Source organism: Mycobacterium sp. H4Y (assembly GCF_000364405.1).
Lineage (GTDB): Bacteria > Actinomycetota > Actinomycetes > Mycobacteriales > Mycobacteriaceae > Mycobacterium > Mycobacterium intracellulare.
Genome location: NZ_AKIG01000002.1, coordinates 969,000 through 1,081,833, shown reverse-complemented (window position 1 = coordinate 1,081,833; position 112,834 = coordinate 969,000). Strand labels below are relative to the sequence as shown.

At 68.4% G+C, this 112,834-nt stretch carries 113 protein-coding genes, 3 pseudogenes and 1 riboswitch (2 of these 117 only partly in view); of the genes and pseudogenes, 66 read left to right on the top strand and 50 right to left on the bottom strand.

Going from position 1 to position 112,834, the window contains the following annotated elements; translation table 11 throughout:
- The 3 genes from W7U_RS18960 to thiC form a co-directional block, all read right to left on the bottom strand.
- Positions 1–346, bottom strand: the 5' portion of a protein-coding gene (locus W7U_RS18960) for an alpha/beta family hydrolase (protein WP_008261389.1). 290 nt of this gene lie to the left of the window's left edge; the window shows 346 of its 636 coding nt (coding positions 1–346); the start codon lies at positions 344–346; the stop codon falls past the left edge of the window.
- Positions 346–1,173 (bottom strand): bifunctional hydroxymethylpyrimidine kinase/phosphomethylpyrimidine kinase, encoded by an 828-nt coding sequence (thiD, locus tag W7U_RS18955; RefSeq protein ID WP_008261386.1) that lies wholly within the window; start codon positions 1,171–1,173, stop codon positions 346–348. Before thiD ends, W7U_RS18960 begins: the two co-directional genes overlap by 1 nt.
- Positions 1,174–1,210: 37 nt before the next feature.
- Entirely contained in the window at positions 1,211–2,851 is a 1,641-nt protein-coding gene (thiC, locus tag W7U_RS18950) for a phosphomethylpyrimidine synthase ThiC (protein WP_008261381.1), read from the bottom strand.
- A riboswitch (TPP riboswitch) is annotated at positions 2,843–2,953 on the bottom strand. Its footprint overlaps the gene before it by 9 nt.
- Before the next feature lie 104 nt (positions 2,954–3,057).
- On the opposite strand from thiC, the gene W7U_RS18945 reads away from it, so the two are divergent.
- Complete coding sequence (locus W7U_RS18945) at positions 3,058–3,741, top strand: PAS and ANTAR domain-containing protein (RefSeq protein WP_008261379.1); 684 nt, start codon at positions 3,058–3,060, stop codon at positions 3,739–3,741.
- A gap of 53 nt (positions 3,742–3,794) precedes the next feature.
- Here the strand turns inward: W7U_RS18945 and W7U_RS18940 are convergent, their stop codons facing one another.
- The 6 genes from W7U_RS18940 to W7U_RS18915 form a co-directional block, all read right to left on the bottom strand.
- Positions 3,795–4,070, bottom strand: coding sequence for a hypothetical protein (locus W7U_RS18940; protein WP_008261377.1), 276 nt, complete (start codon positions 4,068–4,070; stop codon positions 3,795–3,797).
- A 121-nt stretch (positions 4,071–4,191) separates the two neighbouring features.
- Positions 4,192–8,610: a cation-translocating P-type ATPase gene (locus W7U_RS18935; protein ID WP_231504904.1), complete on the bottom strand. Its 4,419-nt coding sequence runs from the start codon at positions 8,608–8,610 to the stop codon at positions 4,192–4,194.
- A gap of 39 nt (positions 8,611–8,649) precedes the next feature.
- Positions 8,650–9,123, bottom strand: coding sequence for a hypothetical protein (locus tag W7U_RS18930; RefSeq protein ID WP_008261371.1), 474 nt, complete (start codon positions 9,121–9,123; stop codon positions 8,650–8,652).
- 127 nt (positions 9,124–9,250) lie between these two features.
- Positions 9,251–10,057, bottom strand: a complete 807-nt coding sequence (locus tag W7U_RS18925; RefSeq protein ID WP_008261368.1) for an exodeoxyribonuclease III — start codon at positions 10,055–10,057, stop codon at positions 9,251–9,253.
- A gap of 1 nt (position 10,058) precedes the next feature.
- Entirely contained in the window at positions 10,059–10,952 is an 894-nt protein-coding gene (locus tag W7U_RS18920; protein WP_008261366.1) for a hypothetical protein, read from the bottom strand.
- On the bottom strand, positions 10,952–11,545 hold the full coding sequence (locus tag W7U_RS18915) for a peptide deformylase (protein ID WP_008261364.1): 594 nt from the start codon (positions 11,543–11,545) through the stop codon (positions 10,952–10,954). Before W7U_RS18915 ends, W7U_RS18920 begins: the two co-directional genes overlap by 1 nt.
- Positions 11,546–11,747: 202 nt before the next feature.
- Between W7U_RS18915 and W7U_RS18910 the strand changes: the two genes are divergently transcribed.
- The 7 genes from W7U_RS18910 to W7U_RS18880 are packed head-to-tail and all read left to right on the top strand — an operon-like array spanning position 11,748 to position 16,872.
- On the top strand, positions 11,748–12,056 hold the full coding sequence (locus W7U_RS18910; protein WP_008261362.1) for a DUF3263 domain-containing protein: 309 nt from the start codon (positions 11,748–11,750) through the stop codon (positions 12,054–12,056).
- Between the two features lie 19 nt (positions 12,057–12,075).
- Positions 12,076–12,549 carry a LytR C-terminal domain-containing protein gene (locus W7U_RS18905; RefSeq protein ID WP_050989397.1) on the top strand — a complete coding sequence of 158 codons (474 nt, stop codon included), beginning with the start codon at positions 12,076–12,078 and terminating at the stop codon, positions 12,547–12,549.
- Positions 12,550–12,570: 21 nt separating this feature from the next.
- Positions 12,571–13,254 (top strand): superoxide dismutase family protein, encoded by a 684-nt coding sequence (locus W7U_RS18900; protein WP_008261360.1) that lies wholly within the window; start codon positions 12,571–12,573, stop codon positions 13,252–13,254.
- Positions 13,244–14,374, top strand: a complete 1,131-nt coding sequence (locus W7U_RS18895; RefSeq protein WP_008261359.1) for a glutamate--cysteine ligase — start codon at positions 13,244–13,246, stop codon at positions 14,372–14,374. Before W7U_RS18900 ends, W7U_RS18895 begins: the two co-directional genes overlap by 11 nt.
- Complete coding sequence (locus W7U_RS18890; RefSeq protein WP_008261358.1) at positions 14,374–15,012, top strand: LON peptidase substrate-binding domain-containing protein; 639 nt, start codon at positions 14,374–14,376, stop codon at positions 15,010–15,012. Before W7U_RS18895 ends, W7U_RS18890 begins: the two co-directional genes overlap by 1 nt.
- A gap of 22 nt (positions 15,013–15,034) precedes the next feature.
- On the top strand, positions 15,035–16,057 hold the full coding sequence (locus tag W7U_RS18885; protein WP_008261357.1) for a TIGR03617 family F420-dependent LLM class oxidoreductase: 1,023 nt from the start codon (positions 15,035–15,037) through the stop codon (positions 16,055–16,057).
- Positions 16,054–16,872, top strand: a complete 819-nt coding sequence (locus W7U_RS18880; protein ID WP_008261356.1) for an enoyl-CoA hydratase-related protein — start codon at positions 16,054–16,056, stop codon at positions 16,870–16,872. Before W7U_RS18885 ends, W7U_RS18880 begins: the two co-directional genes overlap by 4 nt.
- 5 nt (positions 16,873–16,877) lie before the next feature.
- Here the strand turns inward: W7U_RS18880 and W7U_RS18875 are convergent, their stop codons facing one another.
- A complete protein-coding gene (locus tag W7U_RS18875) occupies positions 16,878–17,798 on the bottom strand; it encodes an SDR family NAD(P)-dependent oxidoreductase (RefSeq protein WP_008261350.1) in 921 nt (306 codons plus the stop codon).
- 272 nt (positions 17,799–18,070) lie between these two features.
- Between W7U_RS18875 and W7U_RS18870 the strand changes: the two genes are divergently transcribed.
- On the top strand, positions 18,071–19,285 hold the full coding sequence (locus W7U_RS18870) for a hypothetical protein (protein WP_020823657.1): 1,215 nt from the start codon (positions 18,071–18,073) through the stop codon (positions 19,283–19,285).
- Here W7U_RS18870 and W7U_RS18865 read toward each other — a convergent pair.
- A complete protein-coding gene (locus W7U_RS18865; protein WP_008261346.1) occupies positions 19,227–19,790 on the bottom strand; it encodes a hypothetical protein in 564 nt (187 codons plus the stop codon). The two genes, W7U_RS18870 and W7U_RS18865, sit on opposite strands and share 59 nt — an antisense overlap.
- On the bottom strand, positions 19,787–20,182 hold the full coding sequence (locus W7U_RS18860) for a hypothetical protein (protein WP_008261344.1): 396 nt from the start codon (positions 20,180–20,182) through the stop codon (positions 19,787–19,789). Before W7U_RS18860 ends, W7U_RS18865 begins: the two co-directional genes overlap by 4 nt.
- A 21-nt stretch (positions 20,183–20,203) precedes the next feature.
- Between W7U_RS18860 and W7U_RS18855 the strand changes: the two genes are divergently transcribed.
- The gene (locus W7U_RS18855; RefSeq protein ID WP_008261342.1) at positions 20,204–20,800 is read left to right on the top strand and encodes a TetR/AcrR family transcriptional regulator; all 597 of its coding nucleotides are present in this window, start codon (positions 20,204–20,206) and stop codon (positions 20,798–20,800) included.
- On the opposite strand, the gene W7U_RS18850 is transcribed toward W7U_RS18855, so the two are convergent.
- From W7U_RS18850 to W7U_RS18840, 3 genes are read right to left on the bottom strand one after another with little or no spacing between them, the layout of a single operon-like run.
- A complete protein-coding gene (locus W7U_RS18850) occupies positions 20,774–22,945 on the bottom strand; it encodes an AAA family ATPase (RefSeq protein WP_036429626.1) in 2,172 nt (723 codons plus the stop codon). The two genes, W7U_RS18855 and W7U_RS18850, sit on opposite strands and share 27 nt — an antisense overlap.
- Before the next feature lie 56 nt (positions 22,946–23,001).
- A complete protein-coding gene (pssA, locus tag W7U_RS18845; RefSeq protein WP_008261338.1) occupies positions 23,002–23,862 on the bottom strand; it encodes a CDP-diacylglycerol--serine O-phosphatidyltransferase in 861 nt (286 codons plus the stop codon).
- Complete coding sequence (locus tag W7U_RS18840; protein ID WP_008261336.1) at positions 23,859–24,581, bottom strand: phosphatidylserine decarboxylase; 723 nt, start codon at positions 24,579–24,581, stop codon at positions 23,859–23,861. Before W7U_RS18840 ends, pssA begins: the two co-directional genes overlap by 4 nt.
- A 35-nt stretch (positions 24,582–24,616) precedes the next feature.
- On the opposite strand from W7U_RS18840, the gene W7U_RS18835 reads away from it, so the two are divergent.
- Positions 24,617–25,864 carry an MFS transporter gene (locus tag W7U_RS18835; RefSeq protein WP_008261334.1) on the top strand — a complete coding sequence of 416 codons (1,248 nt, stop codon included), beginning with the start codon at positions 24,617–24,619 and terminating at the stop codon, positions 25,862–25,864.
- A gap of 200 nt (positions 25,865–26,064) precedes the next feature.
- Here W7U_RS18835 and glp read toward each other — a convergent pair whose 3' ends face one another.
- From glp to W7U_RS18820, 3 genes are read right to left on the bottom strand one after another with little or no spacing between them, the layout of a single operon-like run.
- Positions 26,065–27,270, bottom strand: a complete 1,206-nt coding sequence (glp, locus tag W7U_RS18830; RefSeq protein WP_008261332.1) for a gephyrin-like molybdotransferase Glp — start codon at positions 27,268–27,270, stop codon at positions 26,065–26,067.
- Positions 27,271–27,289: 19 nt separating this feature from the next.
- Positions 27,290–28,240 (bottom strand): SDR family NAD(P)-dependent oxidoreductase, encoded by a 951-nt coding sequence (locus tag W7U_RS18825; RefSeq protein ID WP_008261325.1) that lies wholly within the window; start codon positions 28,238–28,240, stop codon positions 27,290–27,292.
- A gap of 42 nt (positions 28,241–28,282) precedes the next feature.
- Positions 28,283–29,341: an alpha/beta hydrolase gene (locus W7U_RS18820; RefSeq protein ID WP_008261322.1), complete on the bottom strand. Its 1,059-nt coding sequence runs from the start codon at positions 29,339–29,341 to the stop codon at positions 28,283–28,285.
- Between the two features lie 155 nt (positions 29,342–29,496).
- Between W7U_RS18820 and W7U_RS18815 the strand changes: the two genes are divergently transcribed.
- Complete coding sequence (locus W7U_RS18815) at positions 29,497–30,063, top strand: TetR family transcriptional regulator (RefSeq protein WP_008261321.1); 567 nt, start codon at positions 29,497–29,499, stop codon at positions 30,061–30,063.
- Here the strand turns inward: W7U_RS18815 and W7U_RS18810 are convergent.
- On the bottom strand, positions 30,051–30,542 hold the full coding sequence (locus tag W7U_RS18810; RefSeq protein ID WP_008261318.1) for a cupin domain-containing protein: 492 nt from the start codon (positions 30,540–30,542) through the stop codon (positions 30,051–30,053). The genes W7U_RS18815 and W7U_RS18810 overlap by 13 nt on opposite strands.
- A 29-nt stretch (positions 30,543–30,571) precedes the next feature.
- Here W7U_RS18810 and W7U_RS18805 point away from each other — a divergent pair, with 29 nt between their 5' ends.
- The 3 genes from W7U_RS18805 to W7U_RS18795 all read left to right on the top strand — a co-directional run bounded on the left by W7U_RS18805 (position 30,572) and on the right by W7U_RS18795 (position 34,155).
- Positions 30,572–31,264, top strand: coding sequence for a M24 family metallopeptidase (locus tag W7U_RS18805; RefSeq protein WP_008261315.1), 693 nt, complete (start codon positions 30,572–30,574; stop codon positions 31,262–31,264).
- 175 nt (positions 31,265–31,439) lie between these two features.
- Positions 31,440–33,065 carry a chaperonin GroEL gene (gene groL / locus W7U_RS18800; RefSeq protein WP_008261313.1) on the top strand — a complete coding sequence of 542 codons (1,626 nt, stop codon included), beginning with the start codon at positions 31,440–31,442 and terminating at the stop codon, positions 33,063–33,065.
- A gap of 265 nt (positions 33,066–33,330) precedes the next feature.
- Positions 33,331–34,155, top strand: a complete 825-nt coding sequence (locus tag W7U_RS18795) for an SDR family oxidoreductase (RefSeq protein WP_008261311.1) — start codon at positions 33,331–33,333, stop codon at positions 34,153–34,155.
- Here W7U_RS18795 and W7U_RS18790 read toward each other — a convergent pair.
- The 4 genes and pseudogenes from W7U_RS18790 to W7U_RS18775 all read right to left on the bottom strand — a co-directional run bounded on the left by W7U_RS18790 (position 34,144) and on the right by W7U_RS18775 (position 37,662).
- Entirely contained in the window at positions 34,144–34,707 is a 564-nt protein-coding gene (locus W7U_RS18790; RefSeq protein ID WP_008261309.1) for a carboxymuconolactone decarboxylase family protein, read from the bottom strand. The two genes, W7U_RS18795 and W7U_RS18790, sit on opposite strands and share 12 nt — an antisense overlap.
- Positions 34,708–34,807: 100 nt before the next feature.
- The gene (locus tag W7U_RS18785) at positions 34,808–35,209 is read right to left on the bottom strand and encodes a hypothetical protein (RefSeq protein WP_008261307.1); all 402 of its coding nucleotides are present in this window, start codon (positions 35,207–35,209) and stop codon (positions 34,808–34,810) included.
- 194 nt (positions 35,210–35,403) lie between these two features.
- Positions 35,404–35,892: pseudogene (locus W7U_RS18780) on the bottom strand (PPE family protein); the annotation flags it as partial.
- A 39-nt stretch (positions 35,893–35,931) separates the two neighbouring features.
- Entirely contained in the window at positions 35,932–37,662 is a 1,731-nt protein-coding gene (locus tag W7U_RS18775; protein ID WP_008261303.1) for an amidohydrolase family protein, read from the bottom strand.
- A gap of 47 nt (positions 37,663–37,709) precedes the next feature.
- Between W7U_RS18775 and W7U_RS18770 the strand changes: the two genes are divergently transcribed.
- From W7U_RS18770 to W7U_RS18760, 3 genes are read left to right on the top strand one after another with little or no spacing between them, the layout of a single operon-like run.
- Entirely contained in the window at positions 37,710–38,081 is a 372-nt protein-coding gene (locus tag W7U_RS18770; protein ID WP_008261301.1) for a VOC family protein, read from the top strand.
- A gap of 10 nt (positions 38,082–38,091) precedes the next feature.
- Positions 38,092–38,610 (top strand): mycothiol transferase, encoded by a 519-nt coding sequence (locus tag W7U_RS18765; protein ID WP_008261300.1) that lies wholly within the window; start codon positions 38,092–38,094, stop codon positions 38,608–38,610.
- Between the two features lie 10 nt (positions 38,611–38,620).
- The gene (locus W7U_RS18760; protein ID WP_008261298.1) at positions 38,621–39,475 is read left to right on the top strand and encodes a hypothetical protein; all 855 of its coding nucleotides are present in this window, start codon (positions 38,621–38,623) and stop codon (positions 39,473–39,475) included.
- A gap of 9 nt (positions 39,476–39,484) precedes the next feature.
- Here the strand turns inward: W7U_RS18760 and W7U_RS18755 are convergent, their stop codons facing one another.
- Complete coding sequence (locus W7U_RS18755; RefSeq protein WP_008261296.1) at positions 39,485–41,227, bottom strand: cytochrome c biogenesis protein DipZ; 1,743 nt, start codon at positions 41,225–41,227, stop codon at positions 39,485–39,487.
- Positions 41,228–41,339: 112 nt separating this feature from the next.
- Between W7U_RS18755 and W7U_RS18750 the strand changes: the two genes are divergently transcribed.
- The 3 genes from W7U_RS18750 (at position 41,340) to W7U_RS18740 (ending at position 45,579) form a co-directional block, all read left to right on the top strand.
- Positions 41,340–42,026, top strand: a complete 687-nt coding sequence (locus tag W7U_RS18750) for a TetR family transcriptional regulator (protein WP_085976859.1) — start codon at positions 41,340–41,342, stop codon at positions 42,024–42,026.
- 77 nt (positions 42,027–42,103) lie between these two features.
- Positions 42,104–42,652 (top strand): MmpS family transport accessory protein, encoded by a 549-nt coding sequence (locus tag W7U_RS18745; protein WP_008261293.1) that lies wholly within the window; start codon positions 42,104–42,106, stop codon positions 42,650–42,652.
- A complete protein-coding gene (locus W7U_RS18740) occupies positions 42,649–45,579 on the top strand; it encodes an MMPL family transporter (protein WP_008261291.1) in 2,931 nt (976 codons plus the stop codon). The genes W7U_RS18745 and W7U_RS18740 overlap by 4 nt, the downstream gene beginning before the upstream one ends.
- A 33-nt stretch (positions 45,580–45,612) precedes the next feature.
- Here W7U_RS18740 and nrdF read toward each other — a convergent pair whose 3' ends face one another.
- From nrdF to W7U_RS18710, 6 genes are all read right to left on the bottom strand, one after another.
- Entirely contained in the window at positions 45,613–46,581 is a 969-nt protein-coding gene (nrdF, locus tag W7U_RS18735; protein ID WP_008261290.1) for a class 1b ribonucleoside-diphosphate reductase subunit beta, read from the bottom strand.
- Entirely contained in the window at positions 46,578–47,225 is a 648-nt protein-coding gene (locus W7U_RS18730) for a superoxide dismutase (protein ID WP_008261287.1), read from the bottom strand. Before W7U_RS18730 ends, nrdF begins: the two co-directional genes overlap by 4 nt.
- A 247-nt stretch (positions 47,226–47,472) precedes the next feature.
- Positions 47,473–47,925, bottom strand: a complete 453-nt coding sequence (locus W7U_RS18725) for a DUF5078 domain-containing protein (protein WP_008261284.1) — start codon at positions 47,923–47,925, stop codon at positions 47,473–47,475.
- Between the two features lie 79 nt (positions 47,926–48,004).
- Positions 48,005–48,916, bottom strand: coding sequence for a crotonase/enoyl-CoA hydratase family protein (locus tag W7U_RS18720; RefSeq protein ID WP_008261283.1), 912 nt, complete (start codon positions 48,914–48,916; stop codon positions 48,005–48,007).
- Between the two features lie 7 nt (positions 48,917–48,923).
- Positions 48,924–49,235 (bottom strand): hypothetical protein, encoded by a 312-nt coding sequence (locus W7U_RS18715; RefSeq protein ID WP_008261279.1) that lies wholly within the window; start codon positions 49,233–49,235, stop codon positions 48,924–48,926.
- A 10-nt stretch (positions 49,236–49,245) separates the two neighbouring features.
- A complete protein-coding gene (locus tag W7U_RS18710; protein WP_008261277.1) occupies positions 49,246–51,426 on the bottom strand; it encodes a prolyl oligopeptidase family serine peptidase in 2,181 nt (726 codons plus the stop codon).
- Between the two features lie 65 nt (positions 51,427–51,491).
- Between W7U_RS18710 and W7U_RS18705 the strand changes: the two genes are divergently transcribed.
- The 6 genes from W7U_RS18705 (at position 51,492) to W7U_RS18680 (ending at position 56,244) form a co-directional block, all read left to right on the top strand.
- Positions 51,492–53,015, top strand: coding sequence for an aldehyde dehydrogenase family protein (locus W7U_RS18705; RefSeq protein WP_008261276.1), 1,524 nt, complete (start codon positions 51,492–51,494; stop codon positions 53,013–53,015).
- Between the two features lie 28 nt (positions 53,016–53,043).
- Positions 53,044–53,550, top strand: a complete 507-nt coding sequence (locus W7U_RS18700) for a DUF779 domain-containing protein (protein ID WP_050782791.1) — start codon at positions 53,044–53,046, stop codon at positions 53,548–53,550.
- Between the two features lie 19 nt (positions 53,551–53,569).
- Positions 53,570–53,848: a putative holin gene (locus W7U_RS18695; protein ID WP_026071173.1), complete on the top strand. Its 279-nt coding sequence runs from the start codon at positions 53,570–53,572 to the stop codon at positions 53,846–53,848.
- Positions 53,841–54,413 (top strand): hypothetical protein, encoded by a 573-nt coding sequence (locus W7U_RS18690; protein WP_008261270.1) that lies wholly within the window; start codon positions 53,841–53,843, stop codon positions 54,411–54,413. The genes W7U_RS18695 and W7U_RS18690 overlap by 8 nt, the downstream gene beginning before the upstream one ends.
- A 144-nt stretch (positions 54,414–54,557) precedes the next feature.
- Positions 54,558–55,955 carry a dihydrolipoyl dehydrogenase gene (lpdA, locus tag W7U_RS18685; protein WP_008261269.1) on the top strand — a complete coding sequence of 466 codons (1,398 nt, stop codon included), beginning with the start codon at positions 54,558–54,560 and terminating at the stop codon, positions 55,953–55,955.
- Between the two features lie 7 nt (positions 55,956–55,962).
- Positions 55,963–56,244, top strand: a complete 282-nt coding sequence (locus W7U_RS18680; RefSeq protein WP_008261268.1) for a hypothetical protein — start codon at positions 55,963–55,965, stop codon at positions 56,242–56,244.
- Here W7U_RS18680 and W7U_RS18675 read toward each other — a convergent pair.
- Both W7U_RS18675 and ramB read right to left on the bottom strand, forming a co-directional pair.
- The gene (locus W7U_RS18675) at positions 56,239–56,799 is read right to left on the bottom strand and encodes a carboxymuconolactone decarboxylase family protein (protein WP_008261267.1); all 561 of its coding nucleotides are present in this window, start codon (positions 56,797–56,799) and stop codon (positions 56,239–56,241) included. The genes W7U_RS18680 and W7U_RS18675 overlap by 6 nt on opposite strands.
- Positions 56,796–58,211, bottom strand: coding sequence for an acetate metabolism transcriptional regulator RamB (gene ramB / locus W7U_RS18670; protein ID WP_008261266.1), 1,416 nt, complete (start codon positions 58,209–58,211; stop codon positions 56,796–56,798). The genes W7U_RS18675 and ramB overlap by 4 nt, the downstream gene beginning before the upstream one ends.
- Before the next feature lie 158 nt (positions 58,212–58,369).
- Between ramB and W7U_RS18665 the strand changes: the two genes are divergently transcribed.
- From W7U_RS18665 to W7U_RS18650, 4 genes are all read left to right on the top strand, one after another.
- Positions 58,370–59,167 (top strand): acyl-[acyl-carrier-protein] thioesterase, encoded by a 798-nt coding sequence (locus W7U_RS18665; protein WP_008261265.1) that lies wholly within the window; start codon positions 58,370–58,372, stop codon positions 59,165–59,167.
- A gap of 268 nt (positions 59,168–59,435) precedes the next feature.
- On the top strand, positions 59,436–60,722 hold the full coding sequence (aceA, locus tag W7U_RS18660; protein ID WP_008261263.1) for an isocitrate lyase: 1,287 nt from the start codon (positions 59,436–59,438) through the stop codon (positions 60,720–60,722).
- 209 nt (positions 60,723–60,931) lie between these two features.
- Positions 60,932–61,795 (top strand): 3-hydroxybutyryl-CoA dehydrogenase, encoded by an 864-nt coding sequence (locus W7U_RS18655; RefSeq protein WP_014381237.1) that lies wholly within the window; start codon positions 60,932–60,934, stop codon positions 61,793–61,795.
- A gap of 99 nt (positions 61,796–61,894) precedes the next feature.
- Entirely contained in the window at positions 61,895–62,755 is an 861-nt protein-coding gene (locus tag W7U_RS18650; protein ID WP_008261260.1) for a cyclopropane mycolic acid synthase family methyltransferase, read from the top strand.
- A gap of 60 nt (positions 62,756–62,815) precedes the next feature.
- Here W7U_RS18650 and pcaA read toward each other — a convergent pair whose 3' ends face one another.
- A complete protein-coding gene (gene pcaA, locus W7U_RS18645) occupies positions 62,816–63,682 on the bottom strand; it encodes a cyclopropane mycolic acid synthase PcaA (protein WP_008261257.1) in 867 nt (288 codons plus the stop codon).
- Between the two features lie 181 nt (positions 63,683–63,863).
- Positions 63,864–64,583 (bottom strand): TetR/AcrR family transcriptional regulator, encoded by a 720-nt coding sequence (locus tag W7U_RS18640; protein WP_009953531.1) that lies wholly within the window; start codon positions 64,581–64,583, stop codon positions 63,864–63,866.
- A 144-nt stretch (positions 64,584–64,727) separates the two neighbouring features.
- Here W7U_RS18640 and W7U_RS18635 point away from each other — a divergent pair, with 144 nt between their 5' ends.
- The 6 genes from W7U_RS18635 (at position 64,728) to deoC (ending at position 68,896) form a co-directional block, all read left to right on the top strand.
- Entirely contained in the window at positions 64,728–66,110 is a 1,383-nt protein-coding gene (locus W7U_RS18635) for a DUF445 domain-containing protein (RefSeq protein ID WP_085976858.1), read from the top strand.
- Positions 66,111–66,192: 82 nt separating this feature from the next.
- Positions 66,193–66,609, top strand: a complete 417-nt coding sequence (locus W7U_RS18630; RefSeq protein ID WP_008261249.1) for a helix-turn-helix transcriptional regulator — start codon at positions 66,193–66,195, stop codon at positions 66,607–66,609.
- Positions 66,610–66,820: 211 nt separating this feature from the next.
- On the top strand, positions 66,821–67,438 hold the full coding sequence (gene hbhA / locus W7U_RS18625; RefSeq protein ID WP_008261246.1) for a heparin-binding hemagglutinin HbhA: 618 nt from the start codon (positions 66,821–66,823) through the stop codon (positions 67,436–67,438).
- A gap of 87 nt (positions 67,439–67,525) precedes the next feature.
- The gene (locus tag W7U_RS18620) at positions 67,526–67,813 is read left to right on the top strand and encodes a DUF2516 family protein (RefSeq protein ID WP_008261234.1); all 288 of its coding nucleotides are present in this window, start codon (positions 67,526–67,528) and stop codon (positions 67,811–67,813) included.
- A 4-nt stretch (positions 67,814–67,817) separates the two neighbouring features.
- The gene (locus W7U_RS18615) at positions 67,818–68,222 is read left to right on the top strand and encodes a DUF2599 domain-containing protein (RefSeq protein WP_008261232.1); all 405 of its coding nucleotides are present in this window, start codon (positions 67,818–67,820) and stop codon (positions 68,220–68,222) included.
- A complete protein-coding gene (gene deoC, locus W7U_RS18610; RefSeq protein ID WP_008261230.1) occupies positions 68,219–68,896 on the top strand; it encodes a deoxyribose-phosphate aldolase in 678 nt (225 codons plus the stop codon). The genes W7U_RS18615 and deoC overlap by 4 nt, the downstream gene beginning before the upstream one ends.
- A 19-nt stretch (positions 68,897–68,915) precedes the next feature.
- On the opposite strand, the gene W7U_RS18605 is transcribed toward deoC, so the two are convergent.
- The 3 genes from W7U_RS18605 to W7U_RS18595 are packed head-to-tail and all read right to left on the bottom strand — an operon-like array spanning position 68,916 to position 71,354.
- Positions 68,916–69,971, bottom strand: a complete 1,056-nt coding sequence (locus W7U_RS18605; protein ID WP_036429532.1) for a DUF2993 domain-containing protein — start codon at positions 69,969–69,971, stop codon at positions 68,916–68,918.
- Positions 69,968–70,795 (bottom strand): carbon-nitrogen hydrolase family protein, encoded by an 828-nt coding sequence (locus W7U_RS18600; protein WP_008261221.1) that lies wholly within the window; start codon positions 70,793–70,795, stop codon positions 69,968–69,970. Before W7U_RS18600 ends, W7U_RS18605 begins: the two co-directional genes overlap by 4 nt.
- Before the next feature lie 34 nt (positions 70,796–70,829).
- Positions 70,830–71,354 carry a DUF2505 domain-containing protein gene (locus W7U_RS18595; protein ID WP_008261218.1) on the bottom strand — a complete coding sequence of 175 codons (525 nt, stop codon included), beginning with the start codon at positions 71,352–71,354 and terminating at the stop codon, positions 70,830–70,832.
- A gap of 26 nt (positions 71,355–71,380) precedes the next feature.
- Here W7U_RS18595 and W7U_RS18590 point away from each other — a divergent pair, with 26 nt between their 5' ends.
- Together W7U_RS18590 and W7U_RS18585 are read left to right on the top strand one after the other, a co-directional pair.
- The gene (locus W7U_RS18590; RefSeq protein WP_008261216.1) at positions 71,381–72,499 is read left to right on the top strand and encodes a UDP-N-acetylmuramate dehydrogenase; all 1,119 of its coding nucleotides are present in this window, start codon (positions 71,381–71,383) and stop codon (positions 72,497–72,499) included.
- Between the two features lie 32 nt (positions 72,500–72,531).
- The gene (locus tag W7U_RS18585; RefSeq protein ID WP_170320630.1) at positions 72,532–73,905 is read left to right on the top strand and encodes an Ig-like domain-containing protein; all 1,374 of its coding nucleotides are present in this window, start codon (positions 72,532–72,534) and stop codon (positions 73,903–73,905) included.
- Here W7U_RS18585 and W7U_RS18580 read toward each other — a convergent pair.
- Positions 73,889–74,638, bottom strand: a complete 750-nt coding sequence (locus W7U_RS18580) for an SDR family oxidoreductase (RefSeq protein WP_008261213.1) — start codon at positions 74,636–74,638, stop codon at positions 73,889–73,891. The two genes, W7U_RS18585 and W7U_RS18580, sit on opposite strands and share 17 nt — an antisense overlap.
- A 259-nt stretch (positions 74,639–74,897) precedes the next feature.
- Between W7U_RS18580 and W7U_RS18575 the strand changes: the two genes are divergently transcribed.
- The 6 genes and pseudogenes from W7U_RS18575 to regX all read left to right on the top strand — a co-directional run bounded on the left by W7U_RS18575 (position 74,898) and on the right by regX (position 81,074).
- Positions 74,898–76,148: an ROK family protein gene (locus tag W7U_RS18575; protein ID WP_196771132.1), complete on the top strand. Its 1,251-nt coding sequence runs from the start codon at positions 74,898–74,900 to the stop codon at positions 76,146–76,148.
- A gap of 22 nt (positions 76,149–76,170) precedes the next feature.
- Positions 76,171–77,445 carry a D-inositol-3-phosphate glycosyltransferase gene (gene mshA / locus W7U_RS18570; RefSeq protein ID WP_008261209.1) on the top strand — a complete coding sequence of 425 codons (1,275 nt, stop codon included), beginning with the start codon at positions 76,171–76,173 and terminating at the stop codon, positions 77,443–77,445.
- A pseudogene (locus W7U_RS18565) lies at positions 77,442–78,030 on the top strand (YbjN domain-containing protein). Before mshA ends, W7U_RS18565 begins: the two are co-directional and overlap by 4 nt.
- Before the next feature lie 137 nt (positions 78,031–78,167).
- The gene (locus W7U_RS18560; RefSeq protein WP_008261207.1) at positions 78,168–78,917 is read left to right on the top strand and encodes a phosphoglyceromutase; all 750 of its coding nucleotides are present in this window, start codon (positions 78,168–78,170) and stop codon (positions 78,915–78,917) included.
- Between the two features lie 153 nt (positions 78,918–79,070).
- Positions 79,071–80,300 carry an ATP-binding protein gene (locus W7U_RS18555; protein WP_008261206.1) on the top strand — a complete coding sequence of 410 codons (1,230 nt, stop codon included), beginning with the start codon at positions 79,071–79,073 and terminating at the stop codon, positions 80,298–80,300.
- Between the two features lie 90 nt (positions 80,301–80,390).
- Positions 80,391–81,074 carry a two-component sensory transduction protein RegX gene (gene regX, locus W7U_RS18550; RefSeq protein WP_008261205.1) on the top strand — a complete coding sequence of 228 codons (684 nt, stop codon included), beginning with the start codon at positions 80,391–80,393 and terminating at the stop codon, positions 81,072–81,074.
- A gap of 3 nt (positions 81,075–81,077) precedes the next feature.
- On the opposite strand, the gene W7U_RS18545 is transcribed toward regX, so the two are convergent.
- A complete protein-coding gene (locus W7U_RS18545; protein ID WP_008261204.1) occupies positions 81,078–81,881 on the bottom strand; it encodes a hypothetical protein in 804 nt (267 codons plus the stop codon).
- Positions 81,882–82,000: 119 nt separating this feature from the next.
- Here W7U_RS18545 and W7U_RS18540 point away from each other — a divergent pair, with 119 nt between their 5' ends.
- The 9 genes from W7U_RS18540 to W7U_RS18505 all read left to right on the top strand — a co-directional run bounded on the left by W7U_RS18540 (position 82,001) and on the right by W7U_RS18505 (position 89,600).
- Positions 82,001–83,017: a Ppx/GppA phosphatase family protein gene (locus W7U_RS18540; RefSeq protein ID WP_008261202.1), complete on the top strand. Its 1,017-nt coding sequence runs from the start codon at positions 82,001–82,003 to the stop codon at positions 83,015–83,017.
- Positions 83,014–83,970 (top strand): hypothetical protein, encoded by a 957-nt coding sequence (locus W7U_RS18535; protein WP_008261200.1) that lies wholly within the window; start codon positions 83,014–83,016, stop codon positions 83,968–83,970. Before W7U_RS18540 ends, W7U_RS18535 begins: the two co-directional genes overlap by 4 nt.
- 15 nt (positions 83,971–83,985) lie before the next feature.
- Positions 83,986–84,828, top strand: a complete 843-nt coding sequence (locus tag W7U_RS18530; protein ID WP_008261198.1) for a sugar phosphate isomerase/epimerase — start codon at positions 83,986–83,988, stop codon at positions 84,826–84,828.
- A 25-nt stretch (positions 84,829–84,853) separates the two neighbouring features.
- Positions 84,854–85,747 (top strand): thioesterase family protein, encoded by an 894-nt coding sequence (locus W7U_RS18525; RefSeq protein WP_008261191.1) that lies wholly within the window; start codon positions 84,854–84,856, stop codon positions 85,745–85,747.
- Positions 85,748–85,774: 27 nt separating this feature from the next.
- The gene (gene proC / locus W7U_RS18520; RefSeq protein WP_176476855.1) at positions 85,775–86,650 is read left to right on the top strand and encodes a pyrroline-5-carboxylate reductase; all 876 of its coding nucleotides are present in this window, start codon (positions 85,775–85,777) and stop codon (positions 86,648–86,650) included.
- Positions 86,651–86,789: 139 nt separating this feature from the next.
- Positions 86,790–87,047 (top strand): cell division/environmental response transcriptional regulator, encoded by a 258-nt coding sequence (locus W7U_RS18515; protein WP_026071177.1) that lies wholly within the window; start codon positions 86,790–86,792, stop codon positions 87,045–87,047.
- A 146-nt stretch (positions 87,048–87,193) separates the two neighbouring features.
- The gene (locus tag W7U_RS25750) at positions 87,194–87,295 is read left to right on the top strand and encodes an AURKAIP1/COX24 domain-containing protein (protein ID WP_003402602.1); all 102 of its coding nucleotides are present in this window, start codon (positions 87,194–87,196) and stop codon (positions 87,293–87,295) included.
- Positions 87,296–87,402: 107 nt separating this feature from the next.
- Positions 87,403–88,530: an SDR family oxidoreductase gene (locus W7U_RS18510; protein WP_008261176.1), complete on the top strand. Its 1,128-nt coding sequence runs from the start codon at positions 87,403–87,405 to the stop codon at positions 88,528–88,530.
- Complete coding sequence (locus tag W7U_RS18505; protein WP_170320613.1) at positions 88,512–89,600, top strand: lysophospholipid acyltransferase family protein; 1,089 nt, start codon at positions 88,512–88,514, stop codon at positions 89,598–89,600. Before W7U_RS18510 ends, W7U_RS18505 begins: the two co-directional genes overlap by 19 nt.
- Positions 89,601–89,669: 69 nt before the next feature.
- Here the strand turns inward: W7U_RS18505 and W7U_RS18500 are convergent, their stop codons facing one another.
- The 8 genes and pseudogenes from W7U_RS18500 to W7U_RS18470 form a co-directional block, all read right to left on the bottom strand.
- Positions 89,670–90,596, bottom strand: coding sequence for a cyclopropane mycolic acid synthase family methyltransferase (locus W7U_RS18500; RefSeq protein WP_008261174.1), 927 nt, complete (start codon positions 90,594–90,596; stop codon positions 89,670–89,672).
- Positions 90,597–91,118, bottom strand: a complete 522-nt coding sequence (locus W7U_RS18495) for a MaoC family dehydratase N-terminal domain-containing protein (protein ID WP_008261173.1) — start codon at positions 91,116–91,118, stop codon at positions 90,597–90,599.
- A gap of 44 nt (positions 91,119–91,162) precedes the next feature.
- Positions 91,163–92,074: an HAD-IB family hydrolase gene (locus tag W7U_RS18490; protein ID WP_008261172.1), complete on the bottom strand. Its 912-nt coding sequence runs from the start codon at positions 92,072–92,074 to the stop codon at positions 91,163–91,165.
- Between the two features lie 323 nt (positions 92,075–92,397).
- Complete coding sequence (locus tag W7U_RS25745) at positions 92,398–92,613, bottom strand: hypothetical protein (RefSeq protein WP_014381224.1); 216 nt, start codon at positions 92,611–92,613, stop codon at positions 92,398–92,400.
- A 169-nt stretch (positions 92,614–92,782) separates the two neighbouring features.
- On the bottom strand, positions 92,783–93,571 hold the full coding sequence (locus W7U_RS26285; RefSeq protein ID WP_036429531.1) for an SseB family protein: 789 nt from the start codon (positions 93,569–93,571) through the stop codon (positions 92,783–92,785).
- Positions 93,568–96,048, bottom strand: coding sequence for a putative adhesin (locus W7U_RS18480; protein WP_008261166.1), 2,481 nt, complete (start codon positions 96,046–96,048; stop codon positions 93,568–93,570). Before W7U_RS18480 ends, W7U_RS26285 begins: the two co-directional genes overlap by 4 nt.
- A gap of 4 nt (positions 96,049–96,052) precedes the next feature.
- Positions 96,053–96,343, bottom strand: coding sequence for a WXG100 family type VII secretion target (locus tag W7U_RS18475; protein WP_008261164.1), 291 nt, complete (start codon positions 96,341–96,343; stop codon positions 96,053–96,055).
- A pseudogene (locus tag W7U_RS18470) lies at positions 96,336–96,645 on the bottom strand (WXG100 family type VII secretion target). Before W7U_RS18470 ends, W7U_RS18475 begins: the two are co-directional and overlap by 8 nt.
- 59 nt (positions 96,646–96,704) lie before the next feature.
- On the opposite strand from W7U_RS18470, the gene W7U_RS18465 reads away from it, so the two are divergent.
- The 7 genes from W7U_RS18465 to W7U_RS18435 all read left to right on the top strand — a co-directional run bounded on the left by W7U_RS18465 (position 96,705) and on the right by W7U_RS18435 (position 102,987).
- The gene (locus W7U_RS18465; RefSeq protein ID WP_008261160.1) at positions 96,705–96,974 is read left to right on the top strand and encodes a glutaredoxin family protein; all 270 of its coding nucleotides are present in this window, start codon (positions 96,705–96,707) and stop codon (positions 96,972–96,974) included.
- A gap of 115 nt (positions 96,975–97,089) precedes the next feature.
- Complete coding sequence (locus W7U_RS18460) at positions 97,090–98,469, top strand: glutamyl-tRNA reductase (RefSeq protein ID WP_008261158.1); 1,380 nt, start codon at positions 97,090–97,092, stop codon at positions 98,467–98,469.
- 13 nt (positions 98,470–98,482) lie between these two features.
- Positions 98,483–99,430: a hydroxymethylbilane synthase gene (hemC, locus tag W7U_RS18455; protein WP_008261156.1), complete on the top strand. Its 948-nt coding sequence runs from the start codon at positions 98,483–98,485 to the stop codon at positions 99,428–99,430.
- A 23-nt stretch (positions 99,431–99,453) separates the two neighbouring features.
- A complete protein-coding gene (locus W7U_RS18450; protein WP_008261154.1) occupies positions 99,454–101,109 on the top strand; it encodes a uroporphyrinogen-III synthase in 1,656 nt (551 codons plus the stop codon).
- Between the two features lie 45 nt (positions 101,110–101,154).
- Complete coding sequence (gene hemB / locus W7U_RS18445) at positions 101,155–102,144, top strand: porphobilinogen synthase (protein ID WP_008261148.1); 990 nt, start codon at positions 101,155–101,157, stop codon at positions 102,142–102,144.
- Between the two features lie 55 nt (positions 102,145–102,199).
- Positions 102,200–102,730 carry a DUF3093 family protein gene (locus tag W7U_RS18440; RefSeq protein WP_008261142.1) on the top strand — a complete coding sequence of 177 codons (531 nt, stop codon included), beginning with the start codon at positions 102,200–102,202 and terminating at the stop codon, positions 102,728–102,730.
- A complete protein-coding gene (locus tag W7U_RS18435) occupies positions 102,727–102,987 on the top strand; it encodes a hypothetical protein (RefSeq protein WP_008261140.1) in 261 nt (86 codons plus the stop codon). The genes W7U_RS18440 and W7U_RS18435 overlap by 4 nt, the downstream gene beginning before the upstream one ends.
- Here the strand turns inward: W7U_RS18435 and W7U_RS18430 are convergent.
- Positions 102,971–103,411 carry an STAS domain-containing protein gene (locus tag W7U_RS18430; RefSeq protein ID WP_008261138.1) on the bottom strand — a complete coding sequence of 147 codons (441 nt, stop codon included), beginning with the start codon at positions 103,409–103,411 and terminating at the stop codon, positions 102,971–102,973. The genes W7U_RS18435 and W7U_RS18430 overlap by 17 nt on opposite strands.
- A 356-nt stretch (positions 103,412–103,767) precedes the next feature.
- Between W7U_RS18430 and W7U_RS18425 the strand changes: the two genes are divergently transcribed.
- On the top strand, positions 103,768–105,006 hold the full coding sequence (locus W7U_RS18425) for an acyltransferase (protein ID WP_008261128.1): 1,239 nt from the start codon (positions 103,768–103,770) through the stop codon (positions 105,004–105,006).
- Between the two features lie 90 nt (positions 105,007–105,096).
- The gene (locus W7U_RS18420; protein WP_036429529.1) at positions 105,097–105,783 is read left to right on the top strand and encodes a GDSL lipase; all 687 of its coding nucleotides are present in this window, start codon (positions 105,097–105,099) and stop codon (positions 105,781–105,783) included.
- Positions 105,784–105,974: 191 nt separating this feature from the next.
- On the opposite strand, the gene W7U_RS18415 is transcribed toward W7U_RS18420, so the two are convergent.
- A complete protein-coding gene (locus tag W7U_RS18415; protein WP_008261120.1) occupies positions 105,975–108,098 on the bottom strand; it encodes an acyltransferase family protein in 2,124 nt (707 codons plus the stop codon).
- 49 nt (positions 108,099–108,147) lie between these two features.
- A complete protein-coding gene (locus tag W7U_RS18410) occupies positions 108,148–109,011 on the bottom strand; it encodes an alpha/beta hydrolase-fold protein (RefSeq protein ID WP_193375012.1) in 864 nt (287 codons plus the stop codon).
- A 347-nt stretch (positions 109,012–109,358) separates the two neighbouring features.
- On the opposite strand from W7U_RS18410, the gene W7U_RS18405 reads away from it, so the two are divergent.
- The 3 genes from W7U_RS18405 to W7U_RS18395 all read left to right on the top strand — a co-directional run.
- On the top strand, positions 109,359–110,504 hold the full coding sequence (locus W7U_RS18405) for an LLM class flavin-dependent oxidoreductase (protein ID WP_008261116.1): 1,146 nt from the start codon (positions 109,359–109,361) through the stop codon (positions 110,502–110,504).
- A 5-nt stretch (positions 110,505–110,509) separates the two neighbouring features.
- Positions 110,510–111,862: an MFS transporter gene (locus W7U_RS18400; RefSeq protein WP_008261114.1), complete on the top strand. Its 1,353-nt coding sequence runs from the start codon at positions 110,510–110,512 to the stop codon at positions 111,860–111,862.
- An 80-nt stretch (positions 111,863–111,942) separates the two neighbouring features.
- Positions 111,943–112,834 carry the 5' portion of an amino acid permease gene (locus W7U_RS18395; RefSeq protein WP_014712423.1) on the top strand. Its footprint extends 467 nt past the window's final position, so only the first 892 of its 1,359 coding nucleotides appear in the window; its start codon is at positions 111,943–111,945; its stop codon lies off the right edge, out of view.

Here is a 112,834-nt window from a genome sequence, read left to right as displayed (position 1 = left end):
CGCCGGCGGCAACCACCATGGATGTCTGCCGGCCGCCGTAGGAATGCCCGCCGGCGATCAGCGGCCCGGGGGCGAGGTCGCGGCACACCGTGATCGCCTCGACGATGCCGGCGCGATCGGTGGCGGCCGACCCGGATGGCGGCCCGGTGGGGCGCCGGCGGCGGTAGGGCAGGTTATAGCGCACCGCCAGCCAGCCCCGTTGGGCCCATTCGTCGCAAACCTGTTGCAGCAGTGGAGAATCCCGATTGCCACCGGCGCCGTGGGTCAGAACCACGACCCCTTCTGGGCGACTTGCATCGTCCGGTTCGTGCACGATGCCCGCGATCTGATCGAGGGGGCGAGCCATCATGACAGCCTAAACAGCGGCGAGACGGGGCCGTGGCCGTGGCCCAGGGGATAGGAGGCACGCAGAGATTCAGTGACCCACCGCTTCCCGAAACCGACCGCTTCCGGCACGGTGAGGCCGTGCGCGAGTGCGCAAGCCGCCGCGCTGGCGAGGGTGTCCCCGCCGCCGTGGTCGTTGCCGGTCGCGATCCGCTCCGCGTCGAACTCGTGGTAGGAGGTGCCGTCATAGAGCAGGTCACAGCTGTGGTCCGACGAGCGCAGGTGGCCGCCCTTGACCAACACCCACTGCGGGCCGAGCGCATGCAGGGCCTTGGCCGCCGCCCGCTGCGACGCCGGGTCCACGACGTCGATGTCCACCAGTAGCCTTACTTCGTCAAGGTTCGGCGTCACCAGCGTGGCCAACGGAAACAATTGATTCCGAAGCGAATCCAGGGCCGCCGGCGCCATGAGCGCGTCGCCGTGCATGGAGGCCGCCACCGGGTCGACGACGAGCGGGACGGTCAGTCCGAGCCGGCGCCACGTGGTGGCGACGGTGTCGATGATGCGTGGCGACGCGAGCATCCCGGTCTTGGCGGCCTGGATGCCGATGTCGCCGACCACGGCCTCGATCTGGCCGGCGACGACGTCGTCGGGAATCTCGTGAAAGCTCTTGACTCCCACGGTGTTCTGCACGGTCACCGCGGTCACGGCGACGCAAGCATGCACACCCAACAGCGCCATGGTGCGCATATCGGCTTGGATGCCCGCGCCGCCCCCGGAGTCCGACCCGGCGATCGACAACACCCGCAGGGGCGTCGTGCCCGGCGGCGGAACCGGAAGGAACGTCACTGCGCCAGATGGTGGCGCGCCGCGGCCGCCCTTGCGGTCACTGCTGTGCCAGCGGCAGATACACCCGGTTGCCGTGCTCGGCGAACTCGCGAGACTTCTCCGCCATGCCCTCGGACATGACCGCCTCGATCGCTTCCTCGCTGTCCAGGCCGTGTTCCGCCGCGTACGCCCGCACATCTGCGGTGATGCGCATCGAGCAGAACTTCGGCCCGCACATCGAGCAGAAGTGCGCGGTCTTGGCGGGTTCGGCGGGCAGCGTCTCGTCGTGGTACTCCCGCGCGGTGTCGGGATCCAGCGACAGGGCGAACTGGTCGTTCCAGCGAAACTCGAAGCGCGCCTGGCTCAATGCGTTGTCGCGCTCCTGGGCGTGCGGATGCCCCTTGGCCAGGTCGCCGGCGTGGGCGGCGATCTTGTAGGCAATCACCCCATCCTTGACGTCCTTGCGGTCCGGCAGCCCCAGGTGCTCCTTGGGCGTCACATAGCACAGCATCGCGGTGCCGGCCTGGGCGATGATCGCCGCGCCGATCGCCGAGGTGATGTGGTCATACGCCGGGGCGATATCGGTGGCCAGCGGGCCCAGCGTGTAGAACGGGGCCTCCTCGCACCACTCCTCTTCCAGCCGCACGTTCTCGACGATCTTGTGCATCGGGACGTGGCCCGGGCCCTCGATCATCACCTGCACGCCATGGGATTTCGCGATCTTGGTCAGCTCACCGAGGGTGCGCAGCTCGGCGAACTGCGCGGCGTCGTTGGCGTCGGCGATCGAGCCCGGCCGCAGCCCGTCACCGAGGGAGAAGGTGACGTCGTAGCGGGCGAAGATCTCGCACAATTCCTCGAAGTTGGTGTACAGGAACGACTCCCGGTGATGCGCCAGGCACCAGGCGGCCATGATCGAGCCACCGCGCGACACGATGCCGGTGACGCGCTTGGCGGTCAGCGGCACGTAGCGCAGCAGCACACCGGCGTGCACCGTCATGTAGTCCACGCCCTGCTCGCACTGCTCGATCACGGTGTCGCGGTAGATCTCCCACGTCAGCTCGGTCGGATCCCCCTTGACCTTTTCCAGCGCCTGGTAGATCGGCACGGTCCCCACCGGCACCGGCGAGTTGCGCATGATCCACTCGCGGGTTTCGTGGATGTTCTTGCCGGTGGACAAGTCCATGATGGTGTCCGCGCCCCACCGGGTGGCCCACACCATCTTGTCGACCTCCTCGGCGATCGAGGACGTCACCGCCGAGTTGCCGATGTTCGCGTTGACCTTGGTCGCAAACGCCTTGCCGATGATCATCGGCTCGATCTCGGGGTGGTTGTGATTGGCCGGGATCACCGCGCGCCCCCGGGCGACCTCGTCGCGCACCAGCTCGGCGGGCATGCCCTCGCGCGCGGCGATGAACGCCATCTCCGCGGTGATCTCGCCCGCGCGGGCGCGCTGCAACTGAGTGCCGCGGTCGCGAACCACACCCGGCCGCGCCGGCAGCCCGGCCGCCAGGTCGATCGTCGCGTCCGGATCGGTGTAGGGGCCCGAAGTGTCATAGAGATCGAAGTGATCGCCATTGGACAGGTCCACCCGGCGGAACGGAACCCGCCCGCCGGCGACATCGCGATAGATCTTGTGGCTGCCCGCAATCGGGCCGGTGGTCACGGAGGGTGCAGCGGTTCCCGATAGGGTCTCGGTCATTTTTCATCTCCCTACGCCGGCATTACCCGGTCAGGTTCGTACGGTCGACGGCCCCGAGCCGTCCTCTCAGCGCACTCGGCATGCGCTCCCGCGTTGATGGATGGGTCCGCACGCGACGTTACCCCCACCCCGGAACACATGGCAGGGCGACGGCCCATCTTCCGGGGCGGTAGCCGAGGACGTCCCCCGAGTGGAAAGATGCAAACGTGCAAGCTGGCGACCCATCCACGAACGGCGATGACGCGCGATCCCGTGGGCCGTCCGAATACCTGAACATCGGCACCTTCCGCTTCTGGTTCGGGGGACAACGCTGGGAATGGTCCGACGAGGTCGCCAGGATGCACGGCTACGAACCCAACGACGTGGAGCCGACGACCCAACTGCTGTTGTCGCACAAGCATCCCGACGACCGCGCGCACGTCCAGGAGTTGCTGGACTACGCGCTGCAGTCGGAGGGCTCGTTCTCGAGCCGGCACCGATTCCTCGACACCGCGGGCACGGTGCACGACGCGATCGTCGTCGCTGACCGCATGCTGGACGAGTCGGGCGCCGTGCTGGGCACCGAGGGCTATTACATCGACCTCACCGACACCCTGGACGAGACCCGCCAGGAGGTGCTCGACGAGGCGCTGCCGGATCTCGTCGAGAGCCGCGCGGCCATCGAACAGGCCAAGGGCGTGCTGATGTCCGTCTACCGGGTCAGCGCACAACAGGCCTTCCGCGTGCTGCAGTGGCGCTCGCAGGAGACCAACGTGAAACTGCGTGCGCTGGCCAAGCAGCTGCTCGACGAAATGGCCGGCCTGCCGGCGCCGTCGACCGCCGTGCAAAGCCAGTTCGACCATTTGCTGCTGACCGTGCACGAACGGATTTCGCCCAGGCCCGCCGACTAGGATCTCGACGTCGGCTGTGGCGACAGGTCCGACGCTGCCGGCGCGTTACGAGGTCAGACCTCCTCCATCGCCTCGCCGAGTTCCTCGAGAAGCTTGTTGTGGTGGTTGCTCGCCAGCAGGTGTCCGGCGGCGATCACGACGGCCACCGGCCAGTCGATGAGTTCGAACGCCGCCAGGGCGGCCAACCCCCCGAAGTAGGCCAACTGCTCGGGCCGGGGAATCTGCACCTGGCCGATCGCCGGCAGGTTCACCACAAACGTTTCGCCCTCGCGGATCTTCTCCACCGCATCGCGCTGGGACGTCTGGCGCCGCGACTTCTTTTCCGCCATCATTTGCCTTTCGGTAACGAAGGGTTTCCCGCCTCGCTGGGTCACGCGTACAACGTCGGACCTATGTCGACGATGACAGGCACCGGGGGCGATCCGCTAGTTTCGTCGATTGCTTCGGTGCTCAGGGTGCCGTTACTGGAACTCTATGCGCTGTTGTGGCGCGCCGGGGTGGTCGAGATTCGGAACTCGGAGCGGGAGGCTCGGCGGGATCCGGCGGCGGCTCCGGGTTTGATTTGTCCCGACCCGTCAGCGCACGTGACAGCACGCCGGTCGCGACCGTCGCCGCCGCGGCGGCGCCCAGGCCCTGGGCCCAGCCGAACGGTCCGAGTGGCGTACAGCCGAGCAGCTGGCTGACGCCTGGCGTGCTGATCAGGACCCCCACCAGGCCGAGTGAACCCAGCGCGGTGAGCACCACCAGCGGGGCCTGAGACTCCACCAGCGTCTGGCCCAGTTCGGTCCCCACCAGCGCGACCAGCGCGACGGTCGAGGCGCGTTGCGGACTACTCAGCGGGCCGGACAGGCCCGCCATCGCCCACGCCGCCGTCGTCGCCGCCGCCGTGGTGACGCCGCGGATGGTGACCGCCTGCCACAGCGCGGCCTGATCCGCGCCGCGCAGCCGCGGGTCGATCGGGCCGCTGGGCTTGCTGACCGCGAGCGCGGCGGCCGGCAGGGCGTCGGTCATCGTGTTGACCAGCAGCAGCTGGCGCGTGTTCAGGGGCGACGTGCCGGTGATCGCGCTGCCGATGATCGCGAAGATCACCTCGCCGGCGTTGCCGCCGAGCAGCACCGACACCGCCGACTGCACCCGCCGCCACAGCTGGTGTCCTTCCCGGATGGCCTCCATGAGCGCGTCGATCCTGCCGTCGACCAGCACCACGTCGGCCACCAGGTGCGCCGGGTCGCTGCCATGGGCGACCACGCCGATGCCGACCGTGGCGGACCGGATGGCGGCGGCGTCGTTGGCGCCGTCGCCCACCATCGCCGTCCGCACGTCCGCGTTCTCCAGCGCCTGGACAACCTGGACCTTGTTCTCCGGTGTCATGCGGGCGAAGATCACCCGCTCCGCCGCGACGCGCTCCTGGTCCTTGCGCGACAAGGCCTCCCATTCGGCGCCGCTGATCACCTGATCGGCGGTCACGTTGAGCCCCAGCTCGGCGGCGATGGCCTTGGCGGTGATCGGATGGTCACCGGTGATCAGCTTCACGCCCACCCCGAGGCCGCCGAGGTCGGCGAGCAATTTCGCGGCCTCGGCGCGCGGGGTGTCGGACAGGCCGAGGAAGCCGGTCAACGTCAACCCGCTGGTGCAGTACTCGGCGATGTCATCGGGGTTTTCCGCTATCGCCCGGGCCTGTTGGGCGGTCAGCTCGCGGCGCGCCACCGCGATGACGCGCAGGCCGCCGGCGGCGAGTTCGGCGACCGTGCCTTCCATCGCGCCGGTGTCCCCGCTGGCGGCCAGGACCACTTCGGGCGCGCCCTTGACGGTCAGCTCGGTGCCGGTCACCGAGGCGGAGAAGGACCTGCCGGAGCGGAACGGCAGGTGCGCGGTCGGCGGTGCGGACGCCGAGCCGTCAACGGCCGAACCGGCCTCGACGATGGCGACATCGGTGGCGTGCACCTGGGTGCCGCCGTTGGTCACCGGCGCGGCGTGCACGGCGCAGCGCAGCACCTCCTCGCGCGAGTACCCGGGCGCGGGATGGACCTGCGAGACGCGCAGGCGGTTTTCGCTGAGCGTCCCGGTCTTGTCGAAGCACACCACCTCGATGCGGCCGAGCGCCTCCACCGAGCGCGGAACCCGCACCAGCGCACCGAACTTCGTGAGCCGTCGCGCCGACGACGCCTGGGCCAGCGTGGCCACCAGCGGCATTCCCTCGGGGACGGCGGCGACCGCGATGGCGATGGCGCTGCCGACCGCGTGCTGCAGGGGGAGGCGGCGCAACAGCCCGAGCGCGCCGACCAGCGCGCCGCCGGTGATGCTCACCGGAAGCGCCTTGGTGGTCAGCTGGCCGAGCTGGTGCTGCAGACCGATGTCGGAGGACAGCTCGCCGGAGATGAGGTCGGCGGCGCGGCGCTGCTGGGTGTCGGGCCCGACCGCGGTCACCAGGGCCAGGGCGGTACCGGCCACCACGGTGGTCCCGGCGAACACCATGCAGCGACGCTCGGCGAGCGGCGCGCCGGGCGTCGCCTCGACCTGCTTCTCGACCGACAGCGATTCGCCCGTGAGCGCCGATTCGTCGACCTCGACGTCGACCTCTTCGATGACGCGGGCGTCGGCGGGCACCACCTCGTGCGTGCGCACCTCGATGACGTCGCCCGGCCGCAGTTGCGCGGCGTCGACGAGCGTGTACGTGCGCGCGCCGTCCGGGCCGCCGATGACCTTCCGGGCGGGCGGAGTCTGTTGGGCCAGTAGATAACTCAACCGCTTCTCGGCGCGCAGCCGCTGCGCGGCGGCCAGGATCGAGTTGCCGGTGAGCACGGTGCCGACCAACATCGCGTCGACGGGCGAACCGAGCACGGCGCTGGCGGCCGAGCCGAGCGCCATCACCGGGGTCAGCGGGTCGGACAATTCGGCGCGCACCGCCTTGGCGAGCTGCCACACCGCCTGCGCGGGCGTCTCCGCCAGCCGCAGGGCCGCGGGGGTGCCTCGCTCCGTCGGGACGGGCGCCGCGGAATCCTGCTCGGGCAACGCCTTACGGACCTGCTCGACCGACATCGCGTGCCATTCGTGCGTGGCCGCCGGGCGTGGGGTGTCCGCGCCCAGGACCCCGCGGGCGAGCAGGTATCCCGAGAGCAGACCGGCCGCCGCGCCGACGTTCACCGTTTCGGATCCGAGGTTGCCCCGCACGCCCGGGATCATGAACAGCGACCCCATCGCGGTGGCACCGGCCGAAATCCCGATGCCGCGCTGGGTCGCCGCGGCGGCCGCGGGCAGCGCGTGCAGCACCCGCCAGGCGGCCTGAAGGTCCGGCAACAGCAGGTCAGCGTTCCACAGCGGGGCACCCACGCCGTCCTGCGGCAACACGCCGAGCGCCAGATGCGCCGACGAAATGGCTTGTGCGGCAGTCGACGACAGCACGGCCACGGTGCGGCCGGCCTCCTGCAGGTCGTCCACCGCGGCGGCCAGCGCGTCGTCGATGGACTTGTCGGTCCCGCTCTTCAGCGGCCGGACCTCGTCGAACGCCGGCCGCAACTCGTCGAGCGACTCGTGGTCGACCGTCACCAGTTGCGCCCCGGCGCGGTTGGCCTCGCCGACGACGGCGGAGGCCAGCGGATCGTGGGCCGGCAGGAACAGCGCCTTGACCTGTGCACCGGACCGGCCGCTCGATATGCCGGGCACCTTGCGCCAGCCGGCGCGCAGGCCGCTGTTCTCCAGCATGAGCTGGGCGCGATTCCAGGCCGCGGGTAGCTCGCTGTCGTCCGCGCCGCGGATGCGGGACACCCGCAACGTGTCGGTACACAACACGCGGGGGTCGATGACGATGGTGTCGACCTTGTTCAGCCGGCGCAGGCTTTCGGGCCGCAACGGCAACACCGAATGTCGCTCGGCCAGGCCGCGGCCCAGCGTCGCGGCGAACGCCTCGGGGGTGGTCCGGTTGGCCTTGGGGGTGGTCACCTGCACCGCGGTGGCGGCCATGTTCAGGTTGCGGGTGCCGGCGCCGATCGCGCCGGCGCTGAGCGCCTGAAGGAGGGCGAAGCGACCGGGCGCGCGCTCCATGCCCCTCGACGGCTGCGGCCGCGGCGAGCGGGGGGACAGCGGTTGGTCGGCGTGGCGCGCCAGCTCGGGCTCATGCTGTTCCCAGGCTCGTGCCTCGGCGCGGCACTCGGCGACCTTCAGCGACTGCATCGTCAGCCCCAGCGACAGCGACGTCGGCGACTGGGAGAGCGTCTGGCTGGTCGCCTGCACCAGCGTCATCACGGTGTCGGTGGCGGGGCCGCCGATGCGGTCTTCGAGCCGACGGCGCAGCCAGGGCTGGTAGTCGAAGAACGTGATGCCCGCGGCGATGGTGACCGGCAGCCGGGGTAGCCGCGTGGCCCGGCCGAAGAGCGCGACACCCAGCCCGGCCGCATTGGCGGCCACGGTGACCGCCCTGGTCGCCAGCACCAGGCCGTCGCCCGGCAGGCTCGCCGACGCCTGGCCGGCATCTTGCGTTGTCGGGCAACGGTTTTCGGCTTCCTCGACGACGCGGCAGAGGTCGCTCAGCGAGGTGTCCGGGTCGTCGAGGTCCACGACCACCCGGGACAGGGGACGATTCAGCTTTGCTGACGCCACGCCGGGATGGGCCAGGATCGCCTCGAGCACGGTCGGACCGAGTGGGCCGTCGGCCGCGTCCGCCAGCCCGCGTACCTCGATCCACGCGCGGCCGTTGCCACGCCAGCAATGCCGGCGCAACGTGGCGCGGGAGAGTTCGCCGGACAGCGCCTTGGCCCCCTCGCGCAGGGGGATCGTCGCGACGTCGATACCGGTTTCGATCCCGGCTCGCGCCAGCTCGGTTGTCGCCTGTAGGCCCGCAGAAATCAGTCGCGACGGCAGCGACCGTCGCAGAGACGTTGTGATACTCAAGGGTTCAGTAAGGATTCCGTGTCAGTTGGTGCTGCGCAGCGCGGCGCTGCCGGCGCGGCGGCCGGTGGCCTTCTTGGCCGGTTTACTGGCGGCCGCCCGCTTGGTGGGGGCCTTTTGCGGCGGCGATTTGCGCGTCTGGGGCTCGGGTTCGGGCTTGGTCGGCACCGTCGTCAGCTTTGCCCTGGACGGCGGGGCCGACTCCTTCTGCTGGCGGGCGATCCGCTGCAACACCAGCGCCCCGCCGCCGACCGCGAGCAGCACCGGCCACTCGATCAGGCCGATGGCGCCGAGCGCTCCCAGGCCCACCGCGGCGGCCGTCGTCGATTTGCTGCCCTTGCTGATGCCCTGCTGAATGCCGTCCGCGGCGCCCTTGATGCCGCCGACGACACCGTTCACCGCCGCTCCGCCGACCGCGCCGGCAGTGGAGGTGGTGACCGATGCCGCACGATTCAGTGTTCGCCCCACGCTGCGAACCGCTCCGTCGACGACACCCATGTTGACTCCCTGGCCCAATTTCGTATTCATGCAATTCGCGTTCGCTGTTTTCATGTATACCGTGGATCGCACAGTTGAGGGGATCTACGGAATTGCGCTGCCAGTTAGCCTACGCCGGGTCGCGGCGTCAGTCGACGCGCAGATCGACGAGCACGGGCGCGTGATCGCTGGCGGCCTTGCCTTTGCGTTCCTCGCGGTCGATCCGCGCGTCGGTCACGCGACTCGCCAATGCCGGTGAGCCCAGGATGAAGTCGATGCGCATGCCCTGCCGCTTCGGGAACCGCAGCCGGGTGTAGTCCCAGTACGTGTAGACGCCGGGCCCCGGCGCGAAAGGCCGTACCAGGTCGGTGAATTGCGCCTCGACGATCGCGTTGAACGCGCGGCGCTCCGGTGCGGAGACGTGCGTGGCGCCGGCATAGAACTCCATGCTCCACACGTCGTCGTCCTGCGGAGCGATATTCCAGTCGCCGGCCAGCGCGATCGCGGCGCCGGGGTCGTCGCGCAACCATCCTTCCGCCGAATCACGCAGCGCGGCAAGCCAATCGAGCTTGTACGCGTAGTGCGGGTCGCCCAGCGCGCGGCCGTTGGGAACGTAGAGGCTCCACAACCGCACGCCGCCGCAGGTGGCGGCCAGTGCGCGGGCCTCCGCGACGGCGGCGACCTCCGGCTTGCCGCTCCAGGTCGGCTGGCCGTCGAATCCGATCTGCACGTCCTCGAGGCCGACGCGGGACGCGATCGCCACGCCGTTCCACTGGTTGAAACCGACGTGGGCGACCTCGTAGCCGAGTTCGAAGAACGGCAGGGTCGGGAACTGGCTGTCGGAACACTTGGTCTCCTGCATGGCCAGCACGTCGACGTCCGTGCGGGCCAGCCAGTCGAGGACGCGCGGCAGCCGGGAGCGGATCGAATTGACGTTCCAGGTGGCGAGCCGCATTTCAGGCGCCCTGCCGGACCGGGAAGTAGCGGCGGTGGTGGTGCAGCCGGAAGCCCAGCCACCCGGTGTCGGCCTCGGCGTCGGGGACGGCGACGTAGCCGCGCGCCGCGCCGCGACCGGCGCCCCACGCCAACAACGCTTCGCACAAGGCCGTCGCGGCCCGGTCGTCGCCGCGGATCGCCGACAGCCCGACCCAGCGCGCGCCGTCGGGGGCGTCGGTCACCGCGGCACGCGCGACCGCCGCGCCGCCCAGTGTCCCGAACATGAGCTCGCCGTTGCCCACCGCGGTGAGCACGTCGACGTCGACCTCGGGCCCGAAAATCGACAGCCAGGCATCGTCGGGGCGCGCCGAGAGGCCGGCGGACGGGTCGGGTTCGCGCGCGGCCGTTTCCGACACGTCGCGCACCAGCACGCTTTCGGGCTGTTCGCCCGTCGAACCGGTCGGCACCGACAACAACCGATCGGGTATCGCCAGCCGCGGTGTCAGGCCGCGGCGCTCGTACCAGTCCACGATCGCCGGTACGGTACCCAGGCGAGCCGAAAGATCCAGCGGCACCGCCGAATTCGCGGGCAGCTCGGTGCCCTTGCCGGTTGGGGAGCCGGCCCGCAGCAGCCAGCCCTCAAGCCAGGCGTGTTCGACGCCGGGCCAGGCCATCGCCGCCGCGTGCTCGAGCGCGCGGATGTCGGAGGTGCGCACCGGGGCGAAGGTCAGCACCCGCAGCATCACCACATCGGCGGGCGAACATTCGACGACCGCGCCCGTTTTGGTCTGCAGCCGCACTACCGGGTCGACCGCCAGCAGGTGTCCCACCGCGTCGGTCAACGGCGGTACCGATCCTTCGGCGAGCCGGTAACGAACCATCACCCGCGTTCCCAGGGCCGGCCACGAGATCATCAGTGACCGAACGGGTCCGGTCCCTCGCCGGGCATCCAGGAGAGGCCGGGGACGCCCCAGTTGTGGGATTTGACGGCGCGTTTCGCGCTGCGGGCATGCCGGCCGACGAGGCGATCCAGATACAGGAAGCCGTCGAGGTGTCCGGTCTCGTGCTGCAGCATGCGGGCGAACAGGTCGTTGCCCTCGAGGGTGACCGGGTTGCCGTCGGCGTCCAGCCCGGTGACCCGCGCCCACTTCGCCCGGCCGGTGGGGAACGACTCGCCGGGGACGGACAGGCAGCCCTCGTCGTCGTTGTCCGGGTCGGGCATGGTCTCGGGTACCTCGGAGGTTTCCAGGACCGGATTGACGACGACGCCGCGCCGGCGCTCGGTGCGCCCGCGTTCGTCGGCGCAGTCGTAGACGAAGACCCGCAAGCCGACCCCGATCTGGTTGGCCGCCAGGCCGACCCCGTGCGCGGCGTCCATGGTGTCGTACAGGTCGGCGATCAACGCCGGCAGCTCGGCGGGCAGCGAACCGTCGGCAGCGACGGGCACCGGTTTCGTCGGGGTATGCAGGACGGGATCTCCCACAATGCGGATCGGAACGACTGCCATGGTCGGCTAAGCTACCGCACGCCCGTGGGCTGCTCAGCCGCCGATCTTCGGGGTGGGCAATTAGGCCAATCGGCCGACTCGCGGGTCTGGATGACGGCTTGAGGGTTTGGGGCGTGTTTCAATATTCGCCGAAACACGCCCTTAGCTAAGTCAAGTCATTCGAGCAGTTCGGAATTCGCCGAAAGGGTCCAGGGGAAGCAATATGGACAGCGCCATGGCGCGGGCAAATCGATCGGGGGACGATTCTGAGGTCGCCGATGGCCTTACCCGCCGCGAACACGACATCCTGGCCTTCGAACGCCAGTGGTGGAAGTTCGCCGGTGTGAAGGAAGACGCCATCAAGGAGTTGTTCTCGATGTCGGCGACGCGGTACTACCAGGTGCTCAACGCGCTCGTTGACCGGCCTGAGGCGCTGGCGGCCGATCCGATGCTGGTGAAACGGCTGCGCCGGCTGCGCGCCAGCAGGCAGAAGGCACGGGCGGCGCGGCGTCTCGGCTTCGAGGTGACCTGACTCGTTACAGTAGGGCTCGATGAAAGAACGAGTTCCCGACTCCACTGGGCTGCCCTTGCGGGCCATGGTGATGGTGCTGTTGTTCCTCGGCGTCATCTTCCTGCTGCTCGGCTGGCAGGCGCTGGGCACCTCCGGGAGCTCTGACGACGATTCGGCGTCGCCGGTACCGAGCGCGACCGCCACCGCGTCGGCCACGTCGACGAGCAACAAGCCGGCCGCCACCCAGGCCGAGGTGCAGGTGTACAACATCTCCACCAAAGAGGGCGTCGCCGCGCGCACCGGAGACCAGCTGACGTCCGCCGGCTTCAAGGTCACCAAGGTCGACAACATGACCGTGCCCGACGTCTCGGCCACCACGGTCTACTACACCGACGCCGACGACGAACACGCCACCGCCGACGCGATCGGCAAGAAGCTGGGCGCCCCCGTCGAACCGCGCATTCCCGCGCTGAGCGGGGAGCCGCCGGGTGTCATCGTCCTCGTCGCGGGCTAGATAAGCGATAGGCTGCTGGCTATGCCTAAGCTGCCCCCCTCCCTGGTTCTGGCCGGTTGCGCCGCGCTGCTGGGCGCCTGCTCGACGCCGCAGTACGCGTCGTCCGTCCCGGGCACCACGCCCGCGATCTGGACGGGATCGCCGTCGCCGTCGGGCGCCAAGGCCGCAGAGGCGGGGCCGGCGGAGGTGCCCACCGTCACCACGCACCTGAAGGCACCGGACGGCACCCAGGTCGCGATCGCCAAGTTCGAATTCAACAACGGCTACGCGACGGTCACCATCGAGACGACCGCCAACGGCGTACTCGCGCCCGGCTTTCACGGCGTCCACATCCACAAGGTGGGCAAGTGCGAGCCCAACTCGGTCGCCCCGAACGGCGGTGCGCCCGGCGACTTCCTGTCCGCCGGTGGGCACTTCCAGGTGCCCGGACACGCCACCGAACCCGCCAGCGGGGACCTGACCTCCCTGCAGGTGCGCAAAGACGGTTCCGGGACGTTGGTGACCACCACCGATGCCTTCGCCATGGAGGACCTGCTCACCGGGCAGAAGACCGCGATCATCATTCACGCCGACGCGGACAACTTCGCCAACATCCCCGCCGAGCGCTACAACCAGACCAACGGCACGCCGGGCCCCGACGAGACGACGAAGAGCACCGGTGACGCCGGCAAGCGGGTGGCATGCGGTGTCATCGGTGCCGGCTAAAAGGCGTGACGCGCGCATCGATTTCGCCCGTTCGTCACGGCCGACCATCGGGGTGGAGTGGGAGTTCGCGCTCGTCGACGCGCAGACCCGCGACCTGAGCAACGAAGCCACCGCGGTGATCGCCGAGATCGGCGAAAACCCGCGTGTGCACAAGGAATTGCTGCGCAACACCGTCGAGGTCGTCACCGGCATCTGCCAAACCGCGGGCGAAGCGATGGAGGACCTGCGGCAGACCCTGGGCCCGGCGCGACGCATCGTGCGGGATCGGGGCATGGAGCTCTTCTGCGCCGGCGCACATCCGTTCGCGCAGTGGACCACCCAGAAGCTCACCGCCGGCGCGCGCTACGCCGAGCTGATCAAGCGCACCCAGTGGTGGGGACGGCAGATGCTGATCTGGGGTGTGCACGTGCACGTCGGGATCTCCTCGCCGAACAAGGTGATGCCGATCATGACGTCGCTGCTGAACTACTACCCGCACCTGTTGGCGCTGTCGGCGTCCTCACCGTGGTGGACCGGCGTGGACACCGGGTACGCCAGCAACCGGGCGATGATGTTTCAGCAGCTGCCCACCGCCGGGCTGCCGTTTCAGTTCCAGACCTGGTCGGAGTTCGAGGGATTCGTCTACGACCAGAAGAAGACCGGCATCATCGACCACGTCGACGAAGTCCGTTGGGACATCAGGCCTTCCCCGCACCTGGGCACGCTCGAGATGCGGATCTGCGACGGCGTGTCCAACCTGCGGGAGCTGGGCGCGCTGGTCGCTCTCACGCATTGCCTGGTGGTCGATTTGGACCGCAGGCTCGAAGCCGACGAGTCGTTGCCCAGCATGCCGCCGTGGCACAACCAGGAGAACAAATGGCGCGCGGCGCGCTACGGCCTGGACGCGGTGATCATCCTGGACGCCGACAGCAACGAGCGATTGGTCACCGAGGATCTCGACGACGTGCTGAACCGGCTGGAGCCGGTCGCGAAGAAGTTGAACTGCGTCGACGAGCTCGCCGCGGTGGCCGAGATACCCCGGCAGGGCGCCTCCTACCAGCGCCAGCGCCGGGTGGCCGAGGAACATGACGGCGACCTGCGCGCGGTCGTCGACGCCCTGGTGTCCGAGCTGGAAATCTGATGATGGAATCCCTTGAGCTGGCGATGTTTCCGCTCGAGTCGGCGCTGCTGCCCGACCAGGACCTGCCGCTGCGGATCTTCGAGCCCCGTTACGGGGCGCTGGTGCGGCATTGCGTGGACGCGGGCGACCCGTTCGGGGTGGTGCTGATCGCGCGGGGGCGCGAGGTGGGCGGCGGTGATGAGCGTTGCGACGTCGGCGTGCTGTCGCGGATCACCGAATGCGTCGACCAGGGCGCCGGCCTGTACGCGCTGCGCTGCCGGACCGGCGAACGGATCCGGGTGCGCGAATGGCTGCCCGACGATCCCTATCCGCGGGCGCGGATCACGCTATGGCCCGACGAGCCGGGACCCGAGGTCTCGCCGGCCCAGTTGCTCGACGTCGAAGACCGCGCGGTGGCCCTGTTCGAGCGGATCGCGCAGGCGCGCGGGATCACCCTGCCCGGCCGCGAGGTGCTGTTGGGCCACGACCCCCAGGCCCCGGCGGGGGAGCGCCTGTTCGCGTTGGCCTCGCGCATCCCGATCGGCACGGCCGACCGCTACACGGTGCTGGCGGCCCCAACGGCCGCCGAGCGCCTCGCCGCGCTGAGCGAAGCCGTGGACGCGGTCGCCGAGGTGGTCGAGTTTCAGCTCTCCGAATAGAACTGCGCGACAGGAGCTTACGATGAAGGTTCACCTGCAGGTGGACGGTTCACCGGCGGGTGCGGCGGCCAGCGCCGCCGACATAGCCGCGACGGGCGCGGATGGCCTGTTCACGTTCGAAGGCCAGCACGACGTCTTCTTCCCGCTGCTCCTCGCCGCCGGCACGACCGGCCTGGACCTCATGACCAACGTGGCGATCGCGCCGCCGCGCAGCCCGTTGCACCTGGCGCACTCGGCCTACGACCTGCAGTGCTATAGCGGCGGGCGGTTCCGCCTCGGCCTCGGCTCCCAGATCAAGGTGCACATCGAAAAGCGTTATGGCAGTAAATGGGACAAGCCCGCGGCCCGTATGGCCGAGGCCATCGCCGCGATCAAGGCGATCTTCGCCGCGTGGGAAAACCAGGGCCGCTTGGACTTTCGCGGCGAGTTCTACACGCACACCGTGATGGCGCCCAACTTCAACCCCGGGCCCAACCCGTTCGGCCCGCCGCCGGTGCTGCTGGGCGCGCTGGGCCCGGTGATGACCCGCACCGCCGCCGAGGTCGCCGACGGATTGTTGGTGATGCCGTTCAACAGCGCCCGCCATTTCGCCGAACGCACCGTGCCCGCGATTGCCGAGGGGCTGCGCCGTTCGGGCCGGGCGTTCGGTGAGTTCACCGTCATCGCCCAGGCCATGGTTGCCGTCGGCCGCGACGAGGCGGATCTGGCGGCCGCGGTCAACGGGGTGGCGTCCCTCATCGCGTTTTACGGCTCGACGCCGGCCTACCTGCCGGTGCTGCAGGTCGAGGGCTGGGACGATGTCCAGCCCGAGCTCAACGCCCTGTCCAAGCAGGGCCGCTTCGCCGAGATGCGCCGGCTGGTCAGCGACGAGATGGTGGCCCGGATCGGGATCGTCGGAACGCCCGAGGAATGCGCGCGGCAGATCGCCGGCCGGTTCGGCGAGCACGCGGGGGAGGTGTGCTGTTACTTCCCCGGCTACACGCCGCGCGACGCCGACATCGCCGACCTGATCGGGGCCCTGCACCGGGCGCCGGCCCTGCCATGAGCGATGACCTGACGGTCGAAATCGACTCGGGCGTCGCGGTACTCACGCTCAACCGCCCCGAACAGCTCAACGCCTACACCGCCGAGATGGGCGCCCTGCTGAGCCGCGCGTACCGGGAGTGCGACGAGGACGACGACGTGCGGGCCATCGTGGTGACCGGGGCGGGGCGCGCCTTTTGCGCCGGCGCCGACTTCTCCGGTGACGCAAGCCCTTTCGATGCGCCCGCCGCTGACGGCACGTTCTCGGCGTCGCCGATCACCCCGGCGGCCTTCGAATTGCGCAAACCGGTGATTGCCGCGGTCAACGGCCACGCCATCGGAATCGGCCTCACGATCGCGTTACAGGCAGACATCCGGATCCTGGCCGAGGACGCCAAATACGGTGTGGTGCAGGTACGGCGGGGCGTGATCCCCGACTGCATGGCGCATTGGACGCTGGCCCAGTTGACCACCCTGGGGGTGGCCGCCGACATCCTGCTCACCGGCCGGACGTTCGGCGGGGCCGAGGCCGTGACGCTCGGGATCGCCAACCGGGCCCTGCCCGGCGAGCGGGTCCTCGACGACGCGCTGACGGTGGCCCGCGACATCGCGCTCAACGTGGCGCCGATGTCGGCCGCGCTGTGTAAACGCCTGCTGTGGGACAGCGCGATCCATCACTACACGCCACGGCAGGTCGCCGCGCTGGAGACCCGGTTGCACGAGCGGGTGATGGGCGGCGCCGACGCCGCTGAGGGCGTCGCCGCCTTCCTGGACCACCGCGCACCGAATTTCACCGCCCGGGTTTCCCGGGATTGGGTACCGCTTCCCGAACCGTGACCGAGTCATCGTGCGGTGCAAAGCCTTTCGGAGAGCTCCCACAGTTGCGCCGCGCGCCGCTCGTCGCGAGCGTGCGGCGCTGCCTCACCGATCCCGCAGTCCTCCAGGTAGTCCCCGCCGCGGCCGGCGAGGTCGGGGCTTACCGCGGCCCATACCTGCGTCGCCGCACCGTGTTCGGGCATGACGAAATCGAGGAAGCCGTCGGAGGGCTCGCGGCTGTTTTCGGCGACGAGGCTGCGCAGCGCGGAGAAGTCCGAGCGCGACATGTACCGCGCGAGCGCGGTCGCCACGGTGCCCGGATGCACGGCGTAGGCGCGGATTCCCGCGTCGCGCAGGCGCCGGTCGGCTTCGATCGCATGCAGGACGTTCGCCGTCTTGGAGGCGCCGTAGGCGGCGAACTTGTCGTATTCGCGACGCTCCCAGTTGGGGTCGTCGACGTCGACGTCACCCATCACGTGGCCACCGGACGACAGGATCACCACCCGGGCGGCGCCGGCGGCGGTGAGCTGGGGGATCAGCAGCCGGGTGAGCTCGAAATGCCCGAAATGGTTTGTCCCGATTTGCAGTTCGAAGCCGTCCCGGGTCCGGCCAAAGGGTGTGAACATCACGCCGGCGTTGTTCATCAACACGTCGACGACCGGCGTGATGCCGGCGACCGCGCTCGCCGCCGCCCGCACGCTGGACAGGTCGGTGAGGTCGAGCGATACCGTCGACGTCCGGGCAGCCGGAACCTCGGACGCGATCCACCGGGCCGTCTCCGCCAGCGCATCGGGGTTGCGGGCGGCCAGGATGACGTGCGCGCCCCCGGCGGCCAGCGCCCGGGCCGACTCGCGGCCCAGTCCCGACGACGCGCCGGTGATCACACATGTCTTGCCGGACAAATCGATTCCCTCGACGATCTGCAGGGCCGTTGGATGCTCGGTCATGCGGACCAACCTATCGCCGCGGCCGGTTCGCGGCTGCAAAGTCCTTACCGCCGGTGACTGGCGGCGCGGGCACGGGAGCCGGAGACTGGCATGACGAAAAGGAGTGCACATGTCTGACGGCCCAGATCAACCCGCCGACGCGGCCGATCCGGTTGCGGGCGCCGACACGGAATGGCGCTCGGCGCTTGCCACATTCGGGCCCCATCACGAGTCAACCTTGACCGCGCTGCTCGCGCTGGCGTCCGCGCGCTGGACCGCCGGGGACAGCCTCGGTGCCGTCCACGATGCCGGGCCAGGTGCTGGCCGTCAGGCGCGAAACACTCGGAGACGAACATCCCTCCACCCTTGGCGTGGCGGGGCTGGTCGCGATTTGGCGCTACCACCGCGGCGAAGAGGGCAGCGTCGATGAGCTGCGCGAGCTCGTCCCGGTGATGACCCGGGTACTCGGCGCCGAGCAAGCGGACACGTTGTGGGTTACCCACGCTTTGGCGACCGCCGAGGATGTCGGCGCTGATCCCGCCGCCCGGCTGCTGCGCTGGGTGCAGTTGTGCGGCGCCGAGACTCGGGTATTCGGCCCCCGTAACGAATTGACCTTGGCGGCCGCCTTCGGGGTGGCCCAAGCGCGCCACGACCTCGGGGACCCCTTCGGCGCCAGCACCGACGCGTTGATCGTCGTCGGCTACCGCCGGCGTCTGCTTGGCGAACATCATCCCCACACGCTGGCCGCGCAACTGTCGCGGCTGACGTGGCTGGGGGAGGCCGAGGGTATCAACGATCACACCCTCAACGAGTTCGACGAGCTGATCGTGGCCCTGCAGAACACGCTCGGCCACGACCACGAGCACACGCTGATCGCGCGCTACAACCGCGCTGTCTGGACACCGGAGACTGCCGACGAGGTCGAGCGAGTTTCCGAATGGGAGGTCCTGGCCGAGGATCTCGCGCGCGTTCTCGGCGAGCAGCATTCCGTGACGGTCGAGGCTGCCCAGAGACTCGGCGCCGCCCGCGCCGAATGGGAGGACAGCGTCAACGAGACCCGCAACATTGCTTTCGATCTCTTCGTCGACGCCGAATCCGAAGACCGCGAAATCGATGTCATGCCCGGGCGGGATTGGATGGCCCCGGGCAATCTCGACGACGACGCCGTGGCCAAAGTCGCCGAAGACGCCGACGAACAACGCTCCGATCGCGTGGATCTCATGGAACACGCGGTGGAGGTGAAAAGGGCGCTCGCCCGCAGCGCCCGCAGGCTGGGCAACGATCACATCGAAACGTTGCAATGGAGGTACTACCTCGCCTGGTGGCTATGGAACGGCCACGAATTCGACCCGGCCGCGGCGCGCACCCGAAAGCTCATCGATGACGGTGGACGTGTGCTCGGTGAAGATCACCCACTCATCGATGCGACGCGGACCCTCGACCACCACATCACCAACCGCGTCTGGGGTGGGTTGAGCCCGTTCTGGGATGGGAGCGCGCTGGTGTGAGAGCTGGAATCCGACGGTGGTCGGCTTCGGTCTCGGCCAATGACTTCAGCGTGAGCAACTGCTTGCGCATCATCAGCAGGTCACCCAGCGCCAGGGCCTGAGCGAGGAGCCGAGGCCCGGCGAACAACACGCGCGCATGCAGCCGCGAGCCCTCCCCTTCGGGGCGGATCGCATACGTGACGGCCACACCCTTGGATTGCAACGTGATCTGCCGACCGTCGAGAAACGACCGCAAGACGAAGATGGTCATGAATCGCTGCCCGACCGCAAGGCGCGTCAGCTCGGGGTCGCGCCGGCGGGGGCTGCGGCGCCCGAGGTTATCGAGGCTGTCGTAGCTGTAAGGCGCCACGCGCAACTGGCACAGCCAACCGAACACGATCGAGGGGGGCGCGGCGACGCTGATCGCGCGGTCGGCCCGGACGCCGGCCGAGGGCAGGACGCCGTCGCCGGGCAGCGGTGTCGTTCGCTCCCAGGGCCTGACCCCCCACGTCAGGCCCGGCGTCACGGGACCGGAGTCCTGCGTGAATGAACCCTTGCCGCAACGCGTTTCAGCGTCCACCTTACGGCGACGCGGTGCGCGCCGGTGCCGATGACGAGCGCCCGATACGCCTTCCCGTGGATGCCCGGGAACGCGGCCCAGGTCGCCGCGCGCAGCCGGGTGCGGGCGGCGCCGTCGAGTTCGTCGAGCTCGAAGACCCACCGGTAGACCGCGAACCAATGGCGGCCCTTCAGCGCGAACCGCGCCGGCGCGCGCGCTTCGTCCAGGACGAAGCCGACCGGCACGGTCGTCGCGTCATGCGGGTCGCGGCACATCACCCGCAGCAGCGCCGACCACGTGTCTGCGCGGTTCGCGTCGAGGGTTATGGCATGCTCGTCGATATAGGGTAATCGTTCCATATAGAAGGACTGTACTAGATCATGGCGCCTCCGCGGAAGCATGAAACCGATGTGATCCTCGACGCCGCCCGGGCGCTGGTGCTCGACGGCGGACCGCGCGCGGCCAGCGTCGCCGCCATCGCGAAAACCAGTGGAGCGCCGGCGGGCACGCTGTATCACCGGTTCGGCAACCGCGACGGCGTCCTGACGGCGGCGTGGCTGCGGGCGCTGGAACGCTTTCAGGCGCGGGCGCTGGCCGCCGAGGGGGACACGCCGGCGGACACGGCCGTGGCGATGGCGGTGGCGGCCGTCGGCTTCGCGCGCGCCCTGCCCGAGGACGCCCGGCTGTTGTTGACGATCCGCCCGGGCGACCTGCTCGACGAGGAGCCCGACGCGGCATTCCGGCAGACGCTCACCGCGATGAACGCCCCGCTGACCGAGCGGATCGCGGTGTTGGCGCGGCAGCTGTACGGGAACGCCAGGCCGCGCTCCGTCGACGCCGTCGCGCGGGCGGTCGCCGACCTGCCCTACGCGGTGGTGCGCCGCCACGCCCACGACGATCCGATGCCGTCCTGGCTCGAAAAGGACGTCGCCGCCTCGGCGTTGGCCGTGCTAAACAGCTTTGGCGAACGCCCGTAGGGACTCGACCTGCGCGGGATCCAGTGAGGGGCGGACGGTTTCGCGCGCCGCCGCGAGATCGGCGGCCGTCACGTCGGTGGCATCGAGGGATCGGCGCATGGCCGTGAGGGCGGCCTCCCGCAGCAGCGCCACGCAGTCGGCGGCGCTGTAGCCGTCGAGCCCGGCGGCCACCTCGTCGAGGTCGACATCGGCGCTCAGCGGAACCGATTTGCCCGCGGTGCGCAGGATGTCGCGGCGGGCGGCGGCATCGGGGGGTTCGACGAAGACCAGCCGCTCCAGCCGGCCGGGACGCAGCAGCGCGGGGTCGATGAGATCCGGGCGGTTGGTGGCGCCCAGGACGACGACGTCGCGCAGCGGATCGACGCCGTCGAGCTCGGTCAGCAGCGCGGCCACCACCCGGTCGGTGACGCCCGAGTCGAAGCTCTGCCCGCGCCGCGGCGCCAGCGCGTCGACCTCGTCGAGGAAGACCAGCGAGGGCGCCGAGTCCCGGGCGCGCCGAAACAGTTCGCGCACAGCCTTTTCCGAACTGCCCACCCACTTGTCCATCAGCTCGGAGCCCTTGACCGCGTGCACGGACAGCTGCCCGGTGCTGGCCAGCGCGCGCACGACGAAGGTCTTGCCGCAGCCGGGCGGGCCGTACAGCAGCACGCCGCGCGGCGGGTCGACGCCGAGCCGGGCGAAGGTGTCGGGATGCTGCAGCGGCCACAACACGGCCTCGGTCAGCGCTTGGCGGGCCTCGGCCATGTCGCCGACGTCGTCGAGGGTGATGTCGCCGACGCTGACTTCTTCACTGGCCGAGCGGGACAGCGGCCTGATGACGCTCAGCGCGCCGATCAGGTCCTCCTGGCTGAGCTCGGGGGGCCGGCCGTCGGCACTGGCCCGCGACGCCGCGCGCAGCGCCGCCTCGCGCACCAGCGCGGCCAGGTCGGCGACGACGAAACCCGGTGTGCGTGAGGCGATCTCGTCGAGATCCAGGCCGCCGGCGGGGACGTTTTTGAGCAGCGATTCCAGCAGCGCTTTGCGGGTGGCGGCGTCGGGCAGCGGCAGGCCCAGCTCGCGGTCACACAGGTCGGGGGCCCGCAGGCGGGCGTCGAGTTGGTCGGGTCGCGCGGAGGTGGCGATCAGGGCGACGCCGTCGCTGGCCACCGCGGTGCGCAGCTCGCCCAGGATCAGCGAGGCCACCGGGTCGGCGGCGGCCGGCAGCAGGGCGTCGACGTCAGTGATCAGCAGCACGCCACCGCCGTCGCGCACCGTCTGCACCGCCGAGGCCACCGCCTTGAGCCGGTCTTCGGCGGCCAGCGCGCCGACCTCCGGGCCGTCCAGCGTGACCAGCCGGCGATCGCCGCAGACCGCGCGGACCAGCGTCACCTTGCCCACCCCGGCCGGGCCGGACACCAGCACCCCGAGGTTGGTGCCGGCGCCCAGGGTCTTGAGCAGGTGCGGTTCGTCGAGCGCAAGCTTGAGCCATTCGACGAGCTTGGCGGCCTGCGGCTGGGTGCCCTTGAGCTCCTCGACGACCATCTCCGGCCGGGCGACTTCGACCGATACCCGCGACGACGTCATCGCGCCGGACGCGACATCGCCGGTGCCCCAGGTGACGAGCGAGTTGGGCTGCACGCTGACCGGCCCCACGGGGTCGACACCCGTGACGGTCAACAGCTCCGAGGTCCAGCTGATGCCCACGGCCGTGGCCAGCGCCCGGGTGGCGGCCGAGGTGGACGTGCCGGGTCCCAGGTCGCGGGGCAGCAGCGACACGGCGTCGCCCACCATGACCACCTTGCCGAGCAGGGCCTGGCGCAGCGTGTCCGGCGTGATCGACTGGCTGGCCAGCGTCGAGCCGGACAACGTCACCGACCGCGCGCCGTAGACCGTGACCGCGCCGACGACCACCGCGGACCCCTCCCGCAGTCCCGCGTTGGACAGCGTCACGTCGTCGAGCAACACGGTGCCGACCGGCGTGCCCGGGCCGGCCAGGCCCGCGACCGCCGCCGTGGTCCGCGACCCGATCAGCGACACCGCGTCCCACTCACGAATCCCCAGTGCGGCAACCGCGCTCGGATGCAACCGGACGACGCCGCGGCGGGAGTCGACGGCCGAGGTGTTCAGCCGAGCCGTCAAAGTGAGCTGACGGGACGCGGGATTGATGGCTCCGCTCCTCAGCGGCCCGGAGCGGCCCGCATCGTCGCCGGAGCCGCCGGCCGTCACGGCACCCGCCTGCCCGGCTTTCGCAGGCCCAGCCGCGCGACCGATCGACGGTTGGGCTGCGCCCGGCGGATCGCGCGGCGGGTGGCGCGACGCTGCTTGGGTTCGTCGTCCCACGCCTCGGGGTGGGCGGCCAGCCAGCGCTGGTTGCGGATGGCGAACGGCACGTGGCACAGGTAGGCGATGATGATCACCCAGATCAAAACGTAGGGCGCCAGCACCGCCGCGGCCGCGCAGATCGCCAGGATCGCCAGCAGCGGGGCGGCCCAACTCGGCGGCACCGCGACCGCGTGCATCTTGCGCATCGGGATCTTGCTGACCATCAGGATCGAGGTCCCCGTGATCCAGATGCACAGGAACAGCGGCGAGGTCCACCAGCCGTCACCGAACTGCAGCTTGAGCCCGATCAGGCCGATCATCGAGATCGCCCCTGCCGGCGCGGGCATGCCGACGAAGAATTCGTGCGTGTAGGCGGGTTGGCTGCCGTCGTCCTGCAACGCGTTGAACCGCGCCAGCCGCAACACGACGCAGACGGCGTAGAGCAGGATCACGACCCAGCCCGCCGGAGAGTTGGTCAGCAGCGTCACATAGAGCACGATCGCCGGGGTCACGCCGAAGTTCACCGCGTCGGCCAGTGAGTCGATCTCCTCGCCCATCCGCGACTGGGCGTCCAGGATGCGCGCCACCCGCCCGTCCAGACCGTCGAGGATGGCCGCCGCCGCGATCAACGCCATCGCGGCCTTGGGCTGGTGTTCGAGGGCGAACCGGATCGAGGTCAATCCCGCGCACACCGAGAGCACCGTCATCGCGCTGGGCAGGATCTGCAGGTTGACCGCCCGGCCGCGCGGCTTGCTGATCATGGCAGCTCGGCCAGCACGGTCTCGCCGGCGATCGCGCGCTGGCCGACTTTCACCAGCGGTTCGCAGCCGGCCGGCAGGTAGGTATCGAGCCGGGAGCCGAACCGGATCAGCCCGTAGGTGTCGCCGATCGACAGCTTGTCCCCGACGTGCGCGTCGCAGATGATCCGCCGCGCCAGCAGCCCCGCGACCTGAACCGCGACCACGTCGGCACCGCCCGGGGTGCGGATGACCAGGCTGGTCCGCTCGTTCTCGGTGCTGGCGGCGGCCAGGTCGGCCGACCCGAAGCGGCCCGGCCGGTGCTGCACGGCGATCACCTCGCCGCTGACCGGTGCGCGCTGCACATGGGCGTCCAGCAGTGACAGGAAGATGCTGACCCGCGGCAGCGCCGCGTCGCCCATGCTCAATTCGGCGGGCGGGGTGGCGAAGTCGATCACGCAGATCTCGCCGTCGGCGGGGGCGACGACGGCCCCGGGTCGGGTGGGCGGCACCCGTGGGGGATGCCGGAAGAACCCCGCGCAGGCCCCCGCGGCCAGCAGGCCCGCCCGTCGCACCCAGCGGTGACGGCGGCCGGCCAGGGCCAGCACCAGCCCGGCGCCGATGAACGGGCGCCCGGCCGGGTGCACCGGCGGGACGGCGGAGCGCACCAGCTCCAGCGCGTGTTGGGGGCTGAAGCCCGGGTCCGAAGCCGTGGGGCCGATAGTGCGGGGGCGTCGTGCCACGCGGCCATCTTACGGAGCCCGCGGTTGATTCGTGGATGCCCGCAGAGGGAACGTTGACCTTCGACATGCAACCGCACAGTGCTGATCGGCGGGCGACACCGGTGCGTCGGGCGAAACGCGGTGTCACCGCCGCATTCATCGCCCACGGTCTGGTGTTTTCGTCGTGGGCCGCCCACATTCCGCGGGTCAAGGACGAGCTGGGCCTCTCCGACGCGGCGTTGGGAACGGCGCTGTTCGGCGCCCCGCTGGGATCGGTGGTGGCCACGCTGGCAAGCCACTGGGCGCTGCGGCGCTGGGGCAGCCACCGCCTGATCCCGGTCATGGTCGCCGGCTATGCGGTCGCGGGGACGACGGTGGGGCTGGCCAAATCCGGGGCCGCCCTGTTCGGCGCGCTGGCGTTGTGGGGGACGTTCCAGGGCGCGCTGGACGTCGCGATGAACACCCAGGCCGCGACCGTCGAGCGGGCCGCCCGGGCGCCGATCATGGCGCGGTTCCACGGCATGTGGAGCGTCGGGACGCTGGTGGGGGCCGTCATCGGCGCGGCGTGCGTCGGCGCGGGCATCGGGCTGACCGCCCAGCTGACGGTCCTCGGGGCGGTCGTGCTGATCGTGGTGGGAACGCTCACCCGTCGCCTGATCCCCGATGCGGCAGATGACTCCGACGCGCCGTCGGGACCCACCCCCCAAGGCCGGCGGGCCTGGATGACGCCGACGGTGGCGATCCTGGCCGCGGTCTCGTTCGCGTCGTTCCTGTGCGAGGGCGCGGCGACCGACTGGTCGGCCAACTACCTGCGCAACGTCGTGGGCGCCGGCCCGAGCGTCTCGGCGTTGAGTTACGCGGCCTACACGCTGACGATGGTGATCACCCGGTTCGGAGCGCCCCGGCTGCACGCGCGGGTGCCCAGTCGCAGGCTGCTGCCGGCCCTGGCGGTGGTGGCCGTGGTGGGCATGAGCGTGACGCTGGCGACCGCCAACGCGGCCGTCGGCGTGCTAGGTTTCGCCGCACTGGGAATCGGCGTGGCGCTGCTGGTGCCCACCGCGTTCAGCGCGGCCTACGGCGCGAGCGAAGCGGGATCGGCGATCGCCATCGTGGCGGCGACGGGCTGGCTGGGCTACCTGCTCGGCCCGCCGCTGATCGGTCACCTGTCCGGCTGGGTGGGGCTGTCGGCGGCGCTGGCCACCATCCCGGTGATGATGGCGATCGTCGGCATCGCGATCCGCTACAACCCGGCCTTCGACAAGGCCGACGAATTCCACCGGGACGTGGCCACGCCCGCGGGCTAAGTCACCAACGTCCCTGGTCAGTACAGCTGGGTCTGATTGCCCGACTCCTCCTCACCCCGCTACGCGGGCTGCATCGTCGGCGGGCTAGGCCTGATTGCCCGACTCCTCCTCACCCCGCTACGCGGGCTGCATCGTCGGCGGGCTAGGCCTGATTGCCCGACTCCTCCTCACCCCGCTACGCGGGCTGCATCGTCGCCGGGCTAGCGCAGATCCCAGACCTGCAGCCGCGTTCCCTCGGGCACCTCGACAACGTCTTCGGGGATGTCGAGCAGCCCGTTCGCCGACGCCAGCCAGCGCAGGTGGTGCGAGGCCGGCGGCCCGTAGCTGGTGACCGAGCTCGCGTCCTCGCTGAGCACCGCGCGCCGGAACTGCCGCTTGCCCCGCGGCGAGGTCAGCGACTCGGCGAGGACGGCGGACCGGTGCGGGCGTTCCGGGTCGGGCAGGCCCATCGCCGTGCGCAACGCCGGCCGGATGAACACCTCGAAGGACACCAGCGCGCTGACCGGGTTGCCGGGCAGCGTGACGATCGTCGCGCCCGCCACCCGGCCCACGCCCTGCGGCATCCCGGGCTGCATCGCCACCTTGACGAATTCCACGCCCTGATCGCCCTCGCGCCCGAAGGCATCCTTGACCACCTCGTAGGCGCCGGCGCTGACACCGCCGCTGGTGATGATCAAATCGGAGTCCGCCGCGTACCGGTCGATGATCGAACTGAATTGGGCCACATCGTCTTCCGCGGTCGCGACGGCGACCAGATCGGCGCCCGCATCCCGGACCGCCCCGGCCAGCATGATCGAGTTGGACTCGTAGATCTGCCCCGGCCGCAGCGGGACGCCCGGGGTCACTAGCTCCGATCCGGTCGAGATCACCAGCACCCGCTGGCGCGGGATCACCGGCAACTCGGCGATCCCCAGCGCGGCGGCCAAGCCGAGCACCGCCGGCGTCACCACCTGGCCCCGGCGCAACACGGTGGTGCCGGGAGCGACGTCCTCACCCGCGCGCCGGATGTGCTTGCCGGCCTCGCGGGGCTCGCGGATCGACACGACGTCCACCCCGCCGTCGGTGGCCTCGACCGGAACGATCGCCGTCGCCCCCGCCGGCAGCGGGGCGCCCGTCATGATCCGGTGCGCCGTACCGGGTTGCAGCGTCAGCTCGTCGGTGCGCCCGGCCGGAATGTCCTCGGCGACCGGCAACACCACCGGGTTTTCCGGCGTCGCGGACGCCGTGTCCTCGGCGCGCACCGCGTAGCCGTCCATCGCGGAGTTGTCGAAGACCGGCAGCGCCAGCTGGGCGATGACGTCCTCGGCCAGCACCATGCCCTGGGCGTCGGTCAGCGCGACCGAAACCGGCGGCCGCGGACGAATCAAATCGGTGACGACGCGCTGATGTTCCGCGACTGATCGCATCGGGGCCATTATCCGCGCGTCAGACCGGGAAGCGGACGCCGGTAAGCTCTTCGGAGACGGCCCACAGCCGGCGTTGCAGTTCCGCGTCGTGGGACTGGGCGCTGGACTTGACGAGCTTCGGGTGGCCACGCTGCTCGAGGAATCCGTCCGGGCCGAAGTACTGCCCGCCCTGGACGTCCGGATCGGTGGCGGCCCGCAACGTCGGCAGCGCACCCATGGCCGCACTCTGGAACAGCACCGGGCCCAGCGCCGCGGCGGCGGGCCGGAAGATCGCCGGCAGGTTGCGGGTCAGCTCGGTGTTGGAGCCGCCGGGGTGCGCGGCCACGGCGATGGTCTTCGCGTCGGGCGTGGCCGCCAGCCGGCGCTGCAGCTCGTAGGTGAACAGGAGGTTGGCCAGCTTGGATTGCCCGTAGGCGGCGATCCGGTCGTACCGGTGTTCCCATTGCAGGTCGTCGAAGTGGATCGCGGCGCGCAGCCGGTGGCCGAGGCTGCTGATGGTCACCACCCGCGAATCCCGCACGGGGAGCAGGTGGTCGAGCAGCAACCCGGTCAGCGCGAAGTGGCCCAGATGGTTGGTGCCGAACTGCAATTCGAATCCGTCCGCGGTGACCTGCTTGGGCGTCCACATCACCCCGGCGTTGTTGATCAGCAGGTCGATGCGCGGGTAGGCCGCGCGCAGCGCGTCGGCGGCCGACCGGACCGCGTCCAGCGAGGTCAGATCCAGCTGCTGCAGGGTGACGTCTACTTCTCGGGACCCTTGCCCCCCGGCGGCGACGATGCGCGACAGCGCCGCGTTGCCCTTCTCGAGGTTGCGCACCGCGAGCACGACGTGGGCGCCGCGGTGGGCCAGCACGGCGGCCGCCTCATACCCGATGCCGGTGTTCGCGCCGGTGATGACGACGACGCGCCCGCTCTGATCCGGGACGTCACTCTCCGACCAGGCGCGGGTTTCTTTGTCGTTGGAAGCCATGGCCCAAAACATACTCACCCCGGCCGGATGTTGCCGGGCGCGTCATCGCTCGGTTGTCATCTGCGCGCGCAGCCAGGCGATGACCCGCGGCACCACCTCGGGCGCCTTGCTCATGGCGACATGGCCGGTGCCCTCGATGAGGTGCACCTCGGTGTCGGGCCGGCCCTGGAAGACGAGCGTGTCGGACTGCGGGACGAAGTAGTCGTCGGCGCCATTGATCACCAACATTTCCGAATTGCCTTGCCGGGCAAGCAGATCCCGTCGGTTGAGCCGGCCGAGGCCGGCGCTGAGCTCCTCGAGGGTGGGGGAATGATCCCAGTGCATGGCGTTGCCCACGATGTCGCGCATGCCGTAGGGCAGCTTTGCGATGTTCTCGGCGGCGAACGCGTCGACCACCGGGCCACCGAGTTCGATTGCGGCGTCGACGATTCCGGTCAGCCCGGACATCGCGGCGAAGTTCCCGCCGAATGACGCGCCGAAGTGTGCGACCCGGCCGTCGCCCAGCGTCCGGGCGTAGCCCACCAGGCCGCGGATCACCTCGTCGGCGTGTTCATCGAGCGGGATGTCCGTCTCGCCGGTGCCGGGATGGTCGAAGGCCAGCGTGGTCACGCCCGCGCCCTGGGTGAATGCGACCCACCACGGGTGGATGTCCATCTTCCAGGTGTCCACACCGCCGCTGGCGATCAGCACCGCCCGGTCCGAGTATCGGCCGTCGGCCGAATACAGGTGCACCGGCACCTCGACCGATCCGCCGCGGTACCCGACGGCGACGATGCGGCGCTCGAAGTGCACCGGAAAGCCGTTGGCCGCCAACTGAAATTGCTCGAGCTGGTGCTGCAGCGCCTTGACCCGGGCGGCGTCCGTCAGGCAGGGGAACTTGGCGCACCCGTACACCAGGGACGCCATCCGATGGTCCCCGCGCTCGGCGTAATCCCTTGCCACCCGCGACCATTCGTAGACCCAGCCGCCCGGCGCGTCGGCCCACATGTCGTCGACGGCCGAGCGGACCCGCTCAATGTCCTCGAGTGGAACGCCGAACTTCGCGAACTGGTCGGTGCGGTCGTCGAACATGGCCGCGGCGTCGATGTCGTAGGTGTACATGGGGCCGCTCCCTCGAGATTTTCACGGACCGTTGAGACTAGTCTCACGCTACGGTGAAATTAGTTTCAACGCAAGGAGAAATTCACGCTACGATGAAACTCGTGGCGAAGACTGCGACGACGCCCGGGACCCCTGGACCCCGGGACGAACGGGGGGTGCTCGCCGCGCGCATCGCCGCGGCGGCGCGCGACGAATTCGCCGTGCACGGCTGGGCCGGCACCACGATCCGGGCGGTCGCGCGGCGGGCCGACGTCGACCCGGCGCTGGTCTACCACTACTTCGGGTCGAAGGAAGGGCTGCTCGACGCCGCGACCAACCCGCCCCAGCAGTGGCTGGACCGCGTCGCCGAGGTGTGGGCCACCCCGGTCGAGCGGCTCGGCGCCGCACTGCTGCAGCTGCTGCTGGCCAGCTGGGCCGACGATGAGATCGGGCCGACGCTGCGGGCCATCCTGCAGACCGCGGCGCACGACCCCGCCACCCGCGACAAACTCCGTCGCGTGGTCGAGGGCAGCCTGATGGGGGTCTCGGGGCTCGGCAGCGACGACCGGGACCGCTTGATCCGCAGCGGCCTCATCTCCTCACAGATGATGGGGTTCGCGCTGATGCGCTACGTGTGGAAGATCGAGCCCGTCGCCTCGATGACCGACGACGAGGCCATCGCCGCGATCGCCCCAAACCTGCAGCGCTACGTCGACGGCGACCTGGGCGGTCAGACCCAGTAGTTGTCGTGGCGGACGAACCACTCCCGGCGTTCCTCGTCGGTCATGTCGGCCAGCGCCGCGAAGCCTTCGAAGTAGGCCTCGCGGGGGGCGCCCGGCGCGAACAGCATCAGGATCGACGCCGGCTCGTCGGCCTCGTTGCGGAAGCCGTGGACGCCGCCCGGCGGGACATAGAGGAAATCGCCCTGGTGCCCGTCGGCCCACTCGGTGCCGTCGTAGAGCTTCATCGTCCCGGAGAGCACGAAGAAGGCCTCCGACATGGCCCGGTGGAAGTGGGCCGGGGGACCGCCGCCGGCCGGGGCGATGTCGACCCGATAGAGGCCGTAGTCGCCGGCGGTGTCCTGTTGGTTGGCCAAATAGTGGTATTTGACGCCGGAGGTCTCGTAGTCCGGGGGCTGGTCGGCCCGCTTGAGCCAAGCGCTGATCTCCGGCTCTTCGGCGGTGTAGCGGGCCGGCGGGTAGGGCGGCACGACGAGGGACATGGCTCCAGTGTGCGCATAACATCGCGTGGATGGAGGCCGCGGAGGAACTGCGCGTGGAACGGCTGCTGGACGCCGAACGCAAAGCGGCGCAACTGTTCGACGAGATCGAGCGGCGGGCCATGATTCGGCCCGGGGTCGGGGAGAAGGAGCTCTCCGATGAGATTCACGACCTGGCCGGCGAGATGTTCGGCGTGACCCGGCACTGGCATCGGCGGATCGTGCGCGCCGGGGAGAACACGCTGCAACCGTTCCACGAGCGCCCGCCGGACCGGCTGATCGTCGACGACGACATCGTCTTCCTGGATCTGGGGCCGATCTTCGAGGAGTGGGAGGCCGACTTCGGCCGGACCTTCCTGTTGGGCGACGACCCACACAAGAAGGCCGTCCGCGACGCGCTGCCCCGGGCGTGGCAGGCCGGCCGCGACTACTTCGCCGGCCATCCCGACGTCACCGGCGCCGAGCTGTTCGACTTCGTCGTCGGGGTGGCGCACGCGGAGGGCTTCGAGTGGGCCAGCCGGATCGCCGGGCACCTGGTGGGGGAGTTCCCGCACAAGAAGATCGCCGGCCCCGGCATCGAGTGGTACATCATGCCCGGCTCGGACAAGCCGATGCGCCGCACCGACCCGCGCGGGCGCATCTGCCACTGGATCCTCGAGATCCATCTGGTCGACCGGCCGCGCGGCTTCGGCGGGTTCTACGAGCAGCTGCTCGACCTGCCCTGAGCCCCACTACTTCTTGCACTCGGCATAGGCGAGTGCTAAGAATGACTTGGCACTCGCGACCAGTGAGTGCTAGGTCGGGACGGTGAGACCAGGTCCAACGACAGCCCGGTCGTCCGTCGCGGGCACTGCACCCGGCCAGAACGTGTCATCCCCAATCCGGAGGAATCACTTCGCAATGGCCAAGACAATTGCGTATGACGAAGAGGCCCGCCGTGGCCTCGAGCGGGGGCTCAACGCCCTCGCCGACGCGGTAAAGGTGACGTTGGGCCCCAAGGGTCGCAACGTCGTCCTGGAGAAGAAGTGGGGTGCCCCCACGATCACCAACGATGGTGTGTCCATCGCCAAGGAGATCGAGCTGGAGGACCCGTACGAAAAGATCGGCGCCGAGCTGGTCAAGGAAGTCGCCAAGAAGACCGACGACGTCGCCGGTGACGGCACGACGACGGCCACGGTGCTGGCTCAGGCGTTGGTCCGCGAGGGCCTGCGTAACGTCGCCGCCGGCGCCAACCCGCTGGGTCTCAAGCGCGGCATCGAGAAGGCCGTCGAGAAGGTCACCGAGACCCTGCTCAAGTCGGCCAAGGAGGTCGAGACCAAGGACCAGATCGCTGCCACCGCGGCGATTTCGGCGGGCGACCAGTCGATCGGTGACCTGATCGCCGAGGCGATGGACAAGGTCGGCAACGAGGGCGTCATCACCGTCGAGGAGTCCAACACCTTCGGCCTGCAGCTGGAGCTCACCGAGGGCATGCGGTTCGACAAGGGCTACATCTCGGGCTACTTCGTCACCGACGCCGAGCGTCAGGAAGCCGTCCTCGAGGACCCCTTCATCCTGCTGGTCAGCTCCAAGGTGTCGACGGTCAAGGACCTGCTGCCGCTGCTGGAGAAGGTCATCCAGGCCGGTAAGCCGCTGCTGATCATCGCCGAGGACGTCGAGGGTGAGGCTCTGAGCACCCTGGTCGTCAACAAGATCCGCGGCACCTTCAAGTCGGTGGCCGTCAAGGCCCCCGGCTTCGGTGACCGCCGCAAGGCGATGCTGCAGGACATGGCCATCCTCACCGGTGGTCAGGTCATCAGCGAAGAGGTCGGCCTGTCGCTGGAGAGCGCCGACGTCGCCCTGCTGGGTAAGGCCCGCAAGGTCGTCGTCACCAAGGACGAGACCACCATCGTCGAGGGCGCCGGTGACTCCGACGCCATCGCCGGCCGGGTGGCCCAGATCCGCAGCGAGATCGAGAACAGCGACTCCGACTACGACCGCGAGAAGCTGCAGGAGCGCCTGGCCAAGCTGGCCGGCGGTGTTGCGGTGATCAAGGCCGGGGCCGCGACCGAGGTCGAGCTCAAGGAGCGCAAGCACCGCATCGAGGACGCCGTGCGCAACGCCAAGGCGGCCGTGGAGGAGGGCATCGTCGCCGGTGGTGGCGTGGCCCTGCTGCACGCCACCCCGTCGCTGGACGAGCTGAAGCTCACCGGTGACGAGGCGACCGGCGCCAACATCGTCCGCGTCGCGCTCGAGGCTCCGCTGAAGCAGATCGCCTTCAACGGTGGTCTGGAGCCCGGCGTGGTGGCCGAGAAGGTCCGCAACTCGCCCGCCGGTACCGGCCTGAACGCCGCCACCGGTGAGTACGAGGACCTGCTCAAGGCCGGCGTCGCCGACCCGGTGAAGGTGACCCGTTCGGCGCTGCAGAACGCCGCGTCGATCGCGGGCCTGTTCCTGACCACCGAGGCCGTCGTCGCTGACAAGCCGGAGAAGGCCGCCGCTCCCGTCGGCGACCCGACCGGTGGCATGGGCGGCATGGACTTCTAAGAGTCTGAGCACGAGAAAACCCGGTTCCCCTTGGGGGCCGGGTTTTTTCGTGCCGACTTCTACGCCGAGCGTGCGGCCCGCTGCACGTTCGGCGGGTAGGCCGGCGCGCCGCGGCATCGAGTGTGAGTTCGCGGCTTTGAGTGTGAGCGTAGGGCGGGATTTTCGTGATTTTTCCGCCCTGGCTTCACCCGCGAAGCCCAGGCTTCACACCCGGCGCCCTGACTTCACACTCGAGGCGCCTGGCCGGCCTTGTACGTTTAAGCGCGTGGCGCTTCCCGCTCCCTCACCCACCAGCACCGCCGTCGTGACGGGCGCGTCGTCGGGCATCGGCGCCGACATCGCCCGCGAGTTGGCCGACCGTGGCCACGGCGTGATGCTCGTCGCCCGCCGCGAAGACCGGCTGCGGGATCTGGCCGACGAACTCGCCGGCCGGGTACGCGTCGAGGTGATCGCCTGCGACGTCGCGGATTCCGCCGCCCGCGCCGGCCTGTTCGACGAGGTCGAGCGCCGCGGCCTGACGGTCGACATCCTGGTCAACAACGCCGGCATCGGCACCATGGGCTCGGTGACGAAAATTCCCGTGGCCGACGAGATCGCGCAGGTGCGGGTCAACGTCGAGGCCGTCATCGATCTGAGCACCCGCGCGGTCCAGCGGATGGTGCCGCGCGGCCGCGGCGCGATCCTCAACGTCGGCTCAACCGCCGGCTACCAACCCTTCCCCGGGCAGGCCGGGTACGCGGCCACCAAGGCGTTCGTCAACAACTACACCCAAGGGCTGCGCGGTGAACTCGCCGGCACCGGCGTCACCGTCGCGCTGCTGTGTCCCGGCCCGGTGCGCACCGAGTTCGTGAAGAGCGCCGGCATGGACGAGCGCGACTTCGCCGACGCGTTCCCGAAGTTCATGTGGAAGCCCTCGCGTGAGGTGGCGCGCGCCGGGGTCGACGCGCTCGACCGCGACCGCCCAACCGTGATCCCCGGCCTGCCCAGCCAGATCAGCACCCGCCTGTTCCAGTTCATGCCGCGACGAGTGCTGCTGCCGCTGTTGAAGAATCAGCATCCGAGCCTGCGCAGGGACCGGTCAGCCGGCTGAGCCCGGCCAGGGCCGCATCCAGCCCTCCACCGGAAGCGCGAGCGCGTTGCACAGCGTGCAGATCGTGCGGTACCAACCGACGGCCGTGAGCAATTCGATGCGCTGCTCGTCGTCAAGAAAGTCGCCGAGCGCTTCCCATGTCGCCTCCGACCACGAACCCGTGCGCTCGCACTCGTCGACCGCCGCGATCAGCGTCCGCTCGGCCGGGCCCCACCGCGGGTCATCGGCGCCGGCCAAGACCAGCGCGTCGCACTCGTCGTCGCTGACCCGGGCGATCGGACCCCAGAAGGCGGCCTGCCCGCCCCACTCGTAAGCGCAGCGCAGCAGCGCGCAGATGCGAAGGATGGCGATGGTCCGCGTCCGGGGCGGCAAAAGCGCTGCGGTGTAAAGGGATTCGCCGAGCTTGCGCAGCCGGGAGGCCAGCGCCGGATGGCGCTGCAGGCAACGCACCAACAGCAGCGGCTCGTAGGTGCGGTCCGGGTGGCCCCAGCTGTTGATGCCGGCGGCATCCTCTTCGCTCCACGGCGGGGCGAGGGGCGCGATGCGGCTCACGGATGAGACTGTACGGCCCTAGGCCGATGGCGGCGACCCGCTGCGCCCGGCTGATAGGCCATGGCGACCCGCTGCGCCGCGGCCGCGCTTGCGATCGCCGCTAGGCCGGCAGCGAGAACACCACACAGTCGTGCAGGCAGCCCCTCGCCGCATCGGGGGAGTCGGCGTCGCGGTGCAGCAGCGCGCGGGTGGGCGTCACCGTGAGCCGCACCGCGTCACCGGCGCCGCCTTCGGGCGACACCTCGGCCGCGCCGTCGACGATCAGCGAGTAGCCGCCCGGTTCGGCCGGGGGCCACAGCAGGGTGACGTCGCGGCGCCGGGCCAGGTTCTGCTGCGTGCGGCCGCCGATGAGACCGACCTCGAGGGTCTGTCCGCGCAACTCGGGTTCGACCGTCACGGTGTGTGAGCGGTATTCGTCGTCGACGGTGATCAGGTACGCGTACGGGTAATCGACGAGCGCGTCGGCGAGCGCCGCGAAATCGACCTTCTTCTTGCTGCGCATGATTTTCCAGGATAGGCGCGAACCGATGCGGCCCCGCGCTACTGCGGCGCCGGGGGCGTGAGGAACCCGGCGATGCGCGACGTGTAGCCGCGGGCGACGGCGCCGGAACTGGCGGGCCGCGTGACCGCGGTGGTGGTGTTGGAGAACCCGAGGTTTTGCAGTACCTCGTTCCAGGGCGGCAACTTCGCCACGGCCGCCGACGCGTCGGCGTGATACCCGAACATCGCCGCCACGTCCGAGGCCCACATCTGGTCGTAGGCCGCCTCGATGTCGGCGATCGCCGGGGTGTTCTGGCCCAGATGATTGTTGGCCGCCAACGCCCGCACCAGGGCCCGGTTGGCCGCCACCACCGCGGGCTGCACCGTGGCCGCCAGCGCCACCTCGAACGCGGTCGCGATGGCCGAGGCCTGGTGGGACACCTCTTCCGCCTGCGCGGCCGCCGCGGAAAGCCAACTCACGTATTGGCTGGCGACCGTCATCATGGCCGCCGACGACGCGCCCTGCCACGACCCGCTGGCCAGATCCGACGTCACCGAAGAAAAGGACGACGCCGACGACGCCAACTCCCCGGCGAGCCCGTCCCACGCCGCCGCGGCAGCAAGCAGCGGCCCGGGACCAGGACCGGAGAAAATTAGTGCCGAGTTGACTTCCGGCGGCAACCACGCAAAATGCGGGTTCGTCACGGGACCCAACTTAGCTGGTATATGCCACTTTTGGTGGCGTTATTGCAAGGGCGCCGGAGCGGGCTGACGGCCCCGCACCAACTTGCCCGGACGGGCGGCGGTGGGGACGCCATATTCAGCGATGATTTCCCCGGACACGATCGTGGCGACATACCCGTCCGCCGTCTGGTCCAGGCGTCGCCCGCCGGCGGGCAGGTCGTAGGTGATGACCGGCTTGTGCAGGCGCAGGGCGGCGTGGTCGATGACGTTGAGATCGGCCTTGTAGCCCACGGCGATACGGCCGCGATCGCTCAGCCCGGCGATGCGCGCCGGCACCGAGGTGAGCTCGCGAACCGCCTCGGGCACCGTGAACCGTCCGGCCTTGCGGTCCCGCGCCCAGTGCGTCAGGAAGTACGTCGAGTAGCTGGCGTCGCAGATCATGCCGTAGTGCGCGCCGCCGTCGCCGAGGCCGAGCACCACGTCGTCGCGGTGCAACAGCTCCCCGACGGTGTCCAGCGAGTTGCCCTGCAGGTTGCTGGTCGCGACCAGCAGCATGGCTTTGCCGTCGTCGTCGAGCAGCCTGTCGTAGGCCTCCTCCATCGGCTCCACGCCCTTGGCGCGGGCGCGGGCACCGATGCTGGTCGACGGGTCGGGCTCGTAGTCGGGGTCCTCGCCCAGCGGGTAGATCCAGTCCCACATCTGGGCCACGTACAGGATCGGGTGGCCCTGCCCCGGCTTGTCGGCCAGGATGCGGGCGCGGACCTCGGGCTTGCGCATCTCGGCGACCCGCTCGGCCAGCGGCAGGTGCGCGATTTCGCGGTAGCTGGGGTAGAGCACGAAGGGGTTCGCCGACAGCTGCAGCCCGATGATCAACCCGATGGGCCGCGGCAACAGCTGCGCGGTGATGTCCCCGCCCGCGGCGTTGGCCTTCTCGATCATGGTGATGGCGTCCGGCCACGACGGGTCACCCGAATTGGCGACGACGAGGGTGAAGGTCAGCGGCAGCCCGACGTCCTCGGCAACGTCGAACACCGTCTGCAGCACGGGCTGGTAGCCGCCGGCCGGGATGTCGGGGACGAACTGCAGCAGGCCGCCGCCGCCGTCCACGACGCCGCGGGCGATCTGCTCGATCTCCTCGCGGGCGGCGTCGTAACTCGGTATGGGCGAACCACTTTCGGTCTTGTGGATGGTCAACCGCGACGAGGCGAAGCCCAGCGCGCCGGCCTCGATCGCCTCCTTGGCCAACGCCCGCATCTTCGCCAGGTCGTCCTCGGTGGCCGGCTCGCGGTCGGCGCCGCGCTGCCCCATCACGTACACGCGCAGCGGCGAGTGCGGCAGGTACGCGGCCACATCGATGTCACGCTTGCCGGCATCGAGGGCGTCCATGTATTCGGGGAAGGTTTCCCACGTCCACGGCAGGCCGTCGGTCATCACGACGCCCGGGATGTCTTCGACGCCGGCCATCACGTCGACCAGGACGTCGTGGTCGGACTGGCGGCACGGCGCGAAGCCGACCCCGCAGTTGCCCATCACCACCGTCGTCACCCCGTGCGCCGACGACGGCGTCAGGCGCTCCGACCAGATGGACTGGCCGTCGTAGTGGGTGTGCAGGTCGACGAAGCCGGGCGTGACCAACAGCCCGGTGGCGTCGATCTCGCGGTTCGCCGCGGCGCCGTTCACGTCGCCGACCGCCTTGATGACGTTGTCGGCCACCGCCACGTCACCGACGTACGGCTCACCCCCCAGCCCGTCGACGATGGTGCCGTTGCGGATGATGAGGTCGTAAGTCATCCAAACAATCTACGACCGTGGCGGCGGCTCGTGCCAGGATCTTCTCCGTGATCGACCACGTGGGCATCAACTGCGCCGACTACGCAAAGTCCCAGCGGTTCTACGACGCGGTGCTGGAGACGCTGGGCTTCTCCCGGCAGCTGGATGTGGGCCCCGCCATCGGGTATGGCCGTGGGGGCAAGCCGACCTTCTGGATCTCAGGCGCGCTGGCCGGACCCAATCGCGAGGTTCACCTGGCGTTCGAGGCGCCCGACGAGGACGCCGTGCGCGCCTTCTATCGGGTGGCCGTGGAGTTGGGCGCCGAACCGCTGCACGAGCCGAGGCTCTGGCCGGAATACCACCCCGGCTACTTCGGCGCGTTCGTGCGCGACCCCGACGGCAACAACGTCGAGGCTGTCTTCCACGGCGCGCTCCCGTAGTGTCGCGAGTATGGCCCGCACCGACGATGCCGCCGTAATCCAAGACCTCCTGCGCGACGCCTTCACCCGGTTGATCGAACACGTCGACGAGATCACCGAGGGATTGACCGAGGAGGTGTCGTCCTATCGGCCGACCCCGGACGCCAACAGCATCGCGTGGCTGCTCTGGCACAGCGCGCGGGTGCAGGACCTCCAGCTGGCCGACGTGGCCGGGGTCGAGCAGGTCTGGCTGCGCGACGGGTGGGTGGACCGGTTCGGACTGGACCTGCCACAGGGCGACATGGGCTACGGGCATTCGCCCGACGACGTCGCCAAGGTGAAGGCGCCCGCGGACCTGCTGTCCGGCTACTACCACGCGGTGCACGAGCTCACCCTCGAATACCTCAGCGGGATCACCGCCGAGGAGCTAGCCCGCGTCGTGGACACCAACTGGGATCCGCCGGTGACGGCCAGCGCCCGGTTGGTCAGCATCATCGACGACTGCGCCCAGCACCTCGGGCAGGCCGCGTACGTGCGGGGGATTGCGTAGATTCGCAGGCGTGCGATTCGCGGCGAGCGTGCTGTTGTGGCTCATCACCACGCTGGCGCTGGCGGTGGCCATCCCCGCGGCGTGGACGCAGCTGCACGTCGTCGACGCCGACGGCTACGCGGCGCTGGCGCGCGGGGCGGCGGCCGACCCGGACCTGCAGTCCGCCATGGCGGCCGAACTGACCACGCGGGCAATGGCTCTCATCGCCGAACACGGCGGGGGCCGTTATCCCGTCGACAGCTCCGACGTGCACGATGCCGCCAGCGCTTTCACCGCCGGGCCAACCTTCCCGCCGCTGTTCGCCCAGGCCAACCGCGCGGCGCACGGCTGGCTGTTCGGTGACCCGAGGGGCGGCGAGAACGGCGATCAGTGGGCGGTCGACGTCGCCCCGATGCTGGGCGACGACTCGATCCGGCCGCTGCTCAGCCGTTACAACGTGACGGTTCCCGCGAAACTGGCTGTCCCGCTGACGGTTTCGATGCCACAAGCGATGCGTCAGGGGCGGCTGAGCCGGCTATCCACCTGGGGGCCGTGGGTGAGCGTGGGGGCGGCGGCGTTGTGCGGGGTCTGCGCGCTGCTCACGCTGGCCGCCGCGCGCCGGCGCGGCAAGGCGCTCAGCAGCCTGGGGGTGTCCGCCCTGCTCGTCGGCGCGGCCGGGTGGGCCGGCCTCGAGGTCGCCGGCCGCTACGTCGACAAGGCGCTCAACCGCACCACCGGCGACATCCGGCGCGTCGCCGAGGCGATGGTCGGACACGCCGAAGCCGGTCTGCACCAATGGCTCAACGTCACGCTGCTGGCCGGCGCCGCCCTGGTGGGACTCGGCGTGGTCGTCGCGATGGTCGGCAGTCTGTGGAAGAAGTCGTGAGCCGCCCCGCTACCCGAACGTGAACGAGAAGACCTGCAGGCCCTTGCTGACCCGCATGTCCAGCTGGTCGCGGTGCGCGGAGTCGTCGGCGACGATCCGGTGCAACGTGGGCGCCCCGCCGATCGGTGTGGTGGTGGTCGTGCCGTCCCGGGTCACGGTGAGCGTGCCGGTGCCGCCGATGACGGCGTAGACGTCCTTCGCGGTGTAGTTCAGCCGGACGGTGGCGTCGTCGCCCTCGGCGGTGGCGCCCTGATCGTCCAGGGTCCAGCGCCCGCGCAGGGCGAACTTGTCGTCGGCCAGGGTCGGCGGAAAGCTCAGCGTGACGGTGCCCGACGTGTAATCGCCGGTGCCGCCGTAGTTTCCGGACCTTTCGACACCGAGGTAGGTTTCGGGCGTGAGCCGGGTCTGCGGGGTGGTGTCGGCCGAACTCGTCGGCGCGGGCAGCGGCGCGCCGGGGTGGGCGTCCGCGAGCAGTTGGCGGATCAGTTTTTCGGTGCCGTCGTAGTCGCCTTCCCCGAACTTCGTGTGCCGCACTTGCCCGTTCGCGTCGATCAGGTATTCGGCCGGCCAGTACAGGTTGTGGAAGTTGTTCCACGTCGCGTAGTCGTTGTCCAGGGCGATGGGGTAGGGGATGTGCAGGTCGGCGGCGCCGCTGGCCACGTTCTCGGGGACCCGCTCGAACGCGTACTCCGGCGTATGCACCCCGATGACGACGAATCCGGCGTCGTGATACCTGTTGTACCAATCGATTACGTGCGGGATCGCGCGTTGGCAGTTGATGCACGAGTAGGCCCAGAAGTCGATCAACACGACCTTGCCGCGCACCTCGGCGGGGTCCAGCGGCTTGCCGTCCGGGGTGTTGAGCCACCCGGTGACGCCGGTCAGGGCGGGCGCGGGCCCGCACTGTTGCAGCTCGTCCGAACCGCTGGAGCAGTCGCTGAGCGCCCCCTCGACGGTGACGCTGGGCGGGCTCAGCGCCAGCCCGGTGCCGCGGTTCGGCTGCTGCGCGGGGGTGGGGTTTAGGCTGTGCCCGATGTCGTTGGCGCCCAGCTTGTTCTGCATCGCCGTCGTGTAGTCGGGGACGGCCCGCTGCAGCATCGCCGGCAGGTTGAACACCAGCGCCACGGCCAGCACGATCATCGCGATCCCGCCGGCGATCTGAATCGCACGCTGCCGTCGGCGGAACGCGGCGACGCGCTCGGCGACGCGGCGCCCGGCCAGCGCGAAGGCCAACAGCGGCACGGCATTTCCGAGGGCGAAGGTCGCGGTCAACACCAGCGCGCCCGGACCGATCGACGAGGTTCCGCCGGCGACCACGATCGCCGCGAGCACCGGACCGGCGCACGGCACGTAGAGCGCGCCCAACGTCAGACCGAGACCGAAACCGTCTGCGTTGGCGCCGATTTGGCGCTGCGGGAGGTAGGCGAACGGCCGTTCGATCAGGTGCTGCACCGGCGGGAAGATCAGCCCCAGGCCGATGAGGGTCAACACCACCAGGGCGGCCCACCGGATCGCGTCCTGCGGCAGGTGCAGCGCCGTCAGCAGCGCGGAGCCGAGCAGGGTGGCCAGGCTGAAGCTGCACACCAGCCCCGCGATCACCAGATACGGGCGGGACACCGAACTCACGCGGCGGGAGTCGGCTCGGGTACCGCCCGCACCGGACAGCAGGATCACCGGGAGCACCGGCAGGATGCACGGCGAGATGCCGGTGATCAGCCCGCCGAGAAACCCGATCAGGGCGATGGTCTGCACGCGCTATTTCCAAGGACGCGACGGGAGCATGGTTCCACCTTTACCCGTTCGCGCCGCCGACGAGAGTGACCTCGCACAAATCACGCAACGTGCGTTATACAAATCACACGACGTGCGTTACGCTCTTCCGGTGGCGCAACTGACATTCCAGCGTGCCCGCACCGAGGAAAAGAAGCGCCAACGTGCGGAGGCCCTCGTGGAAGCCGCACGCTCGCTGGCGATGGAGACGGGCGTCGCGTCGGTCACCCTGACCGCGGTGGCGAGCCGCGCCGGAATTCACTATTCGGCGGTGCGCCGCTACTTCACCTCGCACAAGGAAGTGCTGCTGCGCCTGTCCGCCGAGGGGTGGGTGCGGTGGTCGAACACCGTGTCGGACAAGCTGGCCGAGCCCGGCGCCAAATCGCCGTCGCGCATCGCCGGGACGCTGGCCGAGGCGCTGGCCGACGATCCGCTGTTCTGCGACCTGCTGGCCAACCTGCACCTGCACCTGGAGCACGAGGTGGACGCGGAGCGGGTCATCGAGGTCAGGCGCATCAGCACCGCCGCCACGCGCTCGCTCGCCGATGCCATCGAGAGGGCGCTGCCCGAGCTCGGGCGGTCGGGGTCGCTCGACATCCTGCTGGCCGCGTACTCGCTGGCGGCCACCCTGTGGCAGGTCGCGAACCCGCCGGCGGATCTCACTGACGTCTACGCCGAGGAGCCGGAAGTGGCTCCGCCGGAGTGGAATCTGGACTTCGCGACCGCGCTGACGCGCCTGCTGACTGCCACGTGCATCGGGCTCATCGCGGAAGCCGCATGAACTCAGGGAGGGAGGCCGGTAACGCTGTGGCTTGGCGATCTTCAACCGGTGAACACGGGAAGGGACTTGGAGCGCCCATGACGACGACTGAGCCAAGGACCGAGCCGCTGCAGCAGCAGGGCTCCGCCGGCGGGGAGGGCGAAAAGGCCGCTCCGCAGCGCGCCAAGAAAAAGGGGGTTTTGGGGCGTTTCTGGCTGGTGCTCACGATCGCGGCTGTCGTCGCGCTGTCGGGTTTCGTCGTGTACCGGTTGCACGGCGTCTTCGGCGTTCACCGCGGTTCGTTCGGTGGTGGCACCTCGGGAGAGGTCCTCGACGAGTTCAACGCCAAGACGATCACGCTCCAGGTCTGGGGCCCGCCGGGCAGCACGGCGACCATCAACTACCTCGACGAAAACTCCCATCCGCAGCAGGCCCTCAACGTGCCCTTGCCCTGGAGCAAAGTATTGAGTTCAACGAAGCCCGGCATCCCGGCAAACCTGGTGGCGCAAGGCGACGGCAGTTGGATCGCCTGCCAGTTCGTGGTGAACAAGCACGACGGAAGCGGTGACGTCATCAAGACGCCGAATCGCTCGGATCCCAACCAAACCGTGAACGCCTTCGTCTATTGCCTGGACAAGTCCGCATGAGCGAGCCGGGCGAGGTTCCGCCGCGCGTCGATCAGCCGCTGATCCCGCCGTTCCTGCCGCGGATGATCCACAAGCTGGCCCTGCCGATCGTCCTGGTGTGGTTGGGCATCGTGTTCGTCACCAACACCGTGGCCCCGCAGCTGGAGGTCGTCGCCAAAACCCACTCGGTGTCGATGAGTCCGACCGACGCGGCGTCCTTCCAGTCGATGATGAAGGTCGGGTCGACGTTCAAAGAGTTCAACTCCGACAACTCGGCCATGATCCTGCTGGAGGGCGACAAGCCACTCGGGGCCGAAGCGCACCGCTACTACGACGAGATCGTCAGGCGCGTCGAGCAAGACAAGAAACACGTCCAGCACGTCCAGGATTTCTGGAGCGATCCGCTCACGGCGGCGGGTTCCCAGAGCCACGACCAAAAGGCCGCGTACGTCCAGGTTTACCTCGCCGGCAACATGGGCGGCGGCCTGGCGAACGAGTCCGCCGCGGCCGTCCGCAAGATCGTGGACTCGGTACCCGCGCCGCCGGGAATCAAGGCATACGTCACCGGCGCGGGTCCGCTGTTCGCCGATCAATCCCACGCGGGTGAGAAGGGCGTAGCGAAGGTCACGCTCGTCACGTTCTTGGTGATCATCTTGATGCTGCTGTTCGTCTATCGGTCGGCGATCACCATGCTGATCATGCTCGTCATGGTGTTCATCGAACTGGCGGCGGCCCGTGGCGTCGTCGCGGTCCTGGGAAACTACGGGATCATCGGGCTTTCCACCTTCGCCAACAACATGCTGGTGCTGATGGCGATCGCCGCCGGGACCGACTACGCGATCTTCGTGGTCGGCCGCTACCACGAGGCCCGTGGTCTGGGCGAATCGCGCGAAAAAGCGTTCTACACCATGTTCCACAGCACCGCGCATGTCGTGCTCGGGTCGGGATTGACCATCGCCGGCGCGATGTACTGCCTGAGCTTCTGCCGGCTGCCGTACTTCCAGACGCTGGGCGTGCCGTGCGCGGTCGGCATGCTGGTGGCGGTTCTAGCGGCGTTGACGCTGGGCCCGGCGGTGTTGACGGTGGCGTCGTTCTTCAAGCTCATGGACCCGAAGCGCAAGCTGCAGACCCGGGGCTGGCGTCGCATGGGCACCGCGGTGGTCCGCTGGCCCGCACCCGTTCTCGCGGTGACCATCGCGGTCGCGTTGGTCGGTCTGCTCGCCCTGCCCGGTTACAAGACGGACTACGACAACCGCCACTTCCTGCCGGCGGACACCCCGGCCAATGTCGGTTATGCCGCCGCGGATCGGCACTTCGACCAGGCTCGGCTCAATCCCGAGCTGTTGATGATCGAGACCGATCACGACCTGCGTAACCCGGCCGACTTCCTGGTCTTGGACAAGGTCGCCAAGGCGGTGTTCCACATCCCGGGTATCGGCCGGGTGCAGACCATCACCCGGCCGTTGGGCACGCCGCTCGACCACAGCACCCTCGGGTTTCAGATGGGCGCGCAAGCCGCGGGGCGGATCCAGACCCAGCACTACCAAGAGGAGCAGGCGAACAATCTGCTCAAGCAGGCCGACGAGCTGCACAAGACGATGGCGACGCTGCACGAGCAGATGCAGGTGACCCAGGATCTGAGCAACACCACGCACGAAACCACCAGGCTCACCAAGGAAACCGTGCAGATCACCGAGAGGTTGCGCGACGACATCGCCAACTTCGACGACTTCCTCCGGCCGATCCGCAGCTACTTCTACTGGGAGAAGCACTGTTACGACATCCCGGCCTGCTGGGCACTCCGGTCGGTCTTCAACGCGCTCGACGGCATCGACCAGGTGGCCGAGAACATCGTGAACCTGAGCGCGAACCTCGACAAGCTGGATCGGATCCAGCCCAAGCTGGTGGCGCTGATCCCGCCGCAGATCGAGAGCCAGCAGCGCAACCTCGACACCATCATGTCGAATTACGCGATCACACAAGGACTTAACGAACAGGCGAAGGCGCAGGCCGACAACGCCACCGCGCAGGGCGATGCCTTCGACAAGGCGAAGAACGACGACACGTTCTACCTCCCGCCGGAGGCGTTCAAGAGCCCGGACTTCGCGCGAGGTCTCAAAAATTTCATCTCGCCCGACGGGCGCGCGGTCCGGTTGATCATCTCCCACGAAGGCGACCCGGCGAGTCCCGAAGGCATCAGGCACATCGAACCGATCAAACAGGCCGTCCACGAGGCGATCAAGGGCACACCCTGGGAGGGCGCCAAGGTCTACCTTGGCGGCACCGCCGCGACGTACAAGGACATGCACGACGGCTCCAACATCGACCTGTTGATCGCCGGAATCGCCGCGGCCACACTGATTTTCATCATCATGCTGGTGATCACCCGCAGCGTCGTGGCGGCCTTCGTGATCGTCGGCACGGTGTTGCTGTCGCTGGGCGCCTCGTTCGGACTCTCCGTGCTCTTATGGCAGTACATCCTGGGTTTGAAGTTGCACTGGATGGTGCTGGCGATGGCGGTCATCCTGCTGCTGGCGGTCGGCTCGGACTACAACCTGCTGCTGATATCGCGGTTCAAAGAGGAGATCCACGCCGGGCTCAAGACTGGGACGATCCGCGCGATGGCCGGTTCGGGCTCGGTGGTCACCTCCGCCGGTCTGGTGTTCGCCGCGACAATGGCCACGTTCATGTTCAGCCCGCTGCTGGTGATGGCCCAGGTGGGTACGACGATCGCGCTGGGTCTGCTCTTCGACACATTGATCGTGCGGTCGTTCATGACACCGTCGCTGGCCACCTTGCTCGGGCGCTGGTTCTGGTGGCCGCAGCACGTGCGTCCACGGCCGGCCAGCACCATGCTGCGACCGTACGGACCGCGTCCCGCGGTGCGCGAGCTGATCCTCAACGACGTCGAGGAGCACCCGCCGGGCGGATTGGTACAGCCGCGCTGATCCTACGAAGCGTGAGCAGCCCGCTGCGGGTGGTCAGAAGTCCCAGTCCGCGTCCTCGGTGGCCTGGTGGGAGCCGATGACATAGGAGCTGCCCGACCCGGAGAAGAAGTCATGGTTCTCGCCGGCGCCGGGATCGAGCGCCGAGAGCACCGCTGGGTTCACCCGGCAGTCCGAGGGCCCGAACATCGGCTCGTACCCGAGGTTGGCCAGGGCCCGGTTCGCGTTGAACCGCATGTAGGGCAGTACGTCGTCGGTCCAGCCCAGGCCGTCGTACAGATCGTGGGCATAATCAATCTCGTTGGTGTACAACGCATTCAGCAGCTCGTAGGTGTACTCGCGGTGGCCGGACCGCTCTGATTCCGAAAGCTCGGCGAGTCCGCACTGACACTTGTAGCCGATGTAGAAGCCGTGCACGGCTTCGTCGCGGATGATTAGCCGGATGATGTCGGCGGTGTTGGTGAGCTTGCCGCGCGAGGACCAGTACATCGGCAGGTAGAAACCGGAGTAGAACAGAAACGATTCCAGCATGACCGACGCCGCCTTGCGTTTGAGGGCGTCGTCCCCGCGGTAATAGTCGACGACGATCTGAGCCTTGCGCTGCAGGTGCGGATTGCGCTCGGACCAGTCGAAGGCGTCGTCGATCTGGCGGGTGGAGCACAGCGTCGAAAAGATCGAACTGTAGCTCTTGGCGTGGACCGATTCCATGAACGCGATGTTGGTCAGCACCGCCTCCTCGTGGGGCGTGACCGCATCGGCGATCATCGACACCGCGCCGACGGTGGCCTGCGTCGTATCGAGCAACGTGAGCCCGGTGAACACTCGCACGGTCGTCTGCTGCTCCTGCGCGGTCAGCGTCTGCCATGACGCCGAGTCGTTGGACAGCGGCACCTTCTCCGGCAGCCAGAAGTTGCCCGTCAGCCGATCCCATACCTGCGCGTCCTTGGGGTCGGGCAGGCGATTCCAGTTGACCGCCCGCATTCGATCCACCGATCGGATGCTCATCGCGCGCCGCCGATCTCGTCGCTGCTGTGTAGCCCGGACAGGTCGCCGCGGCGAGCGGCCTCGAAGCGGACGGCGACGTCGGCCCAATTCACGATGGACCACAGCCTGTCGACGTAGTCGGCCTTGACGTTGCGGTACTGCAGGTAGAACGCGTGCTCCCAGGCGTCGAACACCAGCAGCGGAGTGCTGGTGATCGCCACGCTGACGTGGTGATCGTGAATCTGGTGCACGACCAGACGACGCCCGATCGGGTCCCACGCCAGCGCACCCCACCCCGAACCCTGCACGCTGGAGGTGGCCCCGGTCATCTCGGCGCGGAACGCCTCGAATCCGCCGAAGAACTCGTCGATGGCGGCGGCCAGTTCCCCCTCGGGCCTTTCGGCGGCCTCCGGCGAGAGATTCGTCCAAAAGATCGAGTGCAAGGCATGGCCGGCGAGGTGAAACGCCAGCGTCCGCTCCAGGCCCGGCAAGTGGGCGAGGTTGCGCTCGGCACGCGCCTCGGCGAGCTGGTCGACGGTCGAGTTGGCGCCCTTGACGTAGGCGGCGTGATGCGCGTCGTGGTGCAGCTGCATGATCTCGCCGCTGATCGCGGGCTCGAGCGCACCGTAGTCATAGGTCAGGTCGGGCAGGACGTAGTGGGGCATGGCTCTCCCTCGTCGGTGTGGGCTGTCGTCCGAACATACCGCGAGATTTCGGGTAGCCAAATAATTTGTTCCGAGGTACCGTAATTCGTGTCGGTGGGTGTACCGACAGCCACGCGGCCCGCACCGGTTCTCCGGTGCGGGCCGTACCTTTCAGTGGTGAAACGGCAGCAGGGCACACCAAAAGACTCAGCGCCCAGGAGGAGATTCCTGGGCGCTGGGTGGGTGAATACCGCTTATGCCGTGAGGATTACGACCAGTTCCACACCGACATGTCGCCGGGCGGGTAGGTGTTGCAGATGTCGGTGGCCTTGGCGACCACGCCCTTGTTGTTCCAGAAGATCTTCATGTGGTTGGGCCAGGCCAACCACAGCGGATCGGCCTGTGGCGCATAGAAGTTCTCGGAGTAGTTCCGGCGGTCGGCCGGCGACAACGCATAGAACCAGTGGGCCTTGTCGATGGCGGCCTGGTTCACGTTGGGGTGGTTGTTGAAGTCGATCATGTAGCGCTGGTAGTACACCGGGCTGGTGTCCCGGGTTGCCGCCAGGATCTGCTCAGCATCACATGTGGTGTTGATCATCCGGCGGGGGATCGGGAAGTCCTCCGTGGAGTCGGCTACCGCGGTCGACGGGAAGATCGCAGCGGTAACACCCAGAGCAAGGAACACAGCGCCTGCACGCAGGCCGGTACTCAGCCGAGACATAGCAGTTACGGTAGCACTTTTTGGCCGGACGCGGATATTTCCCAGCTGACTGCCAGGGGATCTCTAGCCTGTCTCAGTATCAGTCCCGATCAGGGACGATGACGTGTGACGGGTCCGGCCGCAGCTCCGGCGGGGCCTGGCTGTAGTCCCCGAACGGGCCGTCGCGGCGCTCGACGGCGGCGCGCACGCCCTCGTCCTCCGCGATCTTGATGAAGCCCAGGGCGTCGGGCGTATTGCGCATCAGGCCGTCGAGGATGCCGCCCAGCGTCTGGGTGGAGGCCAGGCCCATGTTCTCGTAGGCCTGGTTAACGATCAGCTTTTGCGCCTGCAACTGCGACAAGGGGATCTGCGCCAGTTCGGCCGCGATCTCGGCCACCCGCGCTTCGAGGCGCTCGAAGGGCACCGCCTCGTTGATCAGCTCGATCTCCGCGGCCTGCACGCCGGTCAGGGGACGCCCGGTCAGCGAGTGCCACTTCACCTTGGCCAGGCTCAGCCGGTAGAGCCACATCCCGGTCAGGTACGCGCCCCACATCCTGCTGTAGGGGGTGCCGATCACGGCGTCCTCGCTGGCGATGACGAGATCGGCGCACAGCGCGTAGTCGCTGGCACCGCCCACGCACCAGCCGTGCACCTGGGCGATCACCGGTTTGGACGCCCGCCAGATGGCCATGAACTTTTGCGTCGGCCCGGTCTCGCGGGCGCTGACCATCGCGAAGTCCTTGCCGGGATCCCACTTTCCGTCGCTCATCATGGATTCGCCCCAGTGCTGGAAACCGCCGCCGAAGTCGTAGCCGCCGGAGAACGCCCGGCCCGCCCCGCGCAGCACGATGACCTTGACGGCCGGGTCGCGCTCGGCCAGGCCGACCGCGGCCTCGATCTCGTCGGGCATGGGCGGCACGATCGTGTTCAGCTGCTCGGGCCGGTTCAGCGTGATGGTGGCCACCGGGCCGGCCGTGCGGTAGAGCAGGGTCTGGAAGTCGCTGCTTGGCATGGCGTCCTTAAGGGTCGGGCTGCCGGTTTTCCGGTGACGAGGCGTAGATCCGCCCGGCGATCTTCAGATACGGCGTGGTGAGGTAGGCCGAGAAGGCGACGATGGCCGAAAAGATCGCCGCCACGACGACCCCGTTGGGCCACAGCTGGCCGGTCCCCACCGCGAAGCAGGCGATGCCGATGATCGCAGTCGCCCAGTAGAACCGCCGGCCCGCGCGACGGTCGTTGATGAAGCGGTACCGTGCCTGGGCCGCCGACGCCAGGATGAAGATCAGCCCGGTCGCCAACAGGGTGAGTTCGATGCGCTGCGCCGCTGACACGTCGTTGATCCTATGACTGCGTGCGCCCGCCCAGCATCTGCCATAGGAACGAGTAGGTCAGCGCCGACTTGAAGGCGACCTGCTCGTTGTCGGCCGCGCCGGCGTGGCCGCCCTCGATGTTCTCGTAGTAGAACACCGGGTGGCCGGCGGCCTCGAGGGCCGCGGTCATCTTGCGGGCGTGCCCCGGATGCACCCGGTCGTCGCGGGTGGACGTGGTCATCAGCACCGGCGGGTACCGGCGCGTCGCCGAAATGTTTTGGTAGGGCGAGTATTCGGCGATGAATTTCCAATCGTCGGGGTTGTCCGGGTCACCGTACTCGGCCACCCACGACGCGCCGGCCAGCAGCAGGTGGTAGCGCTTCATGTCCAGCAGCGGGACGCTGCACACCAGCGCGCCGAATTTCTCCGGGTACTGGGTCAGCATGATGCCCATCAGCAGGCCGCCGTTGCTGCCGCCCTGCGCGCCGAGCTGCTCGACGCGTGTGATGCCGCGGTCCACCAAATCGGTTGCCACGGCGGCGAAGTCCTCGGCGACCTTGTGCCGGCCCTCGCGTATCGCCTGGGTGTGCCACTCGGGGCCGTATTCGCCGCCGCCGCGGATGTTGGCCAACACGTACGTGCCGCCGCGGGCCAGCCACAGCCGCCCCAGCACGCCGCTGTAACCGGGCGTGTTCGACGATTCGAATCCGCCGTAGCCGTAGAGCAGGGTGGGCGCCGGTCCGTCGGACGCCGGGCCGGCGGGCCGCACCACGAAGTAGGGGATCGGCGTGCCGTCCTTCGACTTCACGAAGTTCTGTGTCACGGAGATGTTTTCGGCATCGAAGAACGCCGGGGCGGACTTGAGCTGTTCGAGGGCCCCGTCGTCGGTGCCCCGCATCAGCCGGGACGGTGTGTCGAATCCACTGGAATCCAGGAAGAACTCGTCGCCGGTGTCGTCGGCGGAGACGACGACGGTGTTGGTGGCGGCCGGGATCCCGGCCACGGGTTCGCGGCGCCAGGATGCCCGTGACGATCGCAAGCGCGGCGGAGCCGGGCGCAGCGGGTCGTCACCCGATGCCCGTGACGATCGCAAGCGCGGCGGAGCCGGGCGCAGCGGGTCGTCACCCGATGGCCGTGACGGCGTGACGATCTCGACGCGACTGGCCACGTCCACCAGCGAGACGATCACCAGCCGGTCGCGGGTCCACGCGTAGTGGTTGAGCGCCGTGTGTTCGTCGGGTTCGAAGACCACCTGCAATTGCGCTGTGCCGCCGAGGAATTCCTCGTAGTCGGCGGCCAGCAGCGACCCGGCGCCATAGGTAGTGCCGCCGAAGAACCAATCGCTGCGCAGCTCGACCAGCAGCCATTCGCGGTGCAGGCTCACGCTGGCGTCGGTGGGGGTGTCGATGCGGATGAGTTCCGGCCCGCGCAGCTCGTAGAGTTCTTCGTTCCAGAAGTCCAGCGCCCGCCCGATCAGGGTGCGCTCGTACCCGGGGATCCGGCTGGCGCTGGCCGCCACGTTCACGTCGGAACGGGCGCCCTCGAAGACGGTCTCGGCCTCGGCCAGGGGTGTGCCCCGGCGCCACCGCTTGACCACCCGCGGGTAGCCCGAATCGGTGAGCGTGTCGGGCCCGAAGTCGGTGCCGACCAGGACGGTGTCGGGGTCTTCCCAGCTGACCTGCGACTTGGCTTCCGGAAGTTCGAATCCGTCGGTGACGAATTCCCTTGTCAGCATGTCGAATTCGCGCACGATCGAGGCGTCCGAGCCGCCGCGGGAGAGGCTGACCAGCGCGCGGGTGTACTCGGGGTAGATGACGGCGGCGCCGGCCCACACCCATTTCTCGCCGTCGGCCCGGCCCAGTTCGTCGACGTCGATCAGCACGTCCCACTCGGGGGTATCGGTGCGGTAGCTGTCCAGCGTGGTGCGCCGCCACAGCCCGCGGGGGTTGGCCGCGTCACGCCAGAAGTTGTAGAGGTATTCGCCGCGGCGTACCACGTAGGGGATGCGGGCGTCGGTGTCGAGCACCTCGAGCGCCTCGGTGCGCATCCGCTCGAAATCGGTGTCGCGGAAGCGCGCCAGCGTCGGCTCGTTGCGCGCCCGCACCCAATCCAGCGCCTCGTCGCCGGTGACGTCCTCGAGCCAGAGGTAGGGGTCTTCGCTGTCCTGAGGGTCGGTGCGCGCGTGCGGCGTCGTGGAAGCGTTGGAAGCCATGGAAGCCATTGTGGCCACGGCGGTACTGTGAGGTGTATTACACAGCCGAACGAGGAGTGAGAGCAGTGACCGTTTTCGCACGTCCAGGTGCCGCCGGGGCGTTGATGTCGTATGAGTCTCGCTACGAGAACTTCATCGGGGGGCAGTGGGTTCCGCCGGCGCGGGGGCGCTACTTCGAGAACCCGACACCGGTCACCGGCCAGACGTTCTGCGAGGTGGCCCGTTCGGATGAAGCCGACGTCGACAAGGCGCTCGACGCCGCCCACGCGGCCGCGCCGGCGTGGGGTAAGACGGCGCCGGCCGAGCGCGCCGCGATCCTGAACAAGATCGCCGACCGCATCGACGAACACACCGCCGCGCTGGCGGTGGCCGAGGTCTGGGACAACGGCAAGCCGATCCGCGAGGCGCTGGCCGCCGACATCCCCTTGGCGGCCGACCACTTCCGGTACTTCGCCGCGGCGCTGCGCGCCCAGGAGGGCTCGCTGAGCCAGATCGACGACGACACCGTCGCCTACCACTTCCACGAGCCGCTCGGCGTGGTCGGGCAGATCATCCCGTGGAACTTCCCCATCCTGATGGGCGCCTGGAAGCTGGCGCCCGCGTTGGCCGCCGGCAACGCGGTGGTGCTCAAACCCGCTGAGCAGACGCCGGTTTCGGTGCTCTACCTGATGTCGCTGATCGGCGATCTGCTGCCGCCCGGGGTGATCAACGTCGTCAGTGGGTTCGGCGCCGAGGCCGGTAAGCCGCTGGCATCGAGCAACCGGATCGCCAAGATCGCGTTCACCGGCGAGACCACCACGGGGCGACTGATCATGCAGTACGCGTCGCAGAACCTGATCCCGGTCACCCTCGAACTCGGGGGCAAGAGCCCCAACATCTTCTTCTCCGATGTGATGGCCAAGGCCGACGACTATCAGGACAAGGCTCTGGAGGGCTTCACGATGTTCGCCCTCAACCAGGGCGAGGTGTGCACCTGCCCGTCGCGCAGCCTGGTCCAGGCCGACATCTACGACGAGTTCCTGGAGCTGGCCGCGATCCGCACCAAGGCGGTCCGGCAGGGCGACCCGCTGGACTCCGAGACCATGCTGGGGTCGCAGGCGTCCAACGACCAGCTGGAAAAGGTGTTGTCCTACATCGAAATCGGCAAGGACGAGGGCGCCAAGGTGATCACCGGAGGCGAACGCGCCGAGCTCGGCGGCGACCTGTCCGGCGGCTTCTACATGCAGCCCACCATCCTGGGCGGCGACAACTCGATGCGGGTCTTCCAGGAGGAGATCTTCGGGCCGGTGGTGGCGGTGACGTCGTTCTCCGATTACGACGACGCCATGTCGATCGCCAACGACACCCTCTACGGCCTGGGGGCGGGGGTGTGGAGCCGCGACGGCAACACCGCCTACCGGGCCGGGCGCGACATCCAGGCCGGCCGGGTGTGGGTGAACTGCTACCACGTCTATCCCGCCCACGCGGCGTTCGGCGGCTACAAGCAGTCCGGCATCGGCCGGGAGAACCACAAGATGATGCTGGACCACTATCAGCAGACCAAGAACATGCTGGTGTCCTACTCCGAGAAGGCGCAAGGGTTCTTCTGACGCGCCGGCGACGATGCAGAGCGAAGCGATGAGTGGAAGCGGCGCGAGGGGTCTCGCGCCCGCCGGAGTGGCCATCACCGCCCCGGCCGCCGAGGTACTGACGCGGCTGCAGGCGGCGCACGGCCCGGTGATGTTCCACCAGTCCGGCGGCTGCTGCGACGGCTCGTCGCCGATGTGCTACCCGCTCGGCGACTTCCTGGTCGGCGATCGCGACGTCCTGCTCGGCGTGCTCGACGTCGGACCCGACGGCGTGCCGGTGTGGATTTCGGGCCCGCAGTACGCGGCCCACTATCGCGACAAGCACACCCAGTTGGTGATCGACGTGGTGCCCGGCCGCGGCGGCGGGTTCAGCCTGGAGGCACCCGACGGCGTCCGGTTCCTGTCCCGCGGCCGCGTCTTCACCGCCGAAGAACAGGCGTCTTTGGCCGGCGCGCCGGTCATCACGGGCGCCGGTTACGAGCGGGGTGAACGGCCCGCGACACGCGGTCCGGTGGTGGCCGGCGCGGGCGCGCAGACATGCCCTGCGCCTCGGTGACCGCAGTACAGTCGAGAAAGTGATTCCCCTGCCCCGTCCCTGGTTACTGGCCGGCGCCATGCTGATCGGAAGCGCGGTCGGGGCCCTGGCGTGCGTGGCGTACACCGTCGTGGTCCACGCCAGCGTCCGCCCGGACATCGCGATCGCGTCGGTGGTTGGCATCCCCAGCGTCGTCGGGCTGACGATGATCCTGTTCTCCGGGCGCCGCTGGGTCACCGCGCTGGGCGCGTTCATCCTGGCGGCGGCGCCGGGCTGGTTCGGTGTGCTCGTCGCGTTGCGGGTGACCGCCGGTGCCTGACGACAAGGACGCCGCGAGCCCAGGGACCGAGGCCTTCGTGCCGGACTTCTCCGACGATGAACGCGAGACCGAGGACACCGGGACCCAGTCCTGGGTCCCCGATTTCGACGACGACTCCGACTCCGAGATCGCGGACACCGGCGAGCGGCCGGCGGCCACCGAGCCCGAACCCGGCGAGCCAGAACCGGAGGCCGCCACCGGATCCGCCGTCCCGGTGCAGTCGGTCACCGTCCCCGGTCGCTACTTCTACGTCAAGTGGTGGAAGTTGGCCCTGATGCTGCTGGGCGTGTGGGCCGCCGCGGCCGTGGTCGGGCTGGGTTTGTTCTCGTGGTGGTACGGCTCGATCGACAAGACTCCGGCGCTGTTCGCGGTGCTGGTCTACGTGGCGGTGTGCGTGGTCGGCGGCGTGATGCTCGCGATGGTGCACGGCAGGCCGCTGGTTTCCGCGCTGTCGGTGGCGCTGATGTCGGGGCCGTTCGCCGCCGTGGCCGGCGCGGCACCCCTGTACGGCTATTACTACTGCGAGCGAGTGGGCCACTGCCTGGTCGGCGTCATTCCGTATTGACCTGATTCCGAGGCGCCCCGCGAGTGTGGGGGTGAGGGACGAATTTCCGGCGTTTCCGGTACGTAGCGCCCACCCTCGGCGCGTTGGAAGCGGCGCGACTCACGGCGTTGTCCGCTGCGAGCCGGCGCCCACTAGGGTGGGCACGTGACTTCTCACTATGACGTCGTCGTCCTCGGGGCCGGCCCCGGCGGATATGTCGCGGCCATTCGCGCCGCACAACTCGGCCTTTCCACCGCGGTCGTCGAGCCGAAGTACTGGGGCGGGGTTTGCCTCAACGTCGGCTGCATTCCGTCCAAGGCGCTGCTGCGCAACGCCGAACTCGCGCACATCTTCACCAAAGAGGCTAAGACCTTTGGCATCAGCGGAGAGGCGACCTTCGACTACGGCGTCGCCTTCGACCGCAGCCGCAAGGTGGCAGAGGGCCGCGTCGCGGGCGTGCACTTCCTGATGAAGAAGAACAAGATCACCGAGATCCACGGCTACGGCCGGTTCACCGACGCGAACACCATCTCGGTCGAACTCAACGACGGCGGGACCGAGACGGTCACGTTCGACAACGCCATCATCGCCACCGGCAGCAGCACCCGGCTGGTTCCGGGCACCTCGCTGTCGGCCAACGTGGTCACCTACGAGGAACTGATCCTGTCCCGCGAGCTGCCTGAGTCGATCATCATCGCCGGTTGCGGAGCGATCGGCATGGAGTTCGGCTACGTGCTGCGCAACTACGGGGTCGACGTGACCGTCGTGGAGTTCTTGGCGCGCGCGCTGCCCAACGAGGACGCCGAGGTGTCCAAGGAGGTTGAGAGGCAGTTCAAGAAGCTGGGCGTCAAAATCCTCACCGGTACCAAGGTCGAGTCGATCTCCGACAACGGTGCCGAGGTGACTGTGGCCGTCAGCAAGGACGGCAACACCCAGGAGCTCAAGGCCGCGAAAGTGTTGCAGGCCATCGGTTTTGCGCCCAACGTCGAGGGCTACGGCCTCGAGGCCGCCGGGGTCGCGCTGACCGACCGCAAGGCCATCGGCATCACCGACTACATGCGCACCAACATCGAGCACATCTACGCCATCGGCGATGTCACCGGGAAGCTGCAGCTCGCCCACGTCGCCGAGGCCCAGGGCGTCGTGGCGGCCGAAACCATCGCCGGCGCAGAGACTTTGGCGCTCGGTGACTACCGGATGATGCCGCGCGCGACCTTCTGCCAGCCTCAGGTGGCCAGCTTCGGCCTCACCGAGGAGCAGGCCCGCGAGGAAGGCCACGACGTGGTGGTGGCGAAGTTCCCGTTCACCGCGAACGGCAAGGCCCACGGTGTCGGCGACCCGAGCGGGTTCGTCAAGCTGATCGCCGACTCGAAATACGGTGAGCTGCTGGGCGGTCACCTGGTGGGGCACGATGTCTCGGAGCTGCTTCCGGAGCTGACGCTGGCGCAGGAGTGGGATCTGACCGCCACCGAGCTGGCCCGCAACGTGCACACCCACCCGACCATGTCCGAGGCGCTGCAGGAATGCTTCCACGGGCTGACCGGACACATGATCAATTTCTGAGCCGCGCATGATTCGCACCGTCACGCCCCAGACGATCGCGGGCGCCGTCGCCGGCCTGGCGACCGGTTATGTCGTGTGGCTGCTCGGCATTTCGACCGGGGACAACGCGACGGCGGGCCAGTGGGGTCCGCTGGTCTTGCTGGCCTCGGTGGTGCTGGGAATCGGCGCCGCGATCTGGGGTGCCTGGCAGCGACGACGCGGGAAGCTGGGCTGGGCGGCGTTCGCCTTCGGCCTGCCGGTACTTCCCGTGGTCCTGACGCTGGCCATTTTGGCCGACGTCTACCTATAGCTGCTGCGGGTTGTCCAGCGGAATCTCGAGCGTCGCCATCGTCGCGGCCAGCCCATCGTATTGGCTTGCCAGCAAGCAGAATTCGATCAGCTGCCGCCGGTCCAGGTGAGTCGCCAGCTCGCGCCAGGTGGCGTCGGTGACGGTGCGGTCGTTGACGAACTCGTCGGTCGCCGCCAGCAGCGCCTGCTGACGCACAGTCAGGCGCCCCTCGACCGGGTCCAGCCGTTCCGGCCACGCGAAGATCGCGGCCTGCGCGTCGGCGTCGAGCCCGGCCTTGCGCGCCATCCGGCGATGGTGCTGCAGTTCGTATTCGCATGCCCGTAGGTGTCCGACCCGCAGGATCACCAGCTCGGTGTCGATGGTCGGCAGCTTCCCGCGCAGCAGCCGGCCCCCGTAGGCCAGCCACGTCCAAAACAGCAACTGGCGCTGGCCCAGGATGGTGAACAGGTGCATCTCCGGTGCGCGCACGGTGCGCGCGCCCAGCTTCGCGATCACCCAATTGATCGGTCCCAGTTGGCGGAATCGCCCCGGCGGGATGCGGCCGTCGGGACTCACGGTTGCGTCACCAGGTACGGGGACACCGTGCTGCGATGCTCGTCGAGATCGAGCGCGCGCCCGAGCGCCGGGAAGGCGCGCTGCGGACAGTTGTCGCGCTCACAGACCCGGCATCCCGCGCCGATCGGTGTGGAGATTTCCCCCGACAAGTCGAGTCCTTCCGAGTAGACGAGCCGGTGCGCGTGGCGAAGCTCGCACCCCAGGCCGATCGCGAAGGTCTTACCGGGCTGACCATACCGGGCCGCGCGTCGTTCCACGGTGCGGGCCACCCACATGTAGTTGCGGCCGTCGGGCATCTGCGCGATCTGGACCAGGATCTTGCCCGGGTTGGCGAAGGTTTCGTAGACGTTCCACAGCGGGCAGGTGCCTCCGCTGGAGGAGAAATGAAAACCGGTGGCGGACTGGCGTTTTGACATGTTGCCGGCGCGGTCGACCCGGACGAAGGAGAACGGCACCCCGCGCATCGACGGGCGCTGCATCGTCGAGAGCCGGTGCGCGATGGTCTCGTAGCTGATCGAGTAGAAGGAAGACAACCGTTCGACGTCGTAGCGGAAATTCTCTGCGACGTCGTGGAATTGGCGGTAGGGGAGCACGGCGGCCGCGGCGAAGTAGTTGGCCAGACCGAGCCGGGCCAGCGTATGCGACTCGTCGCTGGTGAACTTGCCCTGCGCGACCAGGTCATCGATCAGATCCCCGAACTCGAGGTAGGCCAGTTCGGCGGCCATCTTGAACACCTGCTGCCCCAGCGAGAGGTGATTGCTGATCTCCAGCGTCTTGGTGGCGGGGTCGTAGCGGTGCAGCACGGTGTCGCCGAGATCGATGCGGCGGTTGATGTGCACCCCGTGCACCTCGGTGAGCCGGCGCGTCAACTCCCGGGCCAGATCGCCGTGGTGCAACCGCATCTTGATGGTGAGCTCCTCGGCGGCGGTGTCCAGCTCGTGCAGGTAGTTCTGCCGTTGGTAGAAGTAGTCGCGCACCTCCTCGTGCGGCATGGTGATCGATCCGCTGCCGCTGCCGTCGGAGAACCGCTCCTCGGTGGCGGCCGCCAGCTGCGCGGTGGTGATCCGGTAACGGCGGTGCAGGTTGACCACCGCCCGCGCCAACCCGGGATGAGCGCTGACCATTTCGGCGACCTCGGTCGGGTCGACGTCGATGTCGAGGTCGCGGTCCAGGGTGACCTCGCGCAGCTCGGCGACCAGCCGGGTGTCGTCCTGTGAGGAGAAGAACGTGGCGTCCACCCCGAACACCTCGGTGATGCGCAGCAGCACGGCCACCGTCAGGGGGCGAACGTCGTGCTCGATCTGGTTGAGGTAGCTCGGGGAGATTTCCAGCATCTGAGCCAGCGCGGCCTGGGAAAACCCGCGCTCGTTGCGCAGCTGGCGGACCCGCGAGCCGACGAACGTCTTGGACACCTCACCGAGGTTACCGGCCTTGCGAAGCTTTGGTTCGCAGAGTTGGCAGCGGGTCTCGCGCGTCGCGATTGGTGTTCGATGGCCCTCGTTGGCATTATTCGACCGGGGCCTCGGGCCTTAACCTGGGGTAACCGCGAGGAGGAAACGGGGAGCGCACCGTGAGCCTGGATAAACAACTGATGCCGGTGCCCGACGGTCACCCGGACGTTTTCGACCGCCAGTGGCCGTTGCGGGTCGGGGATATCGACCGCACGGGCCGGCTGCGACTGGACGCCGCGTGCCGGCACATCCAGGACATCGGCCAGGACCAGCTACGCGAGATGGGTTTCGAGGAGACCCATCCGCTGTGGATCGTCCGGCGCACGATGATCGACCTGATCCGACCGGTCGAATTCAGCGACATGCTGCGGATGCGCAGATGGTGCTCGGGCACCTCCAATCGCTGGTGCGAGATGCGGGTCCGCATCGACGGCAAGCGCAAGGGCGGGCTCATCGAGTCCGAGGCCTTCTGGATCAACATCAACCGGGAGACCCAGATGCCCTCGCGCATCGCCGACGACTTCCTGGCGGGCCTGCACAAGACCACGTCGGTCGACCGGCTGCGATGGAAGTCTTATCTGAAGCCGGGCAGCCGGGACGACGCGGTCGAGATCCACGAGTTTCCCGTCCGGGTCACCGACATCGACCTGTTCGACCACATGAACAACTCCGTGTACTGGAGCGTGGTCGAGGACTACCTGGCCTCGCACACCGAGCTGATGCAGGCGCCGTTGCGCATCACGATCGAGCACGAGGCGCCGGTGGCGCTGGGGGACAAGCTGGAGATCATCTCGCACATCCACCCCGCCGGATCGACCGAGCAATTCGGTCCCGACCTGGCCGATCGCACTGTTACAACGCTCACATACGCCGTCGGCGACGAGACGAAAGCCGTCGCGTCGATCTTTGCTAGGTAACAGGACAAGCGTCCCGGTTAAATTGCCCTCTGACCTGCTGCTTTGGGGTTACTGACGGGTAGCTTCTGAAACGGTCAAGCAAGTTAGCAACTTAACAAGATTCGCAAATTTGCCCGTTCCCGTTGCTGAAATTGGCAATTGAAACGGGTGGACCGGCCCCCCTGAGCTGTGCCATCTTCGAGTTAGCACACCAGTGAAGTTGAGCCGCTAGCTACCGCCGGTGAGGCGTTCAGCAACCCAGTAGTGAAGATCGTGAAGGAGCATGCCCATGTCTGTTGTTGGCACCCCCAAGAGCGCCGAACAGATTCAGAAGGACTGGGACACCAACCCGCGGTGGAAGGACGTCACCCGCACCTACAGCGCCAAGGACGTCGTCGCCCTGCAGGGCACCGTCGTCGAGGAGGCCACCCTGGCCCGCCGCGGCGCCGAGGTGCTGTGGGAGCAGCTCCACGACCTCGAGTACATCAACGCGCTCGGCGCGCTGACCGGGAACATGGCCGTCCAGCAGGTGCGCGCCGGCCTCAAGGCCATCTACCTGTCCGGGTGGCAGGTCGCCGGGGACGCGAACCTGTCCGGGCACACCTACCCCGACCAGAGCCTCTACCCGGCCAACTCGGTGCCCCAGGTGGTCCGCCGGATCAACAACGCGCTGCTGCGCGCCGACGAGATCGCCAAGGTCGAGGGCGACACCTCGGTGAAGAACTGGCTGGCCCCCATCGTCGCCGACGGTGAGGCCGGTTTCGGTGGCGCGCTCAACGTCTACGAGCTGCAGAAGGCCATGATCGCGGCCGGTGTGGCGGGCTCGCACTGGGAGGACCAGCTGGCTTCGGAGAAGAAGTGTGGTCACCTGGGCGGCAAGGTGCTGATCCCGACCCAGCAGCACATCCGCACCCTGACCTCGGCCCGGCTGGCGGCCGACGTTTGCGACGTGCCGACCGTCGTCATCGCCCGGACCGACGCCGAGGCGGCCACCCTGATCACCTCGGACGTCGACGAGCGTGACCAGCCGTTCATCACCGGTGAGCGCACCAAGGAGGGCTTCTACCGGGTCCGCAACGGCCTGGAGCCCTGCATCGCCCGGGCCAAGGCGTACGCGCCGTACTCCGACCTGATCTGGATGGAGACCGGCACTCCGGACCTCGAGCTCGCCGCGAAGTTCGCCGAGGGCGTCAAGTCCGAGTTCCCCGACCAGATGCTGGCCTACAACTGCTCGCCGTCGTTCAACTGGAAGAAGCACCTTGACGACTCCACCATCGCGAAGTTCCAAAAGGAGCTTGGCGCAATGGGATTCAAGTTCCAGTTCATCACGCTGGCCGGCTTCCACGCCCTGAACTACTCGATGTTCGACCTGGCCTACGGCTACGCCCGCAACCAGATGAGCGCCTACGTCGAGCTGCAGGAGCGCGAGTTCGCCGCCGAGGAGCGTGGCTACACCGCCACCAAGCACCAGCGTGAGGTGGGTGCCGGTTACTTCGACCGCATCGCCACCACGGTCGACCCGAGCTCGTCGACCACCGCGCTGACCGGCTCCACCGAAGAGGGGCAGTTTCACTGAGCCCGAGCTGAGCCCGAGCCGGCTTAGGCCCGTAAGCCGCGCCGAGCGTGCATCGGTGGCGAGAATTCGGCCGAACTTTCGCCCTGAGTACACGCTCGTCGCACCGAAAATGAGATGAAGTAGCGTAGGCCCCGCCCAGGCCAACCCTGGGCGGGGCCTATTGCGGTGCAAGACGATACGGTCACCGCAGAGAACCGGAGAGAATTGAAGTGAGTGACGCAGCGATTCAGCGAGTAGGCGTGGTCGGGGCCGGCCAGATGGGATCCGGCATCGCCGAGGTCTCGGTCCGCGCCGACGTCGACGTGACGGTGTTCGAGACCACCGAGGCCCTCATCGCGGCGGGACGCAACCGCATCGTCAAGTCGCTGGAGCGCGGCGTCAGCGCGGGCAAGGTCACCGAGCGCGAACGCGACCGCGCGCTGAGCAAGCTCACCTTCACCACGGACCTGAACGACCTCGCCGACCGCCAACTGGTCATCGAGGCGATCATCGAGGACGACGCCGTCAAGGCGCAGGTCTTCGCCGAACTCGACCGGGTGATCACCGATCCCGACGCGGTGCTGGCGTCCAACACCTCCAGCATCCCGATCATGAAGATCGCCGCGGCCACCAAGAACCCGCAACGCGTGCTGGGTCTGCACTTCTTCAACCCGGTGCCGGTGTTGCCGCTGGTCGAGTTGGTCAGCACGCTGGTCACCGACGAGGCCGCCGCCGCGCGCACCGAGGAGTTCGCGAGCGCGGTCCTGGGCAAGCAGGTAGTGCGCTGCTCGGACCGGTCCGGCTTCGTGGTGAACGCGTTGCTGGTGCCCTACCTGCTCTCGGCGATCCGCATGGTGGAGGCCGGATTTGCCACGGTCGAGGATGTGGACAAGGCTGTGGTGGCCGGGCTGTCGCACCCGATGGGCCCGCTGCGCCTGTCCGACCTGGTCGGCCTGGACACCTTGAAGTTGATCGCGGACAAGATGTTCGAGGAGTTCAAGGAGCCGCAGTACGGGCCGCCGCCGTTGCTGCTGCGCATGGTGGAGGCCGGCCGGCTCGGCAAGAAGACCGGCCAGGGCTTCTACAAGTACTGACCACTCGCGGGTGACATACCGCGGGGCGCATGACACGCTGGCCGCTATGCCGTCGGCTAGTATGCGTGCGTTTAATACGACGAAAGGTATGTACCGCGGATGACGAGGCTTGAGCCGTATTACGAGGAGTCGCAGTCCATCTACGACGTCTCGGACGAATTCTTCGCATTGTTTCTCGACCCGACGATGGCCTACACGTGCGCCTATTTCGAGCGCGACGACATGACCCTCGAAGAGGCCCAGTATGCGAAATTCGACCTGGCGCTGGGAAAGCTGAACCTCGAGCCGGGGATGACCCTGCTGGACATCGGCTGCGGCTGGGGCGGCGCGCTCAAACGGGCCGTCGAGCGCTACGACGTCAACGTCATCGGAATCACGCTGAGCCGCAACCAATTCGAGTACAGCAAGAAGATGCTGGCCGGATTGCCGACGGACCGCAACATCGAAGTGCGCCTGCAGGGCTGGGAAGAGTTCGAGGACAAGGTCGACCGGATCGTGACGATCGGCGCCTTCGAGGCCTTCAAGATGGAGCGCTATCCCGCATTTTTCGATCTCGCCTATGACATCCTTCCCGACGACGGCCGGATGCTTTTGCACACCATTTTGATGTATCAGTGGCAGGAATATCCCGCTCTCGGCGTCACATTGACGATGAGCGATATCCGGTTCGCGCGATTCATCGGCCAGGAGATTTTCCCGGGTGGCCAACTGCCGGCGCAGGAGGACATTTTCAAGTTCGGCGAGGCCGCCGGATTCTCGGTCGAGCGGGTGCAGTTGCTGCAGGAGCATTACGCGCGGACCCTCAACATCTGGGCGGCGAATCTGGAAGCCAATAAGGAAAAGGCGATCGCCGTCCAATCCCAAGAGGTCTACGACAAGTACATGCACTATCTGACCGGGTGCGAGAATTTCTTCCGCAAGGGCATCAGCAACGTGGGGCAATTCACGTTGGTCAAATAGCCCAGTCGAGTCAGCCCCGAACGGTGATCCGTTCGGGGCTGATTGTTTCCGTGGAGGGGGTTACTTCTTCTCCATCGTGAACTGGTTGACGTCGGTGTACCCATCCCGGAACAGCTCGGCGCAGCCGGTCAGGTACTTCATGTACCGGTCGTAGACCTCTTGGGACTGGATGGCGAGGGCCTCCTCGCGGTTGGCTTCGAGCGCCTCCGCCCACAGGTCCAGCGTCCTCGCGTAGTGCAGCCGCAGCGACTGGACGCGGGTGAGCTCGAAGCCCACCGTGACCCCGTACTCGCCGACGGTCTGGGGCGTCGGAAGCCAGCCACCCGGGAAGATCTCGGCCAGGATGAATTTCGAGAACTCGACGATCTCGTGGGTCAGGCTCAGGCCCTTGGCCCGGGCGTCCTTGAACGACGGCCGAACGATGGTGTGCAGCAACATGATTCCGCCGGGCGGAAGCGCGTTGTAGGCCATCTTGAAGAAGCGCCCGTAGCGCTGGCGGCCGAAGTGCTCGAACGCGCCGATCGAGACGATGCGGTCCACCGGTTCGTGGAACTTCTCCCAGCCCTCCAGCAGCACCCGGCGGGTGCGGGTGGTGTCCATCTGGTCGAAGGATTTCTGCACGTGCTCGGCCTGATTCTCCGACAGCGTCAGGCCCACGACGTTGACGTCGTAGCGCTCGATGGCTCGCCGCATGGTGGCACCCCAGCCGCAACCGATGTCCAGCAGCGTCATTCCCGGCTCGAGCTTGAGTTTCCCCAGCGCCAAATCGATCTTGGCGAGCTGCGCCTGTTCCAGGGTCATGTCGTCGCGCTCGAAGTAGGCGCAGCTGTAGGTCTGGGTGGGGTCCAGGAACAGCCGGAAGAAGTCGTCAGACAAGTCGTAATGGGCTTGCACGTTTCCGAAATGCGGCGTGAGCTGCACAGACATGTCGACACGAGCCTTTCTTTTCGCGGAGGGGCAGGGGCGCACAGCCGAACAAGAACCCCGCTATGTCCCCCGACGCTTCCTGCATGCTAATCCCTGAGGCAGGTGAAGTCGTCCTACCCAGGGGTTGCGTCCCAGCCTCACATGAGACCGACAGGATTCCAAAAGCGCCGGCCGGGCCGTCTCAGCCGGCGGCCGCGTCGTCGTCGTCCCGGGGCGGGACGATCGGCGACGGGTGCGGCTCCTCGCGGAATTTCTCCAGCGACCCGCCGACCTCGACGATCCCCTTCAGCGCGTTCCAGCTCAGCATCGTCAGGTAGTCGATCAACTCGTCGCGAGTCATCCGCGGATAGGACATCCAGGAGTGGGTGGCCAGCTGCACGCCGCCGACGATCAGGTACGCCCACGGCTCCGCGCCCCCGGTGTCCATGCCCGCCTGTTGCATGCGCCGGCGCATCAGCACCGCGAGCATGCGGGCGATGATCCGCTCGGAGTCGGCGATGACCTTGCTCTTGCTGGCGGAACTGTTGGCCATCACGAAGCGATAGGGCTCGGGTTCGTTCGCGACCGTTTCGACGTATACCCGGATGACCTCGCGGGTCAGGTCGAAGCCGTCGAGGTTAGACGTCAGCGCCGCAGCCATATTCGGGATCAGCGTGGTCTGGGTGAACCGCATCATCACGGCGGTGGTGAGGTCGTTCTTGTCGACGAAATAGCGGTAGAGCACCGTCTTCGAGACGCCGATCTCGGCGGCGATCTCATCCATGCTCAGGGCGCCGCCGAGGCGGCGAATCGCGTCGATCGTGCCGTCAACGAGTTCGTTACGACGCTCCACCTTGTGCTGATGCCAGCGCCGCTTGCGCCCATCCATTTTGACGCGCACAACCGTGATTTGTTCTGTCACTGTCGCCGAGTTCCCATTCCCTAGACGCCCTCGATACTACGGCGTGGACAGGTCGGTTTGTGGCGCTGGCCGGGCATGTAGCGGCGTTTGAGGGGCTCGGCAACCAGTGTCGTCACACCAATCGCCGGGAACATAGATGATGAAGTGGTGGCACACAGAGCCTCGGTGCGAGGCGACGCATCCGGCCCGCCGACGGCGAGGCCGAGTTCGGCGACGCCGTTGACGGCCGCGGGCCGGGGACGCACCTCGTTGGCCGAGTCCTTCGGGGGCGCCGATCGTGAGGCTGACGCGCAGCGACGGGTGGCGCTGCGCCGGATGAAGATGGTCGCGCTGAGCTTTTTGATCGGTGCCACCGGCGTGTTCCTCGCCTGCCGGTGGGCCCAGGCGCATGCCGGCGCGGGCGTCTGGGTGGGTTATGTCGGTGCCGCCGCGGAGGCCGGGATGGTGGGCGCCCTGGCGGACTGGTTCGCCGTGACCGCGCTGTTCAGGCACCCGCTGGGCATACCGATCCCGCACACCGCGATCATCAAACGCAAGAAAGACCAGCTGGGCGAGGGCCTGGGCGCGTTCGTGCGGGAGAACTTCCTGTCGCCGGAGGTCGTGGAAACCAAGCTGCGCGACGCCGAGGTGTCCGGCCGGCTCGGGAAATGGCTGTCGGAGGCCGCGCACGCCGAGCGGGTGGCGAGCGAGACGGCCACGGTGCTGCGGGTGCTCGTCGAGCTGCTGCGCGACGAGGACGTCCAGCAGGTGATCGACCGGATGATCGTGCGCCGCATCGCCGAGCCGCAATGGGGACCGCCCGTCGGCCGGGTGCTGGCGACGCTGCTGGCCGAGAACCGACAGGAGGCGCTGATCCAGTTGCTGGCCGACCGGGCCTTCCAGTGGTCGCTGAACGCCGGCGAGGTCATCCAGCGGGTGGTCGAGCGCGACTCGCCGACCTGGTCGCCGCGGTTCGTCGACCATCTGGTCGGCGATCGCATCCACCGCGAGCTGATGGACTTCACCGACAAGGTGCGCCGCAACCCCGACCACGAGCTGCGCCGGTCGGCGACCCGCTTCCTGTTCGAATTCGCCGACGACCTGCAGCACGACCCGGACACCATCGCGCGGGCCGACGCCATCAAAGAGCAGCTCATGGCGCGCGACGAGATCGCCAACGCCGCCGCGACGGCGTGGACGACGCTCAAACGCCTGGTGCTCGAGGGCGTGGACGACCCGTCCAGCACGCTGCGCACGCGGATCGCCGACACGGTCGTGCGCATCGGGGAGTCGCTGCGCGACGACGTCGACCTGCGGGACAAGGTCGACAACTGGCTCGTGCGGGCGGCCCAGCACCTGGTCTCGCAATATGGGGTGGAGATCACAGCGATCATCACCGACACCATCGAACGCTGGGATGCCGAGGAGGCCAGCCGGCGCATCGAACTCCACGTGGGCCGTGACCTGCAATTCATCAGGATCAACGGAACGGTGGTCGGCTCGTTGGCCGGCCTGGTGATCTACGCCGTCGCGCAGCTGCTTTTCTAGTAGTGCTAACAAGTGCTTGCAATAGCAAGCACTTGTTGTACCCTGGTGGCGTCAAGATCAACCGCCCGACCCAGGAGCACGCATGGCACCCGAGGAGAAGCTCTCCGCCAAGGTGTCCAACGCTGCCTCCGACATGGCCTCCGACATCGGCAGCTTCATCCGCAGCCAGCGTGAACTCGCGCAGGTTTCGGTGCGGCAACTCGCCGAGAAGTCCGGGGTCAGCAATCCATATTTGAGCCAGGTGGAGCGTGGATTGCGCAAACCCTCCGCCGACGTCTTGAACCAGATCGCGAAGGCCCTCCGGGTTTCCGCCGAGGTTCTCTATGTGCGCGCCGGGATTCTCGAGCCCACCGACAAGAGTCAGGTGCGAGACGCGATCGTCACCGACACTGCGATCACCGAGCGCCAAAAGCAGATCCTGCTCGACATCTACGCATCGTTCACCCAACAAAACGAATCCACCGATGAGGAGTGTTCGACCCAATCCGACACCGAGTGAACAGTCGCTCTCGGGTCGGTGATGTATAGACGACCGGCCGCCGGGGTTACCCCACAAAGAGGGATTTACCGATTCCAGCTCACGTGCTGGGCGAACTACCCCGGGTTCTGGCGGCCCCAGTTGCGAAGGAGACGTTTGCACCTAACTTCCCGACCAGACACCTGACAACGGAAAACACCAAATGCCAAACCACACCATGAAAGGAAAAACCATGGCGGAAAACTCGAACATCGAAGACTTGCGGGCTCCTTTGCTCGCGGCCCTGGGCGCGGCCGACCTGGCCCTGGCCACGGTTAACGACCTGATCGCCAGCCTGCGCGAGCGCGCCGAAGAGACCCGCGTCGAAACCCGCACCCGGGTGGAAGAGCGCCGCGCGCGCCTGACCAAGCTGCAGGAGGACCTGCCCGAGCAGTTCACCGAGCTGCGCGACCGGTTCACCGCCGACGAGCTGCGCAAGGCCGCCGAGGGCTACCTGGAGGCGGCGACCAGCCGGTACAACGAGCTCGTCGAGCGCGGCGAGGCGGCCCTGCAGCGGCTGCGCAGCCAGACGGCGTTCGAGGACGCCTCCGCGCGTGCGGAGGGCTACGTCGACCAGGCCGTCGAGCTGACCCAGGAGGCGCTGGGCACCGTCGCGTCGCAGACCCGCGCGGTCGGCGAGCGCGCCGCGAAGCTGGTCGGCATCGAGCTGCCCGGCAAGACCGAAGCGACCGCCAAGAAGGCCCAGAAGGCCGTCGGCAAGGCGCCCGCGAAGAAGGCGCCTGCCAAGAAGGCTCCGGCCAAGAAGGCTCCCGCCAAGAAGGCGGCGGCCAAGAAGGTCACCCAGAAGTAGTACGACGCTCACACGACGTTCGGCTCCGAGTCGCCCCCGGGTGACTCGGAGTCGACGTTTTGGAGGGTGCCCGCCTACGCTTGAGGCGTGAACCACCTCGTGGGTACCGTCATGCTGGTTTTGCAGATCGCCGTCTTGGTCACGGCGATCTACGCATTCGTGCACGCCGCGCTGCAGCGACCCGACGCCTACACCGCCGCCGACAAGCTGACCAAGCCCGTGTGGTTGCTGATTCTGGCCGGGGCCGTGGCCCTGACATCCATCCTGGGCTTCGTCTTCGGGGTGCTGGGCATGGCGATCGCGGCCTGCGCGGCCGGCGTGTACCTGGTCGACGTGCGGCCCAAACTCCTGGAAATTCAGGGCAAGTCGCGCTAGCGGGATGAGGCTGCTGCTGACGGCGCCGGCCGCCGCGCTCGTCGCGCTGTGCTGCCCGCCCCCGCATGCGATCGCCGCCCCCGAACCCTTGGTCGACCACACCGAATGGGCGCAGTGGCAGGGCCGTAGCAGCCTGCGGGTCTTCCCGACGCCGGCCGGCCGGACCGCCTCCCGCACGCCCACGAGCATGGCCTGGGGCGACGAGGCCTGGTCCGAGGTGCTCGCCCTGGCGCCCGACGCCGACACCCCCGGGATGCGTGCGCAGTTCCTGTGCCACTGGCAGTTCGCCGAACTGGCGCGGCCCGGCAAGACCAGCTGGAACCTCGAGCCTTGGCGGCCGGTCGTCGACGACGCCGAAATGGTTGCCTCCGACTGCAATCCGGGCGGTGGGGAAGAATCGTTCGGATGACCGGCCACCCCACCCGGGCGGAGTTGGCGGCGTTCGTCGACCACACCCTGCTCAAACCCGAAGCCAGCGCCGCCGACGTGACCGCCCTGGTCGCCGAAGCGGCCGAACTGGGCGTGTACGCGGTCTGCGTCTCGCCCTCGATGGTTCCCGTCGCCGTGCACGCCGGCGCCGGGGTGCGGGTGGCCAGCGTCGCGGGATTCCCGTCGGGCAAGCATGTTTCGGCGGTCAAGGCGCACGAGGCCGCGCTGGCCGTGGCGTCCGGCGCCTGCGAGGTCGACATGGTCATCGACGTCGGCGCGGCGCTGGCGGGCGACGTCGATGCGGTGCGCTCCGACATTCAGGCCGTGCGCGACGCCGTCGGCGGCGCGGTGCTCAAGGTGATCGTGGAATCCTCAGCGCTGCTGGCGCTGGCCGACGAGCGCACGCTGGCGCGGGTGTGCCGCGCGGCCGAAGACGCCGGCGCCGACTTCGTCAAGACCTCGACCGGGTTTCATCCGACCGGCGGCGCGTCCGCGCGGGCCGTCGCGCTGATGGCCGAGACGGTCGGTGGCCGGCTGGGCGTGAAGGCCAGCGGCGGCATCCGCACCGCCGCGGACGCGCTCGCGATGCTGGATGCCGGCGCGACCCGGCTGGGCCTCTCGGGAACCCGGGGAGTGCTCGACGGGCTCGGCTGAAACCGCCCGAGCCCGGCCATCAGAGGTTGGCGAAGCAGGGGTTGTTGTTGTCGCCGGCGGGAATGCTGGCGTTGCGTGTCGAGAAGTGGCTGGTCACACCCTTGTCGGTGACCTGCACGCTGTCGGCGTGAATGCCCAGCGGGTAGTTCTTGGTCAGGTTCGAGGTGAAGTCGTCCAGGGTCGACTGCACGGATTCCTTGGGCATCGTGAAGCCGAGCGCGTTGAAGCTGACGATCTGCAGCTTCAGCCCGGTGCCCTCCACCACCGGCTTGGCGGTGATGTTGTCCAACATGCCCTTGAGCTCGATCGTGCCGTCGGCGGGATGCGTGGTCACGGTGTTGGTGACGAAGGGCCCCAGCACCGGGATCGCGTTCTGCACCGATTCCTTGATGCCGTCACTCGTCCAGCTGATGGTCGCGTCCAGCGAGCCGATGGTGCCCTTCGAGTTGGCCGTGTCCTTGATCCGGACGTCGTTGATGTTGAGCGAGAGCTTCATGCCCTTGGCGTCGCGGATGTTGTTGCCGGCAGTCTGCACCGAGATGTTGGTGTAGTGCTTGGTCGCCTGCTGCCACAGCATCAGGGGCGTCACCCCGAAGGACGCGGTGGCCTGGTCCTTGACCTCGCAGGCCACTGCCTCGGCGACCTTGGTGTCCGCGACGTGGCGCACGTACAGCTCGGCCCCGATGAGCCCGGCGATGATCAGCGCGAAAACGATGATGAAGATCAGCAGGACCGAGACCGGATCACGACCGAAGCGGCGCTTCTTCTTCCCCGGCGTTGCGTCATCGCCGGGCGCAGTGGCCAGCCGCTCGGTCGGGCCGGCGGGCGGGGTGGTCGGCGGCGGGTAGCCGCGCTGCTGCATGTTGGGCTGGGGCGTCCCGAACCGCTCCGTCTGGCCCGGCGGGGGACCCTGAGCGGGCGGCGGTGGCGGTGCCGGCGGGGGCACGTGACCTGGGCCGCCTGTGCTGATCCGCTCGGTTGGCCGTTCCGTGGGAGGCTGCCCGAACGGTCCCTGGTTGGAGGGACGGGCCCACTTCGACGGGTCCTGGTTCGGGGGTCCTTGTGGGTTCGTCACCGTACCGATTCTGCCCTATCCACCTGAGCAAAGGCCGAGCGGTTGCTGAGGACTGCGATGGCTTTGCGCGCCTCGGCGACCCTGTCGACGTCGACGTCGGCGACCACGAGCTGCGGCTCCGCACCGGCCGACGCGACGACCTCGCCCAGCGGCGAAACGACCAGACTGCCGCCGACCCCGGTGGGTGCGCCCGATCCGGATTCCGCCTGCGCGGCACCGGGGTCCGCCTGACCGGCGGCGGCGACGTAGCTCATCGAGTCGAGCGCGCGGGCGCGGGCCAGCAGCGTCCACTGGTCGAGTTTGCCCGGGCCCGCTCCCCAGGACGCGCACACGGCGATCACCTGGGCGCCGCGGCGGGCCAGCTCGGTGTAGAGCTCCGGGAAACGGATGTCGTAGCAAACGGTCAACCCGACGCCGACGCCGTCGACCGTGATCACCACGGGTTCGTGTCCCGGCGCGACCGTCCGCGATTCGGTGAAGCCGAACGCGTCGTAGAGGTGGATCTTGTCGTAGTGGGCGCCCGACTGATCGGGTGCCGCCGCGAGCAGCGTGTTTTTCACCCGCCCGTCGCCGGCCGGGGTGAACATGCCCGCGACGACGGTGATCTTCGATTCGGCCGCGACGCTGCGCACCCCGTCGGCCCAGGGGCCGTCGAGCGGCTGCGCGACCGGGCCGAGCGGGACGCCGAACCGGCACATGGTGGCCTCCGGGAACACCACCAGCTTCGCGCCCGCATCGGCGGCCCGGCGGCTGTATTCGCGCACCAGCTGCAAATTTGCTGCGGGATCGGTGCCGCTGAGGATCTGCGCCAGGGCGATTCGCATGAAGGCCAGCTTAGAGCGAAGTCGCGGTGAGGGCTCAGGCCGTTTTGGCGATCCACTCCGTGGTGAAGCGCTGTTCGGCGGCGATCAGCTCGGCCAGGCGCGCGCCGATGATGTTCTCCAACTTGCCGCCGATGATCGGGACGCGCACGTGGACGGTGGCCCGGAACGTCAGCCGAGAGCCCCCGGTCCGTCCGATGGGTTCCAGCACCGCGGTGCCCTCCAGGCTCACGGGCGCACCCACGATCGAGCCCATGACCGACCCCGCCGCGGCCCCATCGGTCACCGGCCCCCACGTCTCCTCGCGCCGGATGCGCAGGTCGCCGCTGTGCAACTGCGTGACCATCCCGGGCAGCTTGTCGCTGCTGATCACCTGCAGGGTGACGACCTCGACGGTGTCGTCGTCGCCGGACTGCCCGCCGACCCGCATCGACTCCAGCGTGGCGACGTCGGCCCCGGATTCGGCCAGCCTGGCTCGCCAGTAGTTCGCATCGGTGAAGGCCCGGTGCACCTCGTCAACACTGCCGTCGTAGTCGGCCGACAAGTCGAATGAACGCGGCATAGCAGGTCAGGCTACCGTTACGGGCCATGAAATCCAGCGGTGCCGGTTCGGTGTTCGCCGGTGCGTCGGTGGCCGAGTCGGCGCCCCTGGCGCCGCTGACGACCCTGCGGATCGGGCCGATCGCACGGCGCCTCGTCACGTGCACCAACAGCGACCAGGTCGTCGCCGCGCTGGGGCGCCTGGACGCGGAATCGCGTGCGGGACAAGGCGGCCCGGTGCTGGTGTTCGCCGGCGGCTCCAACCTGGTGATCTCCGACACGTGCGCCGACCTGACCGCCGTGAAGCTGGCCAACGACGGCATCACGGTCGACGGCAACCTGATCCGCGCCCAGGCGGGCGCGGTGTGGGACGACGTCGTGCTCGCCGCCATCGAGCACGGCCTCGGCGGGCTGGAATGCCTGTCCGGCATCCCCGGCTCGGCCGGGGCCACCCCGGTGCAGAACGTGGGTGCCTACGGCGCGGAGGTGTCCGACACCATCACGCGGGTAAAGGTGCTCGACCGCGGCACCGGCGAAGTGCGCTGGGTGCCGGGCGGCGAGCTGGGCTTCGGCTACCGCACCAGCGTGTTCAAACGCGGTGGCGCCGGCGGCTTCGAAATCCCTTCCGTCGTACTGGAAGTGGAGTTCGCGCTGGACGCATCGGGGCGCAGCGCGCCGCTGCGCTACGCGGAGTTGGCGGCGGCGCTGAACGTCGGCGTCGGGGAGCGTGCCGAGCCGCGGGCGGTCCGCGAAGCCGTGCTGGCCCTGCGGGCCCGCAAGGGCATGGTGCTCGACCCGGCCGACCACGACACCTGGAGCGTGGGCTCGTTCTTCACCAACCCGGTCGTCGCCCCCGACGTCTACGAGCGGCTGGCGGCGACCGTCGACGGGCCCGTCCCGAACTACCCGGCGCCCGACGGCGTGAAGCTGGCCGCCGGCTGGCTGGTGGAACGGGCCGGCTTCGCCAAGGGCTATCCGGAGCCGGGACCGGGCGGACGCGAAGCGCCCTGCCGGCTGTCCACCAAGCACGCGTTGGCGCTGACCAACCGCGGGGGCGCCCGCGCCGACGACGTGATCGCACTGGCCCGCGCCGTCCGCGACGGCGTCGCGGACGTGTTTGGTGTCACACTGATCCCCGAGCCCGTCCTGCTGGGGTGCAGGCTGTAGCCGCAAAATTTGCCGACGCGGGCCAGACCCCGATTTGTCGCGGGCGGGTCGGCGGATTTTCCCCGGTATCTTTGATTTTCGTGACCCCGTCCCGCGCCCCGCGGCCGTTCAACCGGCGCGTTGCTTTGGCGACCCTCGGGCTCGGCGTGCTCGCCCCCAATGCGCTGGCCGCATGCGGTGGCACGTCCGCGAAACAAGCCGAGAAGAAGGAGCAGCCGGCGCTGCAGCTGAAGTACCAGCCCGCCGACGCCACCCAGAACGTGGTGCCGATCGCCCCGGTCAGCGTCCAGGTGAGCGACGGGTGGTTCCAGCACGTCACGCTGTCGAATTCGTCGGGCAAGGCCGTCGCCGGAACGTTCAACCAGGACCGGACCGTCTACACGACCTCCGAACCCCTGGGCTACGACATGACCTACACGTGGAGCGGCTCGGCCGTCGGGCACGACGGCAAGGCGGTCCCGGTTGCGGGGAAGTTCACCACGGTCTCGCCCAGCAAGAAGATTGGCGGGGCGTTCCAGCTGGCCGACGGCCAGACCGTCGGCGTCGCGGCGCCGATCATCCTGCAGTTCGACGCCCCGATCACCGACAAGGCCGCCGTCGAAAAGGCGCTGACCGTCACGACGAACCCGCCCGTCGAGGGCAGCTGGGCCTGGCTGCCCGACGAGGCGCAGGGCGCCCGCGCGCACTGGCGCACCCGCGAGTACTACCCGGCGGGCACCACCGTCAGCGTCGAGGCCAAGCTGTACGGCCTGCCCTTCGGCGACAGCGCGTACGGCGCCGAGGACATCTCGCTGAACATCCAGATCGGCCGCCGGCAGGTGGTCAAGGCCGAAGTCTCGTCGCACCGCATCCAGGTGGTCCGCGACGAGGGCGTCGTCATGGACTTCCCGTGCAGCTACGGCGAGGCCGACAAAGCGCGCAACGTCACCCGCAACGGCATCCACGTGGTCAGCGAGAAGTACGCCGACTTCTACATGTCCAACCCGGCGGCCGGCTACAACCACATCCACGAACGCTGGGCGGTGCGGATCTCCAACAACGGCGAGTTCATCCACGCCAACCCGGCGAGCGCCGGCGCGCAGGGCAACACCAACGTCACCAACGGCTGCATCAACCTGTCCACGGGTGACGCCGAGCAGTACTACCAGTCGGCGATGTACGGCGACCCGGTCGAAGTGACCGGGAGCTCGATCCAGCTGTCCTACTCGGATGGCGACATCTGGGACTGGGCCGTGGACTGGGACACCTGGGTGGCGATGTCGGCGCTGCCGCCGCCCACCGCGCACCCGCCGTCGACGCAGATCCCGGTCACCGCGCCCGTCACGCCGTCCAACGCGCCGACCCTGTCGGGCACCCCGACCACGACGACGCCCGCCACCACCGGTCCGGCTACCCCCGGCGGTTAAAGCGACTGGCCGACGCCTGGTCGCGCGGCTTCATCACGATCAGGTCCAGATCGACGTGGGCGGGGCGCGAGGCGACGAATCCGATCACCTCGGCCACGTCGGCCGCCACCAACGGGGTGATGCCGGTGTAGACGGCATCCGCGCGCTGTTGGTCGCCGTCGAAGCGCACCAGCGAGAATTCCGTTTCGACGGCCCCCGGGGCGATCTCGGTCAGCCGCACCGGTTTGCCCAGTAGCTCGCCCCGCAGCGTGCGGTGCAGCGCGCCCTGGCCGTGTTTGGCCGCCGTATAGCCGGCGCCGCCGTCGTAAACCTCAAGTGCCGCAACGGAAGTGACGGTGACGATCAGCCCGTCACCGGACTCGATCAGCTTGGGCAGCAACGCGCGGGTGACCCGCAGCGTGCCGATCACGTTGGTCTCCCACATCCACCGCCAGTGGTCGAGTTCGGCATCGGCGACGGGTTCCAGTCCGCGGGCGCCGCCGGCGTTGTTGACCAGCACGTCGACGCGGCTCAGTTTGCTCGCCAGCGCGTCGACGGACGCATCGTCTGTGACATCGGCCACAATCGCGGTGCCGCCGATCTCCTCGGCCAGGTCGCGGATCCGGTCGGCGCGGCGCGCCACCGCGACGATGTGAAAGCCCTGCGCAGCCAGGGTTCGAGCGGTCGCCGCGCCGATTCCGGAGCTGGCTCCCGTGATCACCGCGACGCGTTCATTCCTGCCAGTTTCAACCATCGAAACAACCTTAGTGAACGTGCTAAATTTTCCGTGTGCTTCACAGCGCCCTGTCCGACATCACCACCGCCGCGTGTCTGTGCGCGGCGGGTGCGTGTTGTTGCTGCGCACTTTGCCGCTCCTGACCCATGCCAGGTGTGGCCAAGATGGCCAGCAAAATTCGGACAAAAGGACGCTCGTGCCCACCAATACCCTCACCCATACCCATCTTTCGGCCGGCCGCGTCGTCGGCTATTCCGGCCAGAAGGGCCACCGCTCGGTGCGCCGGCAGATCGTGCCGCCGGCCTTGCACATCCCCGACTCCGCGGCGGCCTCCGTCTTCCGGGCCGTCCGGCTGCGCGGTCCCGTCGGCCGTGACGTCATCGCCGGCGTCACCTCGCTGAGCATCGCGACGGTCAACCGTCAGGTCATCGCCCTGCTGGAGGCGGGCCTGCTGCGCGAGCGCGCCGACCTGGCCGTCTCGGGCGCGATCGGCCGCCCGCGCGTGCCGGTCGAGGTCAACCACGAGCCGTTCGTGACGCTGGGCATCCACATCGGTGCGCGCACCACCAGCATCGTGGCCACCGACCTGTTCGGCCGCACCCTCGACACCGTCGAGACCCCGACGCCGCGCAACCCGGCCGGGCCCGCGCTGGCGTCGCTGGCCGACAGCGCCCGGCGATACCTGCGGCGTTGGCATCGGCGGCGGCCGCTGTGGGTCGGCGTCGCCATCGGTGGCACCGTCGACGGCGCCACCGGCCAGGTGGACCACCCGCGACTGGGCTGGCGGCAGGCGCCGGTCGGCCAGGTGCTGGCCGACGCGCTGGGCCTGCCGGTTTCGGTGGCCTCGCACGTCGACGCCATGGCCGGAGCCGAGCTGCTGCTGGGCATGCGCCGGTTCCTGCCCAGCTCGCCGACCAGCCTGTACGTCTACGCCCGCGAGACCGTGGGCTACGCGCTGGTGATCGGCGGGCGGGTGCACTGCCCGTCCAGCGGGCCGGGCACCATCGCGAGCCTGCCGGCCCAGTCCGAGCTGCTCGGCGGCACCGGTCAGCTGGAATCCACCGTCAGTGACGAGGCCGTGGTGGCCGTCGCCCGCCAGCAGCGCATCCTGCCGTTCGCCCCGGCGAACCGCGCCAACGGGCCCGCCACCGGCATCGCCGACCTGTTGCGGGTGGCGCGCGCCGGCAACCAGCAGGCCAAGGATCTGCTCGCCGAGCGGGGCCGGGTGCTCGGGGAGGCGGTGGCGTTGCTGCGCGACATGCTCAACCCCGACGAACTGGTCGTCGGCGGCCAGGCGTTCACCGAATACCCCGAGGCGATGGAGCAGGTGGAGGCGGCGTTCGCCGCACGCTCGGTGCTGGGGCCGCGCGACATCCGCCTCACCGCGTTCGGCAACCGGGTGCAGGAGGCCGGCGCGGGGACCGTGTCGCTGTCCGGGCTGTACGCCGACCCGCTGGGCGCGATGCGGCGGGCGGGGGCGCTCGACGCCCGGCTGCACGAGGTCACCCGGGACGAGTCGTCCGCCTGAGCCGTCCTGTAAAGATGACAGGGTGCGCCACGATGACGTTTTCCGGCTGAACGAACCGCGCCGGGTCGCAGTGTTGGCGGTCCACACCTCCCCGCTGGCCCAGCCCGGCACCGGCGACGCAGGCGGCATGAACGTCTACGTGCTGCAGACCGCGTTGCATCTGGCGCGCCGGGGCATCGAGGTGGAGATCTTCACCCGGGCGACCGCGTCCGCCGACCCGCCGGTCGCGCGGGTGGCGCCGGGAGTGCTGGTCCGCAACGTGGTGGCGGGGCCGTTCGAAGGGCTGGACAAATACGATCTGCCCACCCAGCTGTGCGCGTTCGCGGCCGGCGTATTGCGCGCCGAGGCATCCCACGAGCCCGGTTACTACGACATCGTGCACTCGCATTATTGGCTGTCCGGGCAGGTGGGGTGGCTGGCGCGTGACCGCTGGGCGGTGCCGTTGGTGCACACCGCACACACCCTCGCCGCGGTCAAGAACGCGGCGCTGGCCGAGGGGGACTCGCCCGAGCCGCCGCTGCGCACGGTGGGGGAGCAGCAGGTGGTCGACGAGGCCGACCGGCTGATCGTCAACACCGACGACGAGGCCAGGCAGCTGATCACGATTCACCACGCCGACCCGGCGCGGATCGACGTCGTCCATCCCGGCGTGGACCTCGACGTGTTCCGGCCCGGCGATCGTCGGGCCGCCCGGGCCGCGCTGGGCCTGCCACCCGACGAACCCATCGTGGCGTTCGTCGGCCGGATCCAGCCGCTGAAGGCCCCCGACATCGTGTTGCGTGCCGCGGCGAAACTGCCCGGGGTGCGGATCGTCGTGGCGGGCGGACCGTCGGGCAGCGGCCTGGCTTCCCCGGACGGATTGGCCCGCCTGGCCGACGAGCTGGGCATCACCGCGCGGGTGACTTTTTTGCCCCCGCAGTCGCGGTCGAACCTGGCCACCTTGTTCCAGGCCGCCAATGTCGTTGCGGTGCCGAGTTATTCGGAGTCCTTCGGCCTGGTCGCCCTCGAGGCGCAGGCCTGCGGCACCCCTGTGGCGGCGGCCGCGGTCGGCGGGCTGCCGGTGGCCGTGCGCGACGGGGTCACCGGCACGCTGGTCGCCGGGCACGACGTCGATCGATGGGCGGCCGCCCTGGACGGGCTGCTGCGCAGGCCGGCGCCGGCGGCCGGGGAGATGGGCCGCGCGGCCGCCGCCCACGCGGCGACCTTCTCCTGGGATCACACCACCGATGCGCTGCTGGCCAGCTATAGCCGCGCGATCCGCGAGTACACCGCCGAGCGCCGCGAGGTGGGCGCATGAGTTCCTCTACCGATGTGTCACGGGTGATCGAGGATGCCCTGCGGGCAAGCGGGCTGAACTACTCGAAACACGCTGGCGCGCATGGCGGTCCGTCGGGGTTGGTGGTGGAACTGCCCGGTGAGCGCAAGCTCAAGACCAACACCATCCTGAGCGTGGGCGAGCATTCGGTGCGGGTCGAGGCGTTCGTGTGCCGCAAGCCGGACGAGAACCACGAGGGCGTGTACCGGTTCCTGCTCAAGCGCAATCGCCGGCTCTACGGCGTGGCCTACACGCTGGACAACGTCGGCGACATCTACCTGGTGGGCCGCATGTCGCTGCCGTCGGTGGACGCCGACGAGATCGACCGGGTGCTCGGCCAGGTGCTCGAAGCGGTGGACTCGGACTTTAATACGTTGCTGGAGTTGGGTTTTCGCTCGTCGATCCAGAAAGAGTGGGAGTGGCGCGTATCGCGCGGCGAGTCGCTGAAGAACCTGCAGGCGTTCGCCCACCTGATCGACGAAGACGACGATGCAGAGCGCGAAGCGCGATGAGGAGGAGTCGAGCATCGGGCACGAAGACGACGATGCAGAGCGCGAAGCGCGATGAGGAGGAGTCGAGCTTTGAGCCGCGAAGACGACGATGCAGAGCGCGAAGCGCGATGAGGAGGAGTCGAGCTTTGAGCCGCGAAGACGACGATGCGGACGACGACGACCGCTGAATGAGCGCGTGAGAGACTAACCGGCATGGGTGACTCCGCCACGCTGATCCTGCTCCGCCACGGTGAAAGCGAATGGAATTCGCTGAACCTGTTCACCGGTTGGGTGGACGTCGGGCTGACCGACAAGGGCCGCACCGAGGCGGTGCGCAGCGGCGAGCTGCTGGCCGAACACAATCTGTTGCCCGACGTCCTCTACACGTCGCTGCTGCGCCGGGCCATCTCCACCGCGCACCTGGCGCTGGACGCCGCCGACCGGCTGTGGATCCCGGTGCGGCGCACCTGGCGGCTCAACGAACGCCATTACGGGGCGCTGCAGGGCCTGGACAAGGCCGAGACCAAGGCGCGCTACGGCGACGACCAGTTCATGGCCTGGCGACGCAGCTACGACACGCCGCCCCCGCCGATCGAGAAGGGCAGCACCTACAGCCAGGACACCGATCCCCGCTACGCCGACATCGGCGGCGGGCCGCTGACCGAGTGCCTCGCCGACGTGGTCGTCCGTTTCCTGCCGTATTTCACCGACGTCATCGTCCCGGACCTGCGCAGCGGCAAGACGGTGCTGATCGTCGCGCACGGCAACTCGCTGCGGGCCCTGGTCAAGCACCTCGATCGGATGTCCGACGACGACATCGTGGGCCTGAACATCCCGACCGGCATCCCGCTGCGCTACGACCTGGACGCCGACCTGCGCCCGGTGGTGCCCGGCGGCACCTATCTGGACCCCGAGGCGGCCGCCGCCGGTGCCGCCGCGGTCGCCGGCCAGGGCCGCCGCTGACGTTTGCGCCCGGCGCAATCCGTCGCGCGAACGCCCCGTTAGCCAAACATCACGTGAACGGGAGCGGAACACCTGTGACGCAAGGTGTGACTTGTCCGATTTTGGCCTCGTTCTGCTAGGGCAGCGTTCAGGAAGATTTGTAGGATTTGCTATGTGACTGTGTTCTCGGCGCTGTTGCTGGCCGGGGTGTTGTCCGTGCTGGCGCTGGCCGCAGGAGTGGCGGTCGGGGTCCGACTGTCGCCGCGCGCGATGCAGCGCCGGCAGCGGGTGAGCACCGAATGGACCGGGATCACCGTCGGGCAGATGCTGGAATGCATCGTGGCGCTGATGCCGGTGGGCGCGGCGGTGGTGGACGTCCACCGCGACGTCGTCTACCTCAACGACCGGGCCAAGGAGCTCGGCCTGGTGCGCGATCGTCAGCTCGATGACCAGGCCTGGGAGGCGGCGCAGCAGGCGCTGACCGGTGTCGATGTCGAGTTCGACCTGCAGCCCTCGAAACGGACGGGCGCCCGGTCCGGGCTATCGGTGCACGGGCAGGCCCGGTTGCTCAGCGAAGAGGACCGCCGGTTCGCCGTGGTCTTCGCCCACGACCAGTCCGACTACGCGCGGATGGAAGCGACCCGGCGCGACTTCGTCGCCAACGTCAGCCACGAGCTCAAGACCCCGGTGGGTGCGATGGCCCTGCTCGCCGAGGCCCTGCTGGCGTCGGCCGACGACTCCGAAACCGTGCGGCGGTTCGCCGAGAAGGTGCTCGTCGAAGCCAACCGTTTGGGGGACATGGTCGCCGAGCTGATCGAGCTGTCCCGGCTGCAGGGCGCCGAACCGCTGCCCAACGTCGTCGACGTCGACGTCGATAAGGTTGTGAGCGAAGCGATTTCGCGTCACAAGGTGGCCGCCGAGAACACCAAGATTGCGGTCCGCACCGACGCCCCCAGCGGGTTGCGGGTGCTCGGCGACGAAACGCTGTTGACCACCGCGCTGGCCAACCTGGTCTCCAACGCGATCGCCTATTCGCCGCCGGGTTCGCCGGTGTCGATCAGCCGTCGCCGCCGCGGCGAGAACGTCGAGATCGCCGTCACGGATCGCGGGATCGGGATCGCCCTGGAAGACCAGGAGCGGGTCTTCGAGCGTTTCTTCCGGGGCGACAAGGCGCGTTCGCGGGCCACCGGCGGCAGCGGGCTGGGCCTGGCCATCGTCAAACACGTCGCGGCTAACCACAACGGCACCATCGGCGTGTGGAGCAAGCCGGGAACCGGATCGACATTCACGCTGTCCATTCCCGCGGCCAAGCCGTCTCCTCGAGACGAGGGCGAATCCGAGCAAGCGCAGGGTCGCGACGTGCGGCCCGACCGGTCCCAACGAGAGGAAGAACTAAGTCGATGACCCGCGCGTACGACGATGCCGAGGAGGAATCGCGCTCATGACCCGCGCGTATGACGATGCAGAGCGTAGCGATGAGGAGGAATCGCGCTGATGACCAGTGTGCTGATCGTGGAGGACGAGGAGTCGCTGGCCGATCCGCTGGCGTTCCTGCTCCGCAAGGAAGGCTTTGAGGCCACCGTGGTGACCGACGGGTCGGCGGCGCTCGCCGAGTTTGACCGCGCCGGCGCCGACATCGTCCTACTTGACCTGATGCTGCCCGGAATGTCTGGCACCGACGTCTGCAAGCAACTGCGGGCGCGTTCCAGCGTGCCGGTGATCATGGTGACCGCCCGCGATAGCGAGATCGACAAGGTCGTGGGTCTCGAGCTGGGCGCGGATGACTATGTGACCAAGCCCTATTCGGCGCGCGAGCTGATCGCGCGGATCCGGGCGGTGTTGCGCCGCGGCGGCGAGGACGACTCCGAGATCAGCGATGGCGTGCTCGAGTCGGGCCCGGTGCGGATGGACGTCGAACGCCACGTCGTGTCGGTCAACGGCGACACGATCACCTTGCCGCTCAAGGAATTCGACCTGCTCGAGTACCTGATGCGCAACAGTGGCCGGGTGCTGACCCGCGGGCAGCTGATCGACCGGGTATGGGGCGCGGACTACGTCGGCGACACCAAGACGCTCGACGTCCACGTCAAGCGCCTGCGGTCCAAGATCGAAGCCGACCCGGCCAACCCGGTGCACCTGGTGACGGTGCGGGGCCTGGGCTACAAGCTGGAGGGCTAGCGGCTACTCGGCGATGCGAGTCGCCGGGTGCACCGCGATGAGTCCTAACTTGCTGCGGCGCTTGCACATTGCGGCCAGCTCCGCGTAGGCCTTGCCGCCCAGCAGTTCGGTGAGTTCGTCGGCCAGGCTTTCCCACACCTGCTTGGCGCCGACGTGGGCGGCCGGGTCGCCGGTGCAGTACCAGTGCAGGTCGGCGCCCCCGGAACCCCAGCCGCGGCGGTCGTATTCGGTGACCCAGGTCTTGAGGATCTCGGTGCCGTCGGGCCGGGTCACCCACTCCTGGCTGCGACGGATCGGCAACTGCCAGCAGACATCCGGCTTCATGGTCAGCGGCGGCACACCGAGCTTGAGGGCCTTGCTGTGCAGCGCGCAGCCGACGCCGCCCGCGAAGCCGGGCCGGTTGAGGAAAATGCACGCGTCCTTGTGCTTGCGGGTGCGGTACTGGGGCTGGCCCTCATGCTCGTCGAGCTCCAGATATCCCTTGCGGCCCAAGCCTTTTTCGCGATACTGCCAGTCGGCGGCGGTCAGCTTTTTCACCGCGTCGTCGAGGCGGGCGCGGTCGTCGTCGTCGGACAAGAACGCGCCGTGTGAGCAACATCCGTCGTCGGGGCGGCCCTCCACCGTGCCCTGGCAGGCGGGCGTGCCGAACACACACGTCCACCGCGAGAGCAGCCAGGTCAGGTCGGCGGCGATCAGGTGCTCGGGGTTGTCGGGGTCGTAGAACTCCACCCATTCGCGGGCGAAATCCAGTTCGACCTCGTGGCCCGGCTGTCCGGGTTCTGGGTGCGAATTCGCCACGGAGTCCACGTTAGACCACATTTCGGCGCGGCCGCGCCGCTGACACTCGTGGCCCGTATGGCCGTGATCACGGTGGGTTAACCGGGTCGCGCAAAAGCCTGCCGGCGACGCCCCGTTAGGTTGTCTACGTGCGATTGGGCGTTCTCGACGTGGGCAGCAACACGGTGCATCTCCTGGTGGTCGATGCCCACCGGGGCGGTCATCCGACGCCGATGAGTTCGACGAAGGCCACCCTGCGGCTGGCCGAGGCCACCGACAGCGCCGGCAAGATCACCAAACGTGGTGCCGAGAAGCTGATCTCCACAATCGACGAATTCGCTAAGATCGCCGACAGTTCGGGCTGCGAGGAGCTGATGGCCTTCGCCACCTCGGCGGTCCGTGATGCCGGCAACTCCGACGACGTGCTAAGCCGGGTGCGCAAGGAGACCGGCGTCGAGTTGCGGGTGCTGACCGGAGTCGACGAGTCGCGGCTGACCTTTCTGGCGGTGCGCCGCTGGTACGGGTGGAGCGCGGGGCGGATCATCAACCTCGACATCGGTGGCGGCTCGCTGGAGATGTCCAGCGGCCTGGACGAGGAGCCCGAAGTCGCGATGTCGCTGCCGCTGGGCGCCGGCCGGCTGACCCGCGAGTGGTTGCCCGACGATCCGCCCGGGCGGCGCCGGGTGGCGATGCTGCGGGATTGGCTGGACGCCGAACTCGCCGAGGCCAGCGCGAAGATCCTCGACGCCGGCAGTCCCGACCTGGCGGTGGCGTCGTCGAAGACGTTCCGCTCGCTGGCGCGGCTCACCGGCGCGGCCCCGTCGGGCGCCGGACCGCGGGTCAAGAGGACGCTGACAGCAAACGGCCTCAGGCAACTCATATCTTTCATCTCTAGGATGACGACCGCTGACCGGGCGGAACTGGAAGGAGTGAGCGCCGAGCGCGCCCCGCAGATCGTGGCGGGTGCGCTGGTGGCGGAGGCGAGCATGCGAGCGCTGTCGATCGAAGTGGTGGATATTTGCCCGTGGGCATTACGGGAAGGTCTCATTCTGCGCAAACTCGACAGTGAAGCCGACGGAACCGCCCTCATGGGCCCGTCGGTGCGTAATGCTGGAGGTCAGGTAGTTGATCGGAATCAGCACCGATCGAGAGGCGACAAACCATGACCGGACCGCACTCCGAGACCGAGAGCCCGGGCACTCGGCCGATCTCGGTGGCCGAATTGCTGGCCAGAAACGGAACCATCGGTGCCCCGGCGGTCACCCGGCGGCGCCGCCGTCGCCGCGGTGACAGCGACGCGGTGACCGTCGCCGAGCTCACCGGCGAAATCCCGGTGGTCCGCGACGACGACGACGCCGAACACGGCGCTACCGACACCATCGAGGCCGTCAAACCCGCCGATTCGCCCGCCGAGGACGTCGCCGCCGAGCCGGTGACCGAAGACAAGCCCAAGACCGCCTACTGGTCCGAGCCCGAGCCGCGCTGGCCCAAGTCGCCGCCGCAGCCCAAGCGGGTGCCGGGCCCCGAGCGCAGCGCCTACCCGCGGCCCTTGGCCAACGGGACCGCCCGGCCCGAGGAGCCCTCCGGCGCCGAGGACATGAGCCCTGATCCGATGGACCATTACGCCGACATCCCCGTCGACGTGATGGATTCCGACGTGCGTGAAGCCGAACCCGCGCTGGAGGACTCCGCCTACGTGCGCTCCTACCTGCGGTCCTCGGGCTCGCTGGACGAGGATCTGGACGAGGACGGGGACGCCGCGCGCGCGGGGTCGCTCGACACCGGACTGCTCGGCCTCGAGGACGAGGACGCTCATGCGGAGGGCGCCGACGCTCACCCGGCGGAGGGCAGGCTCGACGCGCTGTGGCGCGGCGCCGTGGTTGTGCTGCAGTCGATCCTGGCGGTCGCGTTCGGCGGCGGGCTGTTCGTGGCCTTCGACCAACTGTGGCGCTGGAACAGCATCGTGGCGCTGGTGCTCTCGGTGCTGGTCATCCTCGGCCTGGTGGTCGGGGTTCGGGTGGTCCGCAAAACCGAGGACATCGCCAGCACGTTGATCGCGGTCGCGGTGGGTGCGTTGATCACCCTGGGGCCCCTGGCGCTGTCGTTGCAGTCGGGCTAGCGGCGCCCACATCCAGTGCGCCCAGCCATCAAAGTCGGCCTCTCCACGGCTTCGGTGTACCCGTTGCGGGCCGAGGCCGCCTTCGAGTACGCGGCCCGGCTCGGCTACGACGGCGTCGAGCTGATGGTCTGGGCCGAATCGGCGAGTCAGGACGTCGCGGCGGTCAAGAAGCTGTCCAGGCGCTATCGCGTGCCGGTGCTGTCGGTGCACGCGCCGTGCCTGCTGATCTCGCAACGGGTGTGGGGCCCCAACCCGATCCCCAAGCTGGACCGCAGCGTGCGCGTCGCCGAACAGCTGGGCGCGCAGACCGTCGTCGTGCATCCGCCGTTTCGCTGGCAGCGGCGTTACGCCGAGGGGTTCAGCGAGCAGGTGGCGAAGCTGGAATCGTCGAGCGACGTGATGGTCGCGGTGGAGAACATGTTCCCGTTCCGGGCGGACCGGCTCTTCGGGGCCGGCCAGTCGCTGGAACGGATGCGCCGGCGGGGCGGCGGCCCCGGCCCGGCGATTTCGGCGTTCGCGCCCTCCTACGACCCGCTCGACGGCAACCACGCGCACTACACGCTGGACCTGTCCCACACCGCGACGGCGGGAACCGACTCGCTGGACATGGCGCAGCGGATGGGTGCCGGCCTGGTCCACCTGCACCTGTGCGACGGCAATGGTCTGCCCGCCGACGAGCACCTGGTGCCCGGACGCGGCACCCAACCCACCGCCGAGGTGTGCCAGATGCTGGCCGGCGGCCAGTTCGCCGGGCACGTCATCCTGGAGGTGTCGACGTCCAGCGCGCGCTCAGCCAATGAGCGCGAAGCCATGCTCGCCGAGTCGCTGCAGTTCGCCCGCACGCATCTGCTGCGCTGATGATTCAGGAGACCCGCAAAAGTCCATGAACGCGTTATTCACCACCGCAATGTCGTTGCGGGAGGCCGGTTCCGGCGTTTACGAAGGAGAGCTCGACAAGCGCTGGACCATCGGTCCCAAGGTGCACGGCGGCGCGATGCTGGCCCTGTGCGCCAACGCCGCGCGCACCGCCTGCGGCGGACAGCCGGCCGGACCGGACCTGCAACCGGTCGCCGTGTCCGCGAGCTTCCTGTGGGCGCCCGATCCGGGGCCGGTGCAGTTGGTCACGTCGATCCGTAAGCGCGGCCGCCGGATCAGTGTCGTGGACGTCGAGCTCACCCAGGGTGACCGCACCGCGGTGCACGCCGTGGTCAACCTCGGCGAGCCCGAGCATTACCCGGTCGACGATGCGGGCCGTGAAGCGGCCCGAGGAGGAGCCGGGTCATCGAGCAGGCCGGTCGACGGCGCGGTGAAGCCGTTGCTGTCGGCCAACCCGGTGGCCGACCTGATGACGCCCGAACCACCCGACGACATCGAGCCGATCGGCCCCGGGCATCCGCTGGCCGGCCTGGTGCACCTGGGCGAGGGTTGCGACGTGCGGCCGGTGTTGTCGACGATGCAGGTCCGCGACGACGGGCGCCCGCCGGTGATCCAGATGTGGGCACGCCCCCGCGGCGTGGCCCCGGACGCGCTGTTCGCGCTCATGTGCGGCGACCTGTCGGCGCCGGTGACCTTCGCCGTGGATCGCACCGGTTGGGCGCCCACCATCCAGCTCACCGCCTTCCTGCGGGGGTTACCCGCCGACGGCTGGCTGCGCATCATCGCGACCTGCACCGAGATCGGGCACGACTGGTTCGACGAGGACCACACGGTCGTCGACAGCCTCGGGCGCCTGGTGGTGCAGGCCCGCCAGCTGGCGTTGGTCCCTGCCGCTCGCTAGCCGGCGGTGTCTGCGATGCTGTCCGGCATGGCAAGAATCGCGATCATCGGTGGCGGCAGCATCGGGGAGGCACTGCTGTCGGGTCTGCTGCGCGCGGGCCGGCAGGTCAAGGACCTGGTGGTGGTCGAGCGGGTGCCCGAGCGCGCCAAGTATCTGGCCGACACCTATTCGGTGCTGATCACGTCGGTGGCCGAGGCGGTGGAAAACGCGTCGTTCGTCGTGGTCGCGGTGAAGCCCGCCGACGTGGAGTCGGTGATGTCGGAGGTCGCGCGGGCGGCCGCGGCGGCGGAGAGCGATACCGCCGAGCAGGTCTTCGTCACGGTCGCGGCCGGTGTCACCATCGCCTACTTCGAAGCCAAACTCCCGGCCGGAACGCCGGTGGTGCGGGCCATGCCGAACACCGCGGCGCTGGTCGGCGCGGGCGTCACGGCCCTGGCCAAGGGCAGGTTCGTCACCCCGCCGCAGCTGGAGGGCGTCTCGGCCCTGTTCGACTCCGTCGGCGGGGTGCTGAGCGTCCCCGAGGGCCAAATGGACGCCGTCACCGCGTTGTCGGGCTCGGGTCCCGCGTATTTCTTCCTGATGGTCGAGGCGCTCATCGACGCCGGCGTTGCGGCGGGGCTGAGCCGCGAGGTGGCGGGCGATCTGACCGCGCAGACCATGGCCGGCGCGGCGGCGATGCTGCTGGAACGGATGGACGCCGATCGCCGGCTTTCCGAGGCCGAGGCGCCCGGGATGCGGGTGGACGCCACCGCGACGCAGCTGCGGGCGACCGTGACGTCCCCCGGCGGCACCACCGCGGCGGCCCTGCGTGAGCTGGAACGGGGAGGCCTGCGAGCGGCCGTGGATGCGGCGGTTCAGGCCGCCAAAATGCGCTCTGAGCAGCTAAGAATTACATCAGAGTAATCCAAGATTTTTCAACTGATTGTCCCCCACCAGTACCAGTAACCCCATCAGTCCCGCTATTCTCCTCTTTGTAAGCACGTGTCGGTGCCAGCGGAGGGGAAGCCGCTGGCATGCGCGTGCCTGACACGATTGGGTAGCGATGACGTCTACGAATGGGCCATCAACGCGAGATTCTGCAGGTAAGCCGCGGGACACCGGTTCCGTCGATGGCCAGCAGGGCAGGACGCAATTTCTCACCGTCGCCGAGGTGGCCGCGTTGATGCGGGTCTCCAAGATGACGGTCTACCGGTTGGTGCACAACGGCGAACTACCCGCGGTCCGGGTGGGTCGGTCCTTCCGGGTGCACGCCAAGGCCGTCCACGACATGCTGGAGACGTCCTACTTCGACGCGGGCTGACCCGAACCGGTGGCCGCTCGCGGGCGGCACCTGGCTTCGCGGCTCGGCGGCGATCACGCGACGCGGTTTGGCGTTGGGTGCGTCCGGCTGGGTAAAGTGTCCGGGTCCATTCTTTGAAGCAGGTCTCGGTCTAGATAGCGGAGTTCATGGGTTCAGTAATCAAGAAGCGGCGCAAGCGTATGTCGAAGAAGAAGCACCGCAAGCTGCTGCGTCGCACCCGGGTGCAGCGCAGAAAACTCGGCAAGTAACTCCCGCGGCGGCCTTCCTAAGGCCGCCATAAGGCCACCGTAAAAAGGCCCTAACTGGTCGCTTCGCGCCATAGTGCCGCCGTCTCGCCGACCGCTAGGCTGACCGGGTGGATGGGTCGAATGGGGAGAACACCGGGCCGGACGATAGCGCCGGCAACGCGGCGCATTACCCCAAAATCGTGCTGGTCACCGGTGCCTGCCGGTTTCTGGGCGGCTACCTGACGGCTCGGCTCGCGCAGAACCCGATGATCAAAGGGGTCATCGCGGTGGACGCGATCGCCCCCAGCAAGGACATGCTGCGCCGGATGGGGCGCGCCGAGTTCGTCCGCGCCGACATCCGTAATCCCTTCATTGCCAAGGTGATTCGCAACGGCGACGTCGACACCGTGGTGCACGCGGCGGCCACGTCGTACGCTCCGCGGTCCGGCGGCACCGCGGCGTTGAAAGAAATCAACGTGATGGGCGCGATGCAGCTGTTCGCGGCCTGTCAAAAGGCGCCCTCGGTGCGCCGCGTGGTGCTCAAGTCGACGTCGGAGGTGTACGGCTCGAGCGCCCACGATCCGGTGATGTTCACCGAGGACAGCACCAGCCGTCGTCCGTTCCGCGACGGTTTCGCCAAGGACAGCCTCGACATCGAGGCCTATGCGCGCGGATTGGGGCGGCGCCGGCCCGACATCGCCGTGACGATCTTGCGGCTGGCCAACATGATCGGCCCGGCGATGGACACCACGCTGTCGCGTTATCTTGCCGGGCCGTTGGTGCCGACGATGTTCGGCCGCGACGCCCGGCTGCAGTTGCTGCACGAGCAGGACGCCCTCGGCGCGCTGGAGCGCGCGGCCATGGCCGGCAAGGCGGGAACGTTCAACATCGGCGCCGACGGCATCATCATGCTGTCGCAGGCGATCCGTCGGGCGGGCCGAATCCCTTTGCCCGTACCGGGTTTCGGTGTCTGGGCCCTGGACTCGTTGCGCCGCGCCAACCGCTACAACGAGATCAGTCGCGATCAGTTCGATTATTTGAGTTACGGCCGCGTCATGGACACCAGCCGGATGCGCTCGGAACTCAACTACCAGCCGAAATGGACGACGGCGGAGGCCTTTGACGACTATGTTCGCGGCCGAGGCCTGACTCCCATAATCGACCCACATCGGGTACGCTCCTTGGAGAGTCGCGCCATATCTCTAGCCCAGCGCTGGGGTAGCCGAAATCCAATTCCGTGGGGTGGGGTCAGGTAGGTATCGTGGCGGGTGAAACCAGAGCGAATGTCATTCCACTGCATACGAATCGGGGCCGTGTCGCAGCGCGTCGGAGAGCCGACCAGAGGGCAGAGTCAGCCCGCCAGCACCCCTCGTTACTGACCGATCCGCGCGGCCGCGCCTCGGCGGAGCAGATCGCCGCGGTGGTTCGCGAAATCGACGAGCACCGCCGTGCCGCGGGGGCATCGCCCGGCGAGGCACCGCTGAATGAGCTGGCGCAGCGCGTCGCGTCGGTGGCCGCATTCCTCCGCCAGCGGCTGACGGGTGACTACAGCGTCGACGAGTTCGGTTTCGATCCGCACTTCAACAGCGCGATCGTCCGGCCGTTGTTGCGGGTGTTCTTCCGGTCCTGGTTCCGGGTCGAGGTGAGCGGGATCGAGAACCTGCCCGCCGACGGCGCCGCGCTGGTGGTCGCCAATCACGCCGGGGTGCTGCCGTTCGACGGGCTGATGCTGTCGGTGGCCGTGCACGACGAGCACCCCGCGCACCGCGAGCTGCGGCTGCTCGCCGCCGACATGGTGTTCGACCTGCCCGTGGTGGGCGAAGCGGCTCGCAAAGCCGGCCACACCATGGCCTGCACGACGGACGCGCACCGGCTGCTCGCCGCCGGCGAGCTCACCGCCGTGTTCCCCGAGGGCTACAAGGGGCTGGGGAAGCGCTTCGAGGACCGCTACCGGCTGCAGCGGTTCGGCCGCGGTGGATTCGTCACCGCCGCGCTGCGGACCAAGGCGCCGATCATCCCCTGCTCGATCATCGGTTCCGAAGAGATCTACCCGATGCTGACCGACGTCAAGTTGCTGGCACGGCTGTTCGGACTGCCGTACTTCCCGATCACGCCGCTGTTCCCGCTGGCCGGGCCCATGGGCCTGGTGCCGCTGCCGTCGAAATGGCACATCGCCTTCGGTGAGCCGATCTACACCGACGACTACGCGGCCTCCGACGCCGACGACCCGATGGTCACTTTCGAGCTGACCGATCAGGTGCGCGAGACCATCCAGCAGACGCTGTACCGGTTGCTGGCCGGCCGCCGCAACATCTTCTTCGGCTGAGCCGCGGCGCGCCCAAAAGGAAACGCCACCACGGAAACCCGTGGCGGCGTTGACCTTTGAAGTAGTCGACTACTTCACCATGGTGAACTGGCAGACGTTGGTGTAGCCGTCGCGGAACAGATCCGAGCAGCCCCTCAGGTACTTCAGGTAAATGTCGTAGGTCTCCTGCCCCTTGAGGGCGATCGCCTCTTCCTTGTGCGCCTCGAGCGCATCGCCCCAGGCGGTTAGGGTCGGCACGTAGTTCTTGCCGATGAAGTGGTGTCGCTCGATCTTGAAACCCGCGTCCGTCGCGTACTTGTCGACCAGGTCGACCTGGGGCAGCTTTCCGCCCGGGTAGATCTCCTTCAAGATGAAGCTGATGAACCGCAGCAGGGTCATGTTGACCTTCAAGCCCATCGCGTTGCCCTCTTCGCGGGTGGGGACCACGATCGAGTGCAGCAGCATGCGGCCGTCGTCGGGCAGCAGGTCGTAGTACTTCTTGAAGAAGGTGGCGTAGCGCTCGTACCCGGCGTCACCGGCGCCGTCGGCGAAGTGCTCGAACGCGCCCAGCGACACGATCCGGTCGATCGGCACGTCGCCGGGGAATTCCTCCCAGCCCTGGATCCGCACCTCTTTACGGCGGGGGCTGTCCATCTTGTCGAACTCGGCCACGCAGTGGGCGTACTGGTTCTCGCTCAGCGTCAACCCGATTACGTTGACGTCGTACTCCGCCACCGCGTGCCGCATCGTCGAGCCCCAGCCGCTGCCGATGTCGAGCAGCGTCATGCCGGGCTCGAGGTTCAGCTTGTCCAGCGCGAGCTTGCGCTTGGCGTACTGCGCCTCTTCCAGCGTCTTGGTCAGATTCTGTGGGTCCGGGTTTTCGTCGAAGTAACCGCAGCTGTAGGTCATCGACGGGTCAAGCCACAGCTTGAAGAACTCGTTCGACTTGTCGTAGTGCGATCGCACCGCCTCGACCGGCGGGTGCAGCTGCGTTCCGGTTTCCCCCTGTAGTGACATTTACAACGCCCCTAACTTTCCTGCGGATATTGATGCGACCGCCGCGGCGGTTGCCTCGGTCTCGGCTTGGTTTGCGGCTTCCCCCAGCATTGTGACAACGCTGGTGACGATCGGCTTTCCATCGGCATCGGTCACTTCGCTGCGGATTTCCGCCAGCACGGTGCCGTGGGACTCGATCACCGAGTCTAGGTAGGTGTCGAAGAAAAGCCTATCGTGAGCCAGGATCGGGCGGTAGAACTTGAACTTCTGGTCGCGGTGAATGACCCTGGCGATGTTGATGGGGATGCTGAACTTGGTAAAGATCTCCAGCTGAACGCGGCGCCCGGCGATCGCGAGGAACGTCAACGGCGCCACCATGTCGGTATACCCGGCCTTCCGGGATTCATTCTCGTCGAAATGCGCCGGGTGGTCGTCCTTGATCGCCAGGGCGAACTCCCGGATCTTTTCGCGCCCGACCTCGAAGTAGTCAGGTGCGCGGTAATGGCTGCCGATGAGTCCTTCGGCTTCTTTGGGGGTTGTCATGCCGCTGTGCTCTCCGCTCGAAGATGTCTGCGCGGCGCAGCCTATCAGCGTGATTGCCGTCGAGAGGCCACCGCGGCCAGCGCACCGCCGGCCGCGCCCAGCGCCAACGCCGACGGCACCCCGATCCGGGCCGCTTTGCGAGCGGTGCGGAAGTCGCGAATCTCCCATCCGCGCTCCCGGGCCAGGGCGCGCAGGCGGGCGTCGGGATTGATGGCGACCGCGGTCCCCACCAGCGACAGCATGGGCACGTCGTTGTAGCTGTCGGAGTAGGCGGTGCAGCGTTTCAGGTTGAGCCCCTCGCGGATGGCCAGCGACCGCACCGCGTGCGCCTTGCCGGTGCCGTGCAGGATGTCGCCGACCAGCCTGCCGGTGAAGACGCCGTCGACCGATTCCGCGACGGTGCCCAGCGCGCCGGTCAGGCCGAGCCGTCGCGCAATGGTCGCGGCGAGCTCGTAGGGCGTGGCGGTGATCAGCCACACCTGCTGGCCGGCGTCGAGATGCATTTGGGTCAGCTCGCGAGTGCCGGGCCAGATCTTGTCGGCGATGATCTCGTCGTAGATCTCCTCGCCCAGGGCCACCAGCTGCTCGACCGACCGGCCTTCGATGAAGGCGAGCGCCTTGCGCCGGCCCGCGGCGACGTCGTTGCTGTTCTCCTTGCCAAGGACCTGAAACTTGGCCTGGGCGTAGATGAATCCGATCACATCGCGATAGGTGAAGTAGTTGCGCGTGGCCAGCCCGCGGCCGAAATGCACCGCCGAGGAGCCCTGCACCAAGGTGTTGTCGACGTCGAAGAAGGCGGCGGCGGTGAGGTCGACCGGGGGTTGCGGACGGTCCGGGGCGGCGGCGGCTTCCTCCTGCATGCCCTCGATCGCGCGGGCCGCGCTGGCGTCCGCGCCCAGCGACTCCAAGTCAACGTAACCGGTGTGGTCTGCGTTGACCGGGTCAGAGGAAGTCATCGCCCAACCTCCTAGATCGCTGTGGTGCCTGGTGACCCGGCGGGTGCCCGATATCCAACCCTATCGGGCAGTTGGCGTGGGGGCGGGTATGGCTGCCGGGCTGATGCCCCGGGCTGCCGAGCTGCCGGGCTGCCGGGCTGCCGAGCTGATGCCCCGGCTGCCGAGCTGCCGGGCTGCCGGGCTGATGCCTCGGGCCGCCGAGTGTGACGCTGGCGTCACGTTCGACGCCGAGTGTGACTGCAGCGTCACACTCGTGGCTGGGCAGGCCGGGTTGGTCGGGGCGCGACAAGACTTGTCCGTGGGCGTCAGTGCAGGAAACGGCCCTAAGCTTCCTTGTTGGGATCCCACTCGGTACCGGATGTGTCATCCCAAAATTTCGGCGAGACGTCTGTTTTGCGGTCTTCTGGCGCAACAGTGTCGACTCTGGCCTGAAATTCGTCGAAGGCCTTTCTTGCGCGCGCTAATTCTTCTTCTGTTGGCGCGCTGACACCGGCTTCTTCTGGCGTCGAAAAAGTCTTACCGGCAATCTTTTTGCTCATTGAGGACTCCCATCATGACAAGAAGGTGTGAGCCAACAGTAGTCAGCGCTCCATCATTTCGATAATCGTCCTAGTTGCCCGAACAGCTGGCACCAGGGTTGAGAGTAGAGGAAGCCGAGGGCACCGCGGGCGACCGAATGTTATGTGGATGTGTCTGCTGCAAAGACGTTTATGAATCGTCTGTTCCGCTGGCGGTCAGTGATTCACGATCGAAGATCACCCAGTCATCGGCGTTGTTGACGATCTGGACCCCGTCGAGCTCGGTGGTGGTTCTCAGCATATCCTTGAGCGCCTCCCACTTCATGCCCCCGTATCTGATCCCTGGGCGTGTTCGCGTCGTATACGCGCGTATTACCCGTGGCATGTGCTGAACGGCAAACGTTTTCATAATCGGTTGGCCGTCTTCGCTTTGCTCTTTCGCTAGCTCAATGAATATCTCGCGTCCTCGAAGCACAGATCCGATCGATGGCGAGAGTTTTTCCGGCGGCGTGTGAAGAGCGCGTGTTATCAGGTTTTCGACCACATTCTCGTTATCCGGCGGAAGGTCAGAGAGTTTATTCACGTGAGTTTCTCTAGATCGCAGAACATCGAGGACTTCGGTTATTTGTTGTTTGTTAATCCCCACCCATTGCGACGTACGATTGCAGACGATCACCCAGTCTAGGTCCGGCATGTCGAGCGCTGCGGCAAGCGCGTCTTCGAATGCACCTCCGGCGAAGGTGTTGGGCAGATCTGGGTGGTCTTCCGATGTATACAGCATCATGGCATTTGTGCCGTCGGGCAATCGGAGCAATGGGGTGGCGTTCAGCCGCTTCCCCTCATGTTCAACTGTCGTTCGAGGGAAAAATAATTCGACACCAAGAAGTGCCAAAAAAAGACGTCGATCTGCCTCCGGCGACTTTTGTTGGGCAGCGAAATCAATCAGTTCATCGATTCCAGCGTTGTGTGGTGCCGTCAATGTTTATACCTTTCGTACGGCGTGAACTTGTCATTGAATTTATCATATATGCCATGTACGTGATACACCTTGCCAGTCGGCGAAGTTGGGTCAAATGTGCATACAGCCAAATCGACGGGGCCCATGTTTTCGTGGATAAGCTGACTGATGAGGGTAGGACTCGTCACGGTCTGTGGTGATCCCAGAATGCTTAACCCATCCGGCGGATGTATTGTATAGTTTGGTATAAGCTCGCCTGTTTTAAACGTCTTGGAATAAACGCCGGAGGTGTCTCCGCCGGTCTCGATGAGATTGCCCAGTGAGTCAGTGATGGTCGAGCCGTGTTCGGCAAAAGTCGTAATACTTGAGCCTTTCGGCACAGTAAAGAAGCCGCTGTCGGGATCGTAACTTCCATGCCCGCTTATCGTGTGCCTCTCGCCTTGCGGCATCTCGTCTTGCGGAATCCCGTGACCGGGGACTTCCTCCGGTTGATGCTGTCCTTGGTCAGGTGGCTGGTCCCCGTTAAAAGGAGGCTCCTTTGGGGTTTCGTTCGGGCCGGAGTCCGACGGACGCGCCCCGTTACTGGGAAGGTCAGCCCCGTTCCCATCGCCGTGCGGGTGTGAACCGCCGCCATGCGGCTCGGGCGGATGGGCAGGAGGTTCTCCGCCATAAGGCACCTCGCCGAGGCCGGGAGGCGCTTCGGGGAGGCCGCCCGCCGGGACAGAGGGAAGCGACGGCGGCTCCGGCATCGATGGCATCGAAGGAGCCGAGGCCGCCGGCATCGAAGCAGCGGGCGCCGAAGCGGCGGGCGTGACCGCTGCCGGCTCCGCAGGTGGGACCCGCGTAGGCGCAGGCTCGTGCGGCGGCGGGTGGGGTGGTGGTGTGCCTTCTGCGGGGGCCGATACCGGTGGCTTGCCGCCCGATTCTGGTGGGACCGCAATTGGTTTCGGCTCGCCGCTGTGCGGTGTCCCGCCAACCGGCGGCTTGGATTCGGTGGGGCTGTGCGGCAGGGGACCGTCGGCGGGGCCCGGTGCCGGTTTGCCCGAAGGAGCCGGCGCGGGACGACCCGGCTCCGGCGGCTTGGCCTCCGGAGCCTTGACCTCCGGCGGCTTGACCTCCGGCGCCTTGACCTCCGGCGGCTTGATCGACGGAGGCTGAGGAATCTCAGGCGGCTTCTTCAAACCCTTCAGCACATCGGCCGCTCGGCTTCCCGCTTTGCCCACCTTGGAGAGTGGTCCGCCAGGCAAGGCCAAGGTCAATCCATCAAAAAGGGTCTTGCCGAGCGCTTCGGCGGGGTTGGACCCCCACTCGTCCCAGTGGGTGACGTCCTTGCCGAGCGACTTCCACGAGTCGGCGACGCCGGGCCCTCCGTCGGGGCCCAAGCCGACGAGCGGCGCGGCCCCGGAGACCATGCCGTACACGTCTTTGGCGTAGCCGATCGGATCGGTCTGGAGCCGATTCGGGCTGAACTTCGCGAGCTGCTCAAGAAAGTCGTAGCCTTCGACGCCGAAACCTTTGACGGTCTGGCCCACCTGATTCAGTGCCCTGCCGACTGGCGTTCCGTGTAAAAAGTGGTCCCACTCCTTACCCGCCCAGTGGGCCATATCTTCTGCCGCGGTGGCCGCCGCCGACATGGTGGCCTCGATCTGGCCGCCCAGCGTTTCGGCTTCCCGGGAAAAGCTGTCGACCACCGTTTTGATGTCGTCGGCGATCCTTTTGATCTCGTCTTCGTCTTCGTCGGTCAGGAGGTCCCACACTTCTTTGATCCCGGTCATCGGGTCGCAGATGCGGGACAACAAATCGAGGATCGCCGCGTGGACCTTGTCGATCTGGGCCGCGTAACTGTTGAGTTGCGCGGCAATCGTTTGGCATTGCTGCGCAACGCTGGCCGTGGCTCCAGACGCATCGGCCAACGCTTTGTTGATGGCCGCGGCCTCGGGAATCTGCTGCGCGGCAATGGCGGCCATGCTCCCGCCGCCGGCCGCGATCTCGGTCGTCATGAAGTTGACGCCCGCCGTCGTCCACGCCGCCGCGGCGGCACGCAACTTCGCCGAATCGCCAGTGGGCCAGATCATTCCGATATACGGCGCAACCCAGCTCCACCCCGCCGGGGCACCGCTGCCGGCGCCCACCGCCGACGGCGGATGCGACGGCGCGGTCAATGGCGCGGTCACTGGCGGTGTCGGCAAGCCTTCGGCGCGGCCCGTCACATCCGACATCGCCTCGGCGTGCGCATAGTTGTGTGCCGACATCCGCACGCCGTCGCCGATGCTGCAGAGTCCGTTGCGGGTACTGGTCATCGCCTCGATGACCTTTGCCGCTGCGCCGTTGTACGTGCGGCCCAGCGCCGCACCGACGGGATCGTCACCGGCCATGCCCGCGCTGCCCGCGAGCGACGTGGTCAGGGCCGAGATCACCGATCCCAGCGACTCGCCGGTGGACAGTACCGTGGCGCCGGCGCGATCTAGGGCAGTCGGGTCACACGCCAGCGGCGCCATGTATTCACGACCGCATACCGAGATTCGTCGACATCGCGCCGGTGTAGTTGCCGTGCGCTGTCGTGGCCACCTTCTCCAGTTGCCCCAGCGCCTCGCGCATCATCGCCTCGCCGCGCACCCAGTGCTGATGCGCCTCGGCGTGGGCCGCCGCGGCCTCACCCGTCCACGTCCCATGCAAACGCGTTACGCGAGAATCGATTTCGGCAATCATGTCTTCGGCGTAGCGCTGAAACGCCGCCATCCGCTGCACCGCGTCGGCCAACGCCTGCGGATCAACCCGAAACGCCTCAGGCATCGCGCACTGCCCGCTCGGCCTGGGCGGACGCTGCCTCGTTGCTGTGATACGCGCCGCCGGCCTCGCCGACCAGATGCGCCAGGATCGACAACCCGAGCTCGACCTCCCGGGCGCCCTTGTGCCACAGCTCCCATGCCGAGGCATAGGCACCCCCGGCCGCCCCCCTGCCAACCACCCAGCATCTGACCCACCTGATCGTCGAGCTGGGACAGCTGAGCCGAAAGATGCTCGGCCGCACCGCTCAGCGAGACGGCGGCGCCCTGCATCACCACCGGATCGACCCGCACCGTGTTGTCGGCCATAGCCGGAACATAACTCCTGGTAGACGCCCCCACAAGTCGCTGATGACACACTGATTCCCATGACCCGAGCGACCGGCCGCCCGCATGTGGAGTTGTTGACCCGCGACGGGTGCACCATCTGCGAGCGCATCCACGCCCGGCTGGTCGTTTTGGCCGGTGAGCTGGGCTTCGATTTGTCGACGACCGACGTCGACGCCGCGGCCGCGGACGGCAACCCCGCGCTGCGCGCCGAGTTCGGCGACCGGCTGCCGGTGGTCCTGCTCGACGGGCGCGAACACAGCTACTGGGAGCTCGACGAGCCCCGGCTGCGCGCGGATCTCGCCCGCTGACGAGGCGGCCGGGTGGCCGTGGGGCAATTATTTGGTAGCCCAGCTGATAAACGTTTACCGTGGACAGCAGTTCAGTTACTGGAGGATGCAAGGGAGCTGGCCAGGTGATGCTGCCGTGAGCGTCTTGCTCTTCGGGGTTTCGCACCGCAGTGCGCCGGTCTCCGTCCTGGAACAACTCAGCATCGACGAGTCCGATCAAGGCAAGATCGTCGACCGGGTGCTGCAGTCGCCGCTGGTGACCGAGGCGATGGTGCTGTCGACATGCAACCGGGTCGAGGTCTACGCGGTGGTGGACGCGTTCCACGGCGGGCTCGCGGTGATCGGACAGGTGCTCTCGGAGCATTCCGGGATGTCGATGACCGACCTCACCAAATACGCCTACGTCCGGTACAGCGAGGCCGCCGTCGAGCATCTGTTCGCGGTAGCCAGCGGCCTGGATTCGGCGGTGATCGGAGAGCAGCAGGTGCTCGGTCAGGTGCGCCGCGCGTACGCCACCGCCGAGACCAATCGCACCGTCGGCCGCGTCCTGCACGAGCTGGCCCAACGCGCGCTCTCGGTCGGCAAGCGGGTGCATTCCGAGACCGCCATCGACGCCGCCGGCGCCTCCGTGGTGTCGGTTGCCCTGAACATGGCCGAACGCCGGCTGGGCGGGCTGTCGGGCCGGACCGCCGTGCTGGTCGGCGCCGGGGCGATGGGCGCCCTGGCCGCGGCGCATCTGTCTCGCGCCGGCATCGCCCAGGTTCACGTGCTCAACCGGTCGCTGTCCCGGGCGCAGCGCCTGGTCCGCAAGATCCGCGAAACCGGTGTGCGGGCCGACGCGCTGCCATTGGAGCAGCTGACCGACGTCCTGGCGGGTGCCGACGTGGTGGTGAGCTGCACCGGGGCGGTGAGCCCGGTGGTCTCGCTGGCCGACGTGCACCACGCGCTCGCGGCCGCGAACCGCTCGATCGTCGATGAGACCACCGACCCCTTGGTGATCTGCGACCTGGGCATGCCGCGCGACGTGGACCCGGCGGTGGCCGGCCTGCCCGGCGTGTGGGTCGTCGACGTGGACCGCGTGCAGCACGAGCCCTCGGCCCACGCCGCGGCCGCCGACGTCGACGCGGCCCGCACCATCGTGGCCACCGAAGTTGCCGCCTACCTGGCCGGCCAGCGGATGGCCGAGGTCACCCCGACGGTGACGGCGCTGCGCCAGCGCGCCGCCGATGTGGTCGAAGCCGAGCTGCTGCGCCTGGACAACCGGCTCCCCGGGCTCGCCAGCGCGCAGCGCGAAGAGGTCGCCCGCACCGTGCGGCGTGTAGTGGACAAGCTGCTGCACGCCCCTACTGTGCGCATCAAGCAGCTCGCCAGCGCCCCCGGCGGCGACAGCTACGCCGAGGCGTTGCGCGAGCTTTTCGAACTCGACCAGACCGCCGTCGACGCCGTGGCCGCGGGCGAATTGCCAGTCATAGCAAACGGTTTCGACGCGGGCACCCCGCAGCAACCTGCCGAGTAGCCGATTGGCGAACGTGATCCGGATAGGCACGCGGGGCAGCCTGCTGGCCACCACCCAGGCCGGCGTCGTCAGAGACGCCCTCATCGCGCTGGGTCACCCGGCAGAGCTGGTGACCATCACCACGGCCGGGGACCGGTCGTCGGGACCCATCGAATCCTTGGGGGTGGGTGTCTTCACCACCGCGCTGCGCGAGGCCATGGAAGAGGGCCGCGTGGACGCCGCGGTGCACTCCCACAAGGACCTGCCGACGGCCGACGACCCGAGGTTTGCTGTGGCCGCCATACCCGTGCGCAACGACCCGCGTGACGCGGTGGTAGCCCGGGACGGACTGGTGCTGGGGGAGTTGCCACCGGGTTCGCTGGTGGGTACCTCCTCGCCGCGGCGGGCCGCGCAGCTTAGAGCATTGGGTCTCGGTTTGGAAATCCGCCCCCTACGAGGCAACCTAGATACCAGGTTGAACAGGGTAAGCAGTGGTGATCTTGACGCGATCGTGGTGGCCCGGGCCGGCCTGGCCCGACTCGGTCGCCTCGATGACGTCACCGAGACGCTAGAGCCGGTGCAGATGTTGCCAGCACCGGCTCAGGGCGCGCTCGCCGTCGAATGCCGTGCCGGTGACACCCGGTTGGCGGCGGTGCTGGCGGAGCTGGACGACGCGGACACGCGCGCGTCGGTCACCGCGGAGCGAACTCTGTTGGCCGAACTGGAGGCCGGCTGCTCCGCACCGGTGGGCGCGATCGCTGAAGTGGTCGAGTCCATCGATGAGGAAGGCCGGATCTTTGAAGAGCTGTCGCTGCGTGGCTGCGTGGCGGCGCTGGACGGGTCCGACGTGATCCGCGCGTCGGGCATCGGCACTCCCGGTCGAGCACGAGAGCTTGGGCTTTCGGTTGCCGCGGAGCTGTTCGAACTTGGCGCCCGGGAGCTGATGCGCGGAGCGCGGCAAGACCCGACGCGAGGAAATTAAGTGCGAGTTACGTGGGAGCGACAATGACGACGCGAGGGCGTAAGCCGACACCCGGCCGCATCACGTACGTGGGCTCCGGCCCCGGTGACCCGGGACTGTTGACGACCCGGGCCGCGACGGTGCTGACGAACGCCGCTCTGGTGTTCACCGACCCTGACGTGCCCGAGCCGGTGCTGGCGCTGATCGGCAAAGACCTGCCGCCGGTTTCCGGCCCGGCCCCGGCCGACCCGGCCGCCTCCAGCGGCGACGGCGCCGACCAGGGCCAGACGCAGCCCGCGGTGATCTCCGGTGGCCCGGACATCCGCCCGGCGCTGGGTGACCCCGCCGAGGTGGCCAAGACCCTGACCCACGAGGCGCGGACGGGCGTCGACGTGGTCCGCCTGGTGGCCGGTGACCCGCTGACGGTCGACGCCGTCATCACCGAGGTCAACGCCATCGCGCGGAGCCACCTGCACATCGAGATCGTGCCGGGGCTGGCGCCCACCAACGCCGTCCCGACGTACGCGGGGCTGCCGCTGGGCTCCTCGCACACGGTGGCCGACGTGCGCGGCGACGTGGACTGGGAGGCGCTGGCCGCGGCGCCGGGACCGCTGATCCTGCAGGCCACGTCGTCGCATCTGGCCGACGCGGCGCGCACCCTGATCGAACACGAGCTCGCCGAGAACACGCCGTGCGTGGTGACCGCGCAGGGCACCACCTGCCAGCAGCGTTCCATCGAGACGACGCTGCACGGCCTGACCGACTCGGCCGTGCTGGGCGGCACCGACCCGGCGGGCCCCCTGACGGGTCCGCTGGTGGTGACCATCGGCAAGACGGTGTCGAGCCGGGCGAAGCTGAACTGGTGGGAGAGCCGCGCCCTGTACGGCTGGACCGTGCTGGTGCCCCGCACCAAGGACCAGGCCGGCGAGATGAGCGAGCGGCTGACGTCCTACGGCGCGCTGCCGATCGAGGTGCCGACCATCGCCGTCGAGCCGCCACGCAGCCCCGCGCAGATGGAACGGGCCGTCAAGGGATTGGTCGACGGCCGCTTCCAGTGGGTGGTGTTCACCTCCACCAACGCGGTGCGCGCGGTGTGGGAGAAGTTCGGCGAGTTCGGGCTGGACGCGCGCGCGTTCTCCGGGGTGAAGATCGCCTGCGTGGGCGAGTCGACCGCCGACCGGGTCCGGGCGTTCGGGATCAGCCCCGAGCTGGTGCCGGCCGGTGAGCAGTCCTCGCTGGGTCTGCTCGACGACTTCCCGCCCTACGACAGCGTTTTCGATCCGGTGAACCGGGTCTTGCTGCCGCGGGCCGACATCGCCACCGAGACGCTGGCCGAGGGCCTGCGCGAACGTGGTTGGGAGATCGAGGATGTCACCGCCTACCGGACGGTGCGGGCCGCGCCGCCGCCGGCGGAGACGCGGGAGATGATCAAGACCGGCGGGTTCGACGCGGTGTGCTTCACGTCCAGCTCGACAGTGCGCAACCTGGTCGGTATCGCCGGCAAGCCGCACGCGCGGACGATCATCGCCTGCATCGGCCCCAAGACCGCCGAGACCGCCGCCGAGTTCGGTCTGCGGGTCGATGTCCAGCCCGAGACCGCCGCGGTTGGTCCGCTGGTCGACGCTTTGGCCGAACACGCCGCGCGGTTGCGCGCCGAGGGCGCGCTGCCACCGCCGCGCAAAAAGAGCCGCAGGCGCTAGTGGCGATCGCCAGCGCGGCGGAGCCGGGCGCAGCGGGTCGCCACGATGAGCGGTAGCGCCTACCCGCGGCAGCGTCCGCGTCGGCTCCGCTCAACCCCGGCGTTGCGCCGATTGGTCGCGCAAACGTCGCTGGAGCCAAGGCATTTGGTGCTGCCGATGTTCGTCGCCGACGGCATCGACGAGCCCCGGCCGATCGCCTCGATGCCGGGGGTGGTGCAACACACCCGCGATTCGTTGCGCGGCGCCGCCGCCAGCGCCGTCGCCGCCGGGGTGGGTGGGCTGATGCTGTTCGGTGTGCCGCGTGATGAGGACAAGGACGCGGTGGGGTCGGCCGGCACCGACCCCGACGGCATCCTCAACGTCGCCCTCCGCGACCTGGCCAAGGACCTCGGCGAGGCCACCGTGCTGATGGCCGACACCTGCCTGGACGAGTTCACCGACCACGGCCACTGCGGCGTCCTCGACGACCGCGGTCGGGTCGACAACGACGCGACCGTGGCCCGATATGTGAAACTGGCTGTGGCGCAAGCGGAATCGGGCGCGCACGTGGTAGGTCCGAGCGGGATGATGGACGGTCAGGTGGGCGCGATTCGCGACGGGCTGGACGCGGCCGGCCATACCGACGTGGCGATCCTCGCCTACGCCGCCAAGTTCGCATCGGCGTTCTACGGTCCGTTCCGCGAAGCGGTCAGTTCCAGCCTCTCCGGCGACCGGCGCACCTATCAGCAGGAGGCGGGCAATTCCCGCGAGGCGCTCCGCGAGATCCAGCTCGATCTGGACGAGGGCGCCGACATCGTGATGGTGAAGCCGGCGATGGGTTATCTGGACGTGGTGTCGGCGGCGGCCTCGATTTCGCCGGTGCCGGTGGCCGCCTATCAGGTGTCGGGGGAGTACGCGATGATTTGCGCTGCGGCCGCGAACAATTGGATCGACGAGCGCGCGGCGGCCCTGGAATCATTGACGAGCATCCGGCGGGCCGGAGCCGATATCGTTCTCACCTATTGGGCCGCGGATGCGGCAGGGTGGCTTTCGTGAGACGGGGCTTGCTTTGACATCAGAGACGACCAGAAGCGATACCCAACCGAAGCCGTTGTTCTACGAACCCGGCGCCACCTGGTGGTGGGTGGCGTGCGGCCCGGCCTCGGCGGCGGCCATGGTCTTGATCGAAATCTGGAGCGGTGCCAAGGTGTCGCTCGTGGTCCCCGCGATCTTCTTCGTCCTGGTGTCGGCGTTCGTGGGGTTGCAGGTGAAGGCGGCGCGGATCCACGTCTCGGTCGAGCTGACCGAAGACGCCCTGCGCCAAGGCACCGAGACCATCTTGGTCCGCGAGATCGTCAGGGTTTATCCCGAGCCCGAGAACCACGAAGCCTCCGGCAAGGAGCTGGCGCGCTGGCAGTCGGCGCGGGCGCTCGGCGAGTTGGTCGGGGTGCCGCGCGGACGGATCGGCATCGGCCTCAAGCTCACCAACGGCCGCACCGCCCAGGCGTGGGCGCGCCGTCATCGCCAGCTGCGGGCGGCCCTGACTCCGCTGGTCCAAGAGCGGGTGGAGCCCACCGGCACCGACGTCATCGACGGCGATCCGGACGACCCCGCCGGCGATCAGGCCGGGCCCGCGCAATGATCGCCAGCTACCGGGCGCTGGTCGAGCTCGCCGTGGCGGTCGCCGCCCTGGCGGGCTCGGGATATAGCTGGACGCGCTCGCATCACACGGTGGCCGTCGCGCCCATCGCGGAGGGTCAGCCCTTTACGACGTCGGTGGTCTATGACCCGCAGCTGTTGCTTCTGACACTCGTGCTGTTGACGAGCGCCGGCGTGCTGGTGGTCGTCGGCGCGGCCAGGCTGCGGCGTGCCCGCTCCGGCGCTACGACGTCTTCCTGACCAGCGGCAACGCCATCGTGCGGCGGACCCTGATGGCGTCGGCCCGGTCGCGCAGTGCCTCCTGAACCGAGCGCATCAGCGGGAAATTGGTGTCATGACCGGTGTCCTCGAGCACCGCGATGACCGCCGAGCTGGCCACCAGCGTCCAATCCACACCGGCGGCCCGACAATCGGCATCGAACGCATACAAGAGCGAAATACCGGCCTCAGCAAATTGACCGACATCGGCGACATCGAGCACCACAGGGTTTTCGCCGAGCGTGAAACGCCGAATGTGGCGACTGACGCGGTCGACATTGGCGCCGTCGATTTCGCCGCGGATATGCACCACTGTCGCCAAGTGGCGGTAGTGCGCCCGCACCTGAGCGCCATCGCACTCAAAGACGCAGTTGTCGTGGCGACTCCCGGTGCCTGCGATCGTCATGAGGACCCCTCACTCTCCGTGTCGCTCGCGCGCGGCCTTGGGGCGCGCCTCCCCGCTCACCAAAGCTGCCTTAAACGCTAGGCCGCAAGCCTAAGGACACCGGTAGCCGCGCCTAACGCTTTGCTAAGAAGCAAAATGCGATTTCGCGGCGAGCAAACCTCCGTAATCGGCGTCGCGCATTCCGGGCGGCCCTGAAGGCCGTGTGCCACACCACAACCGTCCCCGCATGTCGGCGATTGCGCTGCTAGGCTGCCATGGCTGCCGGTTGCTAGTCGGGGGGCTTGCGAAATGGCGAGATCGCCCGCTCAGCCGATAGCAGGAGAACGGAACGGCAGGATCCAGACGGGAAGAGCAGCGTGCGGGGCGGAGAGATCCGGGGCGAAATCAAGGCCCTGACGGGACTCCGTATCGTCGCCGCGCTCTGGGTGGTGCTGTTTCACTTCCGGCCGATGCTCGGGGATGCGTCGCCCGATTTCCGCGACGCGCTGGCCCCCGTCCTCAACTGTGGCGCCCAGGGCGTCGACCTCTTCTTCATCCTCAGCGGCTTCGTGCTGACGTACAACTACCTCGACCGGATGGGCCGGTCCTGGTCGACCCGCGCCACCCTGCACTTCCTGTGGCTGCGGCTGGCCCGGGTATGGCCGGTGTACCTGGTGACATTGCACCTCGCCGCCCTGTGGGTGATCTTCACCCTGCACGTGGGCCACGTGCCGTCGCCGGACGCCGCCTCACTCACCGCGGTCAGCTACGTGCGGCAGATCCTGTTGGTGCAGTTGTGGTTTGTGCCGTTCTTCGACGACTCGAGCTGGGACGGGCCGGCCTGGTCGATCAGCGCCGAATGGCTGGCGTACGTGCTTTTCGCCCTACTGGTGTTGGTGTTGTTGCGGATGAAGCAGGCGACGCGGGCGCGCAGCCTCATGGTGCTGGCGTTCGCGGCGTCGTTGCCGCCGGTGGTGATGCTGCTGGCCAGCGGCCACTTCTACACGCCGTGGAGCTGGCTGCCGCGGATCGTCACACAGTTCACCGCCGGGGCGCTGGCCTGTGCCGCCGTGCGCAGACTGCGGCTGACCGACCGCGGCCGCCGCGTCGCGGGGTACATCTCGCTGCTTCTGTTGGCCGCGATGGTGGGCGTCCTGTATTGGTTTGGCGCACACCCGATATCCGGGGTGGTGGAAAACGACAGCGGCGGCGTCGTCGACGTGTTGTTCGTTCCGCTGGTGATCTCGCTGGCCGTCGGCCTGGGGAGCCTGCCGAGGGTGTTGTCGACGCGGGTGATGGTGTACGGCGGTCAGATCTCGTTCTGCCTGTACATGGTTCACGAGCTGGTGCACACGTCCTGGGGTTGGGCCGTGGAACAATTCGAGCTCGCAACGCAGGACAATCCGTGGAAATGGAACGTCATCGGCCTGCTCGCGATTGCCGTGGTCCTTTCGATCGCGTTGTATCACGCCGTCGAAGAGCCCGCCCGCCGCTGGATGCGCAAGATGGTCGACGTCCGGGCCGTGAACGCGAGGAGTGATCCCGGCGAGTCCACGAACGGCAAGCCGCATCCGATCGACCGTCCGCTGGAAGCGATTTCGGTCCGCGCGGTGTGATGGCTGCTTTTGCGCCCGGCCGCGAGTCACGGGCAATATTCGATGAGAACACGGCGGCACCCGACCATGCCGTTGACAGTGGAGGTATGAGTGAGTCGTCTGGCCACCTTTCTCATTGGGTTTAGTTTTCTGGGGGGCGTGGGCATCGCATACCCACCGCAGGTGCGCACTTACGCGACGCTGACGCTGGACTTCCGGCTCAATCACCTGGCGGTCATCGGGGATTCGTACACCACCGGTACCGATGAGGGCGGCCTCGGCGCGCGGTCATGGCCGTCGCGCGCGTGGCAGGCGCTCGGTGCGCGGGGCTCGCGGGTTTCGGCCGATGTGGCGGCCGAGGGCCGCGCCGGTTACGCCGCGCCCGGTGACCACGGCAGCACCTTCGAGGACCTGACCGCCAGGGCCGTCCACCCCGATGACGCGCTGGTGGTGTTCTTCGGCTCCCGCAACGACCAGGGTATCGATCCCCTGCTGCTGACCGAAAAGACCCACGCCGCTTTGGATCTGGCGCGCCGGTTTGCGCCGGCCGCGCGCTTGCTGGTGATCGGCCCGCCGTGGCCGACCGCCGACGTTCCGCCATCGATGTTCCTGATTCGCGACGTCCTGGGCGGCGCGGCGGGGGCCGCCGGGGCGACGTTCATCGACCCGATCGCCGAACACTGGTTCGTCGGCAGGCCCGACCTGATCGGCCCCGACGGCGTGCACCCGAACGACGCGGGGCACCAGTACATGGCCGACAAGATCGCGCCGCTGATCCGTACTCAGCTCTCGACGTGACGGGCCGCCTAGTCCTCCGCGTGGCGCTCGTAGTCCCACCGCTCCAGGCGATCTTGCAGGTGGAGCAGGCCGACTCCGGCGAAGGGCGCGGCGACCGCGATGCAGACCAGCAGCAGTGGAGACATGAGCTAAACCCTCCAAAAACCCTTCACTGATCTGACGTTCGTCCGCCGCGAGAAGTTCATCGCCGTTCACCCGTCCGCCACGGCGCGGTCCACCAGCACACCCATCACCGGCGCCAGCAGCCGCGCGTACTGCGTCGTCACATGGTTGTCGTCGCGGAACACCAGGGTGTTGCCGACGATCAGCGGGCAGCGGTCCGGGGCGCAGAACAGGTCGGTCAGGTCGGCGTAGTGCCCGCCGCTTCCGACGGTCGCGGCGCGCTCGGCGGCGATCCCGTCGTCGTTGACGGCCACGGATCGTGTTGGCGCACAAGCGGTTGCGTCATCGAGGTGGGCGGACAGGCAGCTCGGGGCGGGCGAGTGCGGATCGGCGCCGGGCCCCAGCACCAGGACGGTGGCGCCGGTGGCGCGCAATTGCGCCACGGTGCGTCCCAGGGTGTCGATCCACGCCGGATCGTAGGAGGTGAAGCCGAAGTCCCCGCCGTAGCGTCGGCTCATGTCCAGCACGACCAGGCGCGGGTGTTCGGCGTTCATCCGGCCCATGATGTCGGCGCGCCACTGCTCGCATTCGGTGTACTCGCGGCCCAGATACGGGCTCACGATGTGCAGGTCCTGCAGCGGGCAGGTCACCTTGGCCAGCGTCTCCAGCCGCCAGTGCCGCTGCTCGGCGAGCTGCTCGAACGCCGGGTTCCACATGGCGGCGTGCGAGTCGCCGATCAGGGCCACGGTGGTCGGCGAGGCGGTATCGCCGGTGGCGCATTCGCTTTGGCCGACGTCGCGCCAGGACCGCACGCAGCCGTTGACGAACACGGCGGCCTTGTCGGCCGGCGCCTTGTCCAGCGGGGGGTCGAGGTTCGATGGGACGGCGCGCAGGCCGGCCGCCCCCGCGAGCACGACGCGCGCCTGGTCGAAGGCCTGACGGACCGCCGCTTCCTGCGGGCTGACGGCGGCGACGCCCGCCGGGGGCGCCGCGACGATGTTGGCCCGGGGCGCCGCGACGCCGTGGCCCACCGGCGCGGGGATCACGTTGAGCAGCAGCATGCATGCACACGCCGTGGCGGCGCTGGCCCCGCCCGCCACGGCCAGGCTGACCTTCGCCGAGCGGCGCAGGGCCGCGGCGAAGCGGCCCGGGTTTTCCACCAGATGCAGGGTGATGACGGCCAGCCCGGCGGAGACGGCCGTCGCGCTCAGGCGGGCCGGCAGCCCGGCGGGCTCGCCGAGCAGCGCCGGCATCAGCAGCAGCACCGGCCAGTGCCACAGGTACCAGGAGTAGGAGATGCGGCCGATGGCGCGCATCGCTGGGCGGCACAGCAGCCGGCCGGGCCCGAGCCCGCCGGTGACGGCTCCGCCGCCGACGATCAGCGCGGTGCCCAGCACGGGCAGCAGCGCCTCGACGCCGGGGTAGGGGGTGTGGGCGCCCAGCTGGGTGCAGGTCGCCACGATCAACACCAGGCCGCCCCACCCGGCGATCGACGCGGTCAGCAGCGACAGGCGCCGCCACTGCTGGAGCGACAGGGCCACCAGGCCGCCGGCCGCCAGTTCCCAGGCCCGGGTCGGCAGCGAGAAGAACGCCCACGACGGCGACGTCCGGGTCCACAGCGCGCCGGCCGTCAACGACGCGGCGGCGACCACCGCGAGGACCGCCGCGTACGGCGCCGCCCGCTTTACCGCGCCGCGCAGGAACGGGACGCGCTGGACCAACCACGCGGTGGCGATGATCAGCACCGGCCACACGAGGTAGAACTGCTCCTCGACGCCCAGCGACCAGTAGTGCTGGAACGGCGACGGCGCGTCGGTGGTCAGGTAGTCGGTGCCGTGCAGGGCGAACCGATAGTTGCCGACGTACAGGGCGCTGGCGATGCCGTCGAGGAACACGCTGCGGGCCTGCAGCGGCGGCAGCACCGCGGCGGCGGCGATGGCCGTGACGGTGCCGACGATGGCCGCGGCCGGCAGCAGTCGTCGGGCGCGCACGCCGTAAAACCGGCCCAGCGCAACGGTATTCGTGGCGTCCGCCTCCCGGAAGAGCAGCCCGGTGATGAGGAAGCCGGAGATGACGAAGAAGACGTCCACCCCGATGTAGCCGCCGCTGACCCCGGGGATGCCGGCGTGGTAGAGCACGACGGCGATCACCGCGACGGCGCGCAGCCCCTCGATGTCGGGCCGGAATCCCCTTCGGGAAGTCCGCCGCTCCACGCGGTGTGGGCTGCCGGCGACTGATTCCTCCCGAAGTGTCATCGTTGGCTCAGGTCGCCATCCAGGCCAGTTCGCCGGGTAGTTGGCTGCGCCAGTAGGCGACGTCGTGTCCGCCGAGCGAGAAGCTGCCCGCCGGTGGCGTCTTCAACTGGTAGACGAATTGCTTTGTGGCGAAATAGAAGCGGTCGAAGTTGCCGCAATCCACGCGCAGCGGAATGGAATTCAGCGCCAGCACACCCATCACGCTGTTCTGCACGAAGTCCTCGTTGCTGTCGAATGCGCCCGGGGCGCTTGTCGCGTACGACGTGTACAGGGCCGGGCTGATGGCGCAGATTCCGGCGGTCCGGGACGGGCCCAGCTTGGCACCCAAACGAAGCGCCCCGTACCCGCCCATCGACCACCCCATGAAGCCGACGCGGGACGTGTCGAAACCCATCGTGGACAGCATGGGCAGCAGCTCGTCGAGCACCATCGCGCCGGAGTCCTCGCCGGAAGTCCTTTTGTGCCAGTAGGTGTTGCCGCCGTCGACGCCGACGACCGCGAACGGCGGCTTGCCCTCCTTGGCCAGCCGGGCCAGCCCGTCGGGCACGCCCATGTCGATCATCTGGTTGGCGTCGCCGTCCACACCGTGCAGCGCGATCACCGGACGCAGCATCTTGCTCTGGCCGGGCGGCATGGCGATCACGTAGTTGGTCTTGATGCCCCCACGGGCGGCCGACACGAACGACCCGGTCAGCCTGTTCGGCAGGGCGCTGCCCGCCGTCGGCGGCTCGAACGGGGCGGGAGCTTGCGGCAGCGTCGCGGCCTGCGACGTCTCCGCGGCCAGCAGCGAGCTGAACGCGAACACGCCGGCGGCTCCGAGGCTGGCACCGGCGCCCATCCGGAGCACCGCCCGGCGTGTGAGGTCAGGCATGATCGCAATGATGCCGCCCGCAGCGGGGATTACCCGCCGAGCCACGCCGTATTGGAAGCATTGTGTGATCTGGCGTGACCTTTCGGTCACGATGCGGTGATCTTTACGGGCGACAAGGACGGCCCGGAGGGTTTGCGCCTCCGCAACGGGTTGCGGCGCCGGCTCACATCGTAGCGGTGGCGACGAGGCTTGCCACCACCGGAAACATTGCGATCGTATTGCCTTCTGGCGCAGCGGCAGACCCCCGCGCCGGGAATGCAATCTCGAAGGTTTCAACCCTCGCCCTACGGCCGCGAATTGCGAAGGATGGAGCTTTGGTGTGCACAGGGGCGAAAGAGGATTGTGACGTGAGTCTCGCGTTTCATTGGTTTCTACCGACCTACGGCGATTCGCGGAATCTGGTCGCGGGCGGGCACGGAACGCCGATGTCCGGCGACCGGCCCGCCACGCTGCGGTATCTGCACCAGATCTGTACGGCCGCCGAAGACAACGGGTTCGAAGCGGTTCTCACCCCCACCGGATTGTGGTGTGAGGACGCGTGGTTGACGACGGCGATGCTGGTCGAATCGACCGAAACCCTGAAATTTCTGGTGGCGTTTCGGCCCGGGCTGCTCAGTCCCACCCTGGCGGCCCAGATGGCCGGGACCTTCCAGCGGCACTCGGAGGGACGCCTGCTGCTCAACGTCGTCACCGGTGGCGAACCGCACGAGCAGCGCGCCTACGGGGATTTCCTGGACAAGGAGGCGCGCTACGCCCGCACCGCCGAGTTCTTGCACGTGGTGCGGCAGCTGTGGACCTCGAGGGAGCCGGTGACCTTTTCCGGGGAGCACATCCGGGTCGAAGGCGCGCAACTGAACAACCCGCCCGATCCGATACCGGCGGTGTTCTTCGGCGGGTCGTCGGCGGCCGCGGGTCCGGTGGCGGCCAAGCAATCCGACGTGTATCTCACCTGGGGCGAGCCGCTGACCGCGGTCGCCAAGAAGTTGGACTGGGTCCGTGGGCTGGCCGTTGACGCCGGACGAATCCTGCGGTACGGCTTGCGGATTCACGTGATCAGCCGTGACACGTCCGCGCAGGCATGGGCGGAGGCCGACCGGTTGCTGGCCGCCATCGACCCCGCGGACATCGCACGGGTTCAGGACAGCCTGGCGCGCAGCGAATCCGAGGGCCAGCGCCGGATGCGGGAGCTGCACGGCGGCGACAGCAGCAAGTTGCTGATCGCGCCGAACCTGTGGGCCGGCGTGGGCCTGGTGCGTGGGGGAGCGGGCACCGCCCTGGTCGGGTCGCACGCCGAGGTCGCCGAACGGCTGGCCGAATACGCCAATTTGGGGATCACCCACTTCATCTTGTCGGGATATCCGCATCTGGAGGAGGCCTACTGGTTCGGTGAGGGCGTGCTGCCGATTCTGGAGCGGATGGGCCTGTGGCGTCACCCCAACCGCCAGTCGCATCCGGCCGGGGCGACGCCCTTCGCGGTCGCGTCGGCGCACTAAGGGCGATGGCCGCCACGTCGCCCGCATCGGCACCCGCCGCCGGGCTGGCCGACGCGTGTCCGGTCGCCGAACGATCCGATCAGCGGCGTCGGCGGTTGCGCATCGTCGTCGCGGCGAGCCTGTTGGGGACCACGGTTGAGTGGTACGACTTCTTCCTGTACGCCACGGCGGCCGGGCTGGTCTTCAACAAGGTGTTCTTTCCGAATGAAAGTTCCTTGGTGGGAACACTATTGGCGTTCGCCACCTTCGCCGTCGGGTTCGTCATGCGGCCCATCGGGGGCGTGGTGTTCGGGCACATCGGTGACCGGATCGGCCGCAAGCGCAGCCTGGCCTTGACGATGCTCATCATGGGCGGCGCGACGGCATTGATCGGGCTGTTGCCGACCGCCGCGCAGATCGGAGCGTGGGCACCAGTACTGCTGCTGGTGCTGCGCGTGCTGCAGGGTTTCGCGCTCGGCGGCGAATGGGGCGGCGCGGTGCTGTTGGCCGTCGAACACAGCCCCGACGACCGGCGCGGCCGCTATGGTGCCGTCCCACAAGTCGGGCTGGCGCTCGGACTGGCCATGGGTACGGGCATCTTCGCTTATCTGCAGATTGTGTTGGGGCCGAACCGATTCCTCGCATACGGCTGGCGCATCGGATTCCTGCTGAGCCTGCTGTTGGTGGTGATCGGCATCGTGGTGCGATTGCGGGTCGACGAGACTCCCGCGTTCCGGGAGCTGCAAGACCTTCAGGCCGCGTCCACCGTGCCGCTGCGGGACATCGTTCGCGAGCCCCGCGCGCGGCGCAACACGCTGCTCGGGTTGCTGTCGCGCTGGGCGGAAGGCTCGGCCTTCAACACCTGGGGCGTGTTCGCGATCAGTTACGCGACGGGAGCGTTGGGGCTGAACCGGGTGTCGGTCCTGGTGGCCGTGACCGTCGCCGCGTTGTTGATGGCTGTGCTGCTGCCGATTTCGGGACGATTGACCGAGTGCTTCGGTGCGCGACGGGTGTACCTGGTGGGTATCGCCTGCTACGGCCTGACGGCCTTCCCCGCCTTCGCCCTGTTCGGCACCAAGAAGCTGCTGTGGTTCGGCCTGGCGATGATCATCGTCTTCGGCGTCGTGCACGCGCTGTTCTACGGGGCGCAGGGCACGCTGTATTCCGCCCTGTATCCCACGAGCACCCGCTACACCGGGCTGTCGTTCGTCTACCAGGTGTCGGGGATCTATGCCTCCGGGGTCACCCCGATGATCCTGACCGCGCTGATCGCGGCCCACGGCGGCGCGCCGTGGCTGGCCTGCGGGTATTTGGTTGTGACAGCGGTCATTAGCGTGGTGGCCACGGCGCTGATTCGCGAGCGCGACTTGTATCTTTAGGGGCGCGGACCTGGTGTCGCGACGCCCGATGTGCTGTGGTTGATAACCAACACCGGGATGCGCGCAGGGGGTGGCTGGTCGTGGCTGGCACTTCGCAACTGCGCCAAGGGCTGTCGCAGCGCCAACTCAGCATGATCGCCCTCGGCGGCGTGATCGGTGCCGGCCTGTTCGTCGGATCGGGCGTGGTGATCAAGGACACCGGGCCGGCCGCATTCCTCACCTACGCCCTGTGCGGCCTGCTCGTCGTCCTGGTCATGCGGATGCTGGGCGAGATGGCGGCCGCGAACCCGTCGACGGGATCGTTCGCCGACTACGCGGCCCGCGCCCTGGGCCGATGGGCGGGGTTTTCGGTCGCCTGGCTGTATTGGTACTTCTGGGTGATCGTGGTGGGCTTCGAGGCGGTCGCCGGCGGTAAAGTCCTCACCTACTGGTTGCACGCGCCGCTTTGGGTGTTGTCGCTGGGTTTGATGGTGTTGATGACCGCGACCAACCTCTTCTCCGTGACGTCGTTCGGGGAGTTCGAATTCTGGTTCGCCGGAATCAAAGTCGCGAGCATCGCGATCTTCCTCGCCGTCGGCTCGGCGTACGTCCTGGGCCTGGTGCCGGGCCATCGTGGGGGCCTGGCCAACCTGCACGCACACGGCGGGTTCTTTCCTCACGGTGTGGGCGCGGTGTTCGCCGCGATCGTGGTGGTGATCTTCTCGATGGTGGGCGCCGAGATCGTCACCGTCGCGGCGGCGGAAAGCCGCGACCCCGAGCTCGCGGTCCAAAGGGCGACCAGGTCGATCGTGGTGCGCATCGGCATCTTCTTCGTCGGTTCGGTCTTCCTGCTCGTCGCGATCCTGCCGTGGGACTCGGGACAACTCGGCGGCTCGCCGTATGTGGCCGCGCTCAAGCACATGGGGTTGCCCGGAGCGGATCAGGTGATGAACGCGGTCGTGCTCACCGCGGTGCTGTCGTGTTTGAACTCCG

What these genes read in the sequence shown, in the direction of transcription:
- thiC (WP_008261381.1), bottom strand. Translation starts at nt 2,851, where the DNA reads ATGACCGAGACCCTATCGGGAACCGCTGCACCCTCCGTGACCACCGGC.
- W7U_RS18940 (WP_008261377.1), bottom strand. Translation starts at nt 4,070, where the DNA reads ATGGCGGAAAAGAAGTCGCGGCGCCAGACGTCCCAGCGCGATGCGGTG.
- W7U_RS18930 (WP_008261371.1), bottom strand. Translation starts at nt 9,123, where the DNA reads ATGGGTGTCGTCGACGGAGCGGTTCGCAGCGTGGGGCGAACACTGAAT.
- W7U_RS18925 (WP_008261368.1), bottom strand. Translation starts at nt 10,057, where the DNA reads ATGCGGCTCGCCACCTGGAACGTCAATTCGATCCGCTCCCGGCTGCCG.
- W7U_RS18920 (WP_008261366.1), bottom strand. Translation starts at nt 10,952, where the DNA reads ATGATCTCGTGGCCGGCCCTGGGAACGCGGGTGATGGTTCGTTACCGG.
- W7U_RS18915 (WP_008261364.1), bottom strand. Translation starts at nt 11,545, where the DNA reads ATGGCAGTCGTTCCGATCCGCATTGTGGGAGATCCCGTCCTGCATACC.
- W7U_RS18910 (WP_008261362.1), top strand. Translation starts at nt 11,748, where the DNA reads ATGGACAGCGCCATGGCGCGGGCAAATCGATCGGGGGACGATTCTGAG.
- W7U_RS18905 (WP_050989397.1), top strand. Translation starts at nt 12,076, where the DNA reads ATGAAAGAACGAGTTCCCGACTCCACTGGGCTGCCCTTGCGGGCCATG.
- W7U_RS18900 (WP_008261360.1), top strand. Translation starts at nt 12,571, where the DNA reads ATGCCTAAGCTGCCCCCCTCCCTGGTTCTGGCCGGTTGCGCCGCGCTG.
- W7U_RS18890 (WP_008261358.1), top strand. Translation starts at nt 14,374, where the DNA reads ATGATGGAATCCCTTGAGCTGGCGATGTTTCCGCTCGAGTCGGCGCTG.
- W7U_RS18885 (WP_008261357.1), top strand. Translation starts at nt 15,035, where the DNA reads ATGAAGGTTCACCTGCAGGTGGACGGTTCACCGGCGGGTGCGGCGGCC.
- W7U_RS18880 (WP_008261356.1), top strand. Translation starts at nt 16,054, where the DNA reads ATGAGCGATGACCTGACGGTCGAAATCGACTCGGGCGTCGCGGTACTC.
- W7U_RS18875 (WP_008261350.1), bottom strand. Translation starts at nt 17,798, where the DNA reads ATGACCGAGCATCCAACGGCCCTGCAGATCGTCGAGGGAATCGATTTG.
- W7U_RS18860 (WP_008261344.1), bottom strand. Translation starts at nt 20,182, where the DNA reads ATGGAACGATTACCCTATATCGACGAGCATGCCATAACCCTCGACGCG.
- W7U_RS18855 (WP_008261342.1), top strand. Translation starts at nt 20,204, where the DNA reads ATGGCGCCTCCGCGGAAGCATGAAACCGATGTGATCCTCGACGCCGCC.
- pssA (WP_008261338.1), bottom strand. Translation starts at nt 23,862, where the DNA reads ATGATCAGCAAGCCGCGCGGCCGGGCGGTCAACCTGCAGATCCTGCCC.
- W7U_RS18835 (WP_008261334.1), top strand. Translation starts at nt 24,617, where the DNA reads ATGCCCGCAGAGGGAACGTTGACCTTCGACATGCAACCGCACAGTGCT.
- glp (WP_008261332.1), bottom strand. Translation starts at nt 27,270, where the DNA reads ATGCGATCAGTCGCGGAACATCAGCGCGTCGTCACCGATTTGATTCGT.
- W7U_RS18825 (WP_008261325.1), bottom strand. Translation starts at nt 28,240, where the DNA reads ATGGCTTCCAACGACAAAGAAACCCGCGCCTGGTCGGAGAGTGACGTC.
- W7U_RS18820 (WP_008261322.1), bottom strand. Translation starts at nt 29,341, where the DNA reads ATGTACACCTACGACATCGACGCCGCGGCCATGTTCGACGACCGCACC.
- W7U_RS18810 (WP_008261318.1), bottom strand. Translation starts at nt 30,542, where the DNA reads ATGTCCCTCGTCGTGCCGCCCTACCCGCCGGCCCGCTACACCGCCGAA.
- W7U_RS18805 (WP_008261315.1), top strand. Translation starts at nt 30,572, where the DNA reads ATGGAGGCCGCGGAGGAACTGCGCGTGGAACGGCTGCTGGACGCCGAA.
- groL (WP_008261313.1), top strand. Translation starts at nt 31,440, where the DNA reads ATGGCCAAGACAATTGCGTATGACGAAGAGGCCCGCCGTGGCCTCGAG.
- W7U_RS18785 (WP_008261307.1), bottom strand. Translation starts at nt 35,209, where the DNA reads ATGCGCAGCAAGAAGAAGGTCGATTTCGCGGCGCTCGCCGACGCGCTC.
- W7U_RS18775 (WP_008261303.1), bottom strand. Translation starts at nt 37,662, where the DNA reads ATGACTTACGACCTCATCATCCGCAACGGCACCATCGTCGACGGGCTG.
- W7U_RS18765 (WP_008261300.1), top strand. Translation starts at nt 38,092, where the DNA reads ATGGCCCGCACCGACGATGCCGCCGTAATCCAAGACCTCCTGCGCGAC.
- W7U_RS18745 (WP_008261293.1), top strand. Translation starts at nt 42,104, where the DNA reads ATGACGACGACTGAGCCAAGGACCGAGCCGCTGCAGCAGCAGGGCTCC.
- W7U_RS18740 (WP_008261291.1), top strand. Translation starts at nt 42,649, where the DNA reads ATGAGCGAGCCGGGCGAGGTTCCGCCGCGCGTCGATCAGCCGCTGATC.
- nrdF (WP_008261290.1), bottom strand. Translation starts at nt 46,581, where the DNA reads ATGAGCATCCGATCGGTGGATCGAATGCGGGCGGTCAACTGGAATCGC.
- W7U_RS18730 (WP_008261287.1), bottom strand. Translation starts at nt 47,225, where the DNA reads ATGCCCCACTACGTCCTGCCCGACCTGACCTATGACTACGGTGCGCTC.
- W7U_RS18725 (WP_008261284.1), bottom strand. Translation starts at nt 47,925, where the DNA reads ATGTCTCGGCTGAGTACCGGCCTGCGTGCAGGCGCTGTGTTCCTTGCT.
- W7U_RS18720 (WP_008261283.1), bottom strand. Translation starts at nt 48,916, where the DNA reads ATGCCAAGCAGCGACTTCCAGACCCTGCTCTACCGCACGGCCGGCCCG.
- W7U_RS18710 (WP_008261277.1), bottom strand. Translation starts at nt 51,426, where the DNA reads ATGGCTTCCAACGCTTCCACGACGCCGCACGCGCGCACCGACCCTCAG.
- W7U_RS18700 (WP_050782791.1), top strand. Translation starts at nt 53,044, where the DNA reads ATGAGTGGAAGCGGCGCGAGGGGTCTCGCGCCCGCCGGAGTGGCCATC.
- W7U_RS18680 (WP_008261268.1), top strand. Translation starts at nt 55,963, where the DNA reads ATGATTCGCACCGTCACGCCCCAGACGATCGCGGGCGCCGTCGCCGGC.
- aceA (WP_008261263.1), top strand. Translation starts at nt 59,436, where the DNA reads ATGTCTGTTGTTGGCACCCCCAAGAGCGCCGAACAGATTCAGAAGGAC.
- W7U_RS18650 (WP_008261260.1), top strand. Translation starts at nt 61,895, where the DNA reads ATGACGAGGCTTGAGCCGTATTACGAGGAGTCGCAGTCCATCTACGAC.
- pcaA (WP_008261257.1), bottom strand. Translation starts at nt 63,682, where the DNA reads ATGTCTGTGCAGCTCACGCCGCATTTCGGAAACGTGCAAGCCCATTAC.
- W7U_RS18630 (WP_008261249.1), top strand. Translation starts at nt 66,193, where the DNA reads ATGGCACCCGAGGAGAAGCTCTCCGCCAAGGTGTCCAACGCTGCCTCC.
- hbhA (WP_008261246.1), top strand. Translation starts at nt 66,821, where the DNA reads ATGGCGGAAAACTCGAACATCGAAGACTTGCGGGCTCCTTTGCTCGCG.
- W7U_RS18615 (WP_008261232.1), top strand. Translation starts at nt 67,818, where the DNA reads ATGAGGCTGCTGCTGACGGCGCCGGCCGCCGCGCTCGTCGCGCTGTGC.
- deoC (WP_008261230.1), top strand. Translation starts at nt 68,219, where the DNA reads ATGACCGGCCACCCCACCCGGGCGGAGTTGGCGGCGTTCGTCGACCAC.
- W7U_RS18600 (WP_008261221.1), bottom strand. Translation starts at nt 70,795, where the DNA reads ATGCGAATCGCCCTGGCGCAGATCCTCAGCGGCACCGATCCCGCAGCA.
- W7U_RS18595 (WP_008261218.1), bottom strand. Translation starts at nt 71,354, where the DNA reads ATGCCGCGTTCATTCGACTTGTCGGCCGACTACGACGGCAGTGTTGAC.
- W7U_RS18590 (WP_008261216.1), top strand. Translation starts at nt 71,381, where the DNA reads ATGAAATCCAGCGGTGCCGGTTCGGTGTTCGCCGGTGCGTCGGTGGCC.
- W7U_RS18580 (WP_008261213.1), bottom strand. Translation starts at nt 74,638, where the DNA reads ATGGTTGAAACTGGCAGGAATGAACGCGTCGCGGTGATCACGGGAGCC.
- W7U_RS18560 (WP_008261207.1), top strand. Translation starts at nt 78,168, where the DNA reads ATGGGTGACTCCGCCACGCTGATCCTGCTCCGCCACGGTGAAAGCGAA.
- regX (WP_008261205.1), top strand. Translation starts at nt 80,391, where the DNA reads ATGACCAGTGTGCTGATCGTGGAGGACGAGGAGTCGCTGGCCGATCCG.
- W7U_RS18535 (WP_008261200.1), top strand. Translation starts at nt 83,014, where the DNA reads ATGACCGGACCGCACTCCGAGACCGAGAGCCCGGGCACTCGGCCGATC.
- W7U_RS18525 (WP_008261191.1), top strand. Translation starts at nt 84,854, where the DNA reads ATGAACGCGTTATTCACCACCGCAATGTCGTTGCGGGAGGCCGGTTCC.
- proC (WP_176476855.1), top strand. Translation starts at nt 85,775, where the DNA reads ATGGCAAGAATCGCGATCATCGGTGGCGGCAGCATCGGGGAGGCACTG.
- W7U_RS18515 (WP_026071177.1), top strand. Translation starts at nt 86,790, where the DNA reads ATGACGTCTACGAATGGGCCATCAACGCGAGATTCTGCAGGTAAGCCG.
- W7U_RS25750 (WP_003402602.1), top strand. Translation starts at nt 87,194, where the DNA reads ATGGGTTCAGTAATCAAGAAGCGGCGCAAGCGTATGTCGAAGAAGAAG.
- W7U_RS18500 (WP_008261174.1), bottom strand. Translation starts at nt 90,596, where the DNA reads ATGTCACTACAGGGGGAAACCGGAACGCAGCTGCACCCGCCGGTCGAG.
- W7U_RS18495 (WP_008261173.1), bottom strand. Translation starts at nt 91,118, where the DNA reads ATGACAACCCCCAAAGAAGCCGAAGGACTCATCGGCAGCCATTACCGC.
- W7U_RS18490 (WP_008261172.1), bottom strand. Translation starts at nt 92,074, where the DNA reads ATGACTTCCTCTGACCCGGTCAACGCAGACCACACCGGTTACGTTGAC.
- W7U_RS25745 (WP_014381224.1), bottom strand. Translation starts at nt 92,613, where the DNA reads ATGAGCAAAAAGATTGCCGGTAAGACTTTTTCGACGCCAGAAGAAGCC.
- W7U_RS18480 (WP_008261166.1), bottom strand. Translation starts at nt 96,048, where the DNA reads ATGGCGCCGCTGGCGTGTGACCCGACTGCCCTAGATCGCGCCGGCGCC.
- W7U_RS18475 (WP_008261164.1), bottom strand. Translation starts at nt 96,343, where the DNA reads ATGCCTGAGGCGTTTCGGGTTGATCCGCAGGCGTTGGCCGACGCGGTG.
- W7U_RS18465 (WP_008261160.1), top strand. Translation starts at nt 96,705, where the DNA reads ATGACCCGAGCGACCGGCCGCCCGCATGTGGAGTTGTTGACCCGCGAC.
- W7U_RS18450 (WP_008261154.1), top strand. Translation starts at nt 99,454, where the DNA reads ATGACGACGCGAGGGCGTAAGCCGACACCCGGCCGCATCACGTACGTG.
- hemB (WP_008261148.1), top strand. Translation starts at nt 101,155, where the DNA reads ATGAGCGGTAGCGCCTACCCGCGGCAGCGTCCGCGTCGGCTCCGCTCA.
- W7U_RS18435 (WP_008261140.1), top strand. Translation starts at nt 102,727, where the DNA reads ATGATCGCCAGCTACCGGGCGCTGGTCGAGCTCGCCGTGGCGGTCGCC.
- W7U_RS18430 (WP_008261138.1), bottom strand. Translation starts at nt 103,411, where the DNA reads ATGACGATCGCAGGCACCGGGAGTCGCCACGACAACTGCGTCTTTGAG.
- W7U_RS18410 (WP_193375012.1), bottom strand. Translation starts at nt 109,011, where the DNA reads ATGCCTGACCTCACACGCCGGGCGGTGCTCCGGATGGGCGCCGGTGCC.
- W7U_RS18400 (WP_008261114.1), top strand. Translation starts at nt 110,510, where the DNA reads ATGGCCGCCACGTCGCCCGCATCGGCACCCGCCGCCGGGCTGGCCGAC.